The 115343-nt window shown below is 48.3% G+C and carries 114 protein-coding genes, 8 tRNA genes, 1 rRNA gene and 1 other annotated feature (1 of these 124 running past the window's edge); of the genes, 24 read left to right on the forward strand and 99 right to left on the reverse strand.

Going from position 1 to position 115343, the window contains the following annotated elements:
* From AC4EHJ_RS12815 to acpS, 23 genes are all read right to left on the reverse strand, one after another.
* Window positions 1-87: ribosomal RNA gene (locus tag AC4EHJ_RS12815) — 16S ribosomal RNA — on the reverse strand; the annotation flags it as partial.
* Between the two features lie 167 nt (window positions 88-254).
* A tRNA-Gly gene (locus AC4EHJ_RS12820) sits at window positions 255-328 on the reverse strand.
* 33 nt (window positions 329-361) lie between these two features.
* Window positions 362-438, reverse strand: a tRNA-Arg gene (locus AC4EHJ_RS12825).
* A 12-nt stretch (window positions 439-450) separates the two neighbouring features.
* Window positions 451-536: transfer RNA gene (locus AC4EHJ_RS12830), tRNA-Leu, on the reverse strand.
* Between the two features lie 120 nt (window positions 537-656).
* Window positions 657-731, reverse strand: a tRNA-Gln gene (locus AC4EHJ_RS12835).
* Window positions 732-736: 5 nt separating this feature from the next.
* Window positions 737-812 (reverse strand) — tRNA-Asp (locus AC4EHJ_RS12840).
* A gap of 3 nt (window positions 813-815) precedes the next feature.
* Window positions 816-892: transfer RNA gene (locus AC4EHJ_RS12845), tRNA-Met, on the reverse strand.
* A gap of 239 nt (window positions 893-1131) precedes the next feature.
* Window positions 1132-1203: transfer RNA gene (locus AC4EHJ_RS12850), tRNA-Glu, on the reverse strand.
* A gap of 3 nt (window positions 1204-1206) precedes the next feature.
* Window positions 1207-1281: transfer RNA gene (locus tag AC4EHJ_RS12855), tRNA-Asn, on the reverse strand.
* Between the two features lie 212 nt (window positions 1282-1493).
* On the reverse strand, window positions 1494-1946 hold the full coding sequence (locus tag AC4EHJ_RS12860; RefSeq protein WP_490976027.1) for a SprT family protein: 453 nt from the start codon (window positions 1944-1946) through the stop codon (window positions 1494-1496).
* A 138-nt stretch (window positions 1947-2084) separates the two neighbouring features.
* Window positions 2085-4244, reverse strand: a complete 2160-nt coding sequence (locus AC4EHJ_RS12865) for a Tex family protein (protein ID WP_490976362.1) — start codon at window positions 4242-4244, stop codon at window positions 2085-2087.
* Between the two features lie 314 nt (window positions 4245-4558).
* Complete coding sequence (locus AC4EHJ_RS12870; protein ID WP_490976028.1) at window positions 4559-5158, reverse strand: PP2C family serine/threonine-protein phosphatase; 600 nt, start codon at window positions 5156-5158, stop codon at window positions 4559-4561.
* Window positions 5158-5940: an RNA polymerase sigma factor SigB gene (gene sigB, locus AC4EHJ_RS12875; RefSeq protein WP_490976029.1), complete on the reverse strand. Its 783-nt coding sequence runs from the start codon at window positions 5938-5940 to the stop codon at window positions 5158-5160. The genes AC4EHJ_RS12870 and sigB overlap by 1 nt, the downstream gene beginning before the upstream one ends.
* A complete protein-coding gene (gene rsbW / locus AC4EHJ_RS12880; protein ID WP_135505003.1) occupies window positions 5918-6388 on the reverse strand; it encodes an anti-sigma B factor RsbW in 471 nt (156 codons plus the stop codon). Before rsbW ends, sigB begins: the two co-directional genes overlap by 23 nt.
* 1 nt (window position 6389) lies before the next feature.
* On the reverse strand, window positions 6390-6719 hold the full coding sequence (locus AC4EHJ_RS12885; protein WP_490976030.1) for an anti-sigma factor antagonist: 330 nt from the start codon (window positions 6717-6719) through the stop codon (window positions 6390-6392).
* A 93-nt stretch (window positions 6720-6812) separates the two neighbouring features.
* Entirely contained in the window at window positions 6813-7814 is a 1002-nt protein-coding gene (locus tag AC4EHJ_RS12890) for a PP2C family protein-serine/threonine phosphatase (protein WP_490976031.1), read from the reverse strand.
* Window positions 7815-7825: 11 nt separating this feature from the next.
* Window positions 7826-8227 carry an anti-sigma regulatory factor gene (locus AC4EHJ_RS12895; protein WP_135504997.1) on the reverse strand — a complete coding sequence of 134 codons (402 nt, stop codon included), beginning with the start codon at window positions 8225-8227 and terminating at the stop codon, window positions 7826-7828.
* A gap of 2 nt (window positions 8228-8229) precedes the next feature.
* Window positions 8230-8592, reverse strand: a complete 363-nt coding sequence (locus tag AC4EHJ_RS12900; protein ID WP_106534565.1) for an STAS domain-containing protein — start codon at window positions 8590-8592, stop codon at window positions 8230-8232.
* Window positions 8589-9419, reverse strand: a complete 831-nt coding sequence (locus AC4EHJ_RS12905) for an RsbT co-antagonist protein RsbRA (protein WP_490976032.1) — start codon at window positions 9417-9419, stop codon at window positions 8589-8591. Before AC4EHJ_RS12905 ends, AC4EHJ_RS12900 begins: the two co-directional genes overlap by 4 nt.
* A 193-nt stretch (window positions 9420-9612) precedes the next feature.
* The gene (locus AC4EHJ_RS12910; protein ID WP_135504993.1) at window positions 9613-9963 is read right to left on the reverse strand and encodes a type II toxin-antitoxin system PemK/MazF family toxin; all 351 of its coding nucleotides are present in this window, start codon (window positions 9961-9963) and stop codon (window positions 9613-9615) included.
* Window positions 9964-9967: 4 nt separating this feature from the next.
* Window positions 9968-10252, reverse strand: coding sequence for a transcriptional regulator (locus AC4EHJ_RS12915; protein WP_135504991.1), 285 nt, complete (start codon window positions 10250-10252; stop codon window positions 9968-9970).
* Window positions 10253-10351: 99 nt separating this feature from the next.
* A complete protein-coding gene (alr, locus tag AC4EHJ_RS12920; RefSeq protein WP_490976033.1) occupies window positions 10352-11455 on the reverse strand; it encodes an alanine racemase in 1104 nt (367 codons plus the stop codon).
* Window positions 11456-11472: 17 nt separating this feature from the next.
* Complete coding sequence (gene acpS, locus AC4EHJ_RS12925) at window positions 11473-11823, reverse strand: holo-ACP synthase (RefSeq protein ID WP_490976034.1); 351 nt, start codon at window positions 11821-11823, stop codon at window positions 11473-11475.
* A 68-nt stretch (window positions 11824-11891) separates the two neighbouring features.
* Between acpS and AC4EHJ_RS12930 the strand changes: the two genes are divergently transcribed.
* Entirely contained in the window at window positions 11892-12500 is a 609-nt protein-coding gene (locus AC4EHJ_RS12930) for a rhomboid family intramembrane serine protease (protein WP_490976035.1), read from the forward strand.
* Window positions 12501-12503: 3 nt separating this feature from the next.
* Here AC4EHJ_RS12930 and AC4EHJ_RS12935 read toward each other — a convergent pair whose 3' ends face one another.
* The 7 genes from AC4EHJ_RS12935 to AC4EHJ_RS12965 all read right to left on the reverse strand — a co-directional run bounded on the left by AC4EHJ_RS12935 (window position 12504) and on the right by AC4EHJ_RS12965 (window position 21092).
* Window positions 12504-14048 carry a PH domain-containing protein gene (locus AC4EHJ_RS12935; protein WP_490976036.1) on the reverse strand — a complete coding sequence of 515 codons (1545 nt, stop codon included), beginning with the start codon at window positions 14046-14048 and terminating at the stop codon, window positions 12504-12506.
* Complete coding sequence (locus AC4EHJ_RS12940; RefSeq protein WP_490976037.1) at window positions 14041-14520, reverse strand: PH domain-containing protein; 480 nt, start codon at window positions 14518-14520, stop codon at window positions 14041-14043. Before AC4EHJ_RS12940 ends, AC4EHJ_RS12935 begins: the two co-directional genes overlap by 8 nt.
* 631 nt (window positions 14521-15151) lie before the next feature.
* Window positions 15152-16675, reverse strand: coding sequence for a degradosome RNA helicase CshA (cshA, locus tag AC4EHJ_RS12945; protein ID WP_490976038.1), 1524 nt, complete (start codon window positions 16673-16675; stop codon window positions 15152-15154).
* Between the two features lie 334 nt (window positions 16676-17009).
* Window positions 17010-17708: an alpha/beta hydrolase gene (locus AC4EHJ_RS12950; protein ID WP_490976039.1), complete on the reverse strand. Its 699-nt coding sequence runs from the start codon at window positions 17706-17708 to the stop codon at window positions 17010-17012.
* Between the two features lie 16 nt (window positions 17709-17724).
* A complete protein-coding gene (locus tag AC4EHJ_RS12955) occupies window positions 17725-19083 on the reverse strand; it encodes a UDP-N-acetylmuramoyl-tripeptide--D-alanyl-D-alanine ligase (RefSeq protein WP_490976040.1) in 1359 nt (452 codons plus the stop codon).
* A gap of 13 nt (window positions 19084-19096) precedes the next feature.
* Complete coding sequence (locus AC4EHJ_RS12960; RefSeq protein ID WP_490976041.1) at window positions 19097-20167, reverse strand: D-alanine--D-alanine ligase; 1071 nt, start codon at window positions 20165-20167, stop codon at window positions 19097-19099.
* Window positions 20168-20321: 154 nt separating this feature from the next.
* Window positions 20322-21092: a hypothetical protein gene (locus AC4EHJ_RS12965; protein WP_490976042.1), complete on the reverse strand. Its 771-nt coding sequence runs from the start codon at window positions 21090-21092 to the stop codon at window positions 20322-20324.
* Window positions 21093-21252: 160 nt separating this feature from the next.
* On the opposite strand from AC4EHJ_RS12965, the gene AC4EHJ_RS12970 reads away from it, so the two are divergent.
* Window positions 21253-22440, forward strand: coding sequence for an FtsW/RodA/SpoVE family cell cycle protein (locus tag AC4EHJ_RS12970; protein WP_490976043.1), 1188 nt, complete (start codon window positions 21253-21255; stop codon window positions 22438-22440).
* A gap of 38 nt (window positions 22441-22478) precedes the next feature.
* Here AC4EHJ_RS12970 and AC4EHJ_RS12975 read toward each other — a convergent pair whose 3' ends face one another.
* The gene (locus AC4EHJ_RS12975) at window positions 22479-22610 is read right to left on the reverse strand and encodes an Lmo0850 family protein (protein ID WP_277751548.1); all 132 of its coding nucleotides are present in this window, start codon (window positions 22608-22610) and stop codon (window positions 22479-22481) included.
* Between the two features lie 260 nt (window positions 22611-22870).
* Between AC4EHJ_RS12975 and copZ the strand changes: the two genes are divergently transcribed.
* A complete protein-coding gene (copZ, locus tag AC4EHJ_RS12980; RefSeq protein WP_490976044.1) occupies window positions 22871-23092 on the forward strand; it encodes a copper chaperone CopZ in 222 nt (73 codons plus the stop codon).
* A 145-nt stretch (window positions 23093-23237) separates the two neighbouring features.
* The gene (locus AC4EHJ_RS12985) at window positions 23238-24407 is read left to right on the forward strand and encodes an MFS transporter (RefSeq protein ID WP_490976045.1); all 1170 of its coding nucleotides are present in this window, start codon (window positions 23238-23240) and stop codon (window positions 24405-24407) included.
* Between the two features lie 119 nt (window positions 24408-24526).
* Here AC4EHJ_RS12985 and AC4EHJ_RS12990 read toward each other — a convergent pair whose 3' ends face one another.
* Complete coding sequence (locus AC4EHJ_RS12990) at window positions 24527-25384, reverse strand: SDR family oxidoreductase (protein ID WP_490976046.1); 858 nt, start codon at window positions 25382-25384, stop codon at window positions 24527-24529.
* A gap of 134 nt (window positions 25385-25518) precedes the next feature.
* Complete coding sequence (locus tag AC4EHJ_RS12995) at window positions 25519-26805, reverse strand: MFS transporter (protein WP_490976047.1); 1287 nt, start codon at window positions 26803-26805, stop codon at window positions 25519-25521.
* Window positions 26806-26918: 113 nt separating this feature from the next.
* Here AC4EHJ_RS12995 and AC4EHJ_RS13000 point away from each other — a divergent pair, with 113 nt between their 5' ends.
* Window positions 26919-28133, forward strand: coding sequence for a helix-turn-helix domain-containing protein (locus AC4EHJ_RS13000; RefSeq protein WP_490976048.1), 1215 nt, complete (start codon window positions 26919-26921; stop codon window positions 28131-28133).
* Between the two features lie 47 nt (window positions 28134-28180).
* On the opposite strand, the gene AC4EHJ_RS13005 is transcribed toward AC4EHJ_RS13000, so the two are convergent.
* Window positions 28181-29299, reverse strand: coding sequence for an NAD(P)/FAD-dependent oxidoreductase (locus tag AC4EHJ_RS13005; RefSeq protein ID WP_490976049.1), 1119 nt, complete (start codon window positions 29297-29299; stop codon window positions 28181-28183).
* A gap of 163 nt (window positions 29300-29462) precedes the next feature.
* Between AC4EHJ_RS13005 and AC4EHJ_RS13010 the strand changes: the two genes are divergently transcribed.
* The 5 genes from AC4EHJ_RS13010 (at window position 29463) to cls (ending at window position 35083) form a co-directional block, all read left to right on the forward strand.
* On the forward strand, window positions 29463-30314 hold the full coding sequence (locus tag AC4EHJ_RS13010; protein WP_490976050.1) for an MBL fold metallo-hydrolase: 852 nt from the start codon (window positions 29463-29465) through the stop codon (window positions 30312-30314).
* A gap of 174 nt (window positions 30315-30488) precedes the next feature.
* Window positions 30489-31751 (forward strand): glycosyltransferase, encoded by a 1263-nt coding sequence (locus AC4EHJ_RS13015; RefSeq protein ID WP_490976051.1) that lies wholly within the window; start codon window positions 30489-30491, stop codon window positions 31749-31751.
* Window positions 31696-32415: an HAD-IIB family hydrolase gene (locus AC4EHJ_RS13020; protein WP_490976052.1), complete on the forward strand. Its 720-nt coding sequence runs from the start codon at window positions 31696-31698 to the stop codon at window positions 32413-32415. Before AC4EHJ_RS13015 ends, AC4EHJ_RS13020 begins: the two co-directional genes overlap by 56 nt.
* A gap of 192 nt (window positions 32416-32607) precedes the next feature.
* Entirely contained in the window at window positions 32608-33438 is an 831-nt protein-coding gene (locus tag AC4EHJ_RS13025) for a squalene/phytoene synthase family protein (RefSeq protein WP_490976053.1), read from the forward strand.
* 190 nt (window positions 33439-33628) lie between these two features.
* Window positions 33629-35083: a cardiolipin synthase gene (cls, locus tag AC4EHJ_RS13030; protein WP_490976054.1), complete on the forward strand. Its 1455-nt coding sequence runs from the start codon at window positions 33629-33631 to the stop codon at window positions 35081-35083.
* 51 nt (window positions 35084-35134) lie between these two features.
* On the opposite strand, the gene AC4EHJ_RS13035 is transcribed toward cls, so the two are convergent.
* Window positions 35135-36109, reverse strand: a complete 975-nt coding sequence (locus tag AC4EHJ_RS13035; protein WP_490976055.1) for a M15 family metallopeptidase — start codon at window positions 36107-36109, stop codon at window positions 35135-35137.
* Between the two features lie 121 nt (window positions 36110-36230).
* Between AC4EHJ_RS13035 and AC4EHJ_RS13040 the strand changes: the two genes are divergently transcribed.
* Window positions 36231-37382, forward strand: coding sequence for a 3-phenylpropionate MFS transporter (locus AC4EHJ_RS13040; protein ID WP_490976056.1), 1152 nt, complete (start codon window positions 36231-36233; stop codon window positions 37380-37382).
* A 244-nt stretch (window positions 37383-37626) separates the two neighbouring features.
* Here the strand turns inward: AC4EHJ_RS13040 and AC4EHJ_RS13045 are convergent, their stop codons facing one another.
* The 4 genes from AC4EHJ_RS13045 to AC4EHJ_RS13060 form a co-directional block, all read right to left on the reverse strand.
* Window positions 37627-37872 (reverse strand): hypothetical protein, encoded by a 246-nt coding sequence (locus AC4EHJ_RS13045; protein WP_490976057.1) that lies wholly within the window; start codon window positions 37870-37872, stop codon window positions 37627-37629.
* A gap of 50 nt (window positions 37873-37922) precedes the next feature.
* A complete protein-coding gene (gene yidC, locus AC4EHJ_RS13050) occupies window positions 37923-38702 on the reverse strand; it encodes a membrane protein insertase YidC (RefSeq protein WP_490976058.1) in 780 nt (259 codons plus the stop codon).
* A 172-nt stretch (window positions 38703-38874) separates the two neighbouring features.
* Window positions 38875-39660: a helix-turn-helix domain-containing protein gene (locus AC4EHJ_RS13055; protein ID WP_490976059.1), complete on the reverse strand. Its 786-nt coding sequence runs from the start codon at window positions 39658-39660 to the stop codon at window positions 38875-38877.
* Window positions 39661-39953: 293 nt separating this feature from the next.
* Window positions 39954-40850: a diacylglycerol/lipid kinase family protein gene (locus tag AC4EHJ_RS13060; protein WP_490976060.1), complete on the reverse strand. Its 897-nt coding sequence runs from the start codon at window positions 40848-40850 to the stop codon at window positions 39954-39956.
* A 189-nt stretch (window positions 40851-41039) separates the two neighbouring features.
* Between AC4EHJ_RS13060 and AC4EHJ_RS13065 the strand changes: the two genes are divergently transcribed.
* The gene (locus AC4EHJ_RS13065) at window positions 41040-42167 is read left to right on the forward strand and encodes an MFS transporter (protein WP_490976061.1); all 1128 of its coding nucleotides are present in this window, start codon (window positions 41040-41042) and stop codon (window positions 42165-42167) included.
* Window positions 42168-42229: 62 nt separating this feature from the next.
* On the opposite strand, the gene AC4EHJ_RS13070 is transcribed toward AC4EHJ_RS13065, so the two are convergent.
* Window positions 42230-42616, reverse strand: a complete 387-nt coding sequence (locus AC4EHJ_RS13070; protein ID WP_490976062.1) for a YbyB family protein — start codon at window positions 42614-42616, stop codon at window positions 42230-42232.
* A gap of 92 nt (window positions 42617-42708) precedes the next feature.
* Complete coding sequence (locus AC4EHJ_RS13075; RefSeq protein ID WP_490976063.1) at window positions 42709-43155, reverse strand: GNAT family N-acetyltransferase; 447 nt, start codon at window positions 43153-43155, stop codon at window positions 42709-42711.
* 95 nt (window positions 43156-43250) lie between these two features.
* Between AC4EHJ_RS13075 and AC4EHJ_RS13080 the strand changes: the two genes are divergently transcribed.
* The gene (locus tag AC4EHJ_RS13080; protein WP_490976064.1) at window positions 43251-43748 is read left to right on the forward strand and encodes a GNAT family N-acetyltransferase; all 498 of its coding nucleotides are present in this window, start codon (window positions 43251-43253) and stop codon (window positions 43746-43748) included.
* Between the two features lie 79 nt (window positions 43749-43827).
* On the opposite strand, the gene AC4EHJ_RS13085 is transcribed toward AC4EHJ_RS13080, so the two are convergent.
* The 6 genes from AC4EHJ_RS13085 to mntR form a co-directional block, all read right to left on the reverse strand.
* Window positions 43828-44535, reverse strand: a complete 708-nt coding sequence (locus tag AC4EHJ_RS13085; RefSeq protein ID WP_490976065.1) for a DUF4064 domain-containing protein — start codon at window positions 44533-44535, stop codon at window positions 43828-43830.
* Window positions 44536-44877: 342 nt separating this feature from the next.
* Window positions 44878-45159 (reverse strand): GNAT family N-acetyltransferase, encoded by a 282-nt coding sequence (locus AC4EHJ_RS13090; RefSeq protein ID WP_490976066.1) that lies wholly within the window; start codon window positions 45157-45159, stop codon window positions 44878-44880.
* A 21-nt stretch (window positions 45160-45180) separates the two neighbouring features.
* Complete coding sequence (locus AC4EHJ_RS13095) at window positions 45181-46149, reverse strand: ring-cleaving dioxygenase (protein ID WP_490976067.1); 969 nt, start codon at window positions 46147-46149, stop codon at window positions 45181-45183.
* Between the two features lie 152 nt (window positions 46150-46301).
* Window positions 46302-47189: a DUF1002 domain-containing protein gene (locus AC4EHJ_RS13100; RefSeq protein ID WP_490976068.1), complete on the reverse strand. Its 888-nt coding sequence runs from the start codon at window positions 47187-47189 to the stop codon at window positions 46302-46304.
* Between the two features lie 52 nt (window positions 47190-47241).
* Window positions 47242-48102: a CvfB family protein gene (locus AC4EHJ_RS13105; RefSeq protein WP_490976069.1), complete on the reverse strand. Its 861-nt coding sequence runs from the start codon at window positions 48100-48102 to the stop codon at window positions 47242-47244.
* 18 nt (window positions 48103-48120) lie between these two features.
* On the reverse strand, window positions 48121-48543 hold the full coding sequence (gene mntR, locus AC4EHJ_RS13110) for a transcriptional regulator MntR (RefSeq protein WP_490976070.1): 423 nt from the start codon (window positions 48541-48543) through the stop codon (window positions 48121-48123).
* A 163-nt stretch (window positions 48544-48706) separates the two neighbouring features.
* Here mntR and AC4EHJ_RS13115 point away from each other — a divergent pair, with 163 nt between their 5' ends.
* A complete protein-coding gene (locus AC4EHJ_RS13115) occupies window positions 48707-48862 on the forward strand; it encodes a lmo0937 family membrane protein (protein ID WP_490976071.1) in 156 nt (51 codons plus the stop codon).
* Window positions 48863-48911: 49 nt separating this feature from the next.
* Here AC4EHJ_RS13115 and AC4EHJ_RS13120 read toward each other — a convergent pair whose 3' ends face one another.
* From AC4EHJ_RS13120 to AC4EHJ_RS13130, 3 genes are read right to left on the reverse strand one after another with little or no spacing between them, the layout of a single operon-like run.
* Complete coding sequence (locus tag AC4EHJ_RS13120) at window positions 48912-50024, reverse strand: GNAT family N-acetyltransferase (protein WP_490976072.1); 1113 nt, start codon at window positions 50022-50024, stop codon at window positions 48912-48914.
* 22 nt (window positions 50025-50046) lie between these two features.
* Window positions 50047-52116 carry a heavy metal translocating P-type ATPase gene (locus AC4EHJ_RS13125; RefSeq protein ID WP_490976073.1) on the reverse strand — a complete coding sequence of 690 codons (2070 nt, stop codon included), beginning with the start codon at window positions 52114-52116 and terminating at the stop codon, window positions 50047-50049.
* Window positions 52094-52465, reverse strand: a complete 372-nt coding sequence (locus AC4EHJ_RS13130; RefSeq protein WP_490976074.1) for an ArsR/SmtB family transcription factor — start codon at window positions 52463-52465, stop codon at window positions 52094-52096. Before AC4EHJ_RS13130 ends, AC4EHJ_RS13125 begins: the two co-directional genes overlap by 23 nt.
* A 207-nt stretch (window positions 52466-52672) precedes the next feature.
* On the opposite strand from AC4EHJ_RS13130, the gene AC4EHJ_RS13135 reads away from it, so the two are divergent.
* Window positions 52673-53092: a universal stress protein gene (locus tag AC4EHJ_RS13135; RefSeq protein WP_490976075.1), complete on the forward strand. Its 420-nt coding sequence runs from the start codon at window positions 52673-52675 to the stop codon at window positions 53090-53092.
* A gap of 24 nt (window positions 53093-53116) precedes the next feature.
* The gene (locus AC4EHJ_RS13140; RefSeq protein WP_490976076.1) at window positions 53117-54163 is read left to right on the forward strand and encodes a P1 family peptidase; all 1047 of its coding nucleotides are present in this window, start codon (window positions 53117-53119) and stop codon (window positions 54161-54163) included.
* 54 nt (window positions 54164-54217) lie between these two features.
* On the opposite strand, the gene AC4EHJ_RS13145 is transcribed toward AC4EHJ_RS13140, so the two are convergent.
* From AC4EHJ_RS13145 to murB, 5 genes are all read right to left on the reverse strand, one after another.
* Window positions 54218-54550, reverse strand: a complete 333-nt coding sequence (locus AC4EHJ_RS13145; protein ID WP_490976077.1) for a fluoride efflux transporter FluC — start codon at window positions 54548-54550, stop codon at window positions 54218-54220.
* Window positions 54547-54900: a fluoride efflux transporter FluC gene (locus AC4EHJ_RS13150; protein WP_490976078.1), complete on the reverse strand. Its 354-nt coding sequence runs from the start codon at window positions 54898-54900 to the stop codon at window positions 54547-54549. The genes AC4EHJ_RS13145 and AC4EHJ_RS13150 overlap by 4 nt, the downstream gene beginning before the upstream one ends.
* A 36-nt stretch (window positions 54901-54936) precedes the next feature.
* A complete protein-coding gene (locus AC4EHJ_RS13155; protein WP_490976079.1) occupies window positions 54937-57303 on the reverse strand; it encodes a penicillin acylase family protein in 2367 nt (788 codons plus the stop codon).
* 130 nt (window positions 57304-57433) lie between these two features.
* Window positions 57434-58909 (reverse strand): potassium/proton antiporter, encoded by a 1476-nt coding sequence (locus AC4EHJ_RS13160; RefSeq protein ID WP_490976080.1) that lies wholly within the window; start codon window positions 58907-58909, stop codon window positions 57434-57436.
* Between the two features lie 92 nt (window positions 58910-59001).
* Window positions 59002-59919 (reverse strand): UDP-N-acetylmuramate dehydrogenase, encoded by a 918-nt coding sequence (gene murB / locus AC4EHJ_RS13165; protein WP_490976081.1) that lies wholly within the window; start codon window positions 59917-59919, stop codon window positions 59002-59004.
* 206 nt (window positions 59920-60125) lie between these two features.
* Here murB and AC4EHJ_RS13170 point away from each other — a divergent pair, with 206 nt between their 5' ends.
* Window positions 60126-60647 (forward strand): YceI family protein, encoded by a 522-nt coding sequence (locus AC4EHJ_RS13170; RefSeq protein WP_490976082.1) that lies wholly within the window; start codon window positions 60126-60128, stop codon window positions 60645-60647.
* A gap of 48 nt (window positions 60648-60695) precedes the next feature.
* Here the strand turns inward: AC4EHJ_RS13170 and AC4EHJ_RS13175 are convergent, their stop codons facing one another.
* From AC4EHJ_RS13175 to AC4EHJ_RS13190, 4 genes are all read right to left on the reverse strand, one after another.
* A complete protein-coding gene (locus AC4EHJ_RS13175; RefSeq protein ID WP_490976083.1) occupies window positions 60696-62261 on the reverse strand; it encodes an FAD-dependent oxidoreductase in 1566 nt (521 codons plus the stop codon).
* 138 nt (window positions 62262-62399) lie between these two features.
* The gene (locus tag AC4EHJ_RS13180) at window positions 62400-63029 is read right to left on the reverse strand and encodes an FMN-dependent NADH-azoreductase (RefSeq protein ID WP_490976084.1); all 630 of its coding nucleotides are present in this window, start codon (window positions 63027-63029) and stop codon (window positions 62400-62402) included.
* A gap of 93 nt (window positions 63030-63122) precedes the next feature.
* Window positions 63123-63830 carry a DsbA family oxidoreductase gene (locus tag AC4EHJ_RS13185; protein WP_490976085.1) on the reverse strand — a complete coding sequence of 236 codons (708 nt, stop codon included), beginning with the start codon at window positions 63828-63830 and terminating at the stop codon, window positions 63123-63125.
* A gap of 700 nt (window positions 63831-64530) precedes the next feature.
* Window positions 64531-65457 carry a manganese-dependent inorganic pyrophosphatase gene (locus AC4EHJ_RS13190; protein ID WP_490976086.1) on the reverse strand — a complete coding sequence of 309 codons (927 nt, stop codon included), beginning with the start codon at window positions 65455-65457 and terminating at the stop codon, window positions 64531-64533.
* Window positions 65458-65847: 390 nt separating this feature from the next.
* On the opposite strand from AC4EHJ_RS13190, the gene AC4EHJ_RS13195 reads away from it, so the two are divergent.
* Window positions 65848-66645, forward strand: coding sequence for a GNAT family N-acetyltransferase (locus AC4EHJ_RS13195; protein ID WP_490976087.1), 798 nt, complete (start codon window positions 65848-65850; stop codon window positions 66643-66645).
* Between the two features lie 104 nt (window positions 66646-66749).
* On the opposite strand, the gene AC4EHJ_RS13200 is transcribed toward AC4EHJ_RS13195, so the two are convergent.
* The 21 genes from AC4EHJ_RS13200 to AC4EHJ_RS13300 all read right to left on the reverse strand — a co-directional run bounded on the left by AC4EHJ_RS13200 (window position 66750) and on the right by AC4EHJ_RS13300 (window position 89241).
* Window positions 66750-68045 carry an arsenic transporter gene (locus tag AC4EHJ_RS13200; protein ID WP_490976088.1) on the reverse strand — a complete coding sequence of 432 codons (1296 nt, stop codon included), beginning with the start codon at window positions 68043-68045 and terminating at the stop codon, window positions 66750-66752.
* Between the two features lie 15 nt (window positions 68046-68060).
* A complete protein-coding gene (locus AC4EHJ_RS13205; protein WP_490976089.1) occupies window positions 68061-68390 on the reverse strand; it encodes an ArsR/SmtB family transcription factor in 330 nt (109 codons plus the stop codon).
* A gap of 248 nt (window positions 68391-68638) precedes the next feature.
* On the reverse strand, window positions 68639-69160 hold the full coding sequence (locus AC4EHJ_RS13210; protein ID WP_490976090.1) for a type 1 glutamine amidotransferase domain-containing protein: 522 nt from the start codon (window positions 69158-69160) through the stop codon (window positions 68639-68641).
* A gap of 68 nt (window positions 69161-69228) precedes the next feature.
* Window positions 69229-69819, reverse strand: coding sequence for a DNA-3-methyladenine glycosylase (locus AC4EHJ_RS13215; protein ID WP_490976091.1), 591 nt, complete (start codon window positions 69817-69819; stop codon window positions 69229-69231).
* Between the two features lie 23 nt (window positions 69820-69842).
* A complete protein-coding gene (trpA, locus tag AC4EHJ_RS13220; RefSeq protein WP_490976092.1) occupies window positions 69843-70613 on the reverse strand; it encodes a tryptophan synthase subunit alpha in 771 nt (256 codons plus the stop codon).
* Complete coding sequence (trpB, locus tag AC4EHJ_RS13225) at window positions 70610-72406, reverse strand: tryptophan synthase subunit beta (protein ID WP_490976093.1); 1797 nt, start codon at window positions 72404-72406, stop codon at window positions 70610-70612. The genes trpA and trpB overlap by 4 nt, the downstream gene beginning before the upstream one ends.
* The gene (gene trpC / locus AC4EHJ_RS13230) at window positions 72403-73176 is read right to left on the reverse strand and encodes an indole-3-glycerol phosphate synthase TrpC (RefSeq protein WP_490976094.1); all 774 of its coding nucleotides are present in this window, start codon (window positions 73174-73176) and stop codon (window positions 72403-72405) included. Before trpC ends, trpB begins: the two co-directional genes overlap by 4 nt.
* Complete coding sequence (gene trpD / locus AC4EHJ_RS13235; protein WP_490976095.1) at window positions 73173-74165, reverse strand: anthranilate phosphoribosyltransferase; 993 nt, start codon at window positions 74163-74165, stop codon at window positions 73173-73175. The genes trpC and trpD overlap by 4 nt, the downstream gene beginning before the upstream one ends.
* A 63-nt stretch (window positions 74166-74228) precedes the next feature.
* Window positions 74229-74461, reverse strand: a binding site (T-box leader).
* Between the two features lie 423 nt (window positions 74462-74884).
* Window positions 74885-76501: a long-chain fatty acid--CoA ligase gene (locus tag AC4EHJ_RS13240; RefSeq protein WP_490976096.1), complete on the reverse strand. Its 1617-nt coding sequence runs from the start codon at window positions 76499-76501 to the stop codon at window positions 74885-74887.
* 18 nt (window positions 76502-76519) lie between these two features.
* Window positions 76520-77509 (reverse strand): CaiB/BaiF CoA transferase family protein, encoded by a 990-nt coding sequence (locus AC4EHJ_RS13245; protein ID WP_490976097.1) that lies wholly within the window; start codon window positions 77507-77509, stop codon window positions 76520-76522.
* Window positions 77510-78658 carry an acyl-CoA dehydrogenase family protein gene (locus AC4EHJ_RS13250; protein ID WP_490976098.1) on the reverse strand — a complete coding sequence of 383 codons (1149 nt, stop codon included), beginning with the start codon at window positions 78656-78658 and terminating at the stop codon, window positions 77510-77512.
* A gap of 19 nt (window positions 78659-78677) precedes the next feature.
* Window positions 78678-79448, reverse strand: a complete 771-nt coding sequence (locus AC4EHJ_RS13255) for an SDR family NAD(P)-dependent oxidoreductase (RefSeq protein ID WP_490976099.1) — start codon at window positions 79446-79448, stop codon at window positions 78678-78680.
* A gap of 18 nt (window positions 79449-79466) precedes the next feature.
* Complete coding sequence (locus tag AC4EHJ_RS13260) at window positions 79467-80615, reverse strand: thiolase family protein (RefSeq protein WP_490976100.1); 1149 nt, start codon at window positions 80613-80615, stop codon at window positions 79467-79469.
* 147 nt (window positions 80616-80762) lie between these two features.
* Entirely contained in the window at window positions 80763-81671 is a 909-nt protein-coding gene (locus AC4EHJ_RS13265) for an ABC transporter substrate-binding protein (protein WP_490976101.1), read from the reverse strand.
* 12 nt (window positions 81672-81683) lie between these two features.
* Window positions 81684-82322, reverse strand: a complete 639-nt coding sequence (locus AC4EHJ_RS13270; RefSeq protein ID WP_490976102.1) for an ABC transporter permease — start codon at window positions 82320-82322, stop codon at window positions 81684-81686.
* A complete protein-coding gene (locus AC4EHJ_RS13275; RefSeq protein ID WP_490976103.1) occupies window positions 82319-83287 on the reverse strand; it encodes an ABC transporter ATP-binding protein in 969 nt (322 codons plus the stop codon). The genes AC4EHJ_RS13270 and AC4EHJ_RS13275 overlap by 4 nt, the downstream gene beginning before the upstream one ends.
* Window positions 83288-83366: 79 nt before the next feature.
* On the reverse strand, window positions 83367-85007 hold the full coding sequence (abc-f, locus tag AC4EHJ_RS13280) for a ribosomal protection-like ABC-F family protein (RefSeq protein WP_490976104.1): 1641 nt from the start codon (window positions 85005-85007) through the stop codon (window positions 83367-83369).
* Window positions 85008-85241: 234 nt separating this feature from the next.
* On the reverse strand, window positions 85242-86087 hold the full coding sequence (locus tag AC4EHJ_RS13285) for a GNAT family N-acetyltransferase (protein ID WP_490976105.1): 846 nt from the start codon (window positions 86085-86087) through the stop codon (window positions 85242-85244).
* A 190-nt stretch (window positions 86088-86277) separates the two neighbouring features.
* Complete coding sequence (locus tag AC4EHJ_RS13290; RefSeq protein WP_490976106.1) at window positions 86278-87495, reverse strand: MFS transporter; 1218 nt, start codon at window positions 87493-87495, stop codon at window positions 86278-86280.
* Window positions 87496-87685: 190 nt separating this feature from the next.
* Window positions 87686-88495: a zinc transporter ZupT gene (gene zupT / locus AC4EHJ_RS13295; RefSeq protein WP_490976107.1), complete on the reverse strand. Its 810-nt coding sequence runs from the start codon at window positions 88493-88495 to the stop codon at window positions 87686-87688.
* A 101-nt stretch (window positions 88496-88596) separates the two neighbouring features.
* On the reverse strand, window positions 88597-89241 hold the full coding sequence (locus AC4EHJ_RS13300) for a uracil-DNA glycosylase (RefSeq protein ID WP_490976108.1): 645 nt from the start codon (window positions 89239-89241) through the stop codon (window positions 88597-88599).
* Between the two features lie 130 nt (window positions 89242-89371).
* Between AC4EHJ_RS13300 and AC4EHJ_RS13305 the strand changes: the two genes are divergently transcribed.
* Window positions 89372-89713, forward strand: a complete 342-nt coding sequence (locus AC4EHJ_RS13305) for a P-II family nitrogen regulator (protein WP_490976109.1) — start codon at window positions 89372-89374, stop codon at window positions 89711-89713.
* A gap of 12 nt (window positions 89714-89725) precedes the next feature.
* Window positions 89726-91006: an ammonium transporter gene (locus AC4EHJ_RS13310; protein WP_490976110.1), complete on the forward strand. Its 1281-nt coding sequence runs from the start codon at window positions 89726-89728 to the stop codon at window positions 91004-91006.
* Window positions 91007-91056: 50 nt separating this feature from the next.
* Here AC4EHJ_RS13310 and AC4EHJ_RS13315 read toward each other — a convergent pair whose 3' ends face one another.
* From AC4EHJ_RS13315 to AC4EHJ_RS13335, 5 genes are all read right to left on the reverse strand, one after another.
* Complete coding sequence (locus tag AC4EHJ_RS13315; protein ID WP_490976111.1) at window positions 91057-91677, reverse strand: phosphatase PAP2 family protein; 621 nt, start codon at window positions 91675-91677, stop codon at window positions 91057-91059.
* A gap of 171 nt (window positions 91678-91848) precedes the next feature.
* Complete coding sequence (locus AC4EHJ_RS13320) at window positions 91849-92799, reverse strand: siderophore ABC transporter substrate-binding protein (RefSeq protein WP_490976112.1); 951 nt, start codon at window positions 92797-92799, stop codon at window positions 91849-91851.
* A gap of 45 nt (window positions 92800-92844) precedes the next feature.
* Window positions 92845-93606 (reverse strand): iron ABC transporter ATP-binding protein, encoded by a 762-nt coding sequence (locus AC4EHJ_RS13325; protein ID WP_490976113.1) that lies wholly within the window; start codon window positions 93604-93606, stop codon window positions 92845-92847.
* Complete coding sequence (locus AC4EHJ_RS13330) at window positions 93603-94553, reverse strand: iron chelate uptake ABC transporter family permease subunit (RefSeq protein WP_490976114.1); 951 nt, start codon at window positions 94551-94553, stop codon at window positions 93603-93605. Before AC4EHJ_RS13330 ends, AC4EHJ_RS13325 begins: the two co-directional genes overlap by 4 nt.
* Window positions 94546-95496 (reverse strand): ABC transporter permease, encoded by a 951-nt coding sequence (locus AC4EHJ_RS13335; protein WP_490976115.1) that lies wholly within the window; start codon window positions 95494-95496, stop codon window positions 94546-94548. Before AC4EHJ_RS13335 ends, AC4EHJ_RS13330 begins: the two co-directional genes overlap by 8 nt.
* A gap of 511 nt (window positions 95497-96007) precedes the next feature.
* Between AC4EHJ_RS13335 and AC4EHJ_RS13340 the strand changes: the two genes are divergently transcribed.
* A complete protein-coding gene (locus tag AC4EHJ_RS13340; RefSeq protein ID WP_490976116.1) occupies window positions 96008-97726 on the forward strand; it encodes an ABC transporter ATP-binding protein in 1719 nt (572 codons plus the stop codon).
* 71 nt (window positions 97727-97797) lie between these two features.
* Here AC4EHJ_RS13340 and hflX read toward each other — a convergent pair whose 3' ends face one another.
* The 3 genes from hflX to putP form a co-directional block, all read right to left on the reverse strand.
* Entirely contained in the window at window positions 97798-99069 is a 1272-nt protein-coding gene (gene hflX / locus AC4EHJ_RS13345; RefSeq protein ID WP_490976117.1) for a GTPase HflX, read from the reverse strand.
* 109 nt (window positions 99070-99178) lie between these two features.
* Window positions 99179-99901: a VOC family protein gene (locus AC4EHJ_RS13350; protein ID WP_490976118.1), complete on the reverse strand. Its 723-nt coding sequence runs from the start codon at window positions 99899-99901 to the stop codon at window positions 99179-99181.
* 105 nt (window positions 99902-100006) lie between these two features.
* Window positions 100007-101497: a sodium/proline symporter PutP gene (gene putP / locus AC4EHJ_RS13355; RefSeq protein ID WP_490976119.1), complete on the reverse strand. Its 1491-nt coding sequence runs from the start codon at window positions 101495-101497 to the stop codon at window positions 100007-100009.
* A 111-nt stretch (window positions 101498-101608) separates the two neighbouring features.
* On the opposite strand from putP, the gene AC4EHJ_RS13360 reads away from it, so the two are divergent.
* Window positions 101609-101974, forward strand: a complete 366-nt coding sequence (locus tag AC4EHJ_RS13360; protein ID WP_490976120.1) for a DUF2188 domain-containing protein — start codon at window positions 101609-101611, stop codon at window positions 101972-101974.
* Window positions 101975-102009: 35 nt separating this feature from the next.
* On the opposite strand, the gene AC4EHJ_RS13365 is transcribed toward AC4EHJ_RS13360, so the two are convergent.
* The 7 genes from AC4EHJ_RS13365 to AC4EHJ_RS13395 form a co-directional block, all read right to left on the reverse strand.
* Complete coding sequence (locus AC4EHJ_RS13365) at window positions 102010-102609, reverse strand: response regulator (RefSeq protein ID WP_490976121.1); 600 nt, start codon at window positions 102607-102609, stop codon at window positions 102010-102012.
* Complete coding sequence (locus AC4EHJ_RS13370; RefSeq protein ID WP_490976122.1) at window positions 102606-103742, reverse strand: sensor histidine kinase; 1137 nt, start codon at window positions 103740-103742, stop codon at window positions 102606-102608. The genes AC4EHJ_RS13365 and AC4EHJ_RS13370 overlap by 4 nt, the downstream gene beginning before the upstream one ends.
* Window positions 103743-103835: 93 nt before the next feature.
* Window positions 103836-104852 (reverse strand): Delta(5) desaturase DesA, encoded by a 1017-nt coding sequence (gene desA / locus AC4EHJ_RS13375; RefSeq protein ID WP_490976123.1) that lies wholly within the window; start codon window positions 104850-104852, stop codon window positions 103836-103838.
* Between the two features lie 469 nt (window positions 104853-105321).
* A complete protein-coding gene (gene cydC, locus AC4EHJ_RS13380; RefSeq protein WP_490976124.1) occupies window positions 105322-107028 on the reverse strand; it encodes a thiol reductant ABC exporter subunit CydC in 1707 nt (568 codons plus the stop codon).
* The gene (cydD, locus tag AC4EHJ_RS13385; RefSeq protein ID WP_490976125.1) at window positions 107025-108746 is read right to left on the reverse strand and encodes a thiol reductant ABC exporter subunit CydD; all 1722 of its coding nucleotides are present in this window, start codon (window positions 108744-108746) and stop codon (window positions 107025-107027) included. The genes cydC and cydD overlap by 4 nt, the downstream gene beginning before the upstream one ends.
* A gap of 463 nt (window positions 108747-109209) precedes the next feature.
* On the reverse strand, window positions 109210-109818 hold the full coding sequence (locus tag AC4EHJ_RS13390; RefSeq protein WP_490976126.1) for a hypothetical protein: 609 nt from the start codon (window positions 109816-109818) through the stop codon (window positions 109210-109212).
* A gap of 323 nt (window positions 109819-110141) precedes the next feature.
* On the reverse strand, window positions 110142-111785 hold the full coding sequence (locus AC4EHJ_RS13395; RefSeq protein WP_490976127.1) for an AMP-binding protein: 1644 nt from the start codon (window positions 111783-111785) through the stop codon (window positions 110142-110144).
* Between the two features lie 166 nt (window positions 111786-111951).
* Between AC4EHJ_RS13395 and AC4EHJ_RS13400 the strand changes: the two genes are divergently transcribed.
* Together AC4EHJ_RS13400 and AC4EHJ_RS13405 are read left to right on the forward strand one after the other, a co-directional pair.
* Window positions 111952-113109, forward strand: coding sequence for a class I SAM-dependent methyltransferase (locus AC4EHJ_RS13400; protein WP_490976128.1), 1158 nt, complete (start codon window positions 111952-111954; stop codon window positions 113107-113109).
* The gene (locus tag AC4EHJ_RS13405; RefSeq protein ID WP_490976129.1) at window positions 113106-113360 is read left to right on the forward strand and encodes a hypothetical protein; all 255 of its coding nucleotides are present in this window, start codon (window positions 113106-113108) and stop codon (window positions 113358-113360) included. The genes AC4EHJ_RS13400 and AC4EHJ_RS13405 overlap by 4 nt, the downstream gene beginning before the upstream one ends.
* Window positions 113361-113413: 53 nt before the next feature.
* Here AC4EHJ_RS13405 and AC4EHJ_RS13410 read toward each other — a convergent pair whose 3' ends face one another.
* The 4 genes from AC4EHJ_RS13410 to nfsA form a co-directional block, all read right to left on the reverse strand.
* Window positions 113414-113833, reverse strand: coding sequence for a hypothetical protein (locus tag AC4EHJ_RS13410; protein ID WP_490976130.1), 420 nt, complete (start codon window positions 113831-113833; stop codon window positions 113414-113416).
* 112 nt (window positions 113834-113945) lie between these two features.
* Window positions 113946-114668 (reverse strand): alpha/beta hydrolase, encoded by a 723-nt coding sequence (locus tag AC4EHJ_RS13415; protein ID WP_490976131.1) that lies wholly within the window; start codon window positions 114666-114668, stop codon window positions 113946-113948.
* Window positions 114669-114692: 24 nt separating this feature from the next.
* Window positions 114693-115307, reverse strand: coding sequence for an NAD(P)-dependent oxidoreductase (locus tag AC4EHJ_RS13420; RefSeq protein ID WP_490976132.1), 615 nt, complete (start codon window positions 115305-115307; stop codon window positions 114693-114695).
* An 11-nt stretch (window positions 115308-115318) separates the two neighbouring features.
* Window positions 115319-115343: the 3' portion of an oxygen-insensitive NADPH nitroreductase gene (gene nfsA, locus AC4EHJ_RS13425; RefSeq protein ID WP_490976133.1), read on the reverse strand. The gene runs 707 nt beyond the window's last position; only the last 25 of its 732 coding nucleotides appear in the window; its start codon lies beyond the right edge, outside the window; the stop codon is at window positions 115319-115321.

A 115343-nucleotide genomic window follows, 5' to 3' on the forward strand; every position in this document is an offset into this window, starting at 1 on the left:
GAGCAAGCTCCCGACGTTCCGCTCGACTTGCATGTATTAGGCATGCCGCCAGCGTTCGTCCTGAGCCAGGATCAAACTCTCCATTATAGAGTAGTGTTGATTGCTCAATACTGCTGGCGATCGCCGTCCGAAGACGCACGATTCGCTTTGATCTGCGTGATGCTGATCAGTAAGTTTTGCGCGGGCCGTTTTGCGCGGCCGTTGCGTGTTGTTGACGTTTTGCTGTTCAGTTTTCAAGGTTCATGTAATAAATTTGGAGCGGGTGGGGGGAATCGAACCCCCATCATCAGCTTGGAAGGCTGAGGTTTTACCACTAAACTACACCCGCATATAATAGAAGGAAATAACTTAAGAATGAAATTGGCGCGCCCAAGAGGACTCGAACCTCTAACCGCTTGATTCGTAGTCAAGTACTCTATCCAATTGAGCTACGGGCGCTTATAAGCGATATGGTGCGGCCGAGAAGAGTCGAACTTCCACGGGATTTCTCCCACTAGGCCCTCAACCTAGCGCGTCTGCCATTCCGCCACGACCGCATTAAATTATTTTTAAGGACAAATTCTATTGTACAACATACAAGATATTAAGTCAATGTTGTTTTTCGATTTGCCTTAGCCGCAATTCAAGCTGGCATTCAATTATCTTCAAGTTAAAATTGGCTGGGGTACCTGGATTCGAACCAGGGCATGACGGGATCAAAACCCGTTGCCTTACCGCTTGGCTATACCCCAATAAATGGCGGTCCCGACCGGGATCGAACCGGCGATCTCCTGCGTGACAGGCAGGCATGTTAACCGCTACACCACGGGACCATTTGGTTGCGGGGGCAGGATTTGAACCTGCGACCTTTGGGTTATGAGCCCAACGAGCTACCGAACTGCTCCACCCCGCGACAATAATATAGTAATACTTTGTTTCTCTTACGCTTGTTTCGTAATGGACACCTGCATCGCCTTTGGCTGCTTCGGTGTTACTGCGCCGTCTTCGTACGGCTTGTTGCTCCACCCCGCGACAATAATATAGTAATACTTTGTTTCTCTTACGCTTGTTTCGTAATGGACACCTGCATCGGCTTGCGCCTGCTTCGATGTTAATTCTCTTACCCACTCGCTTGCTTATGTATAAAAGAAATGACCCCTACGGGATTCGAACCCGTGTTACCGCCGTGAAAGGGCGGTGTCTTAACCGCTTGACCAAGGGGCCGAATGGCTCCGAAGGTAGGACTCGAACCTACGACCATCGCATTAACAGTGCGGTGCTCTACCACTGAGCTACTTCGGAATAGTGCTGCCAAGTGCTGTTTAAGTACTTGTCGACTTTTTCTATTATAAAGAGGCTTTAGGGAATCGTCAACACTTATTTTCCCACATCTTTTTCGGCAGCAAAATGGCGCTCCAGGCTGATGTAATCCACCGGAGACGCAATCCCGTTTTCCACTCTAGGGATTTATCGGCCCAACACCGGATTCCTAATCGCCATTCAGCAATGCCACATTATTTTATCGCCAGTTTTCCGGAGCACTTGCCGCAGCGATAACGTTCGACATTCATCCGGATTTTGCGCTGGTACTCCGTGCTGCACGCAATGCATTCGTAAATATAGCGTTTGGCCGCACGCTGATTCGCCCGTGGCACAACTGCGGAACAAAACCGCGGTGATCCCGTCCTTTTCAGCAATTCCCGGAAGTCCGCATCGCGATGTTTATAGCCGCGCCCTTCTAAATGGAGGTGGTAATGGCACAACTCATGCTTTATGATGCCTTCCAATTCGGCATAGCCGAATTTTTCATATGACTTAGGATTGATTTCGATATTATGGGAACGCAATAAATACCTGCCGCCTGTCGTGCGCAAACGCGAATTGAAAACTCCCTCGTGGCGGAAAGGCTTTCGGAAAAAGTCGTTGGAGATTTCTTTGATAAGCTCGGTCAGTTCCTGATTGGTCATGGCTAACTCCTTATTAAAATCGTTATGTGTTCGTCCTGCAATTCTCCTGCACCTGAATGTTACCGAGCATAGCACAGCTTTTATAAAAAATCAGCAAAAAAGAGCCGGTCGATTGACGGCTCTTTGAACTATATTTTATTATTCTGTCTGATCTTTCGGCTGCAGCATTGTTAAGGCAATACGCCCTTTGTCTTTCTCGACTTTCTCGACCCAAGCGGTGACGATATCACCGACAGCCACTACGTCAAGCGGATGCTTTACGAAGCCTTTTTTCAATTTCGAAATATGGACGAGCCCATCCTGCTTCACGCCAATGTCGACAAACGCTCCGAAATCGACAACGTTCCGTACGGTGCCTTGAACTTCCATGCCCGGCAGGAGATCTTCCATTTTCAAGATATCATTTTTCAATAAAGGCTGCGGGAACTCATCACGCGGATCGCGGTTCGGCTTTTTCAGCGCATCCAGGATATCCTGCAACGTGATTTCTCCGACGCCCCACTTCTCGCTCAGCTCAGCCAGCTGTAGAACCGATAATTTCTCTGCAGTTGCTGGTGTGCCGACTTCGTTCTTGCCTGCTCCCACCAATTCCAATAACTTTTCCGCTACAGCGTAGCTTTCCGGATGGATACCCGTGGCGTCCAGCGGGTTCTTGCCTTCAGGAATCCGCAGAAATCCGATGGCTTGCTCATACGTTTTAGCCCCCAGGCGCGGAATCTTCTTCAACTGGGCACGTGATGTAAAGCGCCCGTTCTCGTCCCGCACCTTGATGACATTTTCAGCGACCGTCTTGCTTAGCCCAGCAACGTACTGCAATAAAGACGCAGAAGCTGAGTTGACATTGACGCCAACTTGGTTGACCGCTGTTTCCACAACGAATGTTAATTGATCCGCCAGTTTTTTCTGAGAGACATCGTGCTGATATTGCCCGACGCCCACCGCTTTCGGATCGATTTTCACAAGCTCTGACAATGGATCTTGCAAACGGCGGGCAATAGAAGCGGCGCTGCGCTCTTCGACTTGGAGATTCGGGAACTCCGTGCGGGCAACTTCAGATGCAGAATAAACGCTCGCTCCCGCTTCGTTGACAATGACATACGAAATGTCCGCATCAGTTTCCGCGAGAAAGTCCGCAACAAATTGTTCCGTTTCACGCGAAGCCGTGCCGTTGCCGATCGCCATGATCTGTATCGGATATTTCGATACTAGGGCTTTCATCGTCCGCTTCGCTCCCGCTTGGTCATTTTTCGGAGCATGCGGGTAAATGACCGCGACTTCCAATAACTTGCCCGTTTCATCAATGACCGCTAGTTTGCAGCCGGTGCGGTAAGCCGGATCGACCCCAAGTACCATTCTATTTTTCATTGGCGGCTGCAATAAGAGATTCCGCAAGTTCTCTGAAAAGATGTGGATTGCTTGAGTTTCCCCTTTTTCACTGAGCTCGGTGCGGATTTCACGTTCGACTGAAGGCTGGATCAAGCGCTTGTAACCATCTTCGATCGCCTGTGCCACGAATTCTGCAGACGGGACACTCGATTTAACCCATTTGTTTTTCATCAATGTCACAATCCGGTCGGTCGGCGGCTGGATTGATACGCGAAGGACGTCTTCTTTCTCTCCACGGTTAATTGCCAAAATACGGTGCGGCACGATTTTGCTAATCGCTTCTTCGTAGTCGTAATACATTTCGAAGACCTGCTTCTCGTCCTCATGGCTCTTTTTGGCGGCCGTTAAAATCTCGCCGTCTTTGCGCGTCATGTAACGTGCCTTTTCCCGAATATCCGGATCATCCGCAAATAATTCCGCCAGAATGTCCTGTGCGCCTTGAATCGCTTCATCCGCGGTGGCTGCTCCGGTTTCTGCAGCGACAAATTCAGCGGCCTTTTTCAACACATCGCCGGTTGATGCTGACAAGAGCCAATCCGCCAACGGTTGAAGTCCCTTCTCTTTCGCGATTGTTGCTTTCGTCCGTCGTTTTTGCTTATATGGCCGGTAAAGGTCTTCTAAGCGCTGCAATACCGTTGCCGATTGAATCGCCTTTTCCAGCTCATCTGTCATTTTTTCCTGTTCAGCGATTGAACGGATAACTTCCACTTTCCGCTGCTCCAGGTTCTGTATGTATGTATAACGATCTTCAATCGATTTAATCTGCACTTCATCAAGTGAACCGGTAGCTTCTTTGCGGTAACGGGCTATAAACGGAACCGTATTGCCGTCATCCAATAACTCAATAACTTGTTTGACCTGATCTGCGCGAACGCTGGTTTCTTTGGCAATCAACGCATGGATTTTCTGCATGTCCACAAAAACACTCTCCTTCATTTCCTTGAAAACGGATAAAATTCAATCAGCTTATAGCGCCTAAACAGATGCTAGCGCTTTTCTTACTGTCCAGCTCCGGCACCTTGCCCCTCGAGGTCGCTTCAGCCTTGTCGGGGCAGAACAGGTGCCTGTGCTTTTCTACTGTCCAGCTCCGGCACCTTGCCCCTCGAGGTCGCTTCAGCCTTTCCGAACATGGCAAAAAGCGCCATGATCGGCAAGGCTTCCAGCGCTTGTCTGGGCAGAACAGGTGCCTGTGCTTTTCTTATTTTACCATAAAAAAAGAAGCCTACTCATTTGAGGAGGCTCCCTGCTATGAACGTGGCGTCGTCGCCTGTTTTGATTTCTCGGAGAATATCGTAATAAAGGCGCTCAGGAATTCCCGCCCGTCTCATCATCACTTTCGGATTCCGCAATTCCACTCCATCAGAATGGATAAGGAACAAGTCATCTTCAACGTAAGTGTAGAGTTGGGTGCGCAATTTCTGTGGGCGTCCTGATAAATACCCCATTACCGGCAATGGATAAATCATTTCATCCGTCCCTTTACGGTAAAGGTAGAATCGGATATTTCCCACGCAAGTGTATTCCAGCGTCTTCTTTTTGAAGTCCACTTTGAAAATTGCAACTGCCGCGCCTCTTTTTTGCACCATCAAATCGTTGAAACGCCCCATGAGGGAGTCGATCGATTCGTGGTGATACTGCTCTAGAATTTGCGGAATGACCTGCGACGATTCACGCGCCACGGGGCCATTCCCGAGTCCATCGGCTACTGAGCAAATGAAATAATCGTCCGTCAGTACAGTATGGTAGCTGTCGCCGGATTCATAATTACCATGTTTTGCTTCATTAAAGATACAAGCTTCAACGTAATGGTGTTTTATAGTCTCCACTAGGATACTCCACCGGCAGCCAAAATGGCTTCTTGCAATTTTTTAATCGCTTTGCGTTGCAGACGAGACACGTGCATTTGAGAAATCCCCAGCTTATCACCGGTTTCTTTCTGGCTCAGCTGCTCTATGTAGGTATACTGGATGATCTGCTTTTCTCGTTCAGAAAGCACATTCATCGCATTCGCTACAAGCATGCGCTGATCCGCTTTTTCATAGCCATCGTCCTCTTGCCCTACAACGTCAAATAAAGTCACGGTACTGCCATCGGAATCAGCTTCAAGAGAGTGGTCCATAGACAAGGCCTGATAACTCTTGCCCATCTCCATTGCTTCAAGCACATCGTCTTCTTCCACATCCAGGTATTCCGCGATTTCCCACACTTGCGGAGAACGCTGAAGTTCCCGGGTCAGGACTTCGACAGTTGATTTGATGCGGGGTCCAAGTTCCTTGATACGGCGTGGAACATGGATCGCCCAAGTTTTGTCACGCAAAAAACGCTTGATTTCGCCGATAATTGTCGGCACTGCGAAAGCTTCAAAACTCCTGCCGAAAGATGGATCATAGCGGCGAATTGCTCCGAGGAGCCCTAACATCCCGACTTGCGCAATGTCTTCGTGGTAAGATTTACCATTTGAATATTTGCGCGCTATTGATTCCACCAGCCGCTTGTAGTTCATGACAAGCATTGTCTGTGCTTCTTCATCTTCCGTTTGTTGATAAGCCTCGATCCATTCAAGCACCTGCTCTTTGGTCGGCTGATTAGGATGAGATCGTTTCGACATCCTCTTCCACCTGCTCTCCTCCAACATACTTAGTCATGAAGACCGTGACGCCTTCCTGATGATGGACTTTTACTTCATCCATCAAAGTTTCGATCAAGTATAGGCCAAGGCCTCCTTCGCGAAGAAAAGCCCCTTCCTCCTGATCGTGATAAGGACCTACTTTCGCCTTTGTTTCTTCAAAATTGAAACTTTGGCCATGATCCGCTACCATAATTTCAATCTTATCGCCGTAAAGCGCACAGCCAATGACAACTTCGCCTTCTTCGCCTTCGGAATAAGCGTGCTGGACTGCATTCGTCACCGCTTCACTTGAAGCGATTTTCAAATCTTCAATATCGTCGAACGTAAAACCAATGCGGCTTGCTAATCCCGAAATCGTCAAACGGGCCACACCGACATATTGCGATTTTGCAGGCACTCTCATTTCAACATAATCGAAAGGACGCATATCAATTACCACCTTTTCCAACTGATTCGATGTCCATGATTTCGCCCAAACCAGTAATGTCGAATAAACGTTTCAAACGTGTTGAGAGACCTTTCAGCTTCACATGTCCGCCTTTAGCATTTACCGACTTATAGAATGCCACGAAAACCCCTAATCCAGTACTGTCCATATAATCAACGCCGGAAAGATCCAACACTGCATTCAAACCTTCTTTATGGTGATGCATTTCCAGTTTTTCACGGAGAACAGGCGCTGTGTGCGCGTCGATTTCGCCGCGGATAAAACCTGTTAATGTATTGTTTGATTCTTCTAGCTCAACTTGAATATTCATCTATTATGACACCCCTGTTTTATCAATATTTCATTAAATTAAAAAAGCCATCGTAAGTCTAATTACCACCTTCCGGCGGTTTTTAAACATACTTCAGACTTTTTTATAAATCACCAACGTAAAGTCGTCCGACAGCACGGCATTCTGCATGCGTTCAAGCGCGTCGTAAACATACTGGACGATCACTTGAGCCGGTTCATCCTTTTTCTCTTCAATCATTTCGAAAATGACTTCACGCTCGATAAACCCTTGATCCGTCCGGCCTTCCGTCACGCCGTCCGTCATCATGATGACCATATCATTTTCTTCAAGTTGGACCGTATGCTCTTCATATGCCGCAGAAGGCGATACGCCCAGTAAAAGGCCTTTGGCGTATAATTCACTGAACTCATTGGTTTTCGCACGATACAGGATAGCCGGCTCATGCCCGGCCGAACCATATGTCATTTGCGCGCTCGCCGCGTCGTATTTGCCATAGAACATGGAAACAAACATCGAATCGTCGATGCTTTTCTCAACGACCCGGTTGATGACACCCAAAACCTCGGAAGGATTTGCGGGTGAATGATTGAGGCTATCCATGCCAAATTTGACCATGGACATGCAGAGGGCGGCCGGGAGCCCTTTGCCGATAACATCTGCAACGGCGATTCCGGCATGGCCTTCTGCGTCACTGATGAAGTATATGTAGTCCCCGTTCATTTTCCGTGCGGGAATTGATAACAGACCAATATCCAAGCCATCCAAGGCAGGCAATTTCGTTTTCAGCAAAGTCTCTTGAACATTTGCCGCCAAGTCCATCTCCACCCTGATTTCTTCCTGCCGCTGCAAGAGGCTTTGACGCTCCTGCAAAGCAAGGCCGTAGTTAATCATCATTTCAACCAGGAAATCAAAAGAGTGCCAAACCACTTCAGGTAAGTCTTTGTAAATTTCCTGCATCGCCGCCTTATGGACGCTGATGACTTCTTCCGGAGAAATGTTTTCAGAAATAAGCTGCCTGCTGAAATTCTGGCCGACATACAAATTCTGTTCTGACTGGCGCTGCATATACTGATTTAAAATCTCTTTGTATTGATTTTCGATTTTGTGGACCATATGTGCCCCCCCTATCGAAGCCATTTCGTAGCTCTTATGTCTGTCCCTTCTCCCGGGATCGTTTCAATCTTAAATTCATCCATTAACCGTTTGACGCCTGGCAATCCTGCACCTAATCCTCCAGAAGTAGAAAATCCGTCTTCCATCACTTTACGGATGTCGGGAATTCCGGGCCCCTGGTCGGCAGCGATGATCAAAATTCCCTTGATGCCATTTTCCATCAATTGTTGAATTTCAATTCTCCCTTGTCCAGCGTATAAATAAATATTGCGGGCAAGTTCGCTGATCGCCGTCGTTATACGCGCTTGATCGACAGTGCCAAAACCCAGCTCTTTTGCAACATTGCGCCCGAGCTGCCGTGCTGCAACAATATCCCATTCCGTTAAAATTTCCACCGAAGACTGGTTGCTCATTATTAAGCCTCCAATTCCAGTTGAAGTTTATCCAGCCCATTTTCTAGATCCAGGGCTGTCATAACATCTTCAAGTCGAATTCCTAATTCGATCAAAGTGATAGCCACTGCTGGTTGAATACCGGTAATAACTACTCGCGCTCCCATTAGGCTTGACATGCTAATGACGTCCCCTAAGACTTTTGCGATAAACGAATCGATGAAATCAACAGATGTTAAATCAATCACAACTCCACGCGCGCTTGTTTCGTGCAACTTATTCAATAGATCTTCCTGAAATTGGATGGCTGTCTGGTCATCCAATTCCCACTGGATGGAAACGATCAATGTATCTCTTAGTTTTAAAATTGGAATCCGAAAATTCATTGTTCATCAACCTCCACGATTTTGCGATTGGTCCAAGCGAGTGCTTGTTCTACACCACGCTGCAACGTGCTTGTAGTCGTAAACTCATTCAAATTAATGCCCAGCGTAACAATCGTTTGGGCAATTTCAGGCCGTATTCCCACTAACATGCATTTCGCGCCGACTAACCGCACAGCGTCTGCAGCTTGAATGATATGGTGCGCCACCATCGTATCAACTACCGGTACACCGGTGATGTCCAGAAGGACCACTTCCGCGCGGTGCTTCACAACGCCTTCGAGCAAGTTCTCCATAATTAGGCGCGCGCGTTCCGTATCGATTGTTCCGACAAGCGGCATGACCGACACTTTTTCAAATACAGGGATCAATGATGCCGACAATTCCTGCAAAGCGATTTTCTGCAGGGTTACAGTACGCTCCCATGTTTTTGAATAGGCAGCAACTGTGCTGTCGCGGATCGGGATGATCCATTTATTGAATTCTTTGAAGAAGTCGCGGAAATTCTCCTGCGTAATGAGTCCTGCTCTTTCCATCCCTTCAAAAACCACTTCGGAGAAATGATCGATCGCTTTAGTAACAAACGTCATCGACCAGCCAAGGCGTACTACTTTTTCTGCAAAATCGTTTAAGCGGGTTTCATAAGCCTGGTGGCTCTCTAAAAGATTCGACACCATCAGATCCGCGAATTCCTTGCTCGTCTGGTTCATCAAATCCGTTGGCATCACTTGGAAAGAACGATCATTTTTTTCGTTCTTCATAAGCTCCTGCCATTCGGCGATTATTTCAGTGTTATTTTCTTGAATATATCTAGCCATTTGCTTATTCATCTTCTGTTGTAAACCTCCCTGAACTTCCATGCAGTGAACACATCCAGTTACATTTTAGATAATCTATCTTTATATTGTATCGGAAAAAAGTTTTTTTCACATCTTTTTTGTCGTTAAGCCTACAGATTCTTACGGGATAATAGAAAAAACACCTGAAAGGATAAACTTTCAGGTGTTTTCGGAGTATGTATGCTTAGAACTTAACAAGACCGACACTGATTTCTAGTGCCTCGTCAACTTTTTCCATTAACGCTTCATCGAGCTGGGTGATTTTATCAGTCAACCGGGATTTATCGATCGTACGCAATTGTTCAAGCAAGATAACCGAATCACGCTCAAAGCCATATTTCTTGGCATTGATCTCAACGTGAGTCGGCAATTTCGCTTTCTGGATCTGCGCCGTTATCGCTGCAATAATCACCGTTGGGCTGAAACGATTCCCTATATCATTTTGTATAACCAGCACCGGCCGGGTCCCACCTTGCTCAGACCCGACCACTGGAGATAATTCTGCAAAAAAAACGTCTCCACGTTTTACAATCAAATTGTCAACCTCCGCTTACGAGTCGCACGGTCGTGTGCTCCGCTTCATACTCCGCGTGAGAACATTCACAAGCGATGGATAAATTGATTTGTGACATCTCCACGTAGCCTTTGATCATTGCTTCTCGAATATGATGTGAATCGTATATATTTTTGGTTACCCTTTGGGTGGAAACGTAAACATAGTCGCCGCGCTCCTGAAACCGTTCATCTGAATGTGTTGTCAGCTCTGACATCAATTGTTTAGGCAGTTTCACTACCACTTCTCTTGGCTTCGATTTCTCGTACACAGCCCTACACCTCCGAAAAATACCGTTCTTTCATGTCTCACCCTTTCATCTTAACATCTAAGATAGCTGGTGAAAAGACATTGTTGGGATTTCGGACTTTCAAACATACACTCTCGGGACTCTTTTCGTTAAAACACAGGGGATTTCATAAGGAATCGTGCCCAGTTTATCTGCCCATTCATTGATGCGTATTTCCTCTTTGCCTTGTTTTCCGAACAACTGGACTTTCTCTCCAACCGGCAATTTTTCAGGGACGCGGATCATGCACTGGTCCATACAAATGCGCCCGACAATTTGCGCCCGCTCGCCTCTCACCAGCACATCCTGCCCTTGGAGGCCGCGCAGCATGCCATCAGCATAACCGATTGGCAATGTAGCGATCCACTCATCTTCTTCACAGCGGTAAGTGCCGCCATAGCTGATGGCTTCTCCCGCTTTCACCTTTTTGATATGGACAATTTCAGTTTCCAGGCTCATGGCCGGGACTAAAGGGAAAGCCATTCTTTCTTCTACATAGGCAGAAGGAGCGATTCCGTACATTGAAATCCCCACCCGCACAGCACCATAAGCAAGATCGGGATGCATGAGCGAGGCCGCGCTATTCGATACATGGACCAACACATTAGGATCATCGAGCTGGCCGATGATTCTTTTCATGCGCTTGACTTGCCGTTCAAACAACTCTCCCGTCTCCTCATCCGCGGTAGCAAAATGGGTGAAGATGCCTTCAAATACCATCGAATGGCGCCGAATTTCCGCTATCGCTGTTTCCGCCTCTTCTGCGTCTACGCCGACACGCCGCATGCCCGTATCAATCTTCAAATGGATTTTCAATGGAAGAAACTCCGGATTCTGGGCGGCTGAAGCGGTGCTCAGCCAGTCCAGTGAAATAGCCGCCAGGGCAATTTCTTCTTGCTGGGCTACTGGCACAAACGATGAGGGCGATGCCCCCATTACAAGGAGTTTTTCCTGAAACCCGTTGTTCCGCAAAAACAGTGCTTCGTCCGGCGTCGCTACCGCCAACATTTTGATGCCCGTATCTACTGCCCGGCGCGCCACTTCCAGTACGCCGTGCCCATAGGCATCCGCTTTTACGACAGCCATTATTTCCGCAGCGCCCAGCCCTTTTTTGAAGGATGCCAGGTTTTTTTCTATAGCGCTTAAATCAATGACCGCTTTCGTCGGCCGATAATTTTCCGTCATACTCTCACCCCGATTGATTAAGATTGCAAAAGAACTTGTGCAGCAGCGTAGTCTTTTGTGTGGGTGATCGAAACCAACCCATTTTCCCGCTGCTGATAAAATAAGCAGGGCTTCCCTTTTTCGTTTTTGCGGATTTCAATATCCTGAAAAGAACAGGATGCACCGATGCCTGTGCCATTGGCTTTCCCGAACGCTTCTTTTGCCGCGAAACGGCCAGCCAAAAATTCAGTTTTACGCGTGCTGGACAATGCTGCATATTCAGTGAGTTCACTTGTTGTCAAAACCCGTTCGCGCAGCTTCGGCGACTTGGCGTCTATTCTCCGGATGCGCCCAAGTTCGACAATATCCAGACCAATTCCAATAATCATAAATGTTTCTCCTTTCAATCGCAAACCTTAAAAAGGTATAATAACATGTATGAAAAAGAGGTGACTACATGTTTATCCGCACAGAAAGTTTTTCGCAGTATTTGCGTATGTATCCTGTTGTATCTACCTTGCTTGCCATCAATATCATTATCCATGTGCTAGGATGGCTGCCAATCATTGGCGAATTAATTTTCAGCTACGGTGTCGGCGCCAATTATTTGATAGCTGAAGGCCAGTGGTGGAGATTCATCACGCCGATGTTTCTGCACGGCAGTTTTATGCATTTATTGTTCAATATGTTTTCGTTGTTCCTGTTCGGACCAGAACTTGAAAAGCTGACCGGCAAAGTCCGCTTCTTGACGGTTTATGGATTGGCGGGGCTTTTTGGTACCGTAGCTACATATTTCCTTGAACCCTTGGACTACTTGCACGTCGGTGCGAGCGGCGCGATCTTCGGTATTCTTGGCGCTTTCGCGGCATTGCTGTATTACGGACGCCGCGCGTTGCCGCAGTTGAGACAAATTATACTGCCAATCATCGTGATAAGTATAGTGATGACTTTCTTGACGCCGAATATTAATGCCACTGCGCATATCGCAGGGATGATTACCGGTTTCCTTGTTGGATTAAGCTATTTCCATCCAAAAAGGATCGTCAGCTGGAAATCGAAAAAATAAAAGTCAGCCGGAGAAATATTCCGGCTGACTTTTTTCATCTTCCGGCAGCGGCCGGCTAGATGGTTCGTACCAGGCCATGATGCGCTCAGCATCGCCTGTATCCATATGATTGATGCGCGAGGAAGCGCCCATTATCCCGGATTTTATCGTTGCCTCAATGGAAGCCAATTGCTTGCGCCGCTGAAAATAGCTTTGCGTGACATCAACCGCCTGCACACGCCTCTTCATCAAATAGAAGGAATGTTTGCTGAAGCCTCGAAACTGCATCGTCAACTGCTTGTCTATCAACGCATACCCCACTGTCCGATGCTGCCACACTCCGAGCCCAATGATAATCGGCACCAGCAGCAGACTAAAGAGCCCATACGGGTAAAAGAAATAGCCTATTGCCCCAATAAGCGGAGCCAGCCATATGAAATCGAGCCGATAGAAAAAACGGACACTGCGTTTTGGCGCGCCTGTAAGTTTCGGGTTCCACTCTGTTTCCGGGAATAATTCCGACAACACCGGCAGCATCACTGATTTCTTAGCAAGCGGGAAAAGACGGATTTTCTCCTCTTTATCGCCCAGCGAACCACCTGCACTTTCTACAGTCACCGTTGCATAACCAAACCATTCCCGCAGAGGATTTTGAGAAATTTTGATTCCCTGCACCCGCTTAAACGGCACCGAAATTTTCTTTTTCTCAAGCAAGCCGCGTGTAATGTAGATATTGTCTTCATCTGCCTGAATGGTAAATTGGTAATTCGCGAAAATCGTCAGGAATACGGAAATGACCCAGGCAATCGCCAGCACTATAAAGACAGCCAACACGGCAATTAAATAGCCAAAACGCAAGAACAGCATAACCTCTTCATAAAGTGCTTCGTAAGGAATCAAATCCGAAAACTGCGACAGGAAAACCGCGACAGCCGATAACACCACTCCGATGCCGCTTGACGTCGTCGCCAAAATCACCAGTTCTTTGAGCGTCATGCGATAAAAAACGCGCGCCCCTTTTTTCTCCGGCATTTCCACGGGAGCAGTTTGCACTTCTTCATCACTTGGCGCTTGTTGACGAAAACCTCTCTTCGCTTCTTCCATCTTGCTTGCAATGCGGTCGGCGTCTTCGCGGTTAATCGCAGTCAAAACCGCTTCTGACTCTCCAGCTTTGCCGGAACCCGCAGTTTCAACCTTGACTTTGACCAAACCGAACAGCCGATGGAAAATCCCTTCGGTGTAATTCAGGCTTTGGATCCTGTCAAAAGGGATATAGCGCTTTTTCTTTACGAACAAGCCATACTCGATGCGCAATTCTCCGTCCTCAAACCAATAAACGAAGCGCTTCCACTTGATAATTCCCGCCACTAACATGAAAAGCACGACAACGATGCCGACGAAAAAAGGGATCAGCCCTTGCCATCCTTGGGTAAACATCCCCGATACGCCGCCGTCTCTGAATAAATTCACGCCGAATACAACGATAAATGGCACAATCAGCTCTTTCAATGCTTTTAGGAAGTTCAAAAATGCGGACAACGGATGAAGTTTATAACGGGTTTCAGACATCATCTTCCGCCACCCTTGCCAAAACAGAAATCCTGGCTCTCAACTCATCCGCTTCTTCCGTAATCAATGCCGGAATCGTATGCACTGTTGCTGCTGTCGAAATGGAAATTTCAGCCAAATTATACTTGCGCAAAATAGGGCCTTGCGCCGTATCAACATGCTGCACGCGAACCATCGGCACCAGTGTGCGGCGAATAATGAACAAACCGTGCTGCAATTCGATTTCCTGCTCACGCACTTCGTAGCGCCATCGCTGCCAGCGAATTTTCGGAAACAGATAAATAAGCAAAAACCCGAAAAGTACAATAATGCCGGCGTATGCGGCGTAAAGCCAGGCCGGCCACTCAAAGAAATAAGTTAATGCCGCGGAGCCTGCAGCCACTAATGCAATGACGAGCGTTTCAATTAAGCCATAAAGCCGCCAAACCGTCAGCCCTTTTCTTGAAATTTGATTTTTTGGTTGATTGTTCACTTGCTGCACCCCATCTTTCAGGCTATCAGTAAACTTTCGATAGCCTTTTCATTTCGTTCCAACGTACTTCCATGTCTCGAAGCTAGCGCAGCGTTGCAGAGACAGAGACAGGCGGATGCTTTCCGCGGGCGAGCGCCGAGCCGCTTCATTCGAAGGTCTTTCTAAATAAACCACTTCTTTATAAAATAGTGTAGGACATAATCATTTCAGTTTCTGGCAATTAATATGTAGTAAAACAGAGCAGATTCCTAGAGAGCAACGCAGCGATAGGGACAGAAGCATACAGGCTTGCGGGATTGGTTTGCGGAATACCAATCCACTTCACAACATAATGATTTTAGCTCCTTTTAAAAGTACTCCACTCTCGCTTCTCTCTATATTACTATACGATTCATGCATTGATGCGTTTCAGTCCATTGTACATCAGTTTGAAAGCACAAAAAAGACGAATGCGAAAACAGTTTCCTGTTTCCGCATTCGCCTTCTATTTCAGCTTACGCTTTTCTTATAATCTAGCTCCAGTGCCGAGCTCTTCGGGACATAAGTCAACCCAGCTGTGTGGCAAAGAACGCCACTTCGCTGGTCTGCCTTATGCCTGTCGGAGCTGAACCGGCACTTACGCTTTTTCTTCTTAAGATTCGTGACGGCGAGTGCGTCCTGGACGTCCTCCGCCGCTTGTGCTGCCTTCACGGCGTCTTGTTGCGCCAGATCCACCAGCTCCAGTGCCTGAACGGCTTGAAGATGGACGGCCTGATCCAGTTGAACGGCTGCCTTTATAGCCTCCGCCACCACTGCTGCGTCCGCCTTTGCCTTTATAGCCTCCGCCTCCGCGGGATGGCAATGGGCGCTCTTCCGAAATTGATACTGGTGTATCTTCCGGCTCTTTAGTCATTGTTTTAAGGGCCGCTGCAATCAAATCAACAGCATCAAACTTCTCAAGCATTTCTGCCGCAAATTCACGGTAGTCGCCCAAGTTGTTTTTCTCAGTCATTTCTTGCAATTGTTCCACAGCAACGCGTTTTTGGCCTAGTACAGCTTCATCAGCAGTTGGAGGAATCAAAGCTTCCATTTTTTTCTTAGTTGTGCGTTCAACGATGCCCAAGTAGCCCATTTCACGTGGTGTTACAAACGTGACTGCGACTCCTTTTTTACCTGCACGGCCAGTACGGCCGATACGGTGGACATAGCTTTCAGGATCTTGTGGAATATCAAAATTGTATACGTGTGATACGCCTGAGATATCAAGTCCGCGAGCTGCTACGTCAGTTGCAACCAAGATGTCGATTTTGTTTGCTTTGAATTGCTTCAAAACAGACATACGTTTTGCTTGGCTCAAATCGCCGTGAATTCCTTCAGCCAAATAGCCGCGGATGTTCAAAGCATGTGCCAATTCATCAACCCGGCGTTTTGTACGTCCGAAGATGATCGCAAGTTCTGGTTGTTGTACGTTCAAAAGACGTGAAAGGATATCAAATTTTTCGCGTTCTACCGATTTAACGAAGAACTGCTCAATATTCTCAACAGTCATTTCTTTTGATTTGATTTTAACGATTTCTGGAGTCTTCATGAATTTCTCTGCAATGCGGCGGATAGCATCCGGCATAGTTGCTGAGAACAACAATGTTTGGCGAGTATCTGGCACGCTTGACATGATTGTTTGGATATCTTCAATGAAGCCCATGTTCAACATTTCGTCAGCTTCGTCCAGGATCAATGTGTTTACATTGTCCAATTTAAGCGTACGGCGGTTGATATGGTCCAAAAGGCGTCCTGGTGTACCAACGATGATGTGTGGACCGTTTTTAAGTGCACGGATTTGACGGCTGATTTCTTGGCCACCGTATACTGAAAGGATGCGCACGTTTTTATCTTGGCCCAGTCTGTACAACTCTTCTGAAACCTGAATTGCTAATTCGCGAGTTGGCGCAATTACCAATCCTTGGACATTGCCGTTTTTAGTGTCGATTTTTTCGACCAATGGAATACCGAATGCAGTTGTTTTACCAGTTCCCGTTTGGGCTTGTCCGATAATGTCCTTGCCTTCCATACCTAGACGGATTGTACCTTCTTGAATCGGTGTTGCTTCTTCAAACCCCATGCGTTTTACGGACTTTAAAGTGGTTTCGCTAATATTTAACTCTGAAAATTTTACCAAATGTTTTCAATCTCCTTTTGTCTTCATCTTATTTACAAATGGTGTACATTTTAGATGAAATCGTGACAAAGTCGAGCCTTTATGAGGAAGTTTCACGTCGAAAATCATACTCTGTAGTTTTAAGTCAGAGGGGATGTGTGAACAGAAAAAGCTCGGGCGTTGCCGAGCGGTCTGATCGGCGGGTTTTGATGCCCAATAAGTAGAACAAACCGTTTTGCTCAAAAAAATACTCTTCACAAGTGAAGAGCGTTCCAAAAATGTATCCATTGCTTTCATTAGAATAACACGATTTTTAAGCACTTGCAATCAATACGCAAAGGTTCTAATAATCAGTTTACTCTGTGCCTTTCTTCATAAATGCCAAAACCCGCATGAACCAATCCTCGCAGTCCTCGCTATAACAAATCATATGCTTCCCTGTTTCTGAGCGGATGATCTGTTTATCTTCAGAAGCGATATTGTCGTAGATAAAGTCCGCAGCCGATACCGGCACCACCCCATCCTTCATCCCCTGCACAATGCAGGCGGGGATATGGATGTTCTTGTAATATGGTTCGATCAGTTTGACGACCTTCAGGAATTCCCGCGTCGACAACATTGGCGTATTGATGAGTTTATATTGGTAGCGCTTATAAAACTCATTTTCTGCTAAGCGCATTTTCGCGGCATCCGATAAGGCGCCTTTGACTTCTTGCAATAATTGCGCTGGGCTGATGTATTTGGCCGCTGCACTCAGCAGCACAAGGCGGTCGATTTTATAGCGCATTGCTAAATACATCGCTATCAATCCGCCCATGGAAAAACCGACAATGATAATTCGGTCGGAAGATTTCTTTAGTTCACGGAGAGCCAGTTCTGCTTCCATCAGCCAGCTATCCGCTGTCATATTTTTCAACGCAAGCGTGTCGCCATGCCCGGGAAGAGTGGGGACCGAGATGTTCCAATCCGTCTGTTTCTCTAAAAAATCAGCGAACGGCTGAACTTCATATGGACCGCCCGTAAAGCCGTGGATGCACAAGACACCAGTTTTCAAACCGTTCTCCTCCATTTCAATTTGTTGCAAACGGTTCGATGACCTTTTCAAGCGCCATGCCGCGTGAGCCTTTTACCAGAATGATGGAATCCGCTGAGATGCGTTCTTTTAGAAATTCGATGATTGGCGCATAATCGTTTTCGCTCCAAATCACTTCACCAGAAAACGAAACCGTGAGTTTGTCGCGCAGCCACTTCATGCGGTGGCCAAACAGGCAGACACCCGAAATATCGTCGGAAATCAATTTCGCCAATGCTTCATGATAGTTCTGCTCATTGTCGCCAAGTTCCAGCATATCGCCAAGCACCAGCCATTTGTTTTCTTTCATCGTCGTCTCACGAAGGAAGTTCAATGCGGCTCCCATTGAAGAAGGTGCTGCATTATAAGCGTCATTGATGAACGTTGCGCCGTTGTCCGCTTGGATGATCTGCATGCGCATATCTGTCAATGCCGCGTTTTTCAAGGAACGGCGAATTTCTTCTTCAGTCAGCCCCGCTTCAAGCGCCACTAAAATTGCAGCTAACGTGTTCTTAACCTGGTGTTCCCCAAGGACTGGAATCGTGAATGCTGCATCAATGATGCCGCTGACCAAAAAGCTGCTGCCGTTTTCAGTAGCTTTGATGTTCGTGACAGCCAATTCGTTGTTTTCACCGAAGCCGAATGAAACCGCCTGCGGGAATTCTTCAACAAACGGCAAAAGCAAGGGCTCATCGCCATCATAAAAAAGCTTCCCATGGCTTGCCATGCCAGCGACGATTTCAAACTTGGCCTGGGCGATGCCTTCGCGTGAACCGAGGTCTTGCATATGGGCTTCGCCGATATTCGTAATGATGGCGTAGTCCGGCCGTGCCAGTTGGGATAAAAATTCGATTTCTCCAAAGCCGCTCATGCCCATTTCAAGGACGGCGAACCTCGTATCTTCATCGAGCGACAAAATGGTCAATGGCAAGCCCAGTTCATTGTTCAAATTGCCTTGCGTTTTCTGCACCTTGAAATACGGCTTCAATACACTTGCCACCAAATCTTTAGTGGATGTTTTGCCGTTGGAGCCAGTGATGCCGATGACCATCGTCGACAATTCGTTGCGGTAAGACCGCGCCATTTCCTGCAGCGCAATTTTGCAGTCATCGACGATCAATAGCGGCACGTCTTTCGGCGGATTCGGCTCATCGCGCTGCCAGAGGCTTACTGCTGCTCCCGCTTCGAAAGCCTGGCGGACATATTGATGGCCATTGACATTTTCTCCGCGGAACGGCACAAACAGATCGCCCGGTTTCAACGTTCTTGTGTTGATCGACACCCCTGTAACAACAACGCCTTTAAAGTTCGTTTTTATATCCAGCCATTCGGCTAGTTGCTCAATCTTCTTTTTCATACAATGTCTCCACTCAATCTATTTTTACTTGCAACATCTGTTTATCATTATAGCGCTCAATCGCCAAATCAATCAGACGCTCAATCAAATCCGGATAAGCAAGCCCCGTATTTTCCCATAATAGCGGGAACATGCTGTATGGCGTAAATCCAGGCAACGTATTGACTTCATTAATCAAGATTTCGTTCTCAGCAGTAACGAAGAAATCTGCACGGACGAGCCCCGAGCAGTCCAATATCTTAAACGCTTTTTTCGCAGATTCCACTAATTCCGCATAAACGCTTTCCGGCAATTCAGCGGGAATGATCATTGCGGTATTGCCGTCTTTGTATTTGGCTTGGTAATCGTAGAACGCTTTTAGCGGCTTGATCTCGCCCGCAACTGAGCATTCCGGCTGGTCGTTTCCGAGGACACCGATTTCAATTTCACGCGCCGTTACGCCTTGTTCGACGACGATTTTGCGGTCGAACTTCAATGCCTCTTCCACTGCTGCAGCCAATTCTTCTTTATTGTCCGCTTTGCTGATGCCGACGCTCGAACCAAGGTTTGCAGGTTTGACGAAGACTGGCCATTGCAATTCAGCGGCAATGCGCTCAACTAGCGCTTCTTGGTTCCTCTGCCACTCACTGCGGATAAAATAGACGTATGGGGTTTGTTTCAATCCAGCAATTTCAAATAATTGCTTCATGACCACTTTATCCATGCCCGCTGACGAAGCTAATACACCATTGCCAACATACGGCAGGTTCATTACTTCAAGCAAGCCCTGCACTGTACCATCTTCACCATTCGGTCCATGCAGCAACGGGATGATAACATCTAAAATTTGTCCACTTTCTGCTGGTAAGAAGCCGGATATATCATTCGGGGTGGATGCGCCCTGGCCGATTTGAAGCTGTTCAATCGAATCAACCGGCCCCTCGAGCAAGGACCCTTTTCTCCATTCCCCTTCTTGCGTTATATAAATCGGATATACTTCGTATTTTCCGAAATTCAAAGCTTTTGTAACCGCACGGGCAGTCGAAAGCGATACTTCATGCTCTGCCGACTTGCCTCCATATAATAAACCGATCTTTTTCTTCATCAGTAAACCTCCGCTATTGTCCAGTTGTTGGGCACCTTGGCGCTTTCCCTATGGATTTCTTTTTTTATAATGCTTAGTTTATCACGAACAGTGGAAGACGAAAAATTTTTTCCGGCCTGATGCCAAAAAAAGAAGCAATGCTTAGAACCAAGCATTACTTCCATTGCTTCAATTTGCGGTCGAAGACGATTTTGCGGTCAACGTCCTGTTTGATGTATCCCTGAATATCCGACCAGAACTCATCGAGAAACGAAATTTCTTCTACCGAACGGATGTGCAGTTCGATGGTATTCTTCGTTTTTTCCGGATCGGCAAGCGAAATCAAGACGCCTTCACGGTAATCATTTTTCAGCGTGTTCAGAAGTTCCAGCGGCAATTCCGGTATCAGGTCTTTGGATTTGCGACGCCAAAAGTTTTGGCCATTCGCTTCTCTGCGGATCACTTGAGTGAAATAATTGCCCACCAATTCGTTCAGCCGTTCCATATAACGGAAATATATCTTGGTCGTCTGCTCTTCTTCGCTTGAGAGGTAGACAAATTCGTTTTGTAAAGTGGCGTAAAAAGGCGGACGCACCGCTTCTTTTTTATGGCCAATATATAGAAGTTCTGCCTGCTCTTGAGGAGACAGTGAATTCAGCTGCTTTTCATTTTTGAAGTCGATCCAGCAAAATTCGCTTTTCTTATTGCCCAATCCTTTGCGAAGTTGTGAAAATTCTTCCTGTGCGACAAACTCCAAATATGTATGCATATTGAAAGAGGCATCATCATAGCTATGTTTCAGCAGCAAGAGGTTCTTCGGCATTTTCATGGCATCCAGAAATTGCGCGAAGGTAAGACCGCTGAAAATGGCGAATCGATCAGCTTCGTTCAAATAAATGTATAAATGCTGTATATAATAATCCGCGTTCAGCGGTTTTTTGACCATGTCCCCCACTCCAATCTCCTTTTTCATTATACGACCAATCTTTTGAAATATGAAACATCATAGCTCTATTTTCGTCATTACTTTTGGTATAGGCATATTTTCTGTGGATGCGCTATAATATTAACCGACTCTCAATCTAAAAAAGTACAGGTGAACTCAGATGCAAACAAACAAGAGCATTGCTGATCGCATCGATTGGTCGCTCGCTTTTATCTTATTCCTCTTCTTTGTGGTCAGCTTGATTGCAATTTCTTCGGCTCAGACTTCCGGCCAATATTTGACGAATTTCGTGCCGCGCCAAGGGATTTTCTACATAATTTCCATTTGCATGATTGGCGTGCTGATGTATTTCGATTCAGAGCAATTTAAAAAGATGGCTTATTATTTATACGCCTTCGGAATTTTCATCCTCATTGTGCTAATGATCTCCCCAGACGGCCCCGGCCAGATTGCGGAATCAGTAAACGGTGCAAAAGCTTGGTTCCATCTGCCTTTTTTCAATCTGCAGCCGGCTGAATTCATGAAAACCTTCTATATACTCGCGCTGGCGAAGATGATTTCTTCCCATCATGAGAAGCATCCCCTAAAATCGCTGCAGACCGATTTCATGCTGCTCGGCAAAATCGCGTTGATGTTGAGCGTTCCGTTAGGATTCATCCTGCTGCAACCCGATTTAGGGACGTCGCTCGTGTTCATCGCCATTACACTCGCGTTGACGGTCGTTTCCGGCATCTCTTGGAAAATCATCGCGCCAAGCTTTGGCGGCGTCGCGGTAATCGGCGGCAGCCTGTTGTGGATGGCTGTCAATATGCAGGATTTCCTGTCCGACAATTTCGGTCTGAAACCGTATATGTTCGAACGGATCTATACATGGCTTGACCCTTACGCCTATGCAGAATCAGGTGGATATAACCTGATTGCCGCCATGAATGCCATCGGTTCCGGAGAAGTGTTCGGAAAAGGCTATCAAGGGCGCCAAGTCTACGTGCCGGAAAACCATACCGATTTCATCTTTACGGTCATTTCGGAAGACTTCGGCTTTGTCGGCGCCAGCGCTGTCATCATTCTATTTTTCATGCTCATCTACCATTTGACAAAAATCACGTTGCAATTGAAAGATGTCTTCAGTACGTATGTATGCGCAGGAATCATCGCCATGATTACATTCCATGTATTCCAGAATATCGGCATGACTATCCAGCTGCTGCCGATCACCGGCATCCCGCTTCCATTCATCAGTTACGGAGGAAGCTCGCTGATTGGGAATATGCTCGCACTCGGCATTGTCTTCAGCATGAAATTCCATCACCGGAACTATATGTTCGGCAATGATAAAGAAGGGGATTAAAAAACTCCGGCGCATCGGCGCCGGAGTTTTTTAATGGATTATTGGATTTGCGGATTTTGCGGCAAAGCCAGCGCCTTCAATAACTCTACACGTGATTTTGTGATTTTGGCGTGGATTCCCAGTTTCGATAAATTTGAAACGATTTTGCGAACTTCTACGTCTTTCGCCATCCAGATCACCTCTTTATATTATTCATACTATTATTGACGTTTTGCGCCATTTCTAGTTTCGTATGTAACAGCTAAATATTTGACTTTTCTGTGTCTACGTATATAATACCATCTTTCAAAGGTTTTAAACTTTTCATTTTGATGACATTGTGAATAAATTGTTAATTGTTTCATTTTTCAAGCCGCAAATGATAATATGAAGACAGAAATAGAGTGTTTGACACATTCTCTCAAGCATTAAATCCAAGGAGGAGTTAATAATGACCGAACAAATCACATTGCCTGTAAACGGCATGACGTGCCAACATTGTGTAGGGCGTGTCGAGAAAAACGTTTCTGCATTGCCTGGTGTCGATAAAGTGGATGTTTCTTTGGAAAATGATACAGTGGCTGTAGCATATGATAAATCGGCAGTTTCTGTTGAACAAATCACCGAAGCGATTGAAGACGCAGGTTATGATGTCGGTGCACCAAAAGCGTAAAATTCAATAAAGCCATGAAAAGCGCGCCGGTTGGAGCCGGCGCGCTTTTTTTGCATGGGCTGCCCTGTCCGATCTTTATTTGTCGTTCTCCTGAAACAAAGGTAAAATGAAGGCACAGCCTTTTCAGAAAGCAGGAAGTATACATATGAAAAAAACGATTTTATTGTTGATGTCGGTCCAGTTTTTTGTGTACTTGGGCTTCGGCATCATAATCCCGGTTCTTCCGGAAGTCATCGTGCAGCAAGGCTATAGCGAAATCCATGTCGGCGGCTTGATCACAATTTATGCGCTTGCCTCCTTTTTCACTGCTCCTTTATGGGGCAGGCTATCGGACAATACAGGACGCAAACGGCTCATTTTAATCGGGTTGGCCGGTTTCAGCCTGAGCTTTTTTCTGTTCTCGCTATTCCTCGATAACCTGGTGCTGCTGTACCTTTCACGCATTATCGGCGGGCTTTTCTCCGGAGCGCTTTATACGGCAGTAACCGGCTATGTAGCCGATATCACAAGCGATGAAGACCGCAATAAATACATGGGGCTGCTCGGCATGTCCATCGGCCTCGGATTTATCTTTGGCCCGGCCATCGGCGGCTTGCTCGGCTCGATTTCGTTATCGCTGCCATTCACGGCTTCGGCTGTCCTAGTGCTCTTGCTGATGGCATACGCGTCGCTCGTTTTAAAAGAGCCAGTGCGCCAAGGCGAAGCGGTGAAACGGAAATTGATGCCGAAAGGAGCAAGCGTCCTTTGGCAATACCGCATCCGCTATTTGTTCCTGTTTTCGTTTTTGGTGACTTTTTTGCTGGCCGGCCTCGAGTCGACGTTCCAGCTGTTCCAAATCGACCAAATTCAAATCACACCGCTGCAGCTCGGCTATTTGTTCATCGCTAGCGGCTTGGTGGACGCCACCATCCAAGGAGGCGTTGTGCGCCGTATTAAAGACGGCAAGGAAACGCAGTGGATAATCGGGGCGCAGATCGTGACGGCTGCCGGCCTTTTCCTGTTGCCGTTCACTACGAGCTTAGTGTTTGCCGGAGTCGCGTTAAGCATCTTCACCGCCGGCAATGCCTTGGCTCGGACAGCGATCGTATCGCTGACATCCAAGGAATCAGGCGGCAAATACGGCACTGCGGCTGGCGTTGCGTATTCGATGGATAATATGGGGCGCATCATCGGACCGTTGTTCTTCACATGGCTGCTAACGATGCAGTCCGGCGCAGTCTATTATTTATCCGGGACGCTGGCATTGCTTGCCATCGTGCTGGTTGTGCTCTTTAGAAAATCCGCCAACTCTTTGCGGACCGCGGAAAATGGCTGAACTTGAAATAACGGCCGGCCGCTGCAATGCATGGCATCTTAAAATAAATAAAGAGGGACGGAAAAATCACTGATTTTTCCGCCCCTCTTTTTGTTTGGATTCAGTTTTTAACGGTGCTGTTAATACGGCGTTCCGCCATTGATATGCAACACTTGCCCGGTTACATATGACGAATCATCCGATGCTAAATACACATATCCCGGCGCAAGTTCATCCGGCTGCCCCGGACGGCCAAGCGGTGTGCTTTGTCCGAATTTCGCAACCTCTTCCGCTGCAAATGAAGCTGGGATAAGCGGGGTCCAGATCGGTCCCGGCGCCACCCCGTTTACCCGAATGCCATCTTTCGCAAGCGACCCTGATAATGCACGGGTGAATGACAGGATAGCCCCTTTTGTAGAAGAATAATCGATCAGTTCTGGCATGCCTTGGAACGCTGTAATTGAAGTGGTATTGATGATTGAACTTCCCCGCTGTAAATGTTCGAGCGCAGCTTTCGTCAAATGGAACATCCCGAAAACGTTCGTCCGGAATGTCCGCTCCAGCTGCTCGGCCGTAATGTCTTTCAAAGATTGCTGTACATGCTGTTCGGCAGCGTTGTTGACCAGGATGTCCAATTTTCCGAATTCGTCCATCACTTTGCGGACAGATTCCTGGCAAAATGCTTCGTCGCCGATGTCGCCGGCAATGAGGATGCAGCGCCGGCCTTCTTGTTCGACCAGCTTTTTCGTCTCTTCAGCATCTTCGTGTTCATCCAGATACATGATGGCGACGTCCGCACCTTCTTTCGCGAACGCTACAGAAACAGCACGGCCGATTCCGCTGTCGCCTCCGGTAATCAATGCTGTCTTTTCCGGGAGCCGATGCGCTTTTCCTGCCAGGTTCCCTTTGAAATCCGGGCGCGGTTCCATTTCGCTTTCAAATCCAGGCTGGCGTTCCTGCTGCTGAGGCGGTAAGTTCTTGACCTTGTCTTTTTCCATAGTCCGATTCACCCTTCCGTTTTTTATGTCTTTGGAATTTTTCCCTGTACCTGCCAAATTAAACATTCCGAAAAGAAAATCCCATCCGGTTTGCCAACAGCGGCAACAGAGGGGATTTCCGGATTCAAATGGATTTAATGCACCGGCTTTTTCTGCAATCCGTCGGCGAGTTCCGGATACGCTTCCCTGACGATGTTCGGCCGGATCATGTAGGCAACCAATCCGATCAGGCAAAGGCTGCTGCCGAGGACGACGTATTCCGCTGGGACTCTGTCATATAGAAGCCCGAACAATAGATAACCGAGCGGCATCATGGCCATCGCCATCGATTCGAGAATGCCAAAGACTCGGCCGCGGTATTCTTCTTCGACATCTTTTTGCATCATGACGCCGATGGGTGTATTGACAAAGACGTTGGAAATGCCGAATGCAAACATCAGAACGAGGAAATAAAACACATTTGCTCCATACGACATGTCCAGCATCAGCGGCAGTGCAAGGCCTGCTAAGATAATCGACATCGCGAACAAGGCTCTTTTGGAAAACAGCAACGGGTACTTCACTTCTTTGCGCAGCGAAAAGTAGATGGAAGCAAACAGCATTCCTACAGCAACCATGGCCTCGATGAAGCCGAAATGCACCACCTCTACTTTCATTTGCTGGACGGCGATAAACGGCAAACCGATCATCAACGCTGAGAAAAAGAAATTCAATCCGATGGCCGTGCTGACGATGACCATGATGACGCGGTTCGTCTTCAAATATGCCGCGCCTTCTTTCATGCTTTGCATCATGGATTTCTTATCTTCTGCCGCTGCTTCAGCTTTTGCGCTGAATAATTTAAAATCCATCGTCGCTTCCAATGCCAGCGCGAGCAAGTAGCCTACTATCTGGATGAGCAGAAAGACGTTCATGGAAACGAAACCGAATAGCATGCCGCCAACGACTGGCCCGCCGATTGCAGCAATCGACAGCGCCGACTGGTTGAAGCCAATGGCTTTTTGGATGCGTTCCGGATCAATCAAATTGGCAATCGAAGCAGAGAACGTCACGCTTGCGAACATCGAGCTGACGGACAATAGCGCGGTCGTTGCGTAAATGGCCGGCAGCGACAAGCCTTCAGCCGCGCTGTAAAGAAGCAGTGCCCCGACTGCCAGCGCACTCGCAAATTGGGCAGCAATCACAATCATCTTCTTGGAATATTTATCGGCGGCATAGCCTGCAAATGGCGCCAGTATGGTCCTTGGCAAAATGCTGAAGATCAAATTAATGGCGAAATTGGCGGCGGATCCAGTTAATGCCAACACATATAAGCTGATGCCGAACGTGTAGACGCTGCTGCCGAACGTCGAAACGAGCTTGCTGATCGTAAAAGTATAAAGGTGATAAGTCGCTTTGCGGATGGCTGCTGATTGAGTCATTTTTTCATCCCCTTGCCCTTTGTTTAATTTAATTAAACAAAATGTATCATTCTTTTACTGGCATTACAAGCGAAAGTTTAATATATTTAAACTATTACAAATGAGGTGATCTCGTGGAAACTCTCGGAGAACGCATCCGCAGTTTGCGGAAAGCAAAAGGGCTGACGCTGCAAGCATTGGCCGGCAGCTCGATGACCAAAGGAATGCTCAGTTTGATCGAAAACAACAAAGCAAACCCCTCAATGGAAAGTTTGTCTTATATCGCCGGGCAATTGGGCGTTGACCGCAATGAATTGCTCGCTCAGGTTCCTACTGCAGAATTGCGCGAATTGCTGCAAGATGTGGAAAAAATGAATAAGAAGGAATTATACGAACCGAAAAACCTCCAACCGATCATTGAAAAAATTGAGCCATACGCGGATAAACTGCCTTTTCGCTATGAGTCGGCAAGGCTTCTTGAAATCTACAGCCGCTGTCTTTATTACGCGAAAATTCCCGCATGGCAACAAACCTTGGAACAAGCGGAAGAGATGTATGAAGGGCTTCATCTCATGAACAACAGCGCCGATGTCCATATGTTCAGGGCGATGACCAAATTCCAGCAACACGACTACAGGGAAGCATTGCGAATGCTTCAGGCTTCACGCAAAGCGTTCGAAAAACGCGACGCGGTGCTGGACTCATTGAAGAAGCTCGATTTCGACTATTTAGAGGCAATTCTTTACATGGCCATCGGCGAACGGGAAAACGCCTTGCGCTTGATGGCTGAAGCGCTCGATTATTCGAAGCAGTACCAAATCTATTACCGGACCGCCGATTTCTACCGGGCATTAAGTTTTCAGGCGATTTTAAGCGGAGACATTGAAGGCATGCAATTCAATATCCATAAGCTCCGCTTGTTTTCGGAGTTCTCAGAAGACAAGAATAACGAAGAAGCAGCAGATTTGATCGAAGCGCATTATTACAATTCCTTTGTCCATGATTATGAAAAAGCGACTGCTATCATCGGCAAACACCAATTTGAAGAACAAGATGAAGAATGGGCGCAGTTTTACCTCGAAAAAGGCAAAGCGCTCTTCGGTATGGGCCGTTTTGACGAAGCACTCGAGTGGTTAAAGCGCCATACCATATCCGAATTTTTGCACCACCCCTATGATTTATCGATGAATTACGAAAAAGACGCTTATATGGCTTTGATTTACGAACAGTTGGGCAAACACGCTCTGGCAATCGAACACGCGATTATCGCCAAGGACCTGATCGAGCCAATGCCGGATTTGCCATACAAGACATTCATTCTCGATATCTATAAGAAAATCGTTCAATAGAAAAAAGCCTTCGCGGACCGCGAAGGCTTTTTTCTATACGTGCTGTTTTATTGCTGCTGAAAAACTTCCGCAATATTGTAAAGCGCCAAGTCGATATCGAGCGGAATGCCAAGCGCAAGTTTAGCCAATTCCCTTCCCAGGAAAGGCCCCGCTGTGAGCCCCGACGCACCAAGGCCGTTCGCAGCGTATAAATTCGGATGCCCCGGCACTTGGCCGATAAATGGCAACGCGCTCGCTGTTGCTGGCCGGAATCCGGTTGCTGCTCCCGTCAGTTCACAAGCTGCGAGCCCCGGAGCGGCATCGAGTGTTTTATCCAAAATATGATGGATGCCCCCGGCAGTAAGCTTCGAATCGAAACCCGCTCCATTTTCATGGGTTGCTCCCGCCACAATTCGCCCGTCTTCAAAGGGTACGATATATTGTCCGTACGGTACCATCGCGACCGGCCATGTACCTGTGTCTTGCCCGCTGCTTTGCAAATGCAGGATCTGCGCTTTCTGAGGCACGACGTCCAGCGCCAAGCCAAGCGGCTCGAATAATTCCGAAGCCCATGCCCCTCCTGCGGAGACGATGCTGTCAGCATAGAATGCTCCCGCTTCAGTCTGTACACCTTCCACCTTTTCTCCCGCGAGGATCAGTGAAGCGTTGCCCGTAATCTTCGTCGCCCCGAGTTTCACCGCAGCCCGAACCAGCGCTTCACAGATCGAGCGGCCATCGACTCGTGCGGCGCCGCTGACGTAAAGCGAACCGTAGCGCTCTGTTGCAAACGGAAACAATTCACGCGTCTCTTCCGCCGATAGCCTTTTCACTCTTCCCATTTCTGGTGCATCTTCCAGACGCTCCATAGCTTTCGCTTCCATCTTGTCGAGTTTGCTGTCTTCATGGATGCTGACAATGCCCACCTGCTTGTAGCCGGTCTGCGTTTCCCCGAGCTCTTCCAGTTCCCGGATCAGCTTCGGGTAATACGCTGCACCCCCTTTAGCGAGGCCGTACCAAGCCTGATTGCGGCGCTGGGAAATCCACGGACAGACAATGCCTGCCGCAGCACTTGTTGCCTGTCCGGCATCGCCGCGGTCGATCAACGTGACAGCCGCTCCCGACTTCGCTGCGGAATACGCTGCGGAAGCCCCTAAAATACCTGATCCAATAATAATGATTGATTGCATGTATACACCTGTTCCTTTAAAGTCTTTTGCCTTCAGTTTACTGGAGAACCTCCTTATACTCAAACGGCCCACGTTGAATTTTCAGCGTTTCGGATTTGATTTCAAGGATTCAGGGTAAAACAAGCTATAGAAAACCTTGCAAAAATCGAAGGAGGAATAAACAATGGAAAGAAGTGCATCAACCGAGAAAATCTTGCCGGTGACTTCATTTAAAAGTGGATCCGGTGTTGAAATGACGCCTGACGTCTACTGTTACACGATTCAAGTCGCCAATGTATTCTTTATCGGCAATCCTGCTGTCAGCAACGAATGGGTGCTGGTGGATGCCGGCATGCCAGGCACAGCAAGGCGCCTGTTGAAAGAAGCCGAAAACCATTTTGGCCCCGACCATCAATTAAAAGCGATCATCTTGACTCACGGCCATTTCGACCACGTCGGCGGATTGATCGATATCCTGGAGAAATACAAAGTGCCCGTTTATGCGCATCCGCTTGAATTCTCCTATTTGAAAGGTGCTACGGATTATCCGGAGCCGGATACTACTGTAGAAGGCGGGCTGGTTGCGAAGATGTCCTGGGAATTCCCGAACAAAGCCATCGACATTTCAGCCCATCTGAAAGAGTTGCCTGCGGATGGCACAGTGCCGGAAATGCCGGGTTGGAAATGGCTTCATACGCCGGGGCATTCTGAAGGGCATGTATCGTTGTTCCGGGAAAATGGGCGCGTACTGATAGCGGGTGACGCGTTCACGACCGTCAAACAGGATTCCCTTTATAAAGTGATGACACAGAAAAAAGAAGTTCACGGCCCACCTGTCTATTTGACGACTGATTGGCGCGCTGCTTGGGAATCAGTAACGAAGCTCGCCGACTTGCGCCCGCATATTGCTGGTACTGGCCATGGCAAGCCTATGCAAGGTTCCTTGCTCGCGAGGGGCCTTGTAGACCTCGCAAACAATTTTCAAGAACAAGCGGTTCCCAAATATGGCAAATACGTAAATCGCACAAAAGAATAAAATACTGCCGGGAACTCCTTCTTCTCAAGGATTTTTCGGCTTTTTCTTAAAAAACAAACATTTCCGAAAATTTTTCTTAAAATTATGTTTAGCGTCGCGAAGTAAAGGGAATAATAATAACCCAGTCTCCGTTTTTACGCGAAACTGAGTTTTTTTGGAATGGAGATGAATTCTATGAGTAGAAAGGCGCTATTTATTTCCGACCATGGCGATCCACTTGCCAAACTTGGCGGCAAACAAGCTGGCGGCCAAAACAATTACGTTAAACAATTGGCATTGGCACTTGAAGAGAAAGGCTGGCAAGTAGATGTTGTGACCCATTGGTGTGACGCAGCAGCCCCTCAAATTGAAAAATTCGGCACTGCATGCCGGGTAATCCGTGTAGAAGCTGGTCATAAAGGCTTTGTTTCAAAAGATGAAATGTATACCATGCTCCCTGACTTCTATAAAGATATGAAAAATATATTGGCTCTTGAAAGCTATGACATGATCCACACCCATTACTGGCTGTCTGGATTGATCGGCAAAAAGTTAAAAGAAGAATTCAATCTTCCTTTTGTCCATACATCCCATTCTCTAGGCTGGGCGAAAGCCAAAGCGACAGGCATTAAAGATGTTCGCCGCATAAAAGCTGAACGGGCTATCTTAAAAGCCGCAGACCAGGTTATTGCTACTACGAATAACGAAAAACAGCTTATCCAGGATAAAATCGTCTCCCATTCTCCCATCAAAGTTATCCCCATCGGGGTTGACCAAGCATTCAAAGTGCGTGGAATCCGTACACATCTTAGAAAAAGCGCCGGTTATGAGACGCCCCTCTTTGTCTTTGCCGGACGCTTGGAAGAAACAAAAGGCATTTTCACGCTATTGAAGGCCTTCCAGCTGCTTGTGAAAAAAACCGCACCGGAGTCCACTCCGCGCCTGCTTATTGCCGGCGGTGAGGAAGACGCCATCGATCCAGCAACTAATTTGCCGTTGGACGATGACTTGCGCAATTCGTTGGCTGGGATTGAAGAATACGTCGAGTTCCTTGGGCCTCAGTCACAAGACGAACTGGCAATGCTGTTCAATATTGCAACAGCTACCATCGTACCGAGTTATTATGAATCATTCGGTATGGTCGCTGCGGAAGCGCAGGCATGTGGCAGCCCGGTCATCGCCTCAGATGTAGGCGGGTTGAAAAACGTCGTGCAGGATGGCGTCACTGGACTGCTCGTTGAGACCAAAAACGAAATCGACTTGGCCATCGCTATGGAAGTCCTGTCCGTCAATATTCTTTTGACAGAACGATTGAGCCGCCAAGCAGTGCGCATCGCAAAAAAAGATTTCGATTGGGATTCCATTTCCGATCGCGTCAATTCAATGTATGAGGTGATCATCAGTGCACGCAACAAAGCATATATTAGCGACAGACCTGGACGGGACATTAGTTGGTGATCCCCAGGGGCTTCAGCAGCTGCTGGATTTCTATCAGCAGCAAACGTACGATGTAACATTGATCTATATTACGGGGCGCTATTACGATTCCGCATTGTCACTGATCCGGCAGGAAAATTTACCGATTCCCGACCTCTTGGTAACCGACGTCGGAACCAGCATCTTTAGCGGGAATAGCTTTACAAAAGATCTCGAATGGGCTGGGCTGATGCACGATAATTGGATGCCTGAAAAAATCGAAGAAATCGCCGATTCGATACAAGGCCTGACAAAACAACCGCTGCCGCTCGAAAACCGACGCTCGTATTTTGTCGAGGACCCTCAGCCGGTCGAAGAATTAAAAAGCAAGTTGCAAAGCTTCAGCGTTCCGCATAAGCTTATTTTCAGCGGCGGCCGCGATGTCGATGTATTGCCTCCTAAGAGCGGCAAGGGGCAAGCACTCCAATTCATTTTAAAGAAATACCGCATTGAAGACGCTAAGCTTTTGGTAGCCGGCGATTCAGGCAATGATCTGGAGATGCTGACACTCGGCTTCCCTTCTGTCATTGTCGGCAACGCACAGCCGGAACTTCTTGAAAGTCCGGAACATCCCCAGATTTTCCGCGCCACCCGGCATTGTGCGGGCGGCATCCATGAAGCTTGGATGCATTTTCATGGCGAATAACCTTCCTTGGCCGGAACTGGCTTCGGAAGGTTATTTTTATCCACGCATATTGCGCCTGTCCGAGTATTTATTTGTTTTTTTATATAATTCGTTTATATTTAGTAGAAAGGCAGTTTCGTGTTTTACCGGTTAATCTTTCGGAATCCCTTACATATCACGCCTTGATTCTGCCACGAACAGGAGGAAATTGAGATGAGTAAAACCGCGAATTTGCAAAAAGAGTCCATGGTCATGCTGAAAGAAACAAGCCGGACTTTTTTCATCCCAATCAATTTTTTAGAACCCACTTTAAAAAAAGCCGTCGCTTCGGCGTATTTGTGTATGCGGGCGATCGATGAAATTGAAGACCATCCCGAACTCGAGGATGGAGCGAAGCAAAAATTGCTGCTTGAAATTAGTACGATGCTCAAAACCACATTCGACCGGGATGCCTACCAAGCTTTAATCTCCCCTTACCTTCACCTTTTGCCGCCAGTTTCCCAGAGGCTCGCTGACTGGATCAGTGTCTGTCCGCCGGAAATCGTCGAAAAAGTTAAGGATTCCACAGCGGTGATGTCTGCAGGTATGGCAAAATGGGTTGAAAAGAAATGGGTCATCGAAACAAAAGAGGATTTGGACGATTACACGTATTATGTAGCCGGCCTCGTCGGAACGATGCTGTCCGATCTATGGAAATGGTATGATAATACCGATACTGACCCGGAACTCGCCATCGGATTCGGACGCGGCTTGCAGGCTGTCAATATGCTCCGCAATTTTGATGAAGATTTGGAGCGCGGCGTATCGTTCGTCCCTAAAGGCTGGACGCGCGATGATATGTACCATTATGCTTACGAGAACTTGGCGCAGGCGGACCTTTACGTCAAACCGATTAAAAACAAGCGTATTCTGATGTTCTGCAAGGTTCCGCTGGCATTGGCGCATAGTACATTAAAGGCATTGAAGTCCGGCAAAGAAAAGATGTCGCGGCAGGAAGTCGAAAACATTGTCGATCAGCTAAAACAAGAAGAGCAAATAAACTAACATCACAAACGCATTCAATCTTTTTTGAATGCGTTTTTTATATGTAGATTCCTGCAACAAAAATAGCTGCGTTTATTTTTTAAAAAATAGGAAAAACAACTTACATAAGATGCATAAATTTTTTATCAATTCATACGAATAGTCTATACTGAGTTATATAGAAGCTATTTACACTTATCGGAGGGAAATCATGACTGCATCCATCATCGGTATATTAACCGCAGCAATTTTCATCATCAACGTCTTCCTGGCTGCCGCCCTCGTTTTTCTTGAACGGCGCGACGCCACATCGACGTGGGCCTGGATTCTAGTCTTGTTTTTCATTCCCATTTTCGGGTTTTTCATCTACCTGCTGCTTGGCAGAAAACTGCGCAAGAAAACTCTTTTCAAATGGGAAGGCCGTTCGCGTGTCGGAATCGAGTCCTTGATCAGCCACCAAATGGATGCACTTCACAATGGGAAATTCGTATTCAAAGATCCCGCCGTCCGCAATTACAAGGACATGGTCTATTTGCATTTGCGTAATAACGGTGCCGTTTTGACCCAAGACAATGACGTGCGCATTTTTAACGATGGCCGGGTAAAATTCGATTGTTTAATGCAGGATATCGAGAGCGCCAAAGACCATATCCACATCCAGTATTACATTTTCCGTTTAGATGAATTGGGGACGCGCGTCGTGGACGCCTTGACCGCTAAAGCGAACGAAGGCGTCAAAGTCCGGCTGCTTTACGACGATATGGGTTCACGCAATCTCAGCAAACGCCATTTCAAGGAATTCGTTAAAGCGGGAGGCGAAGTCGAGACGTTCTTCCCCTCTAAATGGCCGATCATCAACCCTCGGTTGAATTACCGCAATCACCGGAAAATCGTTGTAATCGACGGCCGCGTCGGCTATATCGGCGGCTTTAACGTCGGCGACGAGTACCTTGGGCTGCATAGACGATTCGGCTACTGGCGCGATACCCACTTGCGCATCGAGGGAAGCGCGCTGCATCCGTTGCAGACACGGTTCATCCTGGATTGGAACCAGGCATCGTCAAGGCATGACATCGAGTATGATGAGATCTACTTCCCCGCCATTCCAGCCAAAGGTACGACAACGATGCAGATTGTCTCGAGTGGACCGGATGAAGAATGGGAACAAATCAAGGACGGATACTTGAAGCTCATCAATATGGCGAAAAAATGCATCTATATCCAAACGCCTTATTTCATACCGGATCCAAGCTTTTACGACGCTATTCGGATTGCAACATTGTCAGGAATCGATGTGCGTATCATGATCCCCAACAAACCCGACCATCCGTTTGTCTATTGGGCGACCTATTCATACGCAGGTCAAATGCTGAAAGCAGGGGCACGCGTCTACGTCTACAATAACGGCTTCCTCCACACGAAAATGATTGTCATCGACGATTCTGCTGCGACTGTCGGGACAGCGAATATAGATGTAAGGAGTTTCAAGCTCAACTTTGAAGTCAACGCCTTTATCTACAACGAGAGGGTGGCGCGCCAGCTTACAGCGCTCTTCCACCAGGACGCGGAGCTCTCCAATGAACTAACTTATGACCAGTACTTGGAGCGGACACGCATGATTAAAACCAAGGAATCGATTGCACGCTTGCTGGCACCGATTTTATGAAAACAAAAAAGACGCTTTCGGATTCTCTCCGAAAGCGTCTTTTTCTATTGTTTACTGCACACCTAAATATTGTTCCAATGTAATGCCTTTGGCAAAAATTTCTTTGGCCGCTGCATTGCCCACAAAACGGAAATGCCACGACTCGTGCATATAGCCAGTAATTTTTTCCGAGCCTTCCGGATAGCGGAGAATGAAACCATATTTATGGGCGTTGGCTTTCAGCCATTTGCCCCCTTTTGTCGCGCCGAATGATGCAGAAGCCCAATGCTGCTCCTGACCGGCTTCACCGATATCGAAGGCAAGGCCGGTCTGGTGCTCTGAAAATCCAGGGCGTGCGCTGTAGCGGTCTGCCGCTTTCGCTCCATCTTTTGCAGCGTATCCTTCATAAAGCTGTTTCTGGCGCGCGAATTCACGGTAAGTGCTGAATGCATTTAAACTGATGCCTGCGGCCTGCGCATCTTTTTTCATTGTTTCAAAAGCGGCGCGGGCTTCCTTGCTTTCACCGGGCGCGTAACTCTGCGGCAGCGGATGCTGTTTGTTGGCCAGTAAAATATTATTGATGTAAGTCGGTTTTGCCGGGAGTTTGATGCCATCCTGGTAAGTCGTAGCATCAGCAGGCTGTTGTTCTGCCGGTTCCTCCTTCGGTTCCTCTGCGGCGGGCGGTTCTTCCGCTTTAGGCTCTTCAGGCGCAGGTTTTTCTACTGCAGGTTCCTTCGGCTTAGGCTCTTCAGCCGGTGGTTCTTCGGCCGGTGGTTCTTCTACAACCGGAGGCTCTTGCTCTTTAGGTTTTTCAGCAACTGGCTCTTCCGGTTTTTCAACAACGGGTTCTTGCGCGCCCGCCTCTTCTTCAGGAGCTTCCGTTTCTTCGGCTTGCTGCCCTTTCAGCGCTGCAAAGCTCCGTTCGGCGTCCCATCCATTGGCGTACAGCCAAGATCCGGCAATCAGCAACAATGCGAGCAAGCTGCCTACGCCCCATTTTATATAAGTATTCTTTTTATCTTGGCTATGTGAATAACGGGATTTCATCGGATTCCCTCTTTCTTTCAACTTCTTTATTATTTTACCATCCTTGCTGCTGAAATTCTCCTCAAACAAGTGAACATTCGTTATACTTTATCATAGACTTCCAATAGATACGAGGTAAAATATGAACAATCAAAAATGGCTTTCTTTAAACTTCTTCGCCTTCTTCTTCACATGGGGCGTATTCCTTCCCTATTGGACAGGGTGGCTGACAAATGAAAAAGACATGAGCGTCTCGGCAGCCAGTATCATCATGGGCGCCGGCATGATTGCCCGGTCTTTATCAACGCTCTTATTCTTTCCGATTATGACGCGGCTGTTGTCGCTCGGCCGCCTTATGCAAGTTCTGGCAATCGCTTCAGCAATCCTTATGGCATTGTACATACCGGCAAATTCATATACCGCGTTGTTCATCATCACGATCGCCTTCAGCTTCGTTTACCCGAACCTGCTTCCGGCAATGGAAAGCGGCGCGACTGTCCTGATGCAGACTGACCGCATCCATTACGGCAAAAGCCGTTCTTTTGGTTCGCTCGGCTACACGATCGCATTGCTCATTGTCGGCGCTTTGACAGCCGTGTGGCAGGAAAGCGCTATTCTCTGGGTTATGCTGTTCGGCCTCGCCTTCATGGCCATTACGCAATCCGCCGCTTCACCGATTCCTCTGCAGATCAAGCCAGAGCCTAAGCATGCGGCAAGCAAGGGCGCCGTTAAGCAATTGCTCCAATCCAAAGCGTTCTTGACGATACTTGGCATTTCAACTTTGCTGCAGGGCGCACATGCAGCCTATTATAATTACGGCTTCATCTATTTGCAGGATCTCGGCGTCAACCCATTTTACATCGGCATCGTGTTGAACGTCGCCATCATTTTTGAAATCATCTTTTTCAATAAAGCCGATACGCTATTCCGCAATTGGAGCGTTTCTTCCATGTTCCTTTTGGCTGCCATTGGATCAACAGTGCGCTGGATTTTAATCTTTCTGTTTCCGTCAGTCTGGGTTTTTGTGGTTTCCCAAGTTTTTCACGCCATGTCATTCGGCGTAGCGCATTTCGCTTTTATCCGCTTTATCTTCAAAAATCTGCAGCCCGTCCATATCCCAACGGCGCAAGGCATGTATGCCGCAGTCGCGATGAGCTTGAGCGTAGCGCTGTTGACCATCATCGGCGGCTTCCTATACGAAATTTCCCCTGGCTTAGCGTTCCTTGGCATGGTAGGTTTTTCAGCTCCCGCCATCGTTGTCGTACTGCTAACAAAAAAGAAATTCCATTATTAATAGCCACTACCCCCATACCCTTAAAGGCTTTTACGAATAAATGTGCACAAACCTCTTGAAGGAGCTGGGTATTTTGAAACGAATTTCCGAAAAAGACATCTTGAATCTCATGCACCAATTGGATGTTTTGCTTGAAGAACGCAAAAAAGAAAGATACACCCATAAAAATAACGCTGCCGTCTGAACTCTTGCAGCCGCATTTTAAAAACAGCACAGCCAAATGGCTGTGCTGTTTTTATGCAAACTATAAAATAATAGTCGCGAGAACGACGAAAAACAAGACTACGAATATAGCGGACATGCCGAGCATCCATTTCGCTTCCCGGTCCATCCCTTTTGCTTTCATCTGCCGATAGCGGATGCCATTCGTCAATACGAACATCACCGTCATGAACAACACAGCGAAATCCAAATCTCCCATTACGATAAAAACGAGCGCGGCAATACTCAATGCCGCAATCAATAGCCCCTGCAAAATCTTGCTATTCAATAGGTTCAACTCCAAAAAAGAAAGCCGGCAAAATTTGCCGGCTCTTCCTATTATTTTTTCTCTTCAACAGACTCCAACGCGATTTCTGGATGATCTGAATAGAACTTCCGTCCGATGAACGTCTGGAGAATCAACAGAACACCACCGACTGCCCAGTAAACTGGCAATGCGGCCATCGATGTGAAGGAAACGAACATGATCATAATCGGCGAGAGATAGATGAAAAACTTCATCTGCTTCTGTTGCTGTTCCGGCATTGTCCACATGGAAACTTTTGCCTGGAAGAAATAAACCGCTCCGGCTATAAGCGTCATTGCGATATCCGGGCTTCCCAAGTTAAACCAAAGGAATTCATGTGATTTCACATCCGGCGAGTATAGGATTGCAAAGTAAAGGCCCATGACGATCGGCATCTGGATGACGACTGGCAAACAGCCCATATTTAACGGATTGACGTCATGCTTTTTATAAAGCCCCATCATTTCCTGCTGAATCTTCATCTGCTCTTCTTTATCTTTCGTTGCTTTCAACCGCTTTTGGATATCTTCCATTTCCGGGCGCAGCTTATCCATTTTCACCTTCATGCCTTGTTGGCGCTTGTATGTGCGCAGCATAAACGGCATCAAGACCAAACGGATGATGACCGTGATGGCGACAATCGCCAAACCATAGCTGCCATTGAACAGATTCCCTAAGTAATCCAAGGAAAAATCAAACGGTGCTACGAAAAGCTTATAGAAAAATCCTTCTTTGTTCTCGACTGCGGAACAGCCACTTAATAGTAGTACTGATATCGCCAATAACGACAGCAATGTAATTTTCTTTTTCAATTTAGTCACCTTCACCTTTTTCAACTATAAAGAAGTATACCTATATGCCGGAAAAAATTCAATCGATGGCTCAAAAAGCAGCCACTTTCTTGCGGCCTGTGACAATATTAAGGCTGCGCAACCCGGCACATCAACGGTTGGAGGCAAGAAAAAAAAGGAGAATTGATTCTCCTTATTTCGCGTTTGGCAAGTTATAGCGGAAGTATGGAATATGCTGGCTGTCACGGAACTGCTTAGGTGTGACGGTCGTATATTTCTTAAAGATCCGAGTAAAATAGCTTTGATTGCAGAAATGGAATTGCTTGGAAATATCAGAAATGCCTTTGTCTGAATGGCGCAGGTAATACTGGGATTCTTCTACGCGGCGGACATTCAAGTACTCGACAAGCGTAATGCCCGCATGTTCGCGGAAGATGCGTGACAGATGGCTTGTTGAAATATTGAAATGCTTGGCAATGTCTTCGACCGACAAATCGCGTTCAACTTCATCATTGATGAACATCACGACTTTGTTGACCGTTTGATGGCCGAAAGAAGGCTGTTTGCGTTCTGAAATAACCGATGTAAAAAATTCGATCAGTTCATCCGCTACATACAGGAATTCCGAATCGTTCATATGCTTTTCGACCAACTCTACACATGCCACGTTAAAAGCAAACGCTTTTTTTGGAGGCACCCGCATTTCATAGAGTTTGCGAGCCATTACAGACGAAAGTACTATGTAATAGTTTCGCACTTGGCGAATCGTTTCTTTACCTGAACGTAAAGCAATCAAATCAATAAGCGATCTCAAGGTTTCTTTTGCACGCTCTTTTTCAAGATGGTGAATTTCATAAATTAATTGTGTCTCTATTTCAAAAAACTTATCCATACCTTCATACTGACCAATAGTCTCACTTTCACTCATGAAAATCTTGGAAATAGTTTCTTGAATTGTTGGCATAGCAATCATGTTCATTTTTTCCCCGTCTTTCTTTGTACAAGTTTTTGCAGTCGTTATTCCTACTATATACTGAAATAGTCAATAAGAACATAGCTCAGTGCATAACTTTTTATTTTTTTATGTAATTGTCATAATAATATCTTACCTTTTTACCCCTAATAAAGGAAATAAATTACCTTTAGATATACTTTTAATATTATTATAATTCAAAAAAAGCTCTAATTAATACTTTTATTTCAAATAATTGTAACATGAACTTAAAAGACCAACCCTTTATTACAAAGGGCTGGCCTTTTCATGATATAGTTTTATTTGTCTTTATCAGGTGGCACTAAAGCACGGATATGGCGTGGCAGCACTTCGATGACAAAAGGCGTAGCGCAACCTTCATCCCCATCAATATTACAATATAATGGTTCATTCGTCCTGATTGAAACTTTCGTTGTCTTAATAACTTCCACTGCTGGATCATTGTCCAGTTTTCCAACCAGCATATTGCCCGCAATACGGATGAATGCGGGCAATGCTGCGTTTTTGATGATATAGAGATGCAGCAAGCCATCGTCGGTTAAAGCTTCTGGCGCCAATTTCTCAAATCCGCCTACGGAGTTCGTTAAAGCGACTAGCACGAGCTTCGCCTCTCCTTCGAATTTCCCATCATCGTACTCAATAGTGAAATATTGTTCCGTATCTTGAGTGATGGCTTTAAGGCCTTCGATGAAATAAGCAAAAGCACCGAGCTTCGTTTTTTGTTCCGGAGAAACTTCGTAAGTCGATTCAGCAACCTGTCCAAGCGCCAAGATGTTCATGAAGAAATGGTCGCCGACTTTTGCAATGTCGACCCATTTTTCAGAACCGGTCTTCAATGCTTCGATCGCTTCCGACGGATCCAATGAGATATGGAGCGCACGCGCAAAATCATTTACTGTTCCCAGGGGAATCAGTGAGAACAATGGATGATGCTCCTGCTCAGCTAAGCCAGAAACCGCTTCGTTGATCGTGCCGTCGCCTCCCATTGCTACGACGAAATCATATTCTTTTTCGCAGGCCTCTGCAGCGAAATCTGTTGCATCTCTCGCCTTTTCAGTTTCTCTGGTGTCCACGCTGTATCCCATCTCTTCGAGCGTCCGTTCCACTTGTTCCGCGTAATCTTTCGCCTTCTCTTTGCCTGAAGAAGGATTTAATATAAACATCGCTTTTTTCATATACTAACCTCCGGTGCTATAATGTGAATATATCTTTCTTTACCCTAGTCATAAGCATTGTTAATCCCTATCCTTTTTTATTTTTTCCGCGGCTGCGTTTGCCGCTCTGCAAAAAATGCCTTTCCTAACCTGAAAAAAATCAACAATGTCATTCTGCAGCCTTTGATTTTGTGAAAGCGAGTGAAACCGGTGCGATTCTTTATTTATATCATCATCTTCTTTGCCTTTTTTGATCTTTTCGCACAGTTGCCTATCATGAGCCCGCTGGCCGTTTCTCTCGGAGCTTCACCTTTCCTGGCTGGCCTTGCCGTTGGAATGTATTCGCTTTCGAACATCATCGGCAATATTGCGTCAGGTATTTTCTCAGACCGAAAAGGGCCTTTCGCCATTCTCGTCGCGGGTTTGACCACAACCGGCGCCGTGCTTTTTTCCTATAGTCTCGCTGACGGACCTTATAGCCTGCTTGCGGTCCGTTTTATGCACGGCCTTGCCGCGGGGCTGACTGTCCCCGCGGCCTTCACTTACTTGGCGAACAAGACCGTACACAGCAAGCGCGGCAAAGGCTCGGCTGTGTCAGGTGCTTTTGTCGGCCTTGCTGCTATCATCGGACCTGCGTACGGTGCGATTCTGACAAGCCGCACGAGCGTTGCGGAAACGATGGCAACGACCGGTGTGTTGCTGCTGGCGCTGGCGATCTGCGCGTTCTTTGTGCTAAACCGCAAAATCGTCCGGAAAGAGGCTGTTGCTGAACAGCCTCTCCCTTTTTCACGCATTATCCAAAACCGCGGCTTGCTGCAATCTTTTGCGGGTGCCTTTTTTCTGATGTTCTCTCAAGGTGTGCTCGCTTATATGCTGCCGTTGAAGATAGAAGGGCTTGGCCATCCACCTGAACTGAGCGGCTTGCTGCTCAGCGTTTTCGGCTTGGCGGCGATCCTCGTTTTTCTGTTGCCTGTAAACCGGATCTTCGATAAAGCGAAGCCTCTCTATACGCTGATTGCGGGCTTCAGTTTCATGGGACTCTCGTTGTTCCTGCTCAGTGCGGCTGAAACTGCGCCTTTGCTCTACGCCATTATGTGTGCGTACGGAATCGGCTTTGCACTATTGTTTCCATCTATCAATTCGCTGCTTATCGATTCCACCGAGCTGTCGTCACGCGGCAAAGCCTATGGCCTGTTTTATGCATTCTTTTCACTTGGTGTGGTCGGAGGTTCCAGTTTTACAGGGATGCTTGAACTGAATGCGGACGAAGGCTTTATGCTTAGCGGCACTGTACTGATAGGCGCCGCATTGGCAAACGCTTTGTTGAGCAAAAGGTGAACAATGCAATACCCGGAATTTTATGGCACAAAAAAAGGATGGTCCGAAAACCATCCTTCCTTTTACAAATTGTCTGTATTTAACCTGTTTTCAGGCGCTATTGTTTCTGTATTCTCTGATTTCTCTTCGCTGAAATCATTTGATGACAACTTAAAGTCCTCGTCTTTTACGTCTTGCTTCTTGTCGTTATAATACTGCGCGCCGCTCAATCCGCCTTCACTGACCATCTTGTTTTCACGCTGCTCAGTTGAATCTTTTTTGGCTTCTGTTTGTTTTCCGTCGCCGTTTTCCAAGTTTTGAGATTCCATATACGAATTCACCTTCGTCTTTGCGTTATTAAAAGCCTCTGTGGCTTTTTGCCGATTTTCTGGTTTCTTGAAATATGCATAAGCGCCAGCAGCCAATCCTGCCCACAATATGCCTCTTCCGCCGCCTCTTTTGTTCACCATGTGCCTCACTCCTTTTTATTTAACTGTTATTTAATTTGTATACCCTTTTTCCAGAAAAATAGTCTTCCGCTAACCAGTGATGGCGTTACATTTTATTTTTTGGTCAATTTCATGTCTATATGAGGAATGCCGTCTTCATCGTATTCCTCTGAAATCGGCACAAAACCGAATGATTCATAGAAGCCTTTCAAGTAAACCTGCCCTTGAAGCTGAATCTCATTGGCTTTCCATTCCATTAAAATATAATCGATCGATTTTTCCAGCAATTGTTTCGCGAGTCCCCTGCTTCTGGCATCAGGATGGACAATTACTCGCCCAATTGATGGCAAGTCATATTTTACGCCTCCTGGCACAAGCCTGGCGTATGCTAAAGTACGGCCATTTTCCGCATATGCCATATGGATCGATTCTTGATCGAGGTTATCCAACTCAGGGTATGGACAATCTTGTTCAACAATGAACACATCGACCCGCAACTTTAGAAATTCATAGAGTTTCCTTGCTGTTAGTTCATCAAAATGATAAGTATTCCAGTCCAAAACTCCTCGCCTCCCTTTCCTTCTATTATTCCACAATGGTGGCTATTCAGCGCTAATTTTGATATGATTACGAAAAGAATTTTTGAGGTGATCACATGATTCGTACAGGCACGATTGAAGATATTGCTTCTGTCCAGGAAATTGCTTATGTCAGCTGGAACGACACATACGAAGGCATCATTCCCTCCCCAGTCCAAAAAAGTTTTTTAGATAAATCCTATTCTACTCCGATGATGGAGATGCGATTGAAAAAGACGATTGTCCTTGTAGCGATACACGAAGACGAGGCAATCGGCTTTGCCAACTTTACAAAACTCGATCAGGACGGCGATGCGGAATTGATTGCCCTTTACTTAAAACCCGAATACCAACGGAACGGCTTCGGCAAGAAATTGCTCGACAGCGGGCTGTCACGTTTGTTCGACGGTTCTGAACTCTCTGTTTATGTAGGAAGTGAGAACGAAAAAGCCAGAAACTTTTATGCAGCCAATGGATTTGAGTTCGTGGAAGAATTTGAAGAATTGTTCGAAGGCCATCCGCTCAAGACCGCGAAATACGTTTACGATTTAAAAGTGAAGACGCCCGCCCTTTAATAGCCGGGAAATAGCAAAAGGTGCAACGGAAAATTCCGTTGCACCTTTTTTGCGTTTGCGGCTGATTTACAAGCAATTGTTATAGCGGGCGATACGGTGTATCGTCGTTACTGTCTTTGCTCAGGCGCTCATCCGCGCGGCGTTTTAAATCTTCGCGCTCAACAAAATCGTCTCCGGTTGTTCCCGGTTGTGGCTGACGTGATTTTTCTTCCATGACGCGCTGCTGTTCGTCTTCACGCAGCCTTTCTTCACGAATGCGCTGCTCGTCGTGGCGGAGCGAATCCTGGTCACGCAAGCGATCGTTTTCACGATACTGACTGCTGTTATCCTGTAGATCTTTTCCGTTGCCATTGCGTGCTTTGCGTACAAAACACATGATGGCAGCGATGTAGAACAAGATTGATGTCAGCGACATAATCCCTGCAAACAATCCAGCAACGATAAAGAATACTCCTGCCATATTCGGATTGGCATTCTTGCCGAGCTTGCCGATTGCCAGGAATGCGAAAAGCGTACTGATTGCCAGAAGCCCGACAAGCACCCACATGACTACGTCAAAGCTTGCCAATAAGCCATCTATAAGTCCCTGGACATCTCCCCCATCTGTCAGGGTCGGATCTGACATGATCTGTTCTTCAAGGAATTGGCGGAATTCCGGGTCGTTCTCGACATTCCCCAGACTGAAAATCGAGAAAATGATAAGTGCAATTGCTAAAAGGTTAAACACAATGCCGATAACGCCAAGTACTTTTTCACCAGCTCGGCTGACGTCTTGCTTTCCATTCATATAATCCACCTCTTTCATAAATTTCCCCTTATATAGATAGAAAAGGAGTTTAACAGTTCCCTTAACTAGTTCCCTTAATAAAATTAATAAAACCTGTTTAAAAACTTCGAGTCCGGGTAATTTATTAATATCAAACAATTGAAAGGTGATGAATAAAATGGAAAAAAAGTTAATTTTTAATCAAGCAGATTTTATGTACGGCATAGGTGGCGCTTCAATCTTAACAGCTATCGTCTTTTTGATGACAGGACTATAATTCGGAGGTTGAAGATGATAAATTACATATTGAAAACATAGAAAAGCAATCCACTAAATTACATTAGAGGATTGCTTTTTGCGTGCTTACATTTTCACATCATCGTATTCTGGGTAACGGTCGAAAGCAACGGCTGCATAAGAACAGACCGGCTCGATCTTATAGCCTTTCTCGCGCGCATATTGGGCAGCGCGGTCCAGCAATTTCTTAGCCAAGCCGTGATGGCGCAGCGTTTCCTCAACGAATGTGTATTCAACGACCATGACATCCGACATTTCCGTCCATGTAATTTCGCCGACGTTTCTGCCTTCATCCTCCAGGTGGAATGCAAATTCTTCCTGGCCCAATTCCTTCAATTTAAAATCCACTGTATCGTCCCCTTCCTGCATTTATCCATTTATTGCTAGCGGTCGCAATGAAGCCTCGATCTGTTCCCGCTTCGGCTCAAGGAATGGCGGCAACGCCAATTTCTCGCCCAGTGTTTCCAGCGGTTCGTCCGTTGCGAAGCCCGGTTCGTCTGTCGACAATTCGAAAAGGATGCCATTCGGTTCGCGGAAATAAAGCGCTTTGAAATAATAGCGGTCCACTTCCCCTGACGTCATGAAGCCTTTCGACAACAGATAGGCATTCCATTTGCTATAATCTTCGTATGTTTTGACGCGGAACGCAACGTGGTGGACACTGCCTCTCCCTGGGCGTTCAGGCGGCAGGTCTGTACGTTCTTCTAAATGTATTTCGCCAGCGGGTCCGCCTTTTCCTGTTGAAAAAACCAAAATATCTTGCATGCCTTCCACTTTCGGTGGATAAGAGCCTATTTGCTCAAAACTTAAAATCTCTGTCAGCACTTCTGCTGTTTTTCCGCTTTTGCGGACTGTCAATGTCACCGGCCCTAAGCCGACAATGGCAAATTCCTTAGGGATTCCCGCTTTGGTCCAGGGAATGCCGTAGGCGATGCCGGTTCCATCGTCCACGGTGAGCATGAGGCGCGACCCTTCGAAGTCTTGGAACACCAAGGTACCGCGACCGAAGGTTTCGCTTATTTCCGCATGGGGAACGCCGAATTCATCGAAACGTTTTGCCCAATAGCGAAGTGCTTCACTGCTTTTTACACGCAGTGATGTGTTGCTGATACTGGAAACCCCAGGATACGTTCTGCCAGCCATCGGAATATCGAAATAGGTCATATCCGTGCCCGGTGTCCCGACCGCGTCCGCATAGAATAGATGATAGGAAGATGTCGAATCCTGGTTGACGCTTTTTTTAACAAGCCGCATACCTAAGATCCGTGTAAAGAAATCATGATTTTGGTCTGCATTTGCAGTAATTGCAGAAACGTGATGAATGCCTTCCAATTTCATCGTCAACACTCCTTTTATCTTGAATTCGAGATATTGATTTTATGATAGCAGATTCTTTTTATGCTGGCAAGAAAGCCATCTTGGTCGGAATAGAAAAAAACAGCCCCGGAATTCTGTTGTACAGAGTTCCGGGGCTGCCTCTATTTTCACCATCAGCTTACTAATCCGCGGATGCCGTCAATCAATTTATTGAAGAAATCTTTTACACTTTGCCAAAAGCCGTCGTCATTGACGACAGTGCCAATTTTGTCTTCGATCGTTTTGCTCAAATCTTCAAGCTGTGTAGACCATTGCGAGAAATCAATATCAAGCTTGCGGATGCGGTCCATCAGATCCACCAGCAATTGGCGGTCTTCCGGGCTTAATTCAATCTGCAGTTTTGACAATTGCTCTTCTACAATCGCTTCCACTTCCTCGCGTGTAGCGGGGTTTTGCTCAGCGATCTGCTTTTTGATTTCTGTCAGCAATTCGCTGACTTGTTCATCGCCGACACCTTTATCTGCAAGTTCCGTGGCAACTTCGAGTTCATCATTGGCGACATCGGTCCGTTCCGGATCCAATTGTTCGCCGTTCACTTCATACGCTTTGTAAATTCCGACAAGCGCAGAATGGCCAGTTACCGCTTTCGGTGCAGCCACTTCCACTGTCGCATCTTCAATTCCCGCTGTCAGCATAGCGTTGGCGTACATTTCAGATGTAACCTGTGTAATGTTATCCGGCGTCACGATCTGGATGACCAGGCCTTCGCCAGCTTCCTTGCGAGTGATTTTAGCGGACGAGTACATGCGTGCTCGCGGGTCGCCGTCTTTGATGAAAGTGATCAGGTCTTCTCCTGTCACTTCAATTTCTTCCACTTCAGCTTCTTCCGCAACGCTCAGGCTACCCGCAACGCTTTCTTTTTCAGCATCGGAGAGATTGCCGCCGTAAACGACGATCGGAACCCCGAATTTTTCATTTATACCTACGTTTGCTGAGCCAACTTGCGGCGCCAGCAAGGAGATTGCCAGTATGATGGTGATGATTGATATCATTTTTTTCATTTTGATTGCCCCTTCCTCCAAATTAATACGCTTTTAATTTGAAAAAGTTGCATCAGCGCGTTAATTTCGTCCAGCCTTCTTCTTGGATGATTCTGCGTTCTTTGTACAATCGGCCCATGGCACGCTTAAATGCGGCCTTGCTCAAGCCGAACATTTCAAAGATTTCGTCTGGTGAAGATTTGTCTGTGAACGGCATTTTGCCGCCGGATTCCTCTAAATAGCGCAAAATCATTTCAGCATCGTCCGACAGGCGCTCCTGCTTGCGGGGAAGCAGCGAGCCGTTAAGCGTACGATCTTCTTTGACGCCAATAATGCGCACTGTCTTTTCTTCCCCAAGGCGCGGTTCTTCTTCGCGCTCTGTTTCATGGACGAAAACGCGGTACATTTCCGGCACTGTGAGCATGAAAGAGCCGACCGGCAACAAACGGTAAGCACGCGCCTGCAAGTCTTTATTGAATACTTCTTCAGGAGCCGGCGCACTGAGCTCCAGCACCGTCTCTTCTGTCGCCAATCGGCCGTACAAGTCGCCATAGCGGTCTGTACGCAGCGTCATGAACAAATGGTCGCCTTGTTTCGGCCATAATTCCTGCACTTGCGGAAGGTCCGCAGGCAGCACGTAGACTTCGCGCGTCGTGCCGATATCCACTACTGCGCCTTCGCGCGGAGATACTTTCAGCACTTTCGCCCAGCCGTAGACGCTTGGCAGAATATGCGGAATCATCGGTGTCGCCGCGATGCCGCCTTGGCGGTTGCGATACAGAAATACTTCGATTTCTTCCCCGACTTCCTGCCCTTCTTCGATTTCTGAGGCGTTCATGAAGACTTCATCGCCAGAACCATCTGATAAAATCCATAGGGAACTTGATCGGTCTTTAATTTTTAAATTCGCTTTCAATCCTGGATGCAAACTCATAATGCAGCCTCCTTCTAATTAACTTTCTTTTTGGTCGTTCTTCAGCTTTTCCAATTCAGCGATCAATTTCGGATGGTCCTCGAGCGTTTGGACCAAATCCGCGATCCGGTCAATTGAATTCCAGCTTAAATGGTGCTCGATGCCTTCAACATCCCCGTAAATGCGTTCTTCTTCCACGCCGATCAGCCGCAGGAACTGCTCCAGCAAATCGTGGCGCTTCAATAAACGCTTGCCGAGTTTCTGTCCTTTTGGCGTCAACACCAGGCCCCGGTAGCGTTCATAAATCAAATAGCCGTCTTTATCGAGTTTTTGTACCATTTTGGTGACGGAAGATGGCAGTACTGACAGGGCTTCCGCAATATCTGATACTCGCGCATACCCTTTTTGTTCAATTAATGCATATATTATTTCAATATGGTCTTCCATACTTGGAGTAGGCAAAGTCAGTTCCTCCCTCACATAACTTCCTTCAGTTTACTATACCGCCACCGCTGAAACAACTGAGCTTCCACCAAGTCTGCGCTGTTCTAATATTCTGGATGTTTATCCTTAGAAAGTCTGGGGTAAATATTACTATCTCAAGAGAAAGGTTAGGTGAAGAAACATGGCGCGTATACTTTGGATTGTTTTAGCAGTTATTATTGTTATTTGGTTAGTAGGATTTTTAATGGACGTTGCTGGTGGTTTAATCCACATTCTTCTAATTATTGCGGCTATCATTTTAGTCATCAACTTAGTTTCAGGAAGAAAAGGCTTATAACAGCTCTACAACATAAAAAAAGGCCGGGACATTTGTCTCCGGCCTTTTTTTATTGCTTAATTTTCGAATAAACACATGTATCGCGCAAGCGGTTTTTGGATATTGCGTCGTTGCGTAAAATGCCTTCGAGCTCAAAGTTGAGGCGAACCGCTACAGCGCGGCTCCGGACATTTTCCGGATCGCAGCGGATTTCTACGCGGTTCGCTTCGAGTTCTTCAAAAGCGAATCGGGTGATGCGTTCCACTGCTTCCGTCACATAGCCTTTGCCTTCAAAACGGTGGTCAACCCAATAGCCGATTTCGAACTTCCTGACTTCCCAGTTGATGCGGTGAAGCCCGGTCGAACCAATGAATTCCCCGGTCTCTTTTGAAAAAAAGTGCAGACGCAGATCTTTGCGCAGCTGGAAGTTGGCGGCAGCTTCGATGAGCACCGCTTCTGTCCGTGCAAGTTCCGGCGGATCTTCTGCGAAAGGCAGCCACGGGCTGAGCGATTCCAACGAATGCAGCACGGCATCGTAGCATTGCTCGGCATCTTCTCTTTTCGGCGCACGAATCAGCAGCCTTTCGGATTCAAATTCATCCGGAAAGTCGAGCAGAATCGGATTAAATTGCGGCTTTTTGGCACCGACGAGGGCATCATCCCAATGGACAGGCGTCGTAATGCCGGCTTGCCAATCCTCGCGCGTCAATCCGTATGTCACCGCATCGTAATAGCGATTTTCCTTCGGCGAAAACCAAGCTTGGCGGATATGCGCTTCTTTTGCAAAGCCCGTGCGTTCAAATGCTTTTCGCATCGCAAAATTGTCATGCCGCGTATTGCCTTCGAGGCGGATTTTCTTCTCAGGAAGCGAAAATACGAAATCAGCGACCAACTTCAATGCCTTTGGCCCGTAGCCTTTGCCCCGGTAAGGTTCGGCAATCCGCAAATCGAATAGTGGAATATCATCCTGCAAATCAAAAATTTTCACAAGCCCTACCTGCTGGCCTTCATCATTTTCAATCCAGAAGGTGCGGACTTGATCTGATTTATAGCCGCCTCCTTCGATTGTCTTCTCGATCAATGCCCGGACCGGATGTTCTTGCCCGTGGAACGGCCAGGAATTAGTAGTCATGAATTCAATGAGCTGCTCCTGCTCTTCTATCGTCCATTCAGTCAACTTCAATGCGATATCCCCCAACATGCTTTTACTTCTGTATCTTCACGAGGCGCAGGGCATTCAAGATGACCAGCAGCGTCGCGCCCATATCGGCGAAAATAGCAATCCATAAGGTCAGCCATCCCGGAATGATCAGAAGCAAAGCGATAATTTTCAAACCCAATGCGAAAATGATGTTTTCCTTTATTATACGCAAAGTTTTTCGGCTGAGTCGAATCGTATATGGAAGTTTTTCAAGATCATCCGCCATCAAAGCGATATCGGCGGTTTCCAATGCCGCATCCGTGCCTGCTCCGCCCATGGCGATACCGACGGATGAAGCCGCTAAAGCCGGGGCATCATTGATGCCGTCGCCGACCATCGCTACGCGGCCGTATTTATCCTGCAGCTCTTTGACAGCCGCTAGTTTTTCTTCAGGCATCAAGCCTGCTCGAACATCCGTGACGCCGATTTGGCCGGCGATCGCTTGCGCAGTTACCGGGTGATCTCCTGTCAGCATGATGGTTTCTTCAATGCCCATATCCTTTAAGGCCTGAATGATTGCCGGGCTTTCGGGACGGATTGCGTCAGCCACCGCCACCGAACCGATCAATTCCATATCCGAAAAGACGGCTACCACTGATTTTCCGCTTTCCTGAAGTTTTTCGTACGCCTGCGGGACAGCGAAACCAAATTCCGCCGCCCAGCCGAGGCTGCCGACATAGACAGGCACCCCGTTGACCGAAGCTGTTACGCCTTTGCCAGTCACTGATTTAAAAGCCGTGATGCTGTAGACCTCCGGAACACGCCCGGTAATGGCGCGAGCCAGTGGATGTTGGGACATCGCTTCGACGGAAGCTGCAATTTTCAATACTTCTTCTTTGCCGTAGCCTTCCTGCGCATAGACATCCGTCACTTCGGGATAGCCTTTTGTCAAAGTACCTGTTTTATCGAACGCCACTGCTTTGATGCGGCCCGTTTCCTCTAAGTGGATGCCGCCTTTGATTAAGACGCCCTGCCGCGCTGCGTTGCCAATTGCCGTGACAATCGCCACTGGGGTCGAAACGACAAGTGCACACGGACAGCCGACGACAAGCACCGCAAGCCCCTGATAAATCCACAGCTGCCATTCGCCCGTTACGAATCCGGGAACAAGCGCCACTAAAAAGGCGATGGCAATGATTGCCGGTGTGTAGTATTTGGCGAATTGGTCGACGAATTTTTGAGACGGCGCTTTTTCGGCTTGCGCTTCTTCGACAAGATGGATGATTTTCGCGATTGTTGTATCTTCCACGCGTTTTGTCACCGTGATTTCCAATGCACCTTCTTCGTTCATCGTTCCCGCAAAGACCTCATCTCCCACCTCTTTGGAAGCAGGTATTGATTCGCCGGTGATGGCTGCCTGATTGACTGAACTTTCCCCGCGCAGGACATTGCCGTCCATGGCGATTTTTTGGCCTGGTTTGACAATCATGACGTCGCCGATTCGGATATCTTCTGTATCCATTTCGATAAGCTCACCGCCGCGCTGAATCAAGGCACGTGCTGGTGCAAGATCCATCAATCCCCTGATCGATTGGCGGGCTTTGTTCATCGAGAATGTCTCCAGCACCTCACTGATGGCGAATAAGAACACAACGACTGCACCTTCACGCCATTCGCCGATGATTGCGGCACCGATGATTGCGATCGTCATCAGCGTCTTCATATCGAATTGCAATTTCACCAGATTGCGCAGACCCGTCCCGAACATATGGTATCCCCCGACCAGCATCGATCCTGCAAACAATGCGATGGCTGCCGGATCTGTTTCAAAAGTACGGAGCGAAATAGCAATCCCGGCAATTAAAAGAAGGAGTGAAATGGCCGTTTCAATGGTCTGGCGCCGTTTGTAAAATGGCACATGGACAACTTTCTCCCGCTCTGGAAAAACGCGGATATGGTCGAATGCGCCTGCCTTTTCAAGTTCCTCAATCGAGACGTTGCCGTCGACCGTGAGTTTTGATGCGCCAAAATTTAATATGACATCCTTCGTTTGGGGCAAGCTGCGGATGTTCTTTTCAAACTTCGCTGCACAGCTGGTGCAAGAAAGGTTTTCAAGACGGTATGTCTTTTGCATTGTGCACACCTTCTTTCGCATGTTCATGGGCGATTGTGACGAGCTGATGGACATGGCTGTCTGACAATGAATAATACACTTGTTTGCCTTTTTTCTGGGATTTCGCTAATCCACGTTCACGCAAATAGCGCAAATGATGCGACGCAGTGGCCGTCGAGGAACCAATAACCGCAGCGATATCGCAGACGCACATTTCTTCTTCTATAGTTAATGCATAAGCTATATTCAAACGGGTTTCGTCTGCCAGCGCTTTAAAGAGATTGGCGACTTCCGATAAATCCGCCATATGATTTTGGACGTTTTCCACTACTTCAGGATGGACTTTCGTGACTTCGCATATCTCTCTCACAGCAATTCCTTCTTTCATTCAAATGTATATTTGATTGTTACTGCCAGTATAATTCTTCAGCTGGCATTAGTCAAACCACGGTTTGAATGAAGATTTCGGGCTGTGGCACGCGCCATTTACTTTAGCAAACAGCCCTCCAGAAAAGGATTATGCTGATTTTTGTCGAATAGTTCATCAATATCCGGACAATTGTTAGGGGGAATTGGCATGTACCAGAAAATTCTAGTGGCGGCAGACGGCTCGGATCATTCGATGCGCGCCGCACATGAAGCAGTAAAGATGGCGAAAGCAAACCCCGATGCCGCAGTCACGCTGCTGTATGTCATCGATTATGAAAAAGCGCGCAACGAAATCCTCCACGGCCAGAGCAGCGACGAAGTCCATTTTGAGCGCCGCAAGCATCTCGCACCACTCGAAGCGGTCTTCCAGGATGCTGCAGTGCCCTTTGAGACAAAGACGCTGCACGGCACACCAGGCCCGACCATCGTCAAGCACGCCAACGATACAGGCTACGACATCGTATTTATCGGCAGCCGCGGCTTGAATGCCCTTCAGGAGATGGTGCTCGGCAGCGTCAGCCACAAAGTCGCAAAGCGCGTCCAGGCTCCAGTGATCATTGTAAAATGAAACGGAAAACAGCAGCCCGTGAAGATGCCGGCTGCTGTTTTTGTTCCAATCAAAGAAAAAGAGATGGTGATTTCATTGAAAAAAGGAAATTTGAATTCAATTGCCGATGTCGCCGGCGTAAAAGTCGGCCACACGACACTAGAAGAGCGCTTGTCTGAGAACGAATCCGTTTGTACAGGCGTCACCGCCATTTTGCCGCATGCCGGCAATTGGTTTGAAGAAAAAGTATCCGCCGCGAGTTTCGTGCTGAACGGCTTCGGCAAAACCGCCGGGCTGGTGCAAGTCGAGGAGCTCGGTGTTCTTGAATCGCCAATTATGTTGACGAATACCTTCAGCGTCGCTGCTGTGCTGCAGGGGACAATGGACTGGATGCTGCGTGAAAACCCGGCAATCGGCGATTCGACCAGTTCACTCAATATCGTCGTCGGCGAATGCAACGACAGCTATTTGAACTCGATGCGCCTTATGGCCGTGCGTCCGGAACATGCCCAACAGGCAATCGGCGCCGCCACGACAGATTTCGCGCAAGGCGCTGTAGGTGCCGGAAAAGGCATGATCTGCTATGGCGTCAAAGGCGGCATCGGCTCCGCTTCACGCATTGCGGAATTTGAAAGCCAAAATTACACGGCCGGAGCTTTGGTACTGAGCAATTTCGGCCTTAAAGAGGAAATCGCCATCGCTAACTGGCTGCCGGATCTTCCCGCGCCCCAAAAGCCGGACGGTTCTGTCATCATTGTAATTGCCACTGATGCACCACTCGACAGCCGGCAGCTAAAGCGCCTGGCGAAACGCGCGGCGATTGGGATGGGGCGCACCGGAACCCATATTCACAATGGCAGCGGAGACATTATCATCGCATTTTCAAACGCTGAACGCATTCCTCATAAATCGACTTCCGCGCTGCAGCAAACAACACTCTTGCGGGATGACCATCCACTGATGGCCGAACTGTTCAAAGGCGTTATCGAAGCGACTGAAGAAGCGGTCTACCAATCGCTGCTCCACGCCGAAACCACAACCGGCCGCATGGGACGGACCATTGAAAAAGGCACCTTTCCTCAAGCTTTTTAAATTTTAGCAACCATGGAAAAAAGCCGTTCCTTTTGCCGGAACGGCTTTTTTTCGTTAATGCAGTAGATGATAGCCGACGCTGAACAATACAATACCGCTCACTAGCGTGGCTCCGAGATAAGACGCCGCTTCGAGCAGGCGGCCGTCTTCAAAATCCTTGACAGCGTCGAGCGCCATCGTGGAAAACGTCGTGAAGGCCCCTAAAAAACCGGTCATCCAAAACAGCGAAAGGCTGCCTGCACCGATAAACAAGCCGAGCACCAACGAGCCGATACTGTTGACCAGCCACGTTGCAAGCTTCGGCTGTTTCGCCCCTCGTTCAGCCAATAAGTAAAATCCGTAGCGGGCAATCGCTCCTAAAAAGCCGCCAAGTGCGATGCCGATCATCCCGCCACCGCCTTTCTGCCGAACCTCAGCCCTATCGCAGCTGCTCCAACAGAAAATGCCGTCATCCCGACTGCAAGCAGCAAGCCGTTCGTGAACGAACGTTCCATCAGCCGGAACCATTCAGCGGTAAATGCCGAGAACGTCGTAAACGAGCCGATTAAGCCGGTCGACACAAACAAGCGGAAAGAAGCAGACTTTGCGTGGAAGCGACCTGCAACAAAGCCAAGCAATAAGCTGCCAAGCAAGTTCACGATCCATAAGCCAGTGAAAGAAGACACCCCTTCGTAGATAATCGCTCGCAACAGCGAACCCGCCATCCCTCCGAATCCGACTGCCATTAAATTCTTCAAGCCTACCGACCTCACATCTTTTTCTTTCAGTATAACTTATTCAGGCGACAATCTTAAGACCGAACCTTGCACTTCTCCTTTAAGGAGCGTTTCATGGAATTTCCCTTCTGCCCAATCGTCTACTTGATTATGAAAGAAATCCGACTTCATATGCCCGCTCAAGCCCGGTCCGACGATGTGGTAAGCGCTTGATAAATCGCTTAGATCAGCGACAAAGCGCCAAGACGCCCCGTGATCAACATTGCCTTCGCCATCAAAACCGGCAGCCTGGACTGTGATGTTAGATCCGCCAATAGGAACTGGGTCCGGATTCAGGAAGCCCTCGAAAATCGGCGACGCACCTGCAAGCGGATGAGGGAATGTCAGTTTATGATTGTCTCCCCATTGCCAATCGCCTGCATCGTTGCCGAATTCTTCTTCAATATCGCCAAGAGCTGTTTCAAGCGAATCCTCCAGCCATTTGCCGGCGCCTCCATATTCCGATACCCATGCCCCTTCGTTGCCGCTGAATGCGTCGCGCATCATTTGATCGGTAATGTGATTTTTGCCCGGCAAGAGGCTGAAGACATCTTCAGGAAATTCATCAGCCAGCATCGTTACTGGCAGCTGCTTCATCCATTTATGGAAAACTAGCGGCTCCGCAGCCCCTTTGCTATCAACTTGATCCCATTCCGCCATCATTTTGAACAATTCGTCGTGTTCATCAGTCTTTTCTTGGACGGCAGCCATCATGTCCTCTAAAAATTCGGCCGCATACAGGTTTTTCTGATCCATCTGCAGCGCCATCATATCTTCTTTCGTCAGATCATCTTTTGACTCCAGCACCTCTGCTATGCGTTCATAGCGGTACGGCTGTGCCCAGAAATCCGTGATGTGGTAATCGTACGAACTGTTGACGACTTCGTTATTGGCCGTCGCGATAAAACCGCTCTTCGGATTCACGGCAGTCGGCAGTTCATCAAACGGCACATAACCATCCCAGCCGTATGCTGACGAATCGCCGGGCACCGGCAATTGGCCGTCGCCTTGTTTGCGGATCGGAATCCGGCCATTCGCTTTATAGGCAATTGTTCCATCGACCGATGCAAAAACGAAATTCTGTGCCGGCGCCTGGAAATCTTCTAACGCTGTTTCGAACTCTTCCCAATTGGAAGCTTTATTGAAACTGAGCACTGCCTGAAGCTCCAATGTCGGTTCATGGGCGGTCCATTGCAGTGAAAACGACGCGTTCGGATCTTCGTCTTTGTACAACACATCTGAAATAATCGGCCCGTGGCGCGTAACCGCCACTTCAAAATGCACCGTCTCGCCGTCTTTCACGTTGATCGGCTCGTTCCGGATTTCTGCCTGCTCCCACACGCCATCATAAAGAAATTGCGTCGGATCTTCCGGATTCGGGGTTTCAATATATAAATCCTGGACGTCCGGGCCGACATTTGTCACTCCCCAGGCAATTTTTTCGTTATGCCCGAGAATGATGCCGGGAATTCCTGCGAAAATGACACCGCTGACGTTCTGTTCCGGCGACTTCAAATGCATTTGATACCAGATCGACGGTGTCGACAAACCAAGATGCGGATCATCCGCGAGAAGCGGCAAGCCGCTCGCCGTCTTGTCACCCGATACTACCCAGTTATTGCTGCCATTGAATTCCGGCGGGATGACTGAAGCATCGAATTGCCCAGCAACTTGCACCGGCTGCTTTTTGTTTGCCGCAATGATTGACGGCGCATCTTCCGGGTATTTGATGAAAATCTCTTTCGCTTTTTCTTCCGGGAATTCGTTCAGCGCCCAGTGCCTGATGGCAAGCGATGACCAGTGCCCACCGAGGTCATATGCCATGAATTTGCCAATCGTCAACGAATCAACCGGCGTCCAGGGTTCAGGTTCGTAGCCGAGAAGCGCAAATTCATAGCTCAGCTTGCCGTCCTTTTTCGCTTGTTCCATGAATGCATTGACGCCTTCTGCGTACCATTCCAACACTTGCTGCGCCTCTGGTTCATAGCCGCTCCATGATTTTTCAGCAGCGTCGCGAAGGCTGAATACCCGGAAGAATTTATCCCGGTCCACTGCCGCCGCCCCTACGACTTCCGCCAAACGCCCACTAGCCTGGCGCCGCGACAAATCCATTTGGAAAAGCCGGTCCTGCGCTTGGACAAAGCCCTGCGCACGGTACAAATCGGCATCCGTCCCTGCTTCGATATGTGGAACGCCGATTTCATCGCGCGTCACTGTCGCACCGCCATCTAAAACGCTGACAACCATTTCCCCCTCCACTTGAGGGCTCGACTTCCCTATGTAAACGTTTACAAAAATTAACGCTGCGGCTGCCAGTACCACCAAGCCGCTCACTATACCCACAATCCATTTCAGCAGCTTTCGGTTCCCTTTCTGTTTACTCACTTGCTTTTCCCCCTTAATTTTTCTTCTCTGATGCTATATCATTCGACCGCCGGAATAAAAATCCTTTATTCGCAAGGAATTTACGGCGCAAATTCATTGCCACAAAATAAAAAGCCCGCAAACTGCGGGCTTAATGATTGATATCTTCTTCTCCAAGCACCATTTTCACTTTCGGCACTTGTTTCTTTTCTGTCAGGACGTACAGGACATCGCCCACTTTCAATTTCGTTGTGCCCGTTGGCATGACCAATTTTCCAGAGCGGATGATGGCACTGATCAAGGTTTGCTTGGGCAGGCCGATGGTTTGCACGAGCTGGCCGGCGAAAGGAGATTTAGCCGTCAGTTCAACTTCCAGCATTTCCGCATTCGCCTTGTCCATCGAGATCAGTTCCAGCGAATGAATCCGCTTCGGCAACGGACGGCCGTTCAAGGATAATTTTTTGGCCATGAACGGAATCGTCGACCCCTGGATCAATGCTGAAGTCAAGACGATAAAGAATACGATATTAAAGAATAAGTAACTGTTTTCGACGCCTGCTATCATCGGGAACGTTGCAAGCACGATTGGCACCGCTCCCTTCAGGCCAGCCCATGACAAGAACAGCTTCTCGTTCAAAGAGTAGTCGAAGAACGCGGTTGAAACGAATACTGCGATTGGACGCGCAATCAAAATCAATACGAATGACAGGACCAACCCCCTCCACATCAAATCCCAATCCAGCAGCTGGCTAGGGAATACCAGCAAGCCGAGCAGGACGAACATGACGATTTGCATCAGCCAAGCCACGCCCTCATGGAAGCTGATGATGGAATAGCTTTGCGTCAATTGGCGGGTTCCGATGACCAATGCCGCCAGATAAACCGCCAATAACCCGCTGCCGTGCATCATTGCAGTGGCACTGTAGATGAAAATTGCAAAGCCTGCTGACAGCACAGCGTACAATCCGGAAGCATCCAGTTTGATGCGGTTCAATGTCCAGGAAGCCAGGTAGCCCAGCACTACGCCAAACACTGCACCAAGACCCATTTCAAGCACGAAACTGCCGATCATTGAACCGATGGAGGAGTCTGGCATCATGATTAATTGGATAAATGCAATTGTCAAAAACATGGCCATCGGATCGTTGGTACCCGATTCCGCTTCAAGTGTGGAAGAGATTTTAGACTTGACGTTTTGTCCGGCTAACACGGAAAAGACTGCCGCAGCATCTGTAGAGCCGACAATCGATCCCAGCAAGAACGCTTCAAGCCATGTGATATCGAGGATATAATATGCAGTAGTTGCTACGATCGCAGTGGTAATCATGACACCAAGAGTCGCCAAGGAAAGTGAGCCGCCCATGACCGGCCGGATATGTTTCCATTTCGCTTGCAGTCCGCCTTCAAAAAGGATAAAGATCAACGCGACAATTCCGACCAATTGCGCGATTTCGGCATTGGAAAAGTAAATGAGGCCGGTGACATCGCTGCCCAAGAACATGCCGATAATCATGAACAAGACAAGAGACGGCACTCCGGCGCGCGCAGATACCTTGGTCATCAGTACGCCAGCCAGGAGGAAAATGCCTCCCATCAAAATTAAACCATTCGTCGAAAAATCGATCATAGGACACCCCCTGTGGTTTTTATGTTGGTTTATTGTACCATAATTTTAGGGCATTAAAAAAAGCGGAGCTCTGTAAAAGCCCCGCTAATCAGTCATATCATGTCTTCTCCAACAATCTTCACTTCAAGCTCTAAATCGATGCCGAATTTTTCTCGCACCGCCGATTTCACCATTTCAATCGTCTGGATGTAATCATCAGCTGTCGCATTGTTTTTGTTGACGATAAATCCAGCGTGCTTCGTCGATACTTCCGCACCGCCGAAGCCCCGCCCTTGAAGTCCGCTTTCCTGGATCAGCTTGCCGGCAAAATTGCCCGGCGGACGTTTGAAAACACTGCCCGCTGATGGAAATTCCAAGGGCTGCTTCGATTCGCGCTGATACGTCAAATCGACCATCTTCGCATCAATCACCGCTTGGTTTCCAAACTCCAAGCCGAATTCAGCTGATAACACATAATAGCCTTTTTTGGTTATGATGCTTTTTCTATAGCCTAATTCCATATCCTCTTTCGACAGCACCAGCTTGTCGCCTTCCGGGGTCAAAACCGTCGCTTGGAGGATGATGTCTTTGATCTCGCCGCCGTACGCGCCTGCGTTCATCGCCATAGCGCCGCCGATAGACCCTGGAATTCCACAAGCGAATTCAAAGCCGGTCAATCGGTTCACTGCCGCTGCTTTCGATACTTCTTTAATATGCGCGCCGCCTTGCGCATAAACCGTAGTGCCTGTAATGCGGATTGCATGAAGGCTTTTCAGGTTCAGCACAATTCCGCGCACGCCGCCATCACGAACGACCATATTAGAGCCGTTACCGAGGAGCAGCAAAGGAATATTGTTTTCATATGCATATTTAACAGTGTATGCTGTTTCATCTTCAGTTGTCGGTGTTACAAAAATATCAGCTGGCCCACCCATACGCGTCAAGGTATGCAGGTGAAGCGGCTCGTTCATTTTCACGTGATCATCGGCCAAAAAGCGGCGAAGATCCGTTAACCATTTTTCTTTCGTCATCCCAAGCAAATCCCTTCTAAACTTTTCGCTTTTAATAGTATCTAATTTTCTTGCCCTTTTGACAAGGGATAGCCTTATGTTCCGTTCTAAAGACCGATAAATTAAATATCTCGAATTAAAGAGTTTTTAATTAAAGACTATTGACATCGAGATTTTTAGCCCTTATAGTTGAAAACAGATACATTACTATTAGGAGGAACAATAACATGAAAAAATGGACAGTAGACCCAGCACACTCAGAAATCGGATTTTCAGTAAAACACATGATGATCTCTAAAGTAAAAGGCTCATTCACTTCATTCGAAGCGGAAGTTGAAGCGAACGAAGAAGATTTGTCTGGAGCTTTGATCGATTTCAAAATCGACATCACAAGCATCAACACAAACAACGAAGACCGCGACAATCACTTGCGCTCGGCTGATTTCTTCGATGCTGAAAACCATCCGCACATCATTTTCACAGCGAATGACATCGTGAAAAAACACGATGAATACGAATTGACTGGCGACCTTACGATTAAAGGCGTTACGCGTCCAGCCACTTTTGAAGTGGAATACGGCGGCAAAGGCACTAACCCTTGGGGCGTTGAAGTTGTTGCCTTCAATGCAGAAAGCAAAATCAACCGCAAGGATTTCGGCCTGACTTGGAACCAAGCACTTGAAACAGGCGGCGTACTTGTCGGCGAAGACATCAAAATTTCATTGGAATTGCAAGCAAACCCAGCATAATCCAAACAAATTAAAAAGCAGTGCGGAAAATTTTTCCGCACTGCTTTTTTATATGGATCCGGGTTCTTCCATCTTATTCAAAGGTTTCACGGCGGGGCCATTGAGCACTTCTCCACTAAAGGAGAAGCGTGAACCGTGGCACGGGCAATCCCATGACCGCTCGGCGTCGTTCCAATGAGTTTCACAGCCCAAATGGGTGCATGTCGTATCGACTAAATGCAGCTGACCGTACTCATCGCGGTAGCCGCCGGCTTTTTTGCCGCCAACTTTCACCAAGCCGCCTTCCCCACTCGCCAACTCCTCGACGGTTTTCGAAGAAGACTGCAACTTCCCTTTCACTAACTCCTTGGCCACTGAGGTATTGTCTTTGATGAAACTGAGGGCATCCACTGCTTTCAGCTTCGTCCGCGTCGGATCGAACAGGTCCGCATACGGATTCGCTTTCCCTAAAATGTGGTCCGCGAGCAGCATGCCGGCAGCTGCCCCGTTCGACATGCCCCATTTATGGAAGCCGGTAGCGACAAAGATATTATCGTATCCTACGGTGATTTTGCCGATATAAGGGACCGTGTCAAGCGTCGTCATGTCTTGTGCAGACCAGCGGTACGGAATTTCCGTAATGCCGAAATGTTCATCGCCAAAATGCGCCAAATTCTCGTAATGCTCAATTGTCGGCGTTTTGCTCTTGCCGGCCGGATGCCCGTCGCCTCCGATGAGCAGCAATTTCTCGCCGTCGATGCCTGTCGCGTAGCGCAGCGATCGGGACGGAGCATCAACGCTGATGTACATGCCATCCGGAATCGGACCGGTCGAACGGGCGGCAATCACGTAAGATCGTTTGACGGACAGCTTTGAGAAATACAAGCCATCGGCATCGTTGAATGGATAATGCGTCGCCACTACCACTTTGTCGCAAGACAGATGCGACATGTTTTCAGTTTGGATTACCGGATCGTCTTTGCTTAGGATTTTTTGCGCGCGAGTGTGTTCGTAGATTTTGCCCCCAAGGCGATCAATTTCACTCACCAGTTTCGCAAGGAATTTCACCGGATGGAATTGCGCTTGGCCTCGCATCACCAAGGCTTCATCCACTTCAAAAGGCAACTCCATTTCCGCTTCCACTTTCGCCAAGCCGCCCTTAATGCCTAAGACTTCATACGCCTCCGCTTCTTTTTTGATCAACGCCGCCCCATGTGCAGTATTCGCGTAAAGGAATGCATCATGGTGCGTCAAATCACAAGCGATGTCGAGCTCTGCTGCCAAATCTTCAATGAATTTCAAACCGCCCATATTGGCGTCGTAATACAACCGGGCTTTTTCTTCCCCCATCAACTTGATCAATGGAGCATAATAGGGACCGTGTTGTGCCGTAATTTTAGCGGTTGTGTAGCCGGTGACACCGTCAATCAGTTTGCCCGCATCAATGAGCGTCACTTTTTTGCCGGCTTTCGCTAGTAAATAAGCAGTGATTACACCTGCTATGCCTCCGCCGACGACCCCAATCTCCGTTGACTCATTGGCTTGCAAAGCCGGAAAGCTTGGGACTTCCTTATACGTTCTCCACAAAGATTCCATATGGTCTGGCAGGCGGCTCGAATGTTCATTTGTTGACATGCTATCCCTCCTAAAGACGTTTTACTAGATAACTACCCTGTCCTCTTCTTTTTAATCAGCAGACTGGCCGAGCTTTAGCAATTGCGGCGTAAAAAAACCGGAAGCGCATTTGCGCCTCCGGTCTGTCATGCCATTCAATTATGCTTTAATTGCTTGCAGGCTGTTGGCCGCGTCTCTTACACGCTCCATGCCTTCTGCAATAATTTCATTTGCACGCTCTGGATCCAACGCATGCCCTTCGATGATCACTTCATTGATGTCCTGGATACCAAAGAAGTTCATGATGTTGCGGATATAATTTACGCTCATTTCGGCCGGAGCCATTTCCGGCGTAGAGTAAATGCCGCCGCGTGCGTTAAGGATGATAACTTTCTTCTCTGGAACAAGCCCGACAGGACCATTTTCAGTGTATTTAAAAGTCATGCCTGCACGGTTGATGTAATCGATGAACGTCTGAAGAGCTGCCGGAATCGTCATGTTCCATAATGGGAATGCGAAAACAACTAGATCTGCATCCATGAAAGCGTCCATTGCTTTAGAAGAAGCTGTCAAAAGGCGCTGTTCAAGATCGCTCATTGGTTCAGCCTGAGCTGATTTTTGCATCGCATCAAAGAAATCCTGGCCGAAATAAGGCATATCTTCTTTGAAAACGTCAAAAGTGCTGACGTTGATGTCGTTGCCGATTTCATTCATGAAAACCTCATACATTTTACTTGAAACCCCTTCGCTTGCAGGGCGGTTGTTTGCTTTTACGACTAATACATTCATTTTTTGAAAAGCTCCTTTTTACTAATATTATTATTCTCGAATTTGAGATAATCAAATTATAATAAAAATCGAGGGTTAATTCAACTTATCTGCTCACGAGTCACATGAATCGCCAGTGCAATATGAAGTCTTTTTTTGTCCCATTGGCTTTAGCTTTGGACGGATGCCTTCTTCGTCCGCAATCTGGCGGATCGAATCGACAAAAGCTTGCAGTGGCTGTGCGCCGGATATCGCATATTTGCGGTTGATGACGAAAAACGGCACGCCCTGTACACCGATTTGGCGCGCTTCCGTGATATCTGCTTCCACTTCTTCATGGAACCGGTCGGAAACCAAAATGCTTTCAGCCTCATCCCTAGGCAGTCCGGCTGCTTCCGCCGTTTCCGCTAAAACTCCATTATTGCTGACATTCTTTCCTTCAACGAAATACGAACGAAGAAGAAGTTCCGTCAAATGCGCTTCCTTGCCGTGCACTTCTGCCCACTTCACTAAGCGGTGGGCCGCTAGCGTATTGCCGTTCATCATGCCATCGAAATTATATTCAAGTCCTACTGAGCGCGCGTGAGCCGCAACGCCTTTCGTCATTTCTTTTGCCTGTTCAATAGTCGCACCTGTTTTAGCAGCTAAACTTTCATATGCCGACACTGTCGAATCAACGGGTGCTGCCGGATCTAATTGATAAGCTTTGAACGAAATCTCAGCTTGTGAATGAAAACCAGATTTTTCTAGAGCCTGCTCCAACGTACGCTTGCCTATGTAGCAAAACGGACATACATAATCTGACCAAATTTCAATTTTCATAATTTCACCTCACGCATTACTATAACAACGAACAAAACTCGGCTCAATGTTTTTGCCTGAATACATCGAACGAAAGAAGTAACATATTGAAACTCGCTTCGGTCGCTTTGGGCAGTGCAAAGACGATTGCTCCTGCGCAAGCTCGTCGCAAAGGCGTCGCCGGAAGTGCCCGGCACCACCTTGGCTCTCGCCATGAGACGAGAAGAACACTCGTCTCATAGCTAAAACCCTTCTGCTTCTGCATCGACACGCTTGCTTCGAAGAAAAGGAGATGGCCCAAATTCCATTTGGCCATCTCCTTGCCTACCCCCGTGACGCGCCTCCGCTAAGATATCTCTCGATATGTAGCAAAACAGCGGAGAAAACCTTACTGCTCCTGTCTCTGTCCCTGTCCCTGCAACGCTTCGCTAGCTTCGGGACATGAAAAACCGTTGCATCGCTGCGCTAGCTTCGAGACATTAAAGTGCGTTGCAGTGCTGCGCACTTCGTCGCAAAGACTTGCCCTCGCAGGCTTTGGGTAAGTCTCGCCCGCGGCAAGCGTAGCTGTTTTGCGGAATATCGATTATAAATATTCAGTAATTCAACTATTTTATATCTTATATCTTCACCCAGGTGCAACCTTCTGCAGCGTGCAGCGTCCTATTGCCTATGCGCGTTGAACAGAGTTCCAGCTCATTAAAAAAACTGACCCCCGGAGGGATCAGCTAAATGCTTCTGTAATGACCGGTACTATCTGCTTTTTGCGTGAAACGACGCCTGGCAATAAAATGCGGTTGTCGACAACACTTGACTTGAAAGCGCCTTCGATGATGCCCGCTTTGCGTCCTAAGACGATGGCGACCGAATCATTGTTCAGGATATCTGTAACCACAAATGCGAATAGATCCAAGTTTTTGCGTGCAATTTTTTCGTTCATCAGCACTTCCAGTTCTTTCTGGCGGCTGATTACTTCATTGACATCGATGGCATTGACTTGAGCCACTTCAAAGCGGTGGTCGTTGGCTTCGAATTCTTTTGAATCGAGCGACATCAAGTCTTCAAGTGTTTTGTTGCTCAAGTCCGCGCCAGCTTTCAGCATAGCAAGGCCGTATTCCGCTGCATCAACATTCGCGATTTCAGCAAGTTCGCGCGCAGCCTGCAAGTCCTGTTCTGTGCAAGTAGGCGACTTGAAGAGCAATGAATCTGAAATGATCGCCGACAACATAAGTCCGGCGATATCAGACGGTACTTTAACTCCATGTTCTTTGTACAGCTTCAAAATGATTGTCGCTGTACAGCCAACCGGTTCGGCGCGGAAGTACAATGGATCGACCGTTTCGAAATTAGCGATGCGGTGGTGGTCCACTACTTCGAGAATTTGGACGTCCTGGATATCGGCTGCGCTCTGCTGGCGCTCGTTATGGTCGACAAGGATGACTTGTGAAGCTTCCGCTGCCACCTTTTCAACAAGGCGCGGCTGTTCGAATTTGAAATGTTCCAATGCGTAGAGAGTTTCGTTATTGGCTTCGCCCAAACGAATCGGTTCCGCCGGCATGCCCAGCTGTTTTTTCAAATATGCATATGAAATAGCCGAACAAATTGAATCGGTGTCCGGATTTTTATGTCCTAAAACAAGAACGTTTGACATTTTTTAACCTCCTGAATGGTGTTGGTTTCCGAAATAATTTTAACACAACTGGAAGCTTAGCCAAAATACAATTGAATTTCCCAAATGCGCAAAGTTTTTAGGCGCATTAGCTAAGCCGATTTTAAAATAACTTTCTCAATTGTCTACTCAATTAAGAAAACTTGAATAACCTTGATTTTGCTGAAATCCAAGAACAGATTTTTGTTGAATTTGCATTATAATTTTATATCTATATACCTAATTATCTAAATAATATAGTAAATTAAAACCCCTTTTTTCGTACGATGAAAAAAATTTTAAGAAAAAGGAAATAATTATATACATTTTAATAGGACAAATGATATAATCACCACAACTAATTTTATTCTTTTCAAGAAAGGAGCGTTTAGATTGACTATAATTTTGGAAAAAAAATACATCCCTTTGGCCGATTATTTTGCTTCTGCATCATCTCAAAAAATTACATTGTCTTTTACCGAAATCGAACAAATTATGGGGCAACAATTGCCCAATGCCGCTTATTTGAACAAAAGTTGGTGGAAAAAGACCAAACCGCCTGCTAAGCATTTCCACGCTTGGATGGATGCAGGCTATTATGTCAGTGATGTAATGACGAACCGCTTTGTCACTTTCGACCGGATCAATCCAGCTGAAGGCGACGGTTCAACGCCCGGCAATGAAGACGTCCTGCTGATCCGCCAAGCGGAACACGGCGATGCCCGTTCATTGATCGCCCTCCAGAAACTGGTCGAAGGCGAATCCGAGTATATGCTTTATGGAAAAGATGAACGCATCCAATCTACCCAGAGCATGCGCAAACAGATAATCGAATGGAAGCAGCAAGGCCATTCCACTATCTTCATCGCTATCTTGAATGGTGAACATGTCGGTTACTTGATGGTCATCGGCAATACAGCCGCACGCGCAGCCCATCGTGCAGCTATCGTCCTGGGTATCCAGAAAAGCGCTCAAAACAAAGGGCTAGCCACTTCTTTACTGGAAAAAGCGGAAAACTGGTCCAAATCAAAAGGCGTTAACCGCCTTGAGCTGACAGTTGTCGAAGAAAACGACGCCGCCCGCAAACTGTACGAAAAATCGGGCTATAAAGAAGAAGGCATTCGCGAGAAAGCATTAATGATCGGCGGCAAGCCTTACAACGAAATTTACATGGCTAAATTCCTGGGCTGACCGCTATCCAACAACTGCAAAGTTCCAATAGACTAAACAAAAAGATAAGGCAAAGCGGAATCCGCTTTGCCTTATCTTTTTTCTTTTCGGCTTTGCGCCGACCTTTAATTGAGCAATAATAGCGACAGGTATAAGCCCGTCAGCGTGATGAAGAGGATCGGAACCGTCAAGATGATCCCAACTTTGAAATAATAGCCCCAACTGATTTCGACGCCCTTGGTTTTCAGCACGTGGAGCCACAGCAAAGTTGCCAGCGATCCGATTGGCGTGATTTTCGGGCCTAAGTCCGAACCGATGACGTTGGCATAAATCAGCGCGTCGCGCATGACGCCGGTCGTATTGGTTTCGGAGATGGCAAGTGCGTCAATCATCACTGTCGGCATATTGTTCATGATCGACGACAGGATTGCGGCGATGAAGCCCATTCCGATTGTTGCCGCAAACAGCCCATGGCTTGCCGTCCATTCGATTGCCGTGGCAAGGACTGATGTCAGCCCCGCGTTGCGCAGCCCGTAGACAACAACATACATGCCAATCGAGAAGAACACGACTGCCCAAGGCGCATTTTTCAGGACCGTCATCGTTTCAACCGCCTTGCTTCTGCGTGAAATTGCCAAGAAAATGATGGCGACCGCCCCCGCGATGAACGAAACGGGAATTCCAAGCGGATCGCTGATAAAATAGCCGACTAGCAGGACGCCTAGAACCACCCATGACAGATGGAACATCTTGACGTCTTTTAGTGCAGCGGCCGGTGTTTTCAAAGCTCCTTCGTCAAAACGCGCCGGAATGTCTTTCCGGAAATACAAGTACAGCACCAGCATGCTTGCCCCAACACTGAACAAATTCGGCAAGAACATATTCAAGGCGTATTGCGCAAAGCTGATGTCGAAAAAGTCAGCGGAAACGATGTTGACCAAGTTGCTGACGACAAACGGCAGTGATGCCGTATCGGCGATAAAGCCGGACGCCATGATGAATGGCAGGATCATCGAATCCTTGAATTTCAGCGCGCGTACCATCGCCAGGACAATCGGTGTCAAAATCAACGCCGCCCCGTCGTTGGCGAATAACGCGGCAACTACCGCTCCGAGTGCAATGACCAGCAAGAACATGCGGATGCCGCTGCCTTTGGCGTAGCGCGCCATATGCAGCGCAGCCCATTCGAAAAATCCGATTTCATCGAGGATCAACGAAATAATGATTAATGCGACAAATGTCAGCGTTGCGTTCCAGACGATGCCGGTCACTTCCCAAACATCACCGAAATCAACAACGCCGACCAGCAAAGCAACAACCGCTCCAGCAATTGCAGACCATCCGATCGACAGCCCGCGTGGCTGCCAAATAACAAATACCAAGGTAATCAAAAATATCAAACTGGCTGACCAAATATCCACTTCTAACACAACTCCCTATTCACAAATTACTTTTTTTCCTTCTGCAACCAAGGTCGCCACTGTCCGCTCCGGTTCCGGAAGCAAACTCAACAAGTGGATGAGCATCGGATACAGCGGGTGGCGGATATTCAGCGACCAGATCGTCCAACGGCCGCGTTTTTCTTCGGTGACGAGTTCCGCTTGCTTCAGCTTGCGCATATGCTGGCTGATGGCAGGCTGCGTCATATCAATCAATTCCGTGAATTCGCAAATGCACAGCGACTCCGTCATCAAATATTTTAAGATAAGCATTCGGTTATGGTCGCCGATTGCTTTCAAATAAGATTCCATTTGAAGATAATCCATTTTTTCACCTTCTTTTATTCGTACTTTCCACATTATATAAGTGTTTGCTTATAAGTTCAAGGGGGGAAAACGCAATTAGTTGCGGAAAACCGGTGGTTACTTGCGATATTTTTGCTTACTTGCAGCAACCCATTCTTTACTTGCGGCAAACGCAGATTTACTTGCAGCAGGCCCTCTTCCACACCCCACGCGACCGTTTCGAGCCAAATAAAAAAAGCCCCGCAATCGCGGGGCCCCACTCCATTTCATTATCCCAAGTTTTCTAGCAGCTTCAACGCTTCGCGGTTGAAAGCCGGCAGGTCGTCCGGTTGGCGGCTTGTCACCAATTGGTTTTGGCAAACGACAACTTCCTGGTCGACCACTTTTGCGCCGGCGTATTCCATGTCCGTTTGAATTGACTTATAGCCGGTTACGTCGCGATCTTCAAGGGCACGCGCTGAAATCAGCAATTGCGGCCCGTGGCAAATGGCAAAGACCGGTTTTTTCGCGTCCATGAACGCTTTTTTAAATTTCACGAAGCGGTCGTCCGCGCGCAATTGATCCGGCGAAAAGCCGCCCGGCAAGAACAATGCGTCAAAATCGTCCGGGCTGACTTCGTCAATGCCCTTGTCAATTGTCACTGTGGCTTCGCCTTGCTTGCCAGTCACCTTTTTCCCTGCATCCTTTTCAATCGTAAAGACTTCATGGCCCGCTTCGTTGAACGCTTTCGTCGGCTCTGTATATTCCACATCTTCAAACATGTCGGTAATTAACGTTGCAATTTTCGCCATCATCTTCCACTCCCCGTTTATTTAGTCTCCCTTACTATTCCACGAGAAAACCAAAGTAAACACGACGATTAGCGGAATTTGGAAACGAACGGATTATCCTGCTCCCAAAAACGGTACGGGTAATGGACAGCTTCCTGCGAATTGGCTATGCCGACCCTTGGGCCTTCCGCAATCGCGTGGACGGCATCGCCTTCTGCGATATACAGCGGGCGCTCCGTGAAATGATGGCCGTAATACTCCATTGTGATGCCCATCGCTTTCGTAAGCTTCCCAGGGCCGCTCGTCCATTGCTTGATCGGGAGATGTTTGCCGCGCAGTTCCGCCATTAAATCAATGCCTTCTACCGGCTCAACTGCGCGGATCAAAATCGCACGCGGCGTATCCAGCGGCCCACTGACGACATTGATCAGCGTATGGGTATGCATCTGATACGTATAGACGCTTCCGGCTTTGCCGAACATGATTTCCGTGCGCTTCGTGCGGCGGTTGCCAAAACTATGGGCGGCACGATCTTCCGCTCCCATATAGGCTTCCGTTTCAACAATGCGGCCAGCGACTATTCCAGCTGGCGTTTCGTGGACCAATAGCTGGCCCAGCAGAGAACGCGCCAATTCAAGTGTCGGCGCTTCAAAAAATTGTGCAGAGACTGGTGTGAACATAAGTAAATCCCTCCTACCCGGAATTATACCGGACTCGGGGCCGTCACCGCTTCTATGAGGGGTTTAATGTCATCGATTTTATTGTCGTAAAAGGCTTGGACAATCGCGCTGCCGACAATGAACCCGTCAACGTCTTCGCGCAGCAGATCGACGTGGTGGACTTTGGAAATTCCGAAGCCTGCGTAGACAGGCACTGGGCTCTTATCGCGCACGCGGCGCATGAATTCCCGGACATTGTTTGACATTTCATCCCGTGCGCCAGTGATGCCGGTCACTGTGACAGCGTAGACGAAGCCTTCCGCTTCCTGCAAAATCGCCTCCAGCCGCTTTTCAGTCGTCGTCAACGTGACGAGCTGGATGAGCGCAATGCTTTCTTTTTTCAAAAATGTTTCGGCCAGTTGTCGATGTTCATAAGGCAGATCCGGGATGATGACGGCAGAAACACCCGCTTTTTTCGCTTGCTTGGTGAAGCGTTCCACACCGAATTTGATAACTGGGTTCAAGTACGTCATGATGAGCAGCGGCACTTTCACTTCGAATGTCCAACCTGTCATTTCATCGAGCACCTTTTCCAGCGTCACGCCTTCTTTCAACGCCCGGTTGCCCGCTGCTTCAATCGTCGGTCCATCCGCTACGGGATCCGAAAAAGGAATACCGATCTCGATCGCCGTAACGCCGGCCTCCTGAAGGTATTGGACTTGCTCTTTCAGCCGCTCGAGCCCTCCGTCGCCCGCCATGATATAGGCCACGAAGGCTTTCTCACCGTTCTCCTTCAATTCTGACAGTCTGTTCATGCCAACCCCTCCAATTTCTCCGCGTAAGTCGCCATGTCTTTATCGCCGCGCCCGGAAACGCAAATGACCAGAATTTCGTCTTTGCCCATCTCCTTGGCAGTCTTCTCTGCCTGCGAAATCGCATGCGCGGTTTCAAGCGCCGGAATGATGCCTTCCAGCCGCGAAAATGAAACTACTGCTTCGAGCGCTTCTGCATCGGTAATCGCTTTGTATTCCACGCGGCCGATGTCCGCAAGATAAGCGTGCTCTGGTCCGATTCCAGGATAATCCAGGCCTGCGGAAACCGAATGGGCTTCCAGCACTTGGCCGGAATCCGATTGCAGCAGTTTCATGAATGCGCCGTGCAAGACGCCTTCCGTACCTTTCGTCATCGTTGCCGCATGCTTTTCAGTTTCTGTTCCTTCTCCGGCCGCTTCGACGCCGATCAACCGCACCGACTCGTCTTTCAAGAACGGATAGAACATGCCGATGGCGTTGCTGCCGCCGCCCACGCACGCCAAAATGGTATCCGGCAAGCGCCCTTCGTGCTCAACAATTTGGCGTTTCGTTTCTTCGCCGATGACGCTCTGGAAATCCCGCACCATCGTCGGGAACGGATGCGGCCCCAGCGCAGAACCGATCAAGTAATGTGTATCTTCCACATTTGTGACCCAGTAGCGCAGCGCTTCGTTGACTGCATCTTTCAATGTTGCACTGCCTTTTGTCACGCTTTCAACGCGCGCACCCAGCAATTTCATGCGGAACACGTTGAGCTGCTGGCGCTTGATGTCTTCTTCGCCCATGAAAATGACGCAATCCAGATCAAACAGCGCGCACACTGTCGCTGTTGCAACGCCGTGCTGCCCGGCTCCTGTTTCCGCAACAATTTTCCGTTTGCCCATGCGCATTGCAAGCAGGGCCTGGCCGATCGCATTATTGATCTTATGCGCGCCTGTGTGGTTCAAATCTTCGCGCTTCAAATAAACTTTCGGTCCGCCCCACGCTTCTGTTAAACGCTTCGCATACGTCAAAGGCTGTTCGCGCCCGACATATTCTTTCAGGTAATGATGGTATTCTTTTTGGAACTCCGGATCGTCTTTCACTTCCGTGTAAGCATCTTCCAGTTCTTTGACGGCTTTCATCAAGGTTTCTGGAACAAATTGCCCGCCGTATTTACCGAAAAATCCAACTTTCTCTATTGTCTCCTGCATCGAATCACCCTTCGCTTTCTGAATAAAACGCTCTATTTTCACTGCATCTTTTATGCCTTCAGTTTCTACTCCACTCGAGACATCCACCATGAACGGCCTTGTCTGGGCAATTGCCGCCGCCACGTTGTCCGGATTTAATCCGCCGGCAACAATCAGCCGGGAAGAGTCAATGCCAGCCCCTGCCAATAGCGTCCAGTCAAATACATGGCCGCTGCCGCCGCGGTAATCCGTGCCTGGGGCGTCCACCAAAACGAAATCGGCAACTGACCGGCCCAGCTTTTCAGCATCTGTCGCGGTGCGTATCGAGAAAGCCTGGACGACCGGCACCGAAATCGCCTGCACGAGTTCATCCGGTTCATCGCCGTGCAATTGGACCATCGTCAACGGCACTTCGCGTACAGTCCGTTCAATTTCTTCAAGCGCCGCATTGACGAAAACACCGATTTTGTCGACGCCTGCGGGCACGTGCTTCGCTAGCTCTGCCGCTTTTTCCACACTGACCCGACGCTTGCTTGGAGCAAAGACAAAACCGATGGCGTCTGCTTGTCCAGCCGCCTCAACATGTTCGGGCTCCATGAGACCGCAAATTTTTACTTTCGTCATTCCGCCGCCTCCTTTGAAGTCGCTTCCTGAATCCAGGAGCCAGGGTCAGCTGTGCGCATCAGCGCTTCGCCGACCAGCACGCCTGTGGCCCCGCAGCCGAATACAAACGCCGCATCTTGCTTTGTTTGCAGGCCGCTCTCACTTATCAGTACACGCTTGCCGTCTCTCGGGAACTCTTTTGCCAATTCTGCCGTCCGCTGGAGCGACACCTCAAACGTCTTCAAGTCCCGATTATTGATGCCGATCAATTTTGCGTCCAATTCGAGTGCGGTTGCGAGTTCCTCGCTATCGTGCACTTCAACCAGTACTTCAAGCCCTAGGGAATTAGCGTAGGCATACAGCCGGTGGAGCTCCTCTTTTTCAAGGGCCGCTACAATGAGCAGGATAATGGTCGCTCCTGCCGCTTTCGCCCGATTGATTTGAATCTCACTGACGATGAAATCCTTGCACAGGACCGGAATCGAGACCACTCTCGCCACTTGGCGAAGATCCTCGATCGATCCTTTGAAATAGCTCTCATCGGTCAATACCGAAATCGCCGCTGCTCCGGCCGCTTCGTATTTCTTTGCTTGTGCGACGACATCCACATTTGTGGAAATATCGCCTTTCGAAGGAGATGCGCGTTTGATTTCCGCAATGACTCCCCGCCGTTCTTGCAAATGGGAAATCAACCTGGTTTTCACAGGAAATTGTTCTTGCGCCTCTGCCGTTTCACTGTATCCTTTTATCTCCAAACGCTTTGTTTCGATGATTTGGTCCAAGATCGTCATACACATACCCCCGAAGTTAATCTATGAAGCTCGAAAACCCGAGCTGTTTCTCCTGACAAAATCGATTTCCGTGCCTGGTGCACGCCTTCTGCAATGCTTGCTGCGCGGCCGCTTGCGTACAGGCATGCGCCTGCGTTCAATGCGACCGTGTCGAGATACGGACTTTCGTTCCCGTTCAATACGTCCATGAAAATTTCCGCGTTGCGTTCCGGCTCTCCGCCGCGTATCGCTTCGATCGGCGCAACGGCAAGGCCCGCTTCATTTGGGTGGAACGTCATCGGGTGTTTGCCGTTTTCATCAAAAAAGATCAATTCATTGGTTCCTGCAAGCGACAATTCATCCAAGCCTCCCGCACCGTGGACAATCACTCCGCGCTTGCGGCCTAAACGCATGGATGCGTCGGCCATCGGTTCCATCATGTCCCGGCGATAAACACCGGTCATTTGAACCGTGACAGGCAGCGGATTCGCGAGCGGCCCCACCAGATTAAAAATGGTCGGCGTGCCAATGTTTTTGCGGATGTCCCGCAATTTGCCGAGCGCCGGATGGATTACCGGGGCGAACAGGAAAGCGATTCCTGTTTGTTCAAGCATGCTTGGAATTTTCTCAATGTCCGAGTCAACAGCGATGCCGAGCGCTTCCAGTACATCTGAACTGCCTGTTTTGCTGGATACGCTGCGGTTGCCGTGTTTTGCCACTGTCATTCCGCTGCCCGCTAAGACGAACGCCGTCAAGGTGCTGATGTTAAAACTGTATGACCGGTCGCCGCCGGTTCCACAGACATCCACCAGTTCCCCGGTTATTTCCGGCAGCACGATGGCTTTCTCCCGCATCGCCTTTACCAACCCCACCAATTCATCGGCCGTTTCGCCTTTTTCGTGAAGTCCGATCAAAAATTCCTTGATCTGCGCTTCTTCCATATCTCCGTTCAATAAACTGCGTGATTTTTCCAGCATCTGCTGTTCTGTCTTATTCTCTGCTCTGCTCATTTTTCAGCTCTCCTCAACTCGTTTTTAAATGCAAAAATCCCCGCAACCGGACAGATATCCGGTTGCGGGGACGGGTTAAACCGCGGTACCACCACGCATTAATGCAAATTTTGCACTCACTTAAAACAGGCTCTTCGCCTTTCCCTTTAACGCAGGGCTTACGTCTGCCTTACTCGCTTCCGCTTTCTGGCCAGCTCTCCTAAGTCCATTCGCGCAAGTGATCCAATCAGCTTCCACCAGCCGCTGACTCTCTAAGATGGATCTCCTTGCCTACTCGTCTCAATCCTCGATTTATACACTCTTCTATTCTTAACTTTTCTGGGCTCTTCTCTCAAATAGACTTGCCGCTCGTTCAACAAGTTGTCCCTCATACTAAAAGGTTTTGTTTATTCTGTCAAGTCATATGTTTTTATATTAAGTTGAACTAATAAAATATCATATTAAAAATCGCTTCGGACGCTTTGGCCAAGGCTCTCGCCATGAGCCGAGAAGAACACTCGTCTCATAGCTTCGCCTAGCCCTTTTACGCGCCTTCGCTGTAATATCTCTCGATACAGAACAAAACAGCGGAGACGCCTGCGGGAAAGCGAGACAGCCGAGACTCCACAAGGAGCGAAGCGACTGAGGAGGCTTGGCGCTCGCCCGCGGCAAGCGCAGCTGTTTTGCGGAGTATCGTTTATGAATATTCACTAGCTCAACTTATATAGCGAATAATTTTCTCACCCGTAATGGCCTGCCATATCTTTGCGAAGCGCGGCTTTCAAAAATTTCCCGACAGACGTCTTCGGCACTTCCTTCAGGAATACCACATCGTCCGGAACCCACCACTTGGCGAATTGGCTTTCCAGATACGCCAATAATTCCGCCTTCATGGCGTCATCTTCCCGGTAGCCTTCTTTCAGCACGACGCACGCCAATGGGCGCTCGAGCCATTTTTCATGCGGAATGGCTATGACTGCGGCTTCAAACACCGCTTCATGGGTCATCAACGCGTTCTCAAGGTCGACCGAAGAAATCCATTCGCCTCCGCTCTTGATCAGATCTTTTGTGCGGTCCGTCAATTTGATATAGCCGTCGGGCTCGATGACCGCGATGTCGCCGGTATAAAGCCAGCCATCACGGAAAGCATCCGCTGTCCGTTCATCCTTGTAATATTCATCCGCGATCCACGCGCCTTTGACGTTCAACTCGCCCATCGTCTCGCCGTCCCACGGCGCTTCGCCGTTTTCATTGACAATGCGCACTTCAAGCCCGGGCATCGGCAGCCCGGCCATCGCCCGGCGCTCGATGCGTTCATCCATCGACAAGTTCGCCATCGCGGAAGTCGTAACTGCCAAACTGACAAGCGGAGAAGTTTCTGTCATGCCGTAGCCGGTGACGAACGGTACGTTGTATTTTTCTTCAAATGCACGGATCAGTCCTTTCGGCGACGCTGAACCGCCGCAGATGATCATGCGCAATGTGTCGATATTGCGCGGATTGGCTTCCAGTTCTTTCAGCACGCCGAGCCAGATCGTCGGCACGCCCGCGGTCAAGGTGACATTTTCCTGTTCGATTAAATCCAGCAGCATCCCTGGTGCAAATCCCGGACCCGGCAGCACTTGCGTCGTGCCGAATAAAACGGCAGCAAACGGCAGCCCCCACGCATTAGCATGGAACATTGGCACGATGGACAGTGCAATGTCACGCTCTGATAATGCCATGGAATCCGCCATGCCAAGCGCATAACTGTGCAGCACCAGCCCGCGATGCGTATAGACGACACCTTTCGGATTGCCGGTCGTTGCTGACGTGTAGCACATTCCCGCGGGCGTATTCTCATCCAGATCTTCCGGGAATTCATAACTGCCGTCTTCCGCGGCCATCAATTGTTCATAGGAATGGACATTCTCGAGCTGCGTTTCCGGCAATTCCAAGCCGTCTTTCATGATGACGAAATGCTTGACCGTCTTCAGCTGCGGAGCGATTTTTTCAATCAGCGGAAACAAATCATGGTCCACCAGCAGAATGTCATCTTCTGCGTGGTTAATGACATAAATGATATGTTCGGGAGACAGGCGGATATTGACCATATGCAAAATCGCGCCCGAGCCTGGTACGCCGAAATACAATTCCAAATGCCGGTGGTGATTCCAAGCGAAACTGCCGACTTTCACACCGCGGCCCATGCCGATTTTTTCCAACGCCGCGGCCAATTGGCGCGTACGCTTCGCAAAATCTTTATACGGTATGCGGTGGATAGTGTTTTCTCCCGTCCGCGAAATGATCAATTTCTCCGGAAAATAACGTTCAGCCCTTTTGACGAATGAAGACAATAATAACGGTGCGTCCATCATAGAATACCCAGCTCCTTTTCAACATTTTTCATTCTGCGTCTGCTGCTTGCGGTTTTTGCGCGCCTTGAACTGCGGGTGGTTGAAGCGTTCATGCGCTTTCAACACCGGGGCCAGGCAGCAATCAATTGTCAGCGACGCCTCATACCATTGCTGCCACGTCCGCTCTTTGAAAAAAGCGGCAACTTGTTCATGCTCCAGGCTTCCCGGCGCCTTTGCGCTCCAGCTCCACCATTCAGGACGGTCGGCAAATTCACAAAAATTATGCCAGAATTTCTCTTCCAGCGCCCCAAGCGTGACGTAACGTCCGTCTTTAGTTTCGTAAATCGCGTAGCTGATGCGGGAACCGCCAATTTCAGGAATTCCGCTTTCGGAAACTCCCCGGCTTTGATAAATATCGTGATTGCCTTGGAATTCGGCCATCACTTCGGCTAAGGTAATGTCCAAATGCGCCCCTTCGCCTGTGCGGAATTTCCGCAGCAATGCTGACAAAATCTGTTCCACAGCAAGAAGCCCACCCGTATAATCCGCAAATGTATTGGCCGGATGGACAGGGCGTCCGCTGGCATCCGAAATCTGCTCGAGCGCACCGGATAATGCCATGTAATTCAAATCATGGCTGCCGAGAAGCGCGAGCGGACCGGTTTGGCCGTAGCCTGACAACGAGCAATACACCAAATCGGGCTTGATGTGCTTCAAAGTTTCATAGCCAAGCCCGAGCTTCTTCATGACACCGGGACGAAAGGTTTCCAAAAGGACATCCGCCGTTTTTACCAACTCGAGCATTTCTAGAAGCCCTTTTTCCGACTTCAAATCAATGGCGATAATGGTTTTGCCGATATTGTTGGCTTCATGCACGAAGCCGCCGCCCATATATCGGGCGGGATCACCTGCCGGCGGTTCGATTTTAATCACTTCAGCCCCCATCCGTGCCAAGCGCATGCCGGCATACGGACCGGGTACATAATAGGTCACGTCCAGCACGCGGATCCCTGTCAGCGCATTGTCCATTTACAAGCCCATCCGTTTGGCAATGATCGTCTTCATGATTTCATTTGAACCGGCATAAATCGCAGCTACCGGGATATCGCGGTAGCGCCGCGCAATTTTGTATTCCTCCATATAGCCGTAGCCGCCGTGAAGCTGCATGCATTCGCCGGCAATCTTTTTGGCTGTATCCGTCAGCCAGTATTTCGCCATCGATACTTTTGACACGATATCTTTGCCGGCCATGTGGTCCTCAATGAGCGATTCCAGAAAAGAATGGCCCAACTCAATTTCCGTGGCCATTTCAACCAGTTTAAACTGTGAATTCTGGAAAGAGCCGATCGGTTTGCCGAACGCTTTTCTTGATTTGACGTAATCCAAGGTCATTTCCAGCATATCTTCCGAAGCCGTCTGGGCAGCAAGCGCTACGACTAGACGCTCTTGCTGCAATTTTTCCATTAAATATGTAAAACCTTTGTTTTCCTCGCCAATGAGGTTTTCGGCCGGCACGACACAATCCTCGAAATACAGCTCAGACGTGTCCTGCGCGTGAAGCCCGACTTTATCGAGCTTGCGCCCCTTCGTGAAGCCTGCCATTCCTTCTTCCACCATCAGCAGCGAAATCCCGCGATGCTTCGGCTCCGCTTTCGTGTCCGTTTTAACCACTACGACCACATGCGTAGAATTGATGCCGTTGGTAATAAAGGTTTTCTGGCCGTTGACGATGTAATTGCTGCCATCGCGTACGGCAGTAGCCGAAATGTTGGCCAAGTCTGACCCCGCACCCGGTTCGGTCATGGCGATTGCGGTGATGAATTCACCCGACACACAACCTGGAAGCCAGCGCTGCTTCTGGTCTTCCGTGCCATAGGCTTCGATATAAGGCACAGTAATGTCATTATGAAGCCCGACACCCGTCAAACTGGCGCCTACCCGTTCCATTTCCTCACCGATAATCACCGCGTAACGGAAGTCGAGGCCGAGGCCGCCGTATTGCTCGTCGACTTGCGGACATAAAAAGCCCATATCGCCCAAGCGTTTCCAGAAAGACTTCGGTATGAGGTGATCCTTCTCCCATTGATCGTATTGCGGAACCGCTTCTTTCTCCAGGAATTTGCGGAGCGATTTGCGGAACATTTCGTGCTCTTGTTCTTCGAAACGATATTTCGCCATTGCCATTTCCCCCTGTCGTTTATTTCGGCTGCATGCGGATTGCTCCATCAAGACGGATCACTTCACCGTTCAGCATGGTATTTTCCAACATGCTCTGCACCAATTGGGCATATTCTGCTGGCCGGCCGAGGCGCGCCGGAAATGGCACGGAACGGGACAGCGACTCGATTGCGGCATCCGGCAGGCCGTCAACCATCGGCGTCTGCATCAATCCTGGCGCAATCGCCAGGACGCGGATGCCATCGCGCGCAAGTTCGCGCGCAATCGGCAGCGTCATTGACACCACGCCGCCTTTCGAGGCGCTATAGGCAGCTTGCCCAATCTGTCCTTCAAATGCAGCTACTGAAGCTGTCGATATGATGACGCCCCGTTCCCCTTCGTCATTCGGGGCGTTATGCTGCATCGCCGCAGCCGCCACGCGAATGACGTTGAACGTTCCGACCAAATTCACTTGGATAACTTTTTCAAATTGGCTCAGGGCAATTGGTGCACCTTTTGAAACGACCTTGCCAGGTGTCCCGATTCCTGCACAATTGACCACTGCATTAATCGATTCAAAGCGTTCTACCGCTTCCGCAAAACTCTTTTCCACTTGTTGCGCATCGGCCACATTCGTCTCAAAATAACCGACCTTTTCTTCCCCCAACTCAGCAACCAGTGCCTGGGCCCGTTCTTTGTTCAAATCAAAGATGGCCGCTTTTCCGCCGCCTGCTGCAATACGGCGGACTGTCGCTTCACCAAGTCCCGAAGCCCCTCCAGTCACAACCGCTTTCACATCTGAAAATTTCATATTTGCTGCCCCTCTCTCCTATAAACGTTCAATGATTGTCGCGTTCGCCATGCCCATCCCTTCACAGATTGCCAGCAACCCATAGCGCCCGCCACTTCGTTCAAGCTCATGGAGCAGCGAAACCATGAGTTTCGTGCCGGTTGCACCAAGCGGATGACCGAGCGCGATGGCGCCGCCGTTGACATTCAGTTTCTGCGGATCCCCGCCGATTTCCGCCAGCCACGCCAATGGCACCGGAGCAAAAGCTTCGTTCACTTCATAACGGTCCATATCGCTGATTTCCAGCTTCGCTTTTTCAAGCACTTTCTGCGTTGCGGCAATCGGTCCCGTCAGCATCAATGTCGGATCAGAACCGACGACTGAACGGGCAATAATGCGGGCTTTTGGCTCTAAGCCGAGTTCGTCCGCTTTTTCGCGGGACATCAATAATACCGCCGATGCTCCGTCGCTCATTTGGCTGGCGTTGCCAGCTGTAATGACGCCGCCTTCTTGGAACACCGTCTTCAGGCCAGCCAAAACCTCCATTGTCGTCCCGGGCCGCGGCCCTTCGTCAATGGATACTAAGCGCTTCTCCCCGTTCTCGCTTCCCACTCTAATCGCCGCAATTTCCTTTTCGAACGCGCCGTTGTCGATGGCCCGCTGCGCACGCTCGTGGCTTTCAACCGCGTAAGCATCCAATTGCTCCCGCGTAAAACCCCATTTTTCCGAGATGCGTTCAGCCGACAGCCCTTGGTTGATGATTTCGTATTGTGCGGCCAATTTTTCACTTGGCTTCGCCTCTTGTACATTCGAGAACATCGGCACGCGCGTCATGCTTTCCACCCCACCGGCAATGACGATGTCCATATCGCCTGACAGGATCGCTTGGGCCCCGAAATGGACCGCTTGCTGGCTCGAGCCGCATTGGCGATCGATTGTCACACCCGGCACATAATCCGGGAATCCCGCTATCAAAGCTGCTGTCCGCGCAACGTTGCCGCTTTGTTCACCCACTTGTGAAACACAGCCTAAAATCACATCTTCCACCAGGCCTTTTTGGACGCCGGCACGTGCTACCAATTCTTCCAGCACGAGCGCCGCTAATTCATCCGGACGTGTTTCTGCGAAGATGCCTTTGCGGCGTCCGACTGCCGAACGCACCCCTTCAATAATGACCACTTCTCTCATTTCTTCACCCCATCTATCTTTATTAAATCGCAAGCATTCCCAATTTCCTGAATTGAATGACTATTCACTCATTAAAATTATTGTACAAGAGTTCATTAGCAAATGCCATACAAAAAATCCCGCAGAAGTGTCTGCGGGATCTGTGCATTATTCTTCGATTAATCCTTTTTCCAGCAGGAACTCGCGTGCAACATCGCTGGCGACTTCCTGGTCAACGTCCACTTTCGCGTTCATCGCGAGCATTTCCTCTTCAGAAATCTGCCCTGCCAAACCTTTCAGCACTTCTTCAAGTTCTGGATACTCTTCAAGCGTATCCATGCGAACGACTGGTGCCGCGTCATATTTCGGGAAGAACGATTTATCGTCTTCGGTCGTTTCCAAATCGAATAATCCAATTCGGCTATCCGTTGTAAAGGCTGGGATAACATCCACATCGCCATTTTTCACTGCTTCGTACATGATTGCAGGGTCAAAGCTTTCAGTTGCGGAGAAATTGAACGGATACGTCTTGATCATGTCATCGAAGCCGTCTCCTTGGCGTTCATAAAATGGATGTGGAGCGCCGAATGACATATCTTCCGTCTTGGAGATCTCAGCAAGTTCGGAATACGTTTTCGCATCATAACCGCTGTCTTTTGAATACGCCAGCGTGTAGCCGTTCTCGAATCCAAGAGGTTCGAGCCATGTCGCGCCTAAGGTTTCTTCATATCCTGCGCGCACACGCTCCAGCACTTCTTCCGATGATTGGCCAAGCTTTGACTCTTCTTTCAATACATCTTTCAGCCCTGTGCCCGTATATTCGACGTACATGTCAATGTCCCCTTTTTCCAATGCCGGGGTCAATATAGCAACTTCACCGAGGCCATCCTCGTACTCTACGGTATACTCCGAATTCGCTTCAATATACTGCCCGAGAATATGGGGCAAAATGTATTGCTCTGTCCATGGCTTGCCGCCGATGACAATCGGATCCGATGCGCTTCCGCCCGAATCGCCGCCGCATCCTGCTAAAACCGCTGATGCCGCCAATAAAATCACTGCTGCTGATTTCTTCATTTCTTTTCCCCCTTAAAGTTTCAATCCTTTTGGCGTCGCCCGCTTCTCAATCCATTTTAGAACCTGATCAAAGCCAATGGCAAGCAAAGCAACCGGCAGAGCTCCTGCCAGCACTAAGGAATTATTATACGATTGCAAACCGCGGTAAATGATGTCGCCAAGGCCGCCTGCACCGACGAATGTGGCAAGTGTGGCGATGCCAACTGTCAACACGGTTGCTGTACGGATGCCCGCCATAATGAACGGCAGCGCCAACGGCAATTCGATTTGCCGCAGAATCTGCGTGCGCGTCATACCCATGCCTCTTCCCGCTTCAATAATTGAGCCGTCGACACCGGTGATTCCTGTATACGTATTGCGCAAAATCGGCAGCAGCGCATAAATGATCAGCGCAATCAATGCCGTAGGCGAACCGATGCCGAGGATCGGCACCAGGAATCCGAATAGCGCCAAACTCGGAATCGTCTGGAACACTGCCGTCACTCCGATGATCGGCTCGGCGTATTTTCGATAGCGCGCAATGAGGATGCCCGTCGGCAAAGCCAATGCCACCCCGACTGCCACAGCTACGAAAGACAAATAAATGTGCTCCAGAAACGCGCTTTGGATCATGTCTTGACGCGTCGACAATGTATTGAGGAAATTATTCATCCGACCACACCTGCTTCCTTGCGGAGCGCCGCTCTTAGCAAATCATGTTCCGACAGGTAACCGATAACGCGGTCTTCTTCCACCACTGCAAGCCGGCTATGCTGGCTCTTTTCAAGCTCATGCACCGCTTCTTCTATAGTTGCGCCGGAAGAAATCTTCTGTGCGTCGCCGCTCCATTCAAGCGCAAACAAGCTGGCAAACTCTTTCAATTTCTTCTCGCCGAATACCCGCTGGCGCTCGATCCGTTCCGTGCCGATAAAATTCCGTACAAAATCATTGGCAGGCTCAGCCACCAATTCGTCCGGCGTGCCAATCTGTTCTACTTGCCCGGCACGCATGACCACGATCAGGTCCGCGATTTTCAGTGCTTCATCCATATCGTGCGTAACGAAGACAATGGTTTTTTGGATTTCCCGCTGCAAGTTCTGCAGTTCACCCTGCAGCTGTTCCCGGCTGATCGGGTCAAGCGCAGAAAACGGTTCGTCCATCAGAATGATGTTCGGGTCGCCCGCAAGCGCACGCACTACTCCGACGCGCTGCTGCTGCCCGCCGCTCAATTCAAGCGGATAACGTTCCAAATAAACTTCCGGATCCAGTCCAGTAAGCGCCAGCAATTCGCGCACGCGCTGGTCTGTCTTGTCTTTTGCCCAACCCCGCAGCTTCGGAACAAGCGACACGTTGTCAGCAATCGTCATATGCGGAAACAGTCCGATGCGCTGGATAACATAACCGATCGACCTGCGCAGCTCAACTTCTTCTAAATCTGTTATCGGCTTTTCATCAATATAGATTTCTCCTTCACTCGGTTTTTCCAGTTTATTGATCATCTTCATTAACGTGGTTTTGCCGCAGCCACTGGGGCCGATGATGGCTGTCAACCGATGAGCCGGCAATGTGAGGGATACCTCTTTCAGCGCTTCCGTGCCGTCCGGAAACCTTTTTGTAACGTTATCAAAGCGAATCACTGCATCCGCCCCTTTCCACCCGATTTCTTAATGCTTATTTCTTTACCCTTATTCAAAGCGCACTACTCCTGAACGAACCTTATTTCGGTGGTGATTGAAGCGATTTAATTTTCTTGGTCAACTCGTTGAAGCGGCTGTCGAGCGCGGCATATTCTTTGCCTCCCGGCTTCATGAAACTCAGTTTGCCGAGAACCGCTTGGCGCTCCGTCTCCAATTGCAGAAAATCGCTTTCCACATGTTCAGCTTTCTTGCCTAACCATCGGGCATAACCGCTTTCATATTTCACCAGTTTGCCGTTTCCGAACACCAATAGCCTGTCTGCCAGCCTTTCCATGAAATAGCGGTCATGCGTGGCGATTAAAAGCGTCCCCGGAAATACCGCTAAGGTCTTCTCCAATTGCTCTCTCGAAGGAAGATCCAAATGGTTTGTCGGCTCGTCAAGCACCAGTACATTGCATTCAGCGAGCATGAACTCCATCAATTTCAACTTCACCCGCTCTCCCATACTCATATGGCGGACAGGTTCTTGCCAATGCTGCCTCCCAAAGCCCAAATTATCCATCAAAGTCCGTATTTGGCCTTGCCGTTCAAAACTTGAGGTTTCGAACAAACGGGCTGGTGTTTCATCTTCCGGCAAATCCAAAACATCTTGGCTCAAATACCCCAACTTCATGCCCTCCGTCCGCCAGAATTCACCCGTATAGTCCATTTCTTCCATCAACATACGAAAAAAGGTGGATTTCCCGCTGCCGTTTGCACCGACCAGCCCGATCCGTTCTCCATGCTGCACAGTAAAGGACGCGCCGCTGAACAACACCCGGCTGCCAAAACTTTTCCCGACATTTTTCAATTCCATTACACGCCGGCCTTTTTTGGGAGCGCCACTGATTTCAAATTTCACTTCTGCATCGCCCACAGGCTGGTCTACGCGCTCTTTTTCCAGCTCCGCTTCCAGCCGCTTGCGCTTGCTGCGAATCTGGACATCCATCCGCTTCGCTTTTGACCGGTAAAACTCCTTAAATCCGTCCTGCTTTGTAGACTCCGCATGCGCTTTTCCGGACCAAGACTGGAGTTCGGAGAGTTGTTGTTCGACACTTGCAATCCGGGCCAGCTGCTTGTCGTATTTCCGCTGCTGCGTCAGTTTCCGATGTTCTTTCGCCTTTCGGGAATCGCTGTAATTCCCTTCGCATGCGATAAGATTCCCGTCTTCTATTTCCCAGATGTGGGTAGCAACTTCATCCAAAAAATAACGGTCATGCGACACGATGAGCTGCGTGCCTTCATACTTTTTTAATTGGTCTGTAACAAGCTTAACGCTTTCTGCATCGAGGTGGTTCGTCGGTTCATCCAGCAGCAGGACATCCGCTTCTTCTGCCAGCGTACGCGCCAAACGCACTTTGATCGCTTCTCCTCCGCTGAGCTGAACGCGCTTTTCCGGAACGTTCCATTTCGTTTCAAATTTCCGGCTGTCTATAGTGGAGGCGTTGTATTCCAATTCGCCAACTTCTTGTTTCATATAAGCGATTGACGGTTTTGCACCCAGCCACCGGATGCCCGCTCCCCCTTCAGCCACCGCTTTCAGAAGCAGCGATTTACCGGCTCCGTTCGCTCCTGTAATCCCGATGCGTGCCCCTTCGGGAATTTCTGTCCGGACGTCTTTCAATACCGTTCGGTCGCCGTATTGAATGGATAATTTGCTTATGATGCCACGTATGACCATAGCGTAATGCCCCCTTATATCGAGGAATTAAAAAATCCCTCCGATTTACTAGTCGGAAGGATTCGCATGCCCAAATAAGCCGCCAAACGGCGGAAAACCTTTTTTGTAAAAATGGGCAGACGAATCCAATTTCTGTTGCGCCAAACTTTTGGCTTTTAAGAAAAAGGATTAGTTATCCATCGGCCACCCATCTTCCCTTCGGTTTAATAAATCCATACTATCACATTATTCTTTCTATTTCTCCTCAAACTTCAGATGCACCGGGTTCGCAATCTGCTCATAGCCAATTTCCCGGTAGATTTTATTGGAGGTCGGGTTGGCAAGATCTGTATACAGCATGACGAAATCGTATTCCTCCAGCAGCTCCTCAGTCACCTCGGCGACCAGTGTCCTCGCGTAGCTCCTGCGCCGGTATTTGGCCGGCGTAAAAACGAACGACACCGTGATGCCATGCTTCGAAGGACGCGCTTTCTTCATGCACGACACCATTTCTCCCCGATCCTCCCAAACGAAAACTTCTTTGCGTTCCAGAAATTCATCTATTTTCCGGGCTGCTTCCGCCGGCGTTGAAGCGGCGATGCCGGTATCCCGCTCGAACAGCAGCATCCATTCTTCTAACAGCGGCGCATCCTTACTGCTTGCGACGCGCCACGTGCCCGGACTTTTCGCCAGCTTCCGGTTCACTGAATCGGCGCGGTACAAGCCCTGGTTCATCACTTCTTTGGGCATTGTCCCTTTTTTGGCGGACCAAGCCCGTGCGAAGGCTTCCGCCGTCTGGCGATCGCCAATTATGGAATCCACCCAAATTCCCGAATCCATCAATTTTTCGGCAATGTTTTTTTCAAGTCCGGCATGCCCATTAAAAGTGATCAACTGCAAAGGATGAGGAGGCGTCATCAAGCACACCGCCGCAATTTCGCCGTTAGTTTTCGCAATTCCCAAATAATATTCCTCATATCGCCCTTTTTTGATCTGCTCCAAGATTCCAATGAACAAACTATATTCGTCTTCCCGTTTATATAGCAGCGCCTCAACCTGCTCTGCAAAGGCCATAGCATCGCTGTACATTTCCCATTCCATCCCGCTCACTCATTTCTCTAAAATCTTTCTATAACATCTTAATTGGCTAGAAAAAGGGAATTCCCTTCTTTCTCTTGCATTTTAATAAGCCGATGCAAGTTTTTTGGCTTTGCACCCGCCACAATTTCCAAATCAAGCACAAAAAAACCGTCCTTCAGCTTTGCCAGCTAGAAGGACAGTTTCAATGCTTTTATTCCAATTCCATTTGTTTTGTTTCAGTTCCAAGAAACGCTACGGCCATTGCACCGATGATGATGGCGACACAGAAAATCGCAAAAATCCAGCCCACACCGTAATCAGCAGCCAACATGGTACCGACCAAAAGCGGTCCAAGAATACCTCCGATACGGCCAAATGACGCGGCCATGCCTGTCCCCGTCGCACGGATGACCGTCGGGTATTGCTCAGGTGAATAAGCATAAAGCGCTCCCCATGCCCCAAGATTGAAGAAGGAAAGGAAAATACCTGCTCCGATGAGCATGCCAAGGGTTTCCGCGTTGCCGAACACCAATGCGCTGGCCGCGGTTCCAAGCAGATACGTGACGAGCACGAATTTTCTTCCCATGCGTTCGATCAGCCAAGCTGCAGAGAAATATCCCGGCAGTTGTGCCAATGTCATGATGAGAACGTATTTAAAGCTTTGGATCAGCGTGAAGCCTTTCAATATCATAACGCTCGGCAGCCATAGGAACATGCCGTAATAAGAAAATACGACCATAAACCAGACAACCCACAGCATAATCGTCGGCCGCAGATATTTTTTAGACCAGACTTCTTTGATATTGGTCGATACAGAACGCAAAACATTCTTTTTCGCCGTGAATTGAGGCGAATCTGGTAAATTGATGCGCAAATACAACGCATAGAATGCCGGCAATGCCGTCAACAGCAAAGCTACCTGCCAGCCGTATGAAGGAATGATGAAATAAGAAATGATGGCCGCCAACAACCAGCCGGCTGCCCAAAAGCTTTCGAGCAGCACGACGACGCGCCCGCGTTCTTTCGCCGGCACACTTTCAGAAACAAGCGTTGCAGCAACAGGCAGTTCTCCGCCAAGCCCCATGCCCACGAAGAAACGCAAAACCATGAACGCTGCGAGCGTTGTGGTGAAAGCGGAAAGTCCGCTTGCTACCGAGAATAATAAGAGCGTAATGATGAAAATCTTTTTTCTGCCCACCCGATCCGCGTAGATGCCGAAAACGAATGCTCCGACCGCCATCCCAATGGAGTTTACACTGCCAATCCAGCCCATCTGCTGAACCGACAAATTCCAATCCACTTTAAGCGCGGCGATGACGAACGACAAGATGCCGACATCCATCGCGTCAAATAGCCAGCCTAATCCCGCAACGCCCAATAATTTATTGCGCGAAATTCCAGTGATATTTTTTTCAGCTAGTGTAGCCATTCTAATCCCCCTTGTCTTTACACATGTAATGCAGTGTCTTTACACCAATACTATACTCCTAGAATTTGTGCGCCGCAACAGCAGTGGAAATGTTTAACTTTTCGGAAAAATCAGTCCTGATTTTGGCGTTAAACACAAAAACCTCTTTATCCCTTACCCAGGGATAAAGAGGCCTACGCTTCCGGTGCATTTATGCCAACAGCACTAGGCTCAAAGCCATTACTGCCATACCGGCAATTAACCCATAAATCGATAAATGCGCTTCGTCGTAGCGTTTAGCTGCAGGCAATAGTTCATCCAGCGAAATGAAAACCATTAACCCTGCCACTCCGGCGAATATGATACCAAACAGCGTATCGCTCAAAAACGGCATCAAAATCAGCCATGCTACAATCGCTCCAATCGGCTCTGCTATGCCGGACAAGAAACTATATTTCAACGCTTTGCGTCGGCTTCCTGTCGCGTAATAAATCGGTACCGATACGGCAATGCCTTCCGGTATATTGTGGATCGCCACCGCAATAGCGATGGCAATACCAAGTCCTGGATCCTGAATGGCTGACATAAACGTCGCAATGCCTTCCGGAAAATTGTGGATCCCGATTGCCAATGCAGTGAAAATACCCATTTTCCGCAGCCGTGCGTATTCGTCGTTGGTCGGCCCTTCATCCATATCCTCTACCGTCCGCACTTCATGCGGGTTGCCGAGCTGCGGCAAAATCCGGTCAAGTATCGCCATGAAAATCATGCCGCCAAAAAATCCGGCAATCGTTAGCCAATAGCCCGCCGTATCGCCATGAGCACCCGTCAAAGAATCTTTCGCTTTAACAAAAATTTCAATCATTGATACATATATCATAACCCCTGCCGAAAAACCAAGGGATACCGACAGAAATTTCGTATTGGTCCGGGATGCGAAAAAGGCGAGCAAACTGCCGATCCCTGTGGCCAATCCCGCGAATAACGTCAAGCCGAGCGCAAATAATACCGTACTGTCCATAATCTCGACGTCCTTCCGTTCTGATGATTAAGGTTATTGTACGATAAAAGTTTCCTGCCCACAACTTTTTTTAATGAAGAAAAATTTCCCATTATTCTTACTTATCCTCGTATGCGCAACAGTTCCCCGAGCTTCAGCCAATCCTCATCCTTCAACAAGCGAACCGGCGGATTATAGAACACACTGGCCGGATGGAATGTCGGAAATAGGTGATAATGCTGTTCCGTCTCCATAAACCGTTGATTTTCCTCGTCCCACTTTAAAATCGGCGTTTCCAACAGCACACCATGCAATTGCGTCACTTTCGCCTGAGGACCGATCAAACGCTGCAGCCCAACATTGCCGAGCGTTACGATCAGTGGCGGATTGAGATCATGGATTTCAGCGTCCAAAATAGGCGCATGGGCAATAATCTCTTTTTTAGTGGGCGCACGGTTGTATTTTCTTTCGGTTAAAGAGCCGTCCCGCTCTTTTTTGCTCCCCCATTTATACGGACGGCTGCGCACCGCGCTTGTGATGTAAACGTCCTCGCGCTCCAAACCGACGCCGCCAAGCGACGCCATCAATTCTTTTCCGGCCCTTCCTGTAAACGGAATCCCGGTTTCAATCTCGTTTTCGCCCGGCGCTTCCCCTACCAGCATTAATGCCGGGTTTCGCGTACCGCGGCTCCTGACAAAGCCGTCGACCGGGAATCCCTTTATGCGCTCTACCCCTAGCTTTACTAATTCATCTGATAATTCATACATAAAAAACACCTCGATTTTCTGTTATTCATTTTTAATGTAAGGTTTTCTAACGTTAATTAAAAATAAAGCTTGCATTGTCAGAATACATTGATTATGATGTTAACAAACCTAACACGAAGGAGGAGAGAACATGAAAAAGATCGAAACCATTATCCGTCCCTCGGTTTTCGCTGACGTCCGCCAAGCATTAGCGCTTGAAGGCATAGATGGATTGACCGTCACTGAAATCGCCGGCATCGGTAAACAGGAAGGGCGCACTGGCCTGTTCCGGGGAAATGCCTATACCATGGAATTTTCACCAAAAATAAAACTGGAAATGGTGGTCGATGATTCCAAAGTCGAAGACATCGTTCAAGCGCTGCTCGAGTATGCCGCTACTGGCGAAGTCGGAGACGGCAAGATTTTCATCCTACCGGTTGAAGAAGCTATTCGCATCAGAACAAAAGAACGCGGCACTATTGCCGTCGGATAAGGAGGAAATCAAATGGAAGCAGTCCAAAGTTCAGTAGATATGTTATGGGTAATGATTGGCACGATTTTGGTCTTTTTTATGCACGCGGGATTCGCTATGCTGGAAACCGGCTTTACCCGCTCCAAGAACACCTTGAACATTTTGATGAAAAACCTCATTACGGTTGGCCTCGGTTCTATCCTGTACTTTTTTGTCGGATTCGCCTTGATGTTCGGCACCTCGGCTTTCGGCATGGTCGGCACTGACGGGTTCCTGCTTGCCGGCCGTGAAGACATCAGCTTTTTTGTTTTCCAGGCGGTATTCGCTGCCACTTGCGCCACTATCATCTCCGGCGCGGTTGCAGAACGGATGAAATTGTCTGCTTATATCATGCTGACTGTGGCAATGACCGCCGTCATCTACCCGATTGTCGGGCATTGGGTGTGGGGCGGCGGCTGGCTTTCCCAAATCGGCTTTATCGATTTTGCCGGTTCGACCGTTGTGCATTTGACTGGTGCGACCGCCGCATTCGTTACAGCTTGGAAATTAGGGCCGCGTCTTGGGAAATACAGCGGCAAGATTGTCAACTCGATTCCTGGCCATAATTTGCCGCTTGGCGCACTTGGCGTCTTCATCTTATGGCTCGGCTGGTTCGGTTTCAATGGCGGGAGCACTCTTGCCGCCGATCCTGAACTCGTGCCTCCAGTCATTTTGAATACACTGCTTGCTGCATCAGCCGCAGTTATTTCTACAGCTCTTTATACCCGTTTCCGCTACGGCCGAATCGACCCTTCATTAACAATGAACGGGGCGCTTGCAGGATTAGTTGGCATTACCGCCGGCGCCGCCAATGTATCGTTCCTTGGGGCTATGGCAATCGGCCTTCTGGCTGGCATCATCATGACAGAAGCAGTCCGCATCCTCGACTCCAAAATCCGTGTCGATGATCCGGTCGGCGCCATCGCTGTCCATGGTGTAGGAGGCATTTGGGGAACTATCGCGCTAGGCTTCTTCGATACGTCAGGCGGGTTGCTTTACGGCGGCGGTGCAGAAACCCTCGGCATCCAGACAGTCGGCATTCTGGCTGTCATCGGATGGACTACGCTAGCATCCGGAATCGTTGTATACGCCGTCAATGCCATCTCGCCGATCCGCGTCTCTGCTGAAGAAGAAGAAAACGGCTTGGATTTTTCCGAACACGGTTCACAAGCATACGCTATGCAAGACGTCCTTCGCGGTTCAACGCCTTCCGCGGAATCATTCGCTACACGCTTGAACCGCATGGGCGAACGGCCAAGCACATCCAAACCTTAATCCCATCCAAAAAGCAGGGCTTCCGATAATGGAAGCCCTGCTTTTTTTATCTATTCTGCAGCTTTTTGCAGCTTTTCAAAGCGGTGTTCCCGGAACTCGTACCAGATAGCGACTGCTACGAATAATGTATACCCTGCGCACCAGCCGGCCAGCACGTCCGAAAAATAATGCTCGCCTCCAGCCACACGGGAAAGCCCGATCCCGGCAACCAGCCCTATCGCCGCAAGCCACACCAGCCATTTCCCAATTTCAGAAACCATGTACGTTGTTATGAAGTAAGCCGCTGTGAAAATATATAAGAGTCCGCCCATCGCATGCTCGGACGGGAAGCTATAGCTTTCCAGCTCTTGCGGCACCGGTGGGCGATCGCGGATTAACGCCTCTTTCAGCAGGACGTTCAACGCCTTTCCAGCTCCCACGGTCAGGAAAACAAAAAGCATCGCCCGGTAATTCCGGTGGTGGAACCATAAGTATAAAATCATGGCCATTCCCACTACGAAGAGCACCGGATCTTCGCCAAAGACCGACAGGCTGCCTAGCCACGCTAAACCATAGAGCTTGTCGGCAGCCCAGGCATCAATTTCTTTGAATTCCGGTGTCGAGTATGCCGTAATGATTGCAAAGAAACCAATTAACGTAGCCATTCCCAACGGATAAAAAATACGTCGCATGACCCCACCCTCTCCCTGTTGCTTCCATCTATTATAGCCCAATTTATCTGACTATTCAAAAACACCAAAAGACTCTCATCACTTTCCATGTTCTTGCTTAATTATAAAAAAGGCCATAGACATCCCGGATTTAGGGATTTGCCTACAGCCTATACAGCACGCTTTCTATTTTTATTGCTTGAATGCAGATTCCACGTCAGTGACCATCTGGCTCACCGATTGCAGACCTCCGCCTGACAGGTACCAATAATCCGGATCCAAGTAGATGATTTTCCCATTTTTATAGGCATCCGTTTTTTGCACCAATTCGTTTTCAAGCGAATCTTTCGCGCTGGCTTCATTGCCCACCGCGGCATTGCGGTCCACAACGAAAATCATACCAGGATTTTTCTCCAGAATGTATTCGAATGAGATGCTTTGTCCGTGCGTCGATACTTCCAGTCCTTCGTCCACCGCTTCTACACCAAAAACGTCATGGATAATGCCAAAACGTGAAGATGGCCCGTACGCACTGACTTTCCCTTCATTCGCCAAAACAATCAACGCTTGCGCTTGGGAACTGCTGACCGTTTCTTTCACTTGTTCAATCTGTTCAGTAATCGCTGACAGCTCTTCTTTCACTTGCTCTTCTTTATGGAAGATTTCCCCGATCATTTCCATGTTGCCCGTGAAAGATTCCATGTAATTATCGGTATCGACTGCGATATGTACAGTCGGTGCAATCGCTGCGTATTCTTCATACATGTCCGCTTGGCGCCCGGAAATGATGATTAAGTCCGGCTTCATTGCATTGATTGCCTCAAAATCCGCTTCTTTCAATGTCCCGACGTTCTCATACTTTTCCGTGTCCGCGTATTTATCAAGGTATGCCGGCAATGATTCCTGCGGGACACCTGCTGCTTCTATGCCCAATTTGTCCATGGTATCAAGAACGCCGAAATCGAAGACGACGACTTTCTCCGGATTTTTTTCAAAAGTCGTTTCGCCCAATTCGTGCGTTACGGTCATCGTCTCTTTTTCCTGTGCTTCAGCTGTAGCCGATTCTTCCTTTTCCCCAGCGCCGCATGCTGCAAGTACGCCAGCCACCAATAACGCCATTGCAATCAATAGCCATTTTTTCATCTCAATCAAACTCCCTTTTTTATGTTTTATTTTTTAAAATGCAATTTACGAATTGAAATAAACACAGATCCGGCAATTGTCCATCTGCTGAATCGGGATGTCCATGTCATAGATTTCCTTCAACGCCGCAGATTGGATGATTTCTTCGGTAGTCCCGTCTTTGACGACGCGGCCATTTTTCAGCGCCACGATACGGTCGGAATAGACCGACGCAAAATTAATGTCGTGAAGCACGATGACGACAGTTTTACCAAGGTCGTCGACGAGGCGGCGCAGGATTTTCATGATTTGCACAGAATGCTTCATATCCAAATTATTGAGCGGCTCGTCGAGCAGAACGTAATCAGTATCCTGCGCAATGACCATGGCAATAAACGCACGCTGGCGCTGGCCGCCAGACAATTCATCCAAATAGCTCTGCTGCATGCTTTCCAAATCCATGTAGCCGATTGCCTGGTCGACCATTTTCTCATCCTCGCCATTCAAGCGACCTTTCGAGTACGGAAAGCGTCCGAAAGACACTAGTTCGCGGACGGTCAAGCGCACATCCATGTAATTCGATTGCTTTAATATCGATACGCGTTTCGATAAATCGTTGGCTTTCATTTTCTTCGTATTGGTGGAATCGATAAGTACTTCTCCAGTGTCCGCGTCAAGAAGCCGGCTGACCATGGAAAGGAGCGTCGACTTCCCGGCACCGTTCGGCCCGATGAATGACGTGATTTTGCCGCGCTGGATATCGACAGAGACATTCTCGACTACTAGTTTTTTCCCATATAGCTTTGTTAATTCCCGGACTTGGATCATTTGGATCGACTCTCCTTCAATAATAGATAGATGAAGTAAATTCCACCGATGAAATTGATGATGACGCTAAGCGTTGTATTGAAAGTGAAAACCCGCTCGACGACCCATTGCCCTCCCACCAAAGCAATGATGCTGATGACGATAGCGCCTGTTAGGTGCACCGAATGCTTATACGATTTGAAAAATTGATACGACAAGTTCGCCACAATCAGCCCGAAAAACGTAATCGGCCCCACAAGCGCGGTCGCGATGGCAATGAGCACAGCCGACAGCACCAACATCCCTTTTACCAAAGAATCATAATTGACACCCAAATTTACCGCTGCGTCACGCCCAAGCGACAAGACGTCCAATGACGCGTTATGGCGCCAGGCAACCGCAACAAGCACGGCGACAAAAGCAAGTGAAGTCCAAACGAGGTCCGCGTTGACGTTATTGAAGCTGGCAAACATCCGGTCTTGGACCATCTGGAATTCATTGGGGTCGATCAGCACTTGCAGAAACGTGGAAATGCTGGAAAAGAACGTCCCGAAGATGATGCCGATCAGCAGCAGGAAATAAATGGGCTGGTTGCCTTTTTTAAACAGCAATCGGTAGAATAGCAACGCGAAGACCACCATGACTGCAATCGACAACAGGAAATTCACTTGTTTGTTGAGAATCGTCACGTGGTCGGAGCCAAGAAAGAAAATTAGCAAAGTCTGCAGCAGCATATACAGCGAATCGAGGCCCATCACACTCGGCGTCAAAATGCGGTTATGGGTGATGGTCTGGAACACGACCGTTGCATAAGCGATCGCCACACCCGTCAACACCATCGCAAAGACCTTGACTCCGCGCCGCGGCAGCGCATAATCGAAACTGCCGTTCAAGTCGTGGAATAAATACAACGCGCATGCCGCCAAAGCCAAGCCGGCCAATAAAATCATTTTATGTACGTTACGCATATGCCCTCCTCCTAAACAACAGGAACAGGAAAATGGCGCTGCCGATGACGCCAACCATCAAGCTGATCGAGATTTCGTACGGATAAATGAGCACCCTGCCCAAAATGTCACAGAGCAATAAGAAAATCGCACCGAGCATCGCGGTATGGGGCAATGTCTTTTGCAAGTGGTCCCCTTTGAAAATGGAGACGATGTTCGGGATGATGAGCCCGAGAAACGGGATCATGCCGACCGTCAGCACGACTGTCGCCGTAATCAGCGCAACCAGCACCAGGCCGACATTAACGACGCTGCGGTATTTCAAGCCGAGGTTCTTGGAAAAATCCTCCCCCATGCCGGCGACCGTAAAGCAGTTGGCATAAATATAGGCGATGATGAAAACAGGCACGCTGATGTAGAGCAATTCGTAGCTGCCTTTCATGATCATGGAAAAATCGCCTTGCAGCCAAGCCGACATGTTCTGGATGACATCCGCCCGGTAAGCGAAAAAGGTGGTGATCGAAGACAGAATGTTGCCGAACATCAACCCGACAAGCGGGATGAAAATCGCATCCTTGAACTTGATGCGGTCCAAAATCTGCATGAAAAGGAATGTCCCGGCAAGTGCAAAAGCGAACGCCACAACCATCTTTTCCAGCATGCTGGCATTGGCGAACATAAGCATCGACACCAAAATTCCAAGCCTTGTGGCGTCGAGCGTCCCGGCCGTCGTCGGGGAAACGAATTTATTGCGGCTCAATTGCTGCATGATGAGCCCTGCCATGCTCATCCCAGCGCCCGCCAATAAAATCGCAACCAGCCGCGGCAGGCGGCTGATCAGAAATATCTGCGTTTCCTCCGACTGAAAGTTCAGCAAATCAATCGGGCTGATGGAGCTGACCCCGACAAATAGAGAGACGAATGACAGTATGATCAATATGGGTATTAAAATACGTTTCTTCATAACTGCCCCTCATCTTAGATAATTAAAATCTCAGTAAGAATGATAATCATTATCACTTACCAACCTTTTTAGTATATCATGAGGAAAAGAACAATCAACAGTTAATTGAGAATTATTTTCATTTAAAATTTATCATAGAACTAACTATCTACATTCACTCCGGACGCTTTGGGCAGAGCAAAGACGATTGTTTCTGTCCCTGTCTCTGTCCCTGCATCGCTACGCTAGCTTCGGGACATGAAAGACCGTTGCATCGCTTCGCTAGCTTCGAAACATGAAAGTGCGTTGCTCCTGCGCAAGCTCGTCGCAAAGGAGGTGCCAAAAGTATTCGGCACCTCCTTGACTCCCGCAATAAGCCGGGAAGAACATCCGCGGCAAGCGAGGCTATTTTGCGCAGTATCAATAAGATGAAAAAAACGACAATTACTTCAGAAAACGAAATAAATGTCGTTTATTCGCTTGAATTGGCTTATACTTTTCCTTATGACAAAATTTCCGAGGTGGTCCATCAATGAGATTAAAGCAATTTTTCAAGTATTATAAACCGCATAGACGGCTTTTCATCGTCGATTTCACGAGCGCAGTCATTGTCGCCATTCTGGAATTGGCTTTTCCTGTCGCTGTCCAATGGTTCATCGACGACCTGTTGCCAAGCGGTGAATGGAATACGGTTGTAACAGTCAGCGTCCTGCTGCTCGCGGTGTTCCTGCTTAGCACGTTCCTGCAATTCGTCGTCAGTTACCTCGGCCACGTACTCGGCATCAATATCGAAACAGATATGCGCGAGGAATTATTCACGCATGTGCAGCGGCAGTCTTTCCGCTTTTTCGACAACACCAAGACCGGCCATGTTATGAGCCGCATCACCAACGATTTGTTCGATATCGGCGAACTCGCCCACCATGGCCCTGAAGATTTTTTCATTGCCATCATGACATTTTTCGGTGCATTCGGCATCATGTTCTGGATCAATCCGAAACTCGCTTTGGTCACGCTGATCGTTATTCCGTTCTTGATTTGGCTCATCACATACTGCAACATCAAGATGAACGGCGCCTGGAGCAGCATGTACGGGAAAATCGCTGATGTCAATGGACGGGTAGAGGACAGCGTTTCCGGCGCCCGCGTCGTTCAGTCTTTCACCAATGAAGAATTCGAAATCAGCCGTTTCAAAAAAGACAACGGCCGCTTCCGGGTCGCAAAGATTGTCGCCTATAAAGTCATGGCCGCAACGCATTCAAGCATCTATATGATGACCCGCCTTTTGACACTGCTGGTTCTCGTCTATGGAGCTTGGCTTAATTACCAAAACGAATTGTCCTACGGGGAATTGGTCAGCTTCGTGCTGTTTCTCAATGTACTGATCAAACCGATTGATAAAATCAGCGCATTGCTGGAGCTTTATCCGAAAGGGATGGCCGGCTTTGGCCGCTTCCAGGAATTGATGGAGCAAGAACCCGAGATTTTGGACCGCCCCGACGCTATCGAAGTCAGCGGATTAAAAGGCAATATTCTTTTCGAAGATGTCCATTTCGCTTACGATGGCCATAAAAGCGTGTTGAACGGCATCGATTTGTCCGTGCGATCCGGCGAAACCGTCGCATTTGTCGGGCCATCCGGTGCCGGCAAGACGACGATCTGCTCGTTGATCCCGCGCTTTTACGACATTCAAGAAGGCAGCATCACCATCGACAATATTGATATCCGCGACATGACGATGCATTCACTGCGTTCGAATATCGGCATCGTGCAGCAGGATGTCTTCTTATTCACCGGTACCATCCGCGAAAATATCGCTTACGGAAAACGCAATGCCAGCGAAGAAGAAATTCTGGCTGCAGCGAGAAAAGCCCATCTGGAAGACTTCGTCCGCAAATTACCGGACGGCTATGAAACGCAGATCGGTGAACGCGGCTTGAAATTGTCAGGCGGCCAAAAGCAGCGCTTGGCCATTGCCCGCATGTTCCTGAAAAATCCGCCGATCCTGATTTTGGACGAAGCGACGTCCGCACTCGACACGGAAACGGAGCGCATCATTCAAGAAGCACTCGCCGAACTTGCGGAAAACCGTACGACACTCATCATCGCGCATCGCCTGGCTACCATCCGTGACGCAGACCGTGTGATCGTTGTCACCGAAGACGGCATCGCGGAACAAGGCGGCTACAGCGAGCTGCTTGAGCAAAACGGCATTTTCGCCAATCTTCACCGCATTCAATTTCAAAATTAACGATTCTTTTCTTCTTGAAAACCTGAAAACAAAAAGGAGCACCTGCCAATGCTGGCGGGTGCTCCTTTTATTTATTTTCCGATGACGAATTCTTGGAAGCGGTCATAATCCACGCTGCCAAGTTCTACTTTGATGACTGTGCCATTTTCTTCGTATTCAGTATCCAGTATGGTAGCTGAATCGCTCAAATAAGCAACGATGTCCCCTCTGTCAAAAGGAATGAGCATCCGGCATGTTACATGCCCGGCAAAAATATGCCCTTTGATTTTCTCTAGCAGTTCATCCAGTCCTTCGCCTTCTTTAGCGGACATCCAAAGCCCGTCGCCGCTGATTTTCGGATAAGGGACACCCGCCAAGTCCGACTTGTTATAAATAAACAGCGTCGGTATATTTTCCACGCCGACTTCATGCAAAGTGGCGTTTGTGACATCCATCATGTGGCGGTATTCGTCATTCGACACATCAACGACATGCAATAGCAAATCCGAGTTGCGTGCCTCTTCCAGCGTTGAGCGGAAAGCTTTCACCAGATGGTGCGGCAGCTTGCTGACAAAGCCTACTGTATCCGACAACAGAAAATGCTTATTGTCTTCTAGCACGATTTTTCTTACCGACGTATCGAGCGTGGCAAACAGCATGTCTTTTTCAAACACTTTTTTCTCTTCACCCTGGCCCGTTTTTGCCAATAAACCATTCATGATCGTCGATTTGCCGGCATTTGTGTAGCCGACTAGCGAAACGACCGGCGTACCTGTGCGGGTCCGCTGTTTGCGCTGCGTTTCGCGCTGCGCGCGGATGTGCTCCAATTCTTTATGGAGTTTCGATAACTGGTCTTCGATTTTACGGCGATCAAGCTCCAATTTTGTTTCACCGGCACCCCTATTTGAAAAGCCGCCGCTGCTGCCTCCTCCTTGGCGTCCAAGCGAGGCACGCAAGCCGACAAGGCGCGGGAGCATGTATTGCAACTGAGCCAATTCGACCTGCACCTGTGCTTCGCGCGTTTTTGCGCGGCGCGAGAAAATATCCAGGATGAGCATTGTTCGGTCAATGACTTTGCATTCCAGTTCTTCTTCAAGATTGCGGATTTGCGATGGCGACAATTCATCATTAAAAATGATGAGGTTTGCTTCTGCTTCTTCATAAAACGCTTTGATTTCTTCGACTTTCCCTTTTCCTACATAAGTAGCGGGATGGATGCGATCTAAATTCTGCATCACTTCCCCCACCACTTCAACCTCGCAGGCTTCCGCTAAATTGCGCAGTTCTTCCATTTCATACTCAAAATGGAGATCCTGCTGCAGCTGAACTCCCACAAGAATCGCTTTTTCAATCAATGTATCCATTCGTTTTCCTCCTCAGCCCGCGGAACTCTTTCCCTTTATGACAAAAAGAAGAGTCTCCACTCTTCTTTTAATGCCATACATTCCGTTCACTTTTGCTGTGCTTCTCTTATCATATATTCCCGTTCTCCGGAACGCAATAAACCCCTTCTTCAAAAACGATGCGTTTTGTGCCACCGACAAGGCGCACTTCTTCCAAGCGTTCTTTGTTGCTTGCTGTTTCACGGAACTCAAAGCGGCAATTCGCCGCTTTCAGCTTGCCTTGCAGGATTTTGCGGAACAGCCTCTCGCTTTCCGGAACATCATGAACACCGAAAATACAAACTTCGACATGGAGCTTTTCATTGGCCGATCTGATGGCATCCCTTTCCCGCAATGCTTCATACCGCTCCCTGTCGCTTTGCTGCCACTCGATGAAAAACGGGGCCGGAAAAGCGTCTGAAACTTCTTGTTCGATAAAGAGCATTTTCCAACGGATGGTTTCTCCGGTTCCAGTTTTGCGTTCCGCATCCAATACGCCTGTCGTTTCAAATCCTTCTTCCCGGAGCCGCTTGTTTAGGCTGACAATATCATCAGTCCTTAAGCAAATCGTCCCGAACCCTTCCCCGTCATGCAACAGCAGTTTTGTCAACGGATGGTCGGCCCGCTCGGCAACCGAACGATCCGCCAGCGCAAGCCATTCGATGTAGCAATCCTTCATATAAAACAGCGCGTTGTGGGTGCCCCACTGGATATGCTGTCCACCGGGCGCAGCATGGAAACCGTAAGACTCCCATGCTTCGACAGCTTTTGCAGGCTCACTCCTCGTAAAATGCACAATATGGTCTAAAAACATTGTTCCACCTCTTTTTCATTATCCTTCTTAAAACTATATCCAAAAATCAAAAGAAAACAAAAGCTCCAGCCTTCTTTTATAAAGGCTGGAGCTTTGCAAATATTATTATTTAACAGGTTTTTCTTTGATAAGGCGTTCAGTTTCATTGAATTCTTCATCAATTTCAGCATTTTCTTTGTATGTCGCCAAACTTACAGCGACTGCAACAATAGCACACAAGAAGAATCCTGGAATAATTTCATATAGATTAACGGCAAATTCCGCATCTAGCATATCCCAAATAATAACGGTCAAGGCTCCGACAATCATTCCGGAAAGTGCGCCCCATGTAGTCAGCTTGCGCCAGAATAATGATAACAGGATAATCGGCCCGAACGCGGCTCCAAATCCGGCCCATGCATAAGCAACCAAATCCAATATCGTGTTATTCTGCTCCCAAGCAAGGAAACCTGCTATTAAGGAGATGGCTAAGACCGCAAGACGGCCCAATAAAACGTATTTTTTATCAGAAGCGACTTTCTTAAAAGCGATTTTGTATAAATCTTCTACTAATGCAGAAGAAGTTACAATCAACTGGGAAGAAATTGTGCTCATGATTGCCGCAAGTACGGCGGCCAGCATAAAGCCGGCAATCAATGGATGGAAGAAAATTTGACCCAAGACGATGAAGACGCCTTCCGGATCAACCAATGTTGCATCCGGGTTTTGTTGGAAATACGCAATACCGACTAAAGCAGTCGAAACAGCGCCGATTAAGCTTAAAATCATCCAGCTGATACCGATGCGGCGAGCCTGTCGAACTTCTTTCAAAGAACCAATTGCCATAAAACGGACGATGATATGCGGCTGGCCGAAATAACCCAGCCCCCAAGCAGCAGCAGAAATGATTCCGATAAGCGACGCGCCTGTCAGACTGAGCATTGCCGGATCCACCGAGCGGATTGTATCCGCCGTTTCCGCAAAGCCGCCTGTTTTGAAAACGCCGATGATCGGAACCGCAATCAGTGCCAGGAACATCATTAAGCCCTGTACAAAGTCCGTGTAGCTAACTGCTAGAAACCCTCCGAACAAAGTATAGGCAACGACAACCCCTGAGACGATCAGCAGGCCAAGGTGGTAGTCAAGGCCGAAAGAACTCTCAAAGAAAACTCCTCCTGCAACCATTCCGGACGACACGTAAAACGTGAAGAACACAAGAATGATGATGCCTGAAACAATCCGCAGCAAACGCGAAGTGTCTTTCAGGCGGTTTTCAAGAAAACTCGGAATCGTGATTGAATCGCTTGTAACGAATGAATAAATTCGCAGTCGTGGAGCAACGAAAAACCAATTTAAGTAAGCACCTATAACTAGGCCAATGGCAATCCACCCTTCCACTAGACCGCTGACATAGATGGCACCGGGCAAGCCCATCAAAAGCCATCCAGACATGTCTGCCGCGCCGGCGCTCAAAGCACCGACCGCTGCGCCAAGGCCGCGTCCGCCAAGCATGTAATCTGTCAAATTCACTGTCTTTTTGTAAGAATAATAACCGATCCACAGCATTAGAGCCATATAAATAGCCAAAGCAATGATTTGATACGTAGTATCTGACATATTCCATCTCTCCTTTCGTCTATAGTTTATCATTTTCTAAATTTATTAACAGCAGAATTTTGTTTTGACGTTGCTGAAAATGGGGAAATTATAGCCAAGGAGGCGATAGCCATGCCGTGGGATAAAAACGATTACCCGGATTCATTCAAAAACTTGAATGCCGATGTGCGGAACAAAGCCATTGAAATAGCGAACGCCCTTTTAAGAGAAGGCTACGAAGAAGGACGCGCGATTCCGATTGCCATGGACCAGGCACGGAAGAGCGTCGAAGGCGGAGAAGAGAAGGTTGTTTTTGAGATCAGGGCTCATGACGAAGGTTGGCAGCTTAAGAAAAAAGACAGTAAAAAGGCGCTTTTGATCGAAGATACCAAAGAGGACCTGATGGGCGAAGCGAAACGATACGCCAACAAGCACCACGGTGAACTGCACATTTATACGAAAGATGGTTCCCTCGAAGAGAAATTATACGAAACCTAACGAAAAATCCGCTGCCTTCATAGGCAGCGGATTTCTTATTTAAACCAGCCCTTTTCCTTGAAACGGGAAATGGCTTCGATGCGGTTCCCTACTTCCAGCTTATCCAAAATCGTTGAAATGTAATTTCGAACAGTGCCAGTGGTGATAAACAATTCTTTTGCAATCTCTTTGGTGCTTCTGCCTTCTGCAATCAATTCCATGACCTGATTTTCCCTTTCTGTCAGCGGATTCGCATCCGCATATGCAAGGTCGACCAGTTCCGGCGCGTAAATACGGCGCCCCTCCATAATCGTACGGATTGAGGCAGCCAAGTCTTCACTCGGGCTGTCTTTCAGCAAATAGCCGCTGACCCCTGCTTTCCGTGCCCGTTCAAAATAGCCGGAGCGGGCAAACGTCGTCAAGATAATTATTTTGCATGGCTCGTCTTTCAGCGCCTCTGCAGCATCCAGCCCGCTCTTGACGGGCATTTCGATGTCTGTGATGACGATATCGGGCTGCAGCTTTTTGACCAGCTCAATCGTCTCTTCACCGTTCGTAGCTTTTCCCACGACTTCCATATCTTCTTCAAGGTCGAGCAATGACCCGAGCGCTCCGAGCATCATGCGCTGATCCTCTGCCAATACGATCCGTATCACACCAATTCCTCCTTCGGCTTCTGATAAAGAATGACATTCGGAACACGGATGTTCAAAGTGACGCCATCCGCCTTCTTGATTTCCACGCTGCCATTGACGAATTCCAGGCGTTCGCGCATTCCGGCGATGCCATTTCCATGGTTCCAATGAGCGCCTTCGATGCCGACGCCGTCATCCTGGACCTGCACCAGGATTTCTTGCGCATTCTGCTTGACCAGGATGCTGCAACGGCTTGCGCTGCTGTGTTTGACGACATTCGTCACCGCTTCCTTCAGACACATGCTCAGGACATTCTCCACCAATGGCGGCGTGTTGTGAAGCTTGGAATTTCCGTGCAATACAAAATCGATATCTGCCGCTTTCAGGATCTGCTGGATCCGCAGCAACTCGTCTTCAAGCTTCGTGCCCCGCATACCCGATACCAGTTCTCGCACTTCTTTCAAAGCTGTTCGCGCAGTTTGGCGGATATCATTGATTTCATTCATCGCAGCTTCGGGATTCCGCTGCATCAACTTTCCGGCAAGATCACTTTTGAGCCCAATAAGCGACAGTTTCTGCCCAAGCGTATCGTGCAGGTCGCGGGCTATCCGCTCACGCTCTTCGATGACAATCAATTGGGAAATCCGTTTGTTGGCATCTTCCAACTGGCCTTCCAGCTTTTCACGCTTATGACGGTTGTAAGTGTTGAATGGCAGCAGGATAATCCCCAAAATACTCAAAACAATAAAGGGCAATTGAGCGGTGTAGAGCGCTTCGTGTAGTATAATCCCGATTGTCACCGCCAGGATGGTGGTCCCGATATGAATACCGTAAACAATGAAGAATCCGACTTTGTTACGGATATTGCCGACAAAAAACGCCAGGAAAATAGCCAGATACACATAACCGAACATAAAGATCATGCCAATGTTAATCGCTATTTCAGCGCCAATCCACACATACATGAATCCGGTTTTCGAGTTGAATGACAGCCGATACGACAAAAAGAACAACCCTAACAACAGGATTCCCAATGTAATTTCCAGCGGCGATGAAGAACGAAAGATGAAAAAGAATGGCAAGATACAGAAGATTACCCAGGCATATAAGCTGAGCCATGGGTTTTTCGGAAATATTTGGTACCAGCTTTGCATAATCTCGCCCCTCGATTCACTATTATTCTTTATCATATCAAATAATGGAAAAAAGAAAAAACCATTCATCAGAATGGTTTTTTCTTTAAGTGATTAAGCTGCAATTTTGTTTTCGTTCAGCAAATGCTTAATGTCACCGAAAGTGACAAATGTTTTGTTTTTTGCATCATATAATTTAAAGCGCAATGATTTAAGGCTTGATTTGATTGTAATTGTTGTCGCTTGTTGAAGCGGCGGAGTGGATTCATGCGCTTTTTCCAAATTGTAGTTCGGAACACGCGGGCTTAGATGGTGCACATGATGGAAACCGATGTTGCCAGTTACCCATTGAAGCACTTTTGGAAGTTTGTAATATGAACTTCCTTCTACAGCCGCTTTCACGTAATCCCATTCGCTTTCATCTTCAAAATACGAATCTTCGAATGTGTGCTGTACATAGAACAACCAAATGCCCAATGCTCCTGCAATAAACATTGTTAATCCTTGAACGATCACAAATGCCTGCCAACCGATTGCCCAGATAAGCAATGAGTAGATAACGACTAGGGAGATGTTGATCAAATACGTGTTATTGCGTTCTTTTTTGCGTGCATCTTTGCGGTTGAAACGGCTGGAAATCAAGACTAGGAATAGTGGTCCAATACCGAACATTACCAATGGGTTGCGGTACATGCGGTACTTGAAACGTACCCACTTTGAAGCTTCGACGTACTCTTCGATTGTCATGACCCAAATATCGCCGACGCCGCGTTTGTCGAGGTTTCCGCTTGAAGCATGGTGGATAGAGTGCTCGCGTTTCCATTTTTCATAAGCGAAAAGCGTCAGAATGCCCGTAATCGTACCGACTACAGCGTTCGCTTTTTTGTTTTTGAAGAATGATCCGTGTGTGCAATCATGGAAAATGATGAATGTGCGGATAACGAATCCGGCCGCGATAGCTGAGAATCCGACTGTCAGCCAAATCGAGATATCCAATGTCAAGTAAGCCAAAACCCATGAAATGATGAATGGCGGAATGGTGTTCATTATTTGACGTACACTTGCTTTTACGTCTGACCCTTCAAAAGGGGCGATGAATTTTCGCAATTGTGCTGTTTTTTCTCTGCTCATATTCTTCCTCCTACTATCCATGCTCAAGCGGCTGGATAACTTATTATCCTAATCATAAAGATTCTGCACCTGACAAATAAGTCATAAACGCCTGTTTCCTACATGACACTTGTCATGTATTTCGCAAATCTCACTTTCTGCTTTTTTGCAAATGCATTCCACTTGGGCTAAGAAGAAATATTGGAAAAAGGAGTTTTCCATGACCGGCACGCTAACAATCATCATGATCTTTTCAATCCCTCTAGTCGCTAGTATCGGTTCCTACTGGCTCAAACACGCCGAAATGAAAAATCAATGAATCGGGGAAGAGCAGGAACTCAAAAAAATTAAACACGAAAATTTCATCCTGGAAACTGAGAAGCTGCGCTGAGAACTTGAAAAGATGAAATGGGAGCAGGAGCAAAAAGATCGGAATTTGTTTCAGAAATAAGAAAAAGGCATGCCGCTGGTCACACGCGGCATGCCTTTTTCAGGCAAAAACATCCCTTTCAATTTGTTTCAATTCATAGAAATAAGCTTTTTTCCGCATCAAGTCGCTATATGTCCCGCTTTCAACAATCCTTCCGTTGTCCATGACAATGATCTGATCCATCTGGCTAAGGGCAGCTAAATCGTGGCTCACGACGATGAAAGACTCGCCTTTGCCGCGGCTGAAAAGTTCCGAATAAATGGCTTGGGCAGTGACGCTGTCTACCGATGAAACCGGTTCATCAAGCAGCCAGAGCGGCTTTTTCCGAATTATTGCCCGGGCAATAGCCAAGCGTTGCTTTTGGCCGCCCGATAAGTTTTGCCCCTTTTCTCCGACTTTCATCGACAGCGCCAATTCATCCAGCTGAACCTGCGACAGCGCCGATTCCAATTGTCCATCGGACGCTGATTCATTGGCAATCAGCAAGTTGCTCTTAATCGTCCCAAAAAAGAAATGGTTTTCCTGGAGCACGACATTCATGCTTTTCCATACTTCTTCTTGGTCTAGTTTTCCAAGCGCACGTCCGCCAACGCGAATCGTTCCTTCGTCCGGCTCTAAGATATTCAATAGGAGCTGAAGAAGCGTCGACTTACCTGAACCGCTCGGGCCCACGATTGCTGTTTTCGTACCCGGCGAAATTTGCAGTGAGATGCCACTTAAAGCCGCGCGTTCTTCCCCCCTGTAAGTGAAGTTAATGTTGTCCAATGTGAGATCAAACGGCCATTCCGGCGGCGGCTCTGCCCCTTTCAAGACGGGCGCGGCTGGCGCAACTTCATTCAGACGGCTGGCCGCTTTGCGGTTTTCTTCGAAATGAGCCGGAAATGCCGCCATCGGCGAGACATTCTCAAATGCCCCCAACGAAATCATCACCAGCATGGCGAGGTATAAACCATCCAATTCGCCTGCCGCTACAAAATACGCGCCGAGGCCCAGTACAAAAAATGACGCGAGGAGTGCAACCAATCCATTCACCGACTGGCTCAGGTTTTCTTCAAGCCCCTCTTTGCGCTGCTGGCCTCCATAATGACCTGAGAAATCCTCTAGCTGCTGTTGCTTTTGTTCAAGCCGTTGGTGGATCTTCAAATCGCGAAAGCCATATAACAGCTCGGCCGATTCTGTTGAAAGCGCAGCGCGGCTTGCCCGTGCAGCATTATTGATTGTCCGTTGCCGCAGTGCAAAGAACGCCGGCACCGCAAAAACCGTCAAGAATGCACCGATAGCAATGACCGCTGCGATTCCAATAGAGAAAAAGGCGCTAAAGAAAATCGTGCTGAGAAATACAAGAAGCAGTACAATTGGCGGGTACAGGACGCGCAGCAGAAAATTCTGCAGGCTCTCAACATCGCCGACAATGCGCGCCAGCAAATCGCCGCTCCGGTACTGGCTAAAAATGCCTGGTGCCAACGGCGATAGTTTTTCAAAAAAGGACGAACGCAAATTGCTGAGCATCGTGAACGTTGCACGATGGGAAAACAGCCTTTCCGCGTAGCGGCTCAAAGCAGAAGCCAATCCGAACAGTTTTAAGCAGGCACCCATGACGATTAAAATCGTCATCTGCGAAGTCAAAGCCGCACGCGAAATCAAGTAGCCGCTGGAAGCCAGAAGCGCGACTCCTGCAACGCCTGCCAGAAAGCCGAAGAATACCGCGAGCGTCACATCTCTTTTTTCGCGGAGCGTCAAAAGGATCATTTGTTTCAATCCGCTCATTGCAGGACACCTCCAAGTTGCGCTTCGATCATATTCCGGTACAGAGGCTCAGAACTCAATAATTCCGTATGCGAGCCGGCTCCAGCAAGTTTTCCGTTATCAAGAACGATGATCATATCCGCCTTTTTGATCGTATGGAGCCTGTGGGCGACGGTCAATACAGTTGCCCGTTTGCCGAGCTCAGCCATGGATTCTTGTAAAATCCGTTCGGTTTTTAAGTCCAGCCCAGTTGTCGGTTCATCGAATAATATGAGGGACGGCTGCTTTAGGAATGCACGCGCCAAAGCGATGCGCTGTTTCTCCCCTCCGGACAAGCCTCTGCCCGCTTCGCCTACCGGGGTATCGAGTCCTTGTTTCAAAGACAGGACCATCTCAGCGATTCCCGCTTGTTTTGCAGCTGCCATAATTTCTTCATCGGCCACATTCCTTCCTGCGCCCAAAGCGATGTTCTCTTTGATGGATCCGGCGAATAAATACGGGTTTTGGGAAATATAACTCATTTGGCTGAACCAAGACTGCTCTGATATGTTTTGCCTATCCATTCCATTCACCAGCAGACGGCCGCCGGTCAGCGGCAGCAAACCGGCTATCGCATGCAGCAGTGTTGTTTTGCCCGACCCGCTTTTACCGATAAAAGCGACATTGCTGAACGCTGGAATCTGCAGTGTGGCGGGACCAAGAGAAAATCCACTGCCGTACCGGAATTCCAAATCATCCAGTTCCAACACACCAGGGCCTTGTGCCAATTCAGTGTTGCCGAAGCGGACCGGTTCGGTATTTTTCGTTAATTCCTCCGATAACCTGCCAGCCGCAGCCGCACTGCTTCTGCCAGTATGGAACGCACTCCCGAAATCTTTCAGCATATTGAAAAAATCCGGCACGAGAATCATGACGAAAAACGCTGTAAAGAAAGTCAGGCTGTCGAATACAACAAGACGCAGCCCGATTTCAAGTGCGATGATCCCCATGCTCAGCATCGAAATATATTCCAGCATCAAAGAAGATAAAAATGCGGATTTCAGCACTTCCATCGTGGAATCCCGAAAATCAAGACTGCTCTTTTTGATGGTTTCTTGTTGGCGTTCCGCCTGTCCCATCAGTTTCAATGTAGTGAGGCCTTGAAGAACGTCCAAAAACGTTCCTGAGAATTGTCCGAGCTTTTCCATTTGTTCATCCGCTTTTTCTTTTGTGCGGATTCCCACGAGCGCCATGAATACCGGGATAAACGGTGCTGTTATTAAAATGATCAGCCCCGTTATCCAATGCTGGTAAAAAATGACCGCAAGCAGCATGATCGGAATGATATAAGTTTGGATCATTTGTGGGATATATTTGCTGAAATAGCCGTCTACTTCATCGACTGCGTCCATGAGCAAACTCACTTTCCGGCCCGACTGGCCATGCTCCGAAGCCAATAGCGGATCTGCTGCAAACGAAGAAATCAGTTGCCGGCGCAGCTTCAATTTCACTTCAACCGACAACTCGACTCCCGCACGGCCAATTGCGTAGCCACAGAAGGCGCGCAGCAAAATGGCGCCCAATAACCCATATAAATAAGGTGTGATTTCTGCGAACGCAGCATCTTCAAGAAAAACGCCATTGACGGCAAGCACAAAAAACAATGCTTGCCCGACCATTGCCGCTCCTTTGGCAATTGATGCTGCCGTAAGCAGAACCATCCATTTTTTCTGTTCAAATGCGAGCTGTTTCAACTCCATTGTCCCATTCTCCCTTTCGATTGCCCATGCCTCTATTATAAAGCAACTGTCCTGTGTTGCCGTTCCCCGCGCACGGCTCTAAGAAATAATTCTCCACTTTGTTACAGCAGCGTTCACAAAGGGCCGATTTTTCACCAAAACACGAAAAAAGCCGCTGGACATCCCAGCGGCTTTCAAAACATGATTTATTTTTTTGTGGATTCGTATCCTGGCGGTCTTTCAAGAACGGCATACAAAAATGTGATATCTTCTCTGATCTGCGATTTCACAAAGTCATTGGCACATTTCCGATACTCATGGCTAAGCTTATTCAGTTCGTATTCAAAAACTATTTTTTCTTCATTTGAAATCACCGATAACACCCCAGCTCATTGTAGTTGGAAAAGTCGTTCTTTATACATACATTCATCAAGCAATCATATCAAAAATTAATATTGAACGCTATTAATTAGCAGTAAATTATTCATAATATCAATAACAAAACAGAATAACCAATTATACCTAAGCAAAAAGAAACGAAACTGCTTTCACGATCTTCCGGCAATTCTTCTTTCATGACGTTGAGAATAATACCGCCTGCAAGCAGCGCAGTGAGAATCGACACCGTCAATTCGCTGACTTCCGATAACAGGCCGAAAACCCATCCAATCAGGATCGCAGCGGCCAGAAGCCATCGTCCGTATTTATCGTATTCTTCTTTATGCGCCGCCCGCAGCCCTTTATCATTCGTGATAAAGTGGACGCCCATTGCAATGAAAAAGAACAGCATGCCCCAAGCAGAATCGTAATGTTCACGGATCAGCAAATAGCCGATCAAGGCATTGTAAAGTGTGAACGAACCGATATGAACCCAAAACACTCCGGCTTCCACTCCTTCTTCGCGGATGTCAGCCTGCCGCCGCTTAGAAGATTTCACCATCTGTTCCAGTCCATAAAAGATGATGAGCCCAAGCATGGCGACCAAGTAAATATGGCTTTCTAAAAAGCTCCATCCTTCATTTCCAACTTTGCCTTCCAACTCATCCTGAAAAACACCAAGTTCTGGAAGCAAGTGCAGAAAAACATAAGCCACGGATATTCCTCCCGCAATCGACAGAAATCGGCTTCGCGGCAAGACTTTCATGAGCTTCAACTTCTTTGAAAATATATGTATAAATACAAAACCGATTACAAATAATAAGCTGAGCCATTCCACAGCCTCCAGCTCCTTTGTCCACTAGAATAATTACAGGCAGACCCTAGCCGAGTCCGCCTGATAAATCAAAATATGCGAATTCTTTGCTTTCCTTAAATATTGTTTACCCCCGACTTAGCTTTCTTTAAACAACGACCTTTCCTATCTGAATTAAAAAAGCAGGAAAACCCGGAAATGCTCTCCCGTTTTCCTGCTCAAATTCACACTCCTGTTCTCCGACTGAGTTCAGCCGCTTGCTCCCGCAGCTTGAATTTCTGGATTTTGCCGGATGCTGTCATCGGATAATCCTTAGTGAATTCAAAGTAACGCGGTATCTTATGGCGGGAAATTTTGCCGATGCAATATTCTCGCAGCTCCTCAGCATCAAGTTTTTCACCTTCCTTGAGGATGATCCACGCCATCAGCTCTTCTCCGTACTTCTGATCCGGCACCCCTACGACTTGGACATCCTGGATAGCCGGATGGCGGTAAAGGAATTCTTCGATTTCGCGTGGGTAAATGTTCTCGCCTCCCCGGATGACCATGTCTTTCATGCGTCCGGTTATGGCAATATAACCGTCCTCGTCTTCAACTGCGACATCGCCCGTATGCAGCCACCCATCGCTGTCGATGGCATTGCGGGTCGCTTCCTCATTGTGGTAATAGCCTTTCATAATATGGTAGCCTCTCGTGCAAAGCTCTCCCGGGACGCCGGCAGTCACGCTCTCGCCGCTTGCCGGATCGATGATCTTCACTTCGACTTCTGCATGGGGCTTGCCGACAGTCGCCACCCGTTTTTCGATGTCATCGTCAGCCCGCGTCTGCGTAATGACTGGAGATGACTCGGTCTGGCCGTAGGCAATGGTGATTTCCGATGCTCCCATATCGCTGATCACTTTCTTCATTACTTCAATCGGGCACGGCGAACCGGCCATAATGCCTGTACGCAGGGAAGAGGTATCAAACGATTCAAAATCAGGATGGTTGAGCTCGGCAATGAACATCGTCGGTACGCCGTGAAGGGCCGTGCATTTTTCATCCTGGACCATCTGCAGCACTTTTTTCGGTTCAAATTGTTCGGCAATGACCATTGTGGATGAGTGTGTCACCGCTGCCATCGTTCCAAGAACGCAGCCAAAGCAATGGAAGAATGGAACCGGAATGCACAGACGATCTTTCTCAGTCAGGTTCATCGTATCGCCGACTAGTTTTCCATTGTTGACGACGTTCAAGTGCGTCAGCATGACACCTTTTGGAAAGCCTGTCGTACCGGAAGTGTATTGGATATTGATGACGTCATCCGGCTCCATCGACTCGAATCGGCTTTTCAGTTCTTCATCTGAAACGCCGCTCGCGAAAGCTTCAAACTCACTCCAGGTATAAATTCCGGGATAGCCCCTTTCGGACATGACGATGACCCGTTTGAAATGGGGCAGCCGGCTGCACTCTACAGCTCCTTTCTCAGCCTTCTTCAGCTCCGGGCATACGGTGTTCAGAATGTCGATATAATTCGAGCCTTTAAATTCTTCCCCTAAAATCAAGGTCGTCGCATCGGATTGCTTCAGCAAATATTCCAATTCACTCGCCTGGTAGCTTGTGTTGACAGTCACAAGTACGCCGCCCATCTTGCCCGTTGCGAATTGGCTTAGCAGCCATTGCCGCTTATTATCCGACCAGATGGCAATGTGCTCCCCTTTGCTGATGCCGATTCCCATGAATGCCTTTGCGAGGCGGTCCGTTTCTTCGTCGAAATCCCTATAGGTTTTCCGGATGCCATGCTCCGGATATACATACGCCTCTGTGTCAGGATGCAGCGCCGCTTGCTCGCGCACGACTTGGCCGACCGTCTTTTGTAAAATAACCATTTCCATACTCCCCCTTTATGTAAACGTTCTCAATCCACTTCTGATTTTATCACAAAATTCCAAATTATGTGATTGGCGGTACCCTCTCTTTGCTGAACGCTCCAATCGCACTTTTCCAGCCAGCCATGATAAAATGGAAGCATTATGTGCAACGAAAGGAAATCTAATGGACATCCAAACTATGAACGAACAATTGTCAGTCCGCATCAGCCGGAGAGAATTGGTAGCCGGCACAATCAGCCAGCCGCGCTTAAAATCAAATGACATCAAACGCATTAAACTGAAGCCTGTGGAAATCAAAAATCAATACTTCATCCAATTCGAATATCAGTATGAACATATATTGAAGCATGAAAACCTGTCTGTGGATGAAGCGGCAACGAAACTTGAGTCTTTGTTCGAAGATTTTCGGCAAGGACTCTTACAGTTCACGGCAGAAAAAGTGCAACTTCAATTGTCGAAAAAGTTCAAAGTTTCCTGGAAAGCTGAAGGGACGGCGGAAAAATCCGCTGAGCTTTCACATAACCGCAAAAAACACTATCTGCTTGAGGACGGCACCCCTTATCCATTCCTGGTGCGCCTCGGCGTCCAAAACCCGGATGGCACCGTAAAAAAACAAAAATACGATAAGTTCCGCCAAATCAACCGCTTTATCGAGTTTATCGATGATGCGCTTGACCACCTTCCAAAAGACCGGGCGGTGCGGATTCTCGATTTCGGTTCCGGAAAATCGTATTTGACGTTTGCCTTGTATCATTATTTGCGTGTTGAAAAAGGGCTCGACCTGCGTGTCACCGGACTTGACTTGAAAAAGGAAGTCATTGAAGAATGCCAGCGCATCGCCGACGATCTTTCATACAGCCAGCTTGAGTTTTTGGTCGGCGACATCAACGATTACAACGAGGAATCGGCTGTGGACATGGTTGTAACGCTGCACGCTTGCGATGTGGCTACGGATATGGCCTTATCGCGTGCCGTGAAGTGGAACGCCAAAGTCATCTTAAGCGTCCCTTGCTGCCAACATGAACTGAACAGCCAAATCGACGCGCCGGAACTCGGGCTTATGCTCCAGCACGGCTTGATCAAAGAGCGGTTCAGCGCACTAGCGACTGATTCCATCCGCGCAGAACTGCTGTCGCTTGTCGGCTATGAAACGCAATTGATGGAGTTTATCGATATTGAGCATACCCCGAAGAACATTTTGATCCGTGCCTATAAAACTGGACGCAAACCGGCGGCCGGCCAATTCCAGCGTTACAAGGAATTTACTGGACTGCTTTCCGCAACACCTTTTCTTGAAAACGAATTAAAGGAGCTTCTATGAAACGGAAAAATCTTGTCAACGGCATGGTCCTCGCCTTCTCGGTCGTCTTGATCCGCTTTATCGATGTCCGGGTATATGATATGAATCTCTTGGTGACTTTATTGCTCACCGCTGCCCTTATTTTCGTCTTGATGAAAGTAGTTGACCGGGTCCCGTCACTTGACGAACCGGTTTCCAAACGTACCGCGGCGATTACCAATACAATCGTCGTACTCACCATCTTTCTGGCATTTTTCGTCTTGGGTCTGTAAACGCAAAAACCGCCTTCCATTTGTGGAAAGGCGGTTTTTTTATGCGCTCCGATTCAAGGGCGATTGGAATTAGGTTCTTCATCCGCTTCTTTATCTATGGTTTCCAGGATAAAACTTTTGACGGGTTCCAACGTCAATTCCAATCCGCTTGTCTCCAGATGGTTTTGGAGATAATCGAGCTGATGCTCTTCAACTGCGTCAGACTGGAGATTCAACACGTTGTTTATGTAGAGCATCCCTTCATTTGTGGCCATAGGCGCAGGAACACCTTGCTGTTCCCGCTTTTCCACTTCTTCAATGCCGATGGCCAAGCCTTCATCGATCAATTCTTTCATCAATTCCGCGTAGTGCTCCTCGCCCAATCCTTCAGAAAGCTTGGCGTCCAGCCCCTTCACTTCGTCTAATGAAGCACCGCGGTAATATTGGGCGTAATACGCCATCAGCACTTGTTCTTTGTCCAAAAGCTCCGTCATGGAAATCCCTCCAGTAAATATCATTTACTGCCTTATTCCCTTTTTCGATGGGCATTATGCGTGCGCAAGAAGGATTCAGCCTTGAAAATCAAACCTAGCAAAACAGTTCCCTTTATTTATTGGCCATCCAGTCCAGTAAAGCCTCGGCCACCTGGTCTTGCTGCTCAAACGGGCCGATGTCAGCAGGCAAATCGTTTTCCTGCTCACCGTATAAGCCGAATTGGGCATGATTGCCTCCAGCTATCTCGACAAATTCACTGTTGGCTGAGAACAGCATCTGACGCTCTTTGATGTCTTGCGGAACCGTCAAGCCGTCGTTTTCCGCAGACACAGACAGCATCGGCAAATCGCTCAACGCAAAATCGCCGATTGGGTAAGACGCCAGAAAGTAAAGGCCTCCGAGCTCGTCCTGATGTTCTTCAGCATACTGGGCAGCGGCTACACCGCCAAGGGAATGGCCTCCGATAAACCATTTTTCGACTGCCGGATGGGCTGCGATCACTTCGTCAGCTTTGCCCGCAGCGAGGATTGGAAATTTCAGCGGCATGTCCGGTATGGATACCGTGTAGCCTGCCGATTGCAATTTTTCAGCCAGATAGGCGTATGCAGCAGTTTCCACTTTCGCTCCTTGGTACAAAATGACACCTTTGCCGTTCGTTTTTTCCGGCCGGAAAATAAGGCCGGATTCGTCCCGTTCGAGCGCATCAACATCCACGCGTTCTTTGAGTTCCGCACTTGGTCCATAATCGAATTGTGCATAAATCATAAAACCGGCAATTGCCGCCAAAAGCAAGGCGATAGCTGCCAGCAACAGCCGGACGCTCCATTTCACCATAAGTTCCAGCTCCTCACTGTCCCTTTAATACGCAAGGCCTACCCGGCGCCGCATGAATTCCGGATGCTCGAGCAAGCTATAGGCAAAAGCAGCCGTGTCACCCACCGTGATCTCCTTGCCGCCTTCTGGAAGCAGCCCCTCTTCTGTGCGGTAATTGCCGCGTGCTTCGCCGTCCGGAAGGTAGGTCGGGCATACGACCGTCCAGTCCAAAGCGCTTTTTTCCAGCTCGCGGTACATCTTTTCGTGTTCTTCCGCCGCAAACGTCAATTTGCGGTTGGAGTCGCCGCCTTGATAGCGCAGCAACCCCGGCGACAGCCGGCTGTCAAGGATGCCCGCTGTGCCGATTGCAATGATGCGGTGAACGCCGTGCTTTTCCATCGCCTCCGCAATCAATGGTGCAGCTTCCGAAAGCGTTGTTGTGCGGTCGGTTCCGATTGCACTGAAAACTGCTCCAGTGCCGGCAACCACGCGTTCGACGTCTTCAAATTTGCGCACATCGCCGACAATCATTTCTAAATTCGGATGTGCTTGTAGTGTTTTTGCGCGCACGAGCGCTTTGACGCAGTGGCCATCAGCAAGGGCCTGCTTCAGAATCTGTCCGCCGACACGGCCAGTCGCACCGAAAATCGCGATTTCCATAGGTATCCCCCTCATTTAAAATGATAGCCTTTTTTC

It is taken from the genome of Planococcus sp. TJ-301, assembly GCF_058268475.1.

Excerpts from the sequence above, each read along its gene's own strand:
- AC4EHJ_RS12860 (WP_490976027.1), bottom strand. The coding sequence starts at position 1,946 with ATGACCAATCAGGAACTGACCGAGCTTATCAAAGAAATCTCCAACGAC.
- AC4EHJ_RS12865 (WP_490976362.1), bottom strand. The coding sequence starts at position 4,244 with ATGCAGAAAATCCATGCGTTGATTGCCAAAGAAACCAGCGTTCGCGCA.
- sigB (WP_490976029.1), bottom strand. The coding sequence starts at position 5,940 with ATGTCGAAACGATCTCATCCTAATCAGCCGACCAAAGAGCAGGTGCTT.
- rsbW (WP_135505003.1), bottom strand. The coding sequence starts at position 6,388 with ATGCGTCCTTTCGATTATGTTGAAATGAGAGTGCCTGCAAAATCGCAA.
- AC4EHJ_RS12885 (WP_490976030.1), bottom strand. The coding sequence starts at position 6,719 with ATGAATATTCAAGTTGAGCTAGAAGAATCAAACAATACATTAACAGGT.
- AC4EHJ_RS12890 (WP_490976031.1), bottom strand. The coding sequence starts at position 7,814 with ATGGTCCACAAAATCGAAAATCAATACAAAGAGATTTTAAATCAGTAT.
- AC4EHJ_RS12895 (WP_135504997.1), bottom strand. The coding sequence starts at position 8,227 with ATGAGCAACCAGTCTTCGGTGGAAATTTTAACGGAATGGGATATTGTT.
- AC4EHJ_RS12900 (WP_106534565.1), bottom strand. The coding sequence starts at position 8,592 with ATGAATTTTCGGATTCCAATTTTAAAACTAAGAGATACATTGATCGTT.
- AC4EHJ_RS12905 (WP_490976032.1), bottom strand. The coding sequence starts at position 9,419 with ATGAATAAGCAAATGGCTAGATATATTCAAGAAAATAACACTGAAATA.
- alr (WP_490976033.1), bottom strand. The coding sequence starts at position 11,455 with ATGACGGAAAATTATCGGCCGACGAAAGCGGTCATTGATTTAAGCGCT.
- acpS (WP_490976034.1), bottom strand. The coding sequence starts at position 11,823 with ATGATTATTGGAATTGGTCTGGATATTGTCGAACTTGGGCGCATCCGG.
- AC4EHJ_RS12930 (WP_490976035.1), top strand. The coding sequence starts at position 11,892 with ATGTTTATCCGCACAGAAAGTTTTTCGCAGTATTTGCGTATGTATCCT.
- AC4EHJ_RS12935 (WP_490976036.1), bottom strand. The coding sequence starts at position 14,048 with ATGTCTGAAACCCGTTATAAACTTCATCCGTTGTCCGCATTTTTGAAC.
- AC4EHJ_RS12955 (WP_490976040.1), bottom strand. The coding sequence starts at position 19,083 with ATGAAAAAGAAGATTGAGCAACTAGCCGAATGGCTGGATATAAAAACG.
- AC4EHJ_RS12960 (WP_490976041.1), bottom strand. The coding sequence starts at position 20,167 with ATGAAGAAAAAGATCGGTTTATTATATGGAGGCAAGTCGGCAGAGCAT.
- AC4EHJ_RS12965 (WP_490976042.1), bottom strand. The coding sequence starts at position 21,092 with ATGGTCAAAAAACCGCTGAACGCGGATTATTATATACAGCATTTATAC.
- AC4EHJ_RS12970 (WP_490976043.1), top strand. The coding sequence starts at position 21,253 with ATGCAAACAAACAAGAGCATTGCTGATCGCATCGATTGGTCGCTCGCT.
- AC4EHJ_RS12975 (WP_277751548.1), bottom strand. The coding sequence starts at position 22,610 with ATGGCGAAAGACGTAGAAGTTCGCAAAATCGTTTCAAATTTATCGAAA.
- copZ (WP_490976044.1), top strand. The coding sequence starts at position 22,871 with ATGACCGAACAAATCACATTGCCTGTAAACGGCATGACGTGCCAACAT.
- AC4EHJ_RS12985 (WP_490976045.1), top strand. The coding sequence starts at position 23,238 with ATGAAAAAAACGATTTTATTGTTGATGTCGGTCCAGTTTTTTGTGTAC.
- AC4EHJ_RS12990 (WP_490976046.1), bottom strand. The coding sequence starts at position 25,384 with ATGGAAAAAGACAAGGTCAAGAACTTACCGCCTCAGCAGCAGGAACGC.
- AC4EHJ_RS12995 (WP_490976047.1), bottom strand. The coding sequence starts at position 26,805 with ATGACTCAATCAGCAGCCATCCGCAAAGCGACTTATCACCTTTATACT.
- AC4EHJ_RS13005 (WP_490976049.1), bottom strand. The coding sequence starts at position 29,299 with ATGCAATCAATCATTATTATTGGATCAGGTATTTTAGGGGCTTCCGCA.
- AC4EHJ_RS13010 (WP_490976050.1), top strand. The coding sequence starts at position 29,463 with ATGGAAAGAAGTGCATCAACCGAGAAAATCTTGCCGGTGACTTCATTT.
- AC4EHJ_RS13015 (WP_490976051.1), top strand. The coding sequence starts at position 30,489 with ATGAGTAGAAAGGCGCTATTTATTTCCGACCATGGCGATCCACTTGCC.
- AC4EHJ_RS13025 (WP_490976053.1), top strand. The coding sequence starts at position 32,608 with ATGAGTAAAACCGCGAATTTGCAAAAAGAGTCCATGGTCATGCTGAAA.
- cls (WP_490976054.1), top strand. The coding sequence starts at position 33,629 with ATGACTGCATCCATCATCGGTATATTAACCGCAGCAATTTTCATCATC.
- AC4EHJ_RS13035 (WP_490976055.1), bottom strand. The coding sequence starts at position 36,109 with ATGAAATCCCGTTATTCACATAGCCAAGATAAAAAGAATACTTATATA.
- AC4EHJ_RS13040 (WP_490976056.1), top strand. The coding sequence starts at position 36,231 with ATGAACAATCAAAAATGGCTTTCTTTAAACTTCTTCGCCTTCTTCTTC.
- AC4EHJ_RS13055 (WP_490976059.1), bottom strand. The coding sequence starts at position 39,660 with ATGAACATGATTGCTATGCCAACAATTCAAGAAACTATTTCCAAGATT.
- AC4EHJ_RS13060 (WP_490976060.1), bottom strand. The coding sequence starts at position 40,850 with ATGAAAAAAGCGATGTTTATATTAAATCCTTCTTCAGGCAAAGAGAAG.
- AC4EHJ_RS13070 (WP_490976062.1), bottom strand. The coding sequence starts at position 42,616 with ATGGTGAACAAAAGAGGCGGCGGAAGAGGCATATTGTGGGCAGGATTG.
- AC4EHJ_RS13080 (WP_490976064.1), top strand. The coding sequence starts at position 43,251 with ATGATTCGTACAGGCACGATTGAAGATATTGCTTCTGTCCAGGAAATT.
- AC4EHJ_RS13085 (WP_490976065.1), bottom strand. The coding sequence starts at position 44,535 with ATGAATGGAAAGCAAGACGTCAGCCGAGCTGGTGAAAAAGTACTTGGC.
- AC4EHJ_RS13095 (WP_490976067.1), bottom strand. The coding sequence starts at position 46,149 with ATGAAATTGGAAGGCATTCATCACGTTTCTGCAATTACTGCAAATGCA.
- AC4EHJ_RS13100 (WP_490976068.1), bottom strand. The coding sequence starts at position 47,189 with ATGAAAAAAATGATATCAATCATCACCATCATACTGGCAATCTCCTTG.
- AC4EHJ_RS13105 (WP_490976069.1), bottom strand. The coding sequence starts at position 48,102 with ATGAGTTTGCATCCAGGATTGAAAGCGAATTTAAAAATTAAAGACCGA.
- AC4EHJ_RS13115 (WP_490976071.1), top strand. The coding sequence starts at position 48,707 with ATGGCGCGTATACTTTGGATTGTTTTAGCAGTTATTATTGTTATTTGG.
- AC4EHJ_RS13125 (WP_490976073.1), bottom strand. The coding sequence starts at position 52,116 with ATGCAAAAGACATACCGTCTTGAAAACCTTTCTTGCACCAGCTGTGCA.
- AC4EHJ_RS13135 (WP_490976075.1), top strand. The coding sequence starts at position 52,673 with ATGTACCAGAAAATTCTAGTGGCGGCAGACGGCTCGGATCATTCGATG.
- AC4EHJ_RS13140 (WP_490976076.1), top strand. The coding sequence starts at position 53,117 with ATGCCGGCTGCTGTTTTTGTTCCAATCAAAGAAAAAGAGATGGTGATT.
- AC4EHJ_RS13145 (WP_490976077.1), bottom strand. The coding sequence starts at position 54,550 with ATGATCGGCATCGCACTTGGCGGCTTTTTAGGAGCGATTGCCCGCTAC.
- AC4EHJ_RS13160 (WP_490976080.1), bottom strand. The coding sequence starts at position 58,909 with ATGATCGATTTTTCGACGAATGGTTTAATTTTGATGGGAGGCATTTTC.
- murB (WP_490976081.1), bottom strand. The coding sequence starts at position 59,919 with ATGACGAAAGAAAAATGGTTAACGGATCTTCGCCGCTTTTTGGCCGAT.
- AC4EHJ_RS13170 (WP_490976082.1), top strand. The coding sequence starts at position 60,126 with ATGAAAAAATGGACAGTAGACCCAGCACACTCAGAAATCGGATTTTCA.
- AC4EHJ_RS13175 (WP_490976083.1), bottom strand. The coding sequence starts at position 62,261 with ATGTCAACAAATGAACATTCGAGCCGCCTGCCAGACCATATGGAATCT.
- AC4EHJ_RS13180 (WP_490976084.1), bottom strand. The coding sequence starts at position 63,029 with ATGAATGTATTAGTCGTAAAAGCAAACAACCGCCCTGCAAGCGAAGGG.
- AC4EHJ_RS13185 (WP_490976085.1), bottom strand. The coding sequence starts at position 63,830 with ATGAAAATTGAAATTTGGTCAGATTATGTATGTCCGTTTTGCTACATA.
- AC4EHJ_RS13190 (WP_490976086.1), bottom strand. The coding sequence starts at position 65,457 with ATGTCAAACGTTCTTGTTTTAGGACATAAAAATCCGGACACCGATTCA.
- AC4EHJ_RS13205 (WP_490976089.1), bottom strand. The coding sequence starts at position 68,390 with ATGGATTATCTTCAAATGGAATCTTATTTGAAAGCAATCGGCGACCAT.
- AC4EHJ_RS13210 (WP_490976090.1), bottom strand. The coding sequence starts at position 69,160 with ATGGCGAAAATTGCAACGTTAATTACCGACATGTTTGAAGATGTGGAA.
- AC4EHJ_RS13215 (WP_490976091.1), bottom strand. The coding sequence starts at position 69,819 with ATGTTCACACCAGTCTCTGCACAATTTTTTGAAGCGCCGACACTTGAA.
- trpA (WP_490976092.1), bottom strand. The coding sequence starts at position 70,613 with ATGAACAGACTGTCAGAATTGAAGGAGAACGGTGAGAAAGCCTTCGTG.
- trpB (WP_490976093.1), bottom strand. The coding sequence starts at position 72,406 with ATGACGAAAGTAAAAATTTGCGGTCTCATGGAGCCCGAACATGTTGAG.
- trpC (WP_490976094.1), bottom strand. The coding sequence starts at position 73,176 with ATGACGATCTTGGACCAAATCATCGAAACAAAGCGTTTGGAGATAAAA.
- trpD (WP_490976095.1), bottom strand. The coding sequence starts at position 74,165 with ATGAGCAGAGCAGAGAATAAGACAGAACAGCAGATGCTGGAAAAATCA.
- AC4EHJ_RS13240 (WP_490976096.1), bottom strand. The coding sequence starts at position 76,501 with ATGATGGACGCACCGTTATTATTGTCTTCATTCGTCAAAAGGGCTGAA.
- AC4EHJ_RS13245 (WP_490976097.1), bottom strand. The coding sequence starts at position 77,509 with ATGGACAATGCGCTGACAGGGATCCGCGTGCTGGACGTGACCTATTAT.
- AC4EHJ_RS13250 (WP_490976098.1), bottom strand. The coding sequence starts at position 78,658 with ATGGCGAAATATCGTTTCGAAGAACAAGAGCACGAAATGTTCCGCAAA.
- AC4EHJ_RS13255 (WP_490976099.1), bottom strand. The coding sequence starts at position 79,448 with ATGAAATTTTCAGATGTGAAAGCGGTTGTGACTGGAGGGGCTTCGGGA.
- AC4EHJ_RS13260 (WP_490976100.1), bottom strand. The coding sequence starts at position 80,615 with ATGAGAGAAGTGGTCATTATTGAAGGGGTGCGTTCGGCAGTCGGACGC.
- AC4EHJ_RS13265 (WP_490976101.1), bottom strand. The coding sequence starts at position 81,671 with ATGAAGAAATCAGCAGCAGTGATTTTATTGGCGGCATCAGCGGTTTTA.
- AC4EHJ_RS13270 (WP_490976102.1), bottom strand. The coding sequence starts at position 82,322 with ATGAATAATTTCCTCAATACATTGTCGACGCGTCAAGACATGATCCAA.
- abc-f (WP_490976104.1), bottom strand. The coding sequence starts at position 85,007 with ATGGTCATACGTGGCATCATAAGCAAATTATCCATTCAATACGGCGAC.
- AC4EHJ_RS13285 (WP_490976105.1), bottom strand. The coding sequence starts at position 86,087 with ATGGAATGGGAAATGTACAGCGATGCTATGGCCTTTGCAGAGCAGGTT.
- AC4EHJ_RS13290 (WP_490976106.1), bottom strand. The coding sequence starts at position 87,495 with ATGGCTACACTAGCTGAAAAAAATATCACTGGAATTTCGCGCAATAAA.
- zupT (WP_490976107.1), bottom strand. The coding sequence starts at position 88,495 with ATGGACAGTACGGTATTATTTGCGCTCGGCTTGACGTTATTCGCGGGA.
- AC4EHJ_RS13300 (WP_490976108.1), bottom strand. The coding sequence starts at position 89,241 with ATGTATGAATTATCAGATGAATTAGTAAAGCTAGGGGTAGAGCGCATA.
- AC4EHJ_RS13305 (WP_490976109.1), top strand. The coding sequence starts at position 89,372 with ATGAAAAAGATCGAAACCATTATCCGTCCCTCGGTTTTCGCTGACGTC.
- AC4EHJ_RS13310 (WP_490976110.1), top strand. The coding sequence starts at position 89,726 with ATGGAAGCAGTCCAAAGTTCAGTAGATATGTTATGGGTAATGATTGGC.
- AC4EHJ_RS13315 (WP_490976111.1), bottom strand. The coding sequence starts at position 91,677 with ATGCGACGTATTTTTTATCCGTTGGGAATGGCTACGTTAATTGGTTTC.
- AC4EHJ_RS13320 (WP_490976112.1), bottom strand. The coding sequence starts at position 92,799 with ATGAAAAAATGGCTATTGATTGCAATGGCGTTATTGGTGGCTGGCGTA.
- AC4EHJ_RS13325 (WP_490976113.1), bottom strand. The coding sequence starts at position 93,606 with ATGATCCAAGTCCGGGAATTAACAAAGCTATATGGGAAAAAACTAGTA.
- AC4EHJ_RS13330 (WP_490976114.1), bottom strand. The coding sequence starts at position 94,553 with ATGCGTAACGTACATAAAATGATTTTATTGGCCGGCTTGGCTTTGGCG.
- AC4EHJ_RS13335 (WP_490976115.1), bottom strand. The coding sequence starts at position 95,496 with ATGAAGAAACGTATTTTAATACCCATATTGATCATACTGTCATTCGTC.
- AC4EHJ_RS13340 (WP_490976116.1), top strand. The coding sequence starts at position 96,008 with ATGAGATTAAAGCAATTTTTCAAGTATTATAAACCGCATAGACGGCTT.
- hflX (WP_490976117.1), bottom strand. The coding sequence starts at position 99,069 with ATGGATACATTGATTGAAAAAGCGATTCTTGTGGGAGTTCAGCTGCAG.
- AC4EHJ_RS13350 (WP_490976118.1), bottom strand. The coding sequence starts at position 99,901 with ATGTTTTTAGACCATATTGTGCATTTTACGAGGAGTGAGCCTGCAAAA.
- putP (WP_490976119.1), bottom strand. The coding sequence starts at position 101,497 with ATGTCAGATACTACGTATCAAATCATTGCTTTGGCTATTTATATGGCT.
- AC4EHJ_RS13360 (WP_490976120.1), top strand. The coding sequence starts at position 101,609 with ATGCCGTGGGATAAAAACGATTACCCGGATTCATTCAAAAACTTGAAT.
- AC4EHJ_RS13370 (WP_490976122.1), bottom strand. The coding sequence starts at position 103,742 with ATGCAAAGCTGGTACCAAATATTTCCGAAAAACCCATGGCTCAGCTTA.
- desA (WP_490976123.1), bottom strand. The coding sequence starts at position 104,852 with ATGAGCAGAGAAAAAACAGCACAATTGCGAAAATTCATCGCCCCTTTT.
- cydC (WP_490976124.1), bottom strand. The coding sequence starts at position 107,028 with ATGAGCGGATTGAAACAAATGATCCTTTTGACGCTCCGCGAAAAAAGA.
- cydD (WP_490976125.1), bottom strand. The coding sequence starts at position 108,746 with ATGGAGTTGAAACAGCTCGCATTTGAACAGAAAAAATGGATGGTTCTG.
- AC4EHJ_RS13395 (WP_490976127.1), bottom strand. The coding sequence starts at position 111,785 with ATGGTTATTTTACAAAAGACGGTCGGCCAAGTCGTGCGCGAGCAAGCG.
- AC4EHJ_RS13400 (WP_490976128.1), top strand. The coding sequence starts at position 111,952 with ATGGACATCCAAACTATGAACGAACAATTGTCAGTCCGCATCAGCCGG.
- AC4EHJ_RS13405 (WP_490976129.1), top strand. The coding sequence starts at position 113,106 with ATGAAACGGAAAAATCTTGTCAACGGCATGGTCCTCGCCTTCTCGGTC.
- AC4EHJ_RS13410 (WP_490976130.1), bottom strand. The coding sequence starts at position 113,833 with ATGACGGAGCTTTTGGACAAAGAACAAGTGCTGATGGCGTATTACGCC.
- AC4EHJ_RS13415 (WP_490976131.1), bottom strand. The coding sequence starts at position 114,668 with ATGGTGAAATGGAGCGTCCGGCTGTTGCTGGCAGCTATCGCCTTGCTT.
- AC4EHJ_RS13420 (WP_490976132.1), bottom strand. The coding sequence starts at position 115,307 with ATGGAAATCGCGATTTTCGGTGCGACTGGCCGTGTCGGCGGACAGATT.